Origin of the sequence: Paenibacillus alginolyticus DSM 5050 = NBRC 15375 (genome assembly GCF_000422905.1) — a bacterium.
GTDB classification, from domain to species: domain Bacteria; phylum Bacillota; class Bacilli; order Paenibacillales; family NBRC-103111; genus Paenibacillus_E; species Paenibacillus_E alginolyticus.
Genome location: NZ_AUGY01000023.1, coordinates 1 through 95,286 on the forward strand (window position 1 = coordinate 1; position 95,286 = coordinate 95,286).

Below are 95,286 nucleotides of genomic sequence, written 5' to 3' on the forward strand. Positions count from 1 at the left end.
TGAAGTCTACCCTCAAGGAAAGATTGTGATTGTGCTTGATAATGCCCGTATTCATCATGCCAAGTTGCTCCAACCTTTTTTGGAGGACCATAGCGAGCGTCTTGAACTCGTATTCTTACCTCCTTATAGTCCAGAGTTGAACTTGGTCGAAGGACTTTGGAAATGGTTGAAGTCTGATGTCATTAATAACGTGTTTTTTCATTCCGTCACCGAGATCCGCAAGAAAGTTGCTGGATTTATGGAAAACATAGCTCTCAATGCTCAAACGGTCATTGATCGTCTCTGTCTTCGCTTGGAAAGCGATCATTTCCCTGAACAATTTTAGTTCAACTTATATAGTTCCAAAGTCTAAATCTCCGCCCTTAAGTTCTCATTCACCTGCCGGATTGTGAACTCATAGAAAGCAAAGGCTTCCGCCCAGGTCTGAAATCCTGCCTGCGCGATGATATCACTGCCTCCGCCTTTTCCATTGTATTTTCCTACATATTCTTTGAAGAAGGCACCGCAAGTAAAGGGTGAACTACTGTTATTCGCAAGAATGACTTTGTTCTCCGCAACAGAAGCGAGCAGAATAGGCAAATTACTTTCCGAAGCTAACTTCACCGCCAGACTTTGCAAATCTTTAAGCGTCTTGTCTTCAAAAATTGTTGCTATCAATTTTCCATCGCTGCTGGATAACAGCTCCAGCGCTGTATAAGCATTGTTTTTCTCTTTGAGAGCTGCCAGTTCGGCCTGCAGTTGCTTCTGTTCATTTTCCCACTTTTCAATTCGGTCGATAATCTCGTCTTTACCGGTGTTGAATTTAGAGGACAATGCACCCAAAATCCGCTGGCTTTCATTAAATTCCTTCAGAGCACGGTATCCGCATAAGAAGAAAATCCGAGTATTTCCCTTTTGTTTTTCTGCTTTCAGCAGCTTAATCATACCAATTTCGCCCGTTGATGAGACATGTGTCCCGCCGCAAGCATTGTGTTCCACACCTTTTATCTCGACAATTCGAATATGATCTGTCACTTTGGGCTGTTTCACTAGCTGCAGTTGAGCGACTTCTTCTTGGGTTACAAAATAACTAACAATGCTGTTGTTCAGGTAAATTTGACGGTTCACTTCATTCTCAATGGCAGATAGCTGGTTCAGCGTCAGTTCCGGCAACTCCACGTCAATCGTCGCATAATCGGTACCCAAATGAAAGCTAACTGTCATGGCTTGATAGAGGTCACGGCACACCGCAGAGAGCAGATGCTGGCCGCTATGCTGCTGCATATGGTCGAATCTTCTATTCCAATCAATCTGGCAAGTCACCTTGCTCTCATCGGGTAGTCGTTCCAGCTTGTGCAGCACTTCATCTTCTTCGTTGATTACATCAAGCACAGGAATCCCGTTTATATAGCCAACATCGCAGGGCTGTCCGCCCCCATGTGGATAGAAAGCTGTTTCCTTCAGGATGACATAATACCCATCTTCTCTTTCAAGCGTTTGATGTATGTCTGTTTGCCATTCGGTTACATAAGCGGAATTGTAATAAAGTTTTATGGACATGATGATTTCCTTTCTCTTGCTAGACATTACAAAATCATTAGCTGCTTGCGCTTAACCAACGTGCGCTGTTGAGTATAAGTCGCCTATAAGCATCCGGTTTAAATGATGGAGTATGATGCCCAGGTTGTAAATAGATAACTTTCCCAAGACCGTAAGCTTGCTCCCAGGCAGCTGGATACCTATTTCCTTCAAATTCGTACTCTAGAAATACGGTTTTCTTGGTAAAAGGGTCAAAATCGAACATATAGGGCTCTTCCTCCATGCTGAAGTCCTCGACACCCTCGAGCAATGGATGATTGTCCGCAGATCGATAATAGTCCAGAGATTGGTAAGGGGGGTGGCCTGTAAACTTAGCTCCGATCATCTGAATCAGCTCGTAACTGCGTTGAACTGAAATGCCATTATGGATCACAAGCACGCCGCCTCCACCCGCCACATATTGGATCAAACCTGCTGTTTGTTGCGGAATAAGATCACGGTTCCAGCAATCCGTATACGAAATGCAAAGTGGAAATTGTTTCCGATCCAATGCCGTGAAATGGTTGTAGTCCTCCGTACCCGTAATCAGAAAATCTTCGCCAAGAATACCACTAAGCTCCTGCTTGGCAGGCTCCATTGGATGCCATGGAGCATCTGTCATGTCACCGACCAAAAGTACATTCGTTATATCACTCATGCGCTCTTCACCCTCACCTTTTGATTTACCAAGGCAATTCCTTCCCGGTGTCTGCTTCAAGATAAACCGGTTTTTCGCGCAGCGTATCTTTATATTCCTCTATTCGTTTTAAAATATTATCAGCCGCTTGTTCCGCTGTATACGTACCCGCCTCGTTCCATGTGCCGCTCATAAACGTTTTGACCCAACCAGGATGGAGGATGAGGACACGTCCGCCTTCTTTTCGAATCTGGTTGTGGATGATCATGGAACCCATATTGAGCGCGGCTTTGGCCATACAATACCCGAACCACGCTTCACGCCCGCTATTGCCAATGCTGCCAGCTTCCGAAGAAATATTGACAATTAGCTTGCCGCCATCCATGATAGGCTCAATTAAGGCGTTTGACATTCGGATAGCACCGAGGGCCGTTACGTTGTAAACACGCTGAATTTCATCGAAATCGAGCTCGTCTTTCACTGTTTTTTCCGTATCGCCAAGGATAGCCGCATTGTTGATTAAGATATCCAGCTTAGAAGTTTTGCTTTGAATGAAGCTAGCGGCGTTGTTTACACTTTCGTCTGATCCCACGTCCAACACAAATGCGTGCAGCTGATTTGGGAATTGCGCTGCCAATTGGTCTATTTCTGCGTTGGATTCCATGATGCCCCCCGCATAAACCGTATACCCTTCTCGCAATAATGACCTCGTAAGCGCTAGGCCTATCCCTCTATCCGTTCCCGTTACACAAGCCGTTTTATTGTTCGACAATTGAACGTCCTCCTCCGTATAGATTGATCGCGCTTTTACTAAACCTCTCCCCAATATACCTCCGTTTCATAGTCGAAGCGCACATTTCCATCCTGCTCATGCCGTTCGAAAATATGCTGCAATTCCGTCATCATCGGCGCATAATTGGGGTGCCCAGCTACGGGAATATAGGAAGAGGACATCAACCTCCCCTTCAAACCTTCCAAATCGAAAACCTGAGTAATCGTGAATCGTTCAACCTGCATACTTTCGTTCTTGAAGAAAGACGCCAGCGTTTCCTGCGATATATTTTTATGAGTAACTTTTGTATAATCGCTTCCAAATGTACGGAGCAATAAGTCGTACTCTTCTCTGAATGCATTGCCATGTTCAAGACGCGAGTTCCAGATCAAGAGCACCTTCCCGCCAGGCTTTAGAATCCGATGGAATTCGGCTTGTGCAGCCGTGCGATCAAACCAATGAAACGCTTGGGCACAAACAATAAAGTCAACAGACGCATCTGGTAAACCAGTCGCTTCAGCAGAACCCGACACGGTTCGAAAATTGGCATCTCCGTTTAACATTTGCTCAGCGGCTTCCCGCATCGCTTGATTCGGTTCAACAGCGATGACTTGGCTCCCTCTTTGCAAGAGCAGCTTTGAAAAAATACCAGTCCCTGCGCCGATGTCCGCAACTACTGCATTTGCGCGCAGACCAACGACGTCGTACAAATAATCAATAGCCTCTTTCGGATAACTCGGGCGGAATTTCACATAGGTATCAACACGATTCGAAAAACGGTCTTTAGGATTATTCATCTCATACCTCTCCCATCATCATAAATATCCTGCCTAAGAACAAAGCGGCTTACTGTTGTGAGTAAATTGTTGAGTTAATTATTGAGTTCAGAATTGAACAATATTGTTTCACTTAATGAAACAACGTTTCACAATTTACATCTCTATCATATTCAATTATTTGGCAAAAGTCCATAACAAATACATGGCTTTACAACACAAAAAACGACCGCTAAACGCGCGGCCATTCAAGCTTTTTTTCAACCTCAACCATTCTCGAATTCGGCGGGATAGCTAGCTCCAAAGGGCGCATCCGGTCTTGTAAATTGTCCCATTAAATAACGGCGTGTTGGTGTTGTGCGATCTAAGAATTCTTGATTATTCTCGAAACGATCTGAGCATCGGACCCACGGCGGACTATAAATATAGTGCATCGTATACCGGTCGTAATCACCATCATGAGCAAAAGTCCGATGCCAGACGGCATTATGAAAAAATAAGACCGATCCTGCCGGTGCGCAGATGACATGACCAATCGGCACATCATCCTTGGCTGTTCGAATCGTACTTGGAAGACGTACTTGGCTTCTATGGCTGCCTGGGATCATCTCCATATTCCCGGTTCTTGGGATGGATTGGTCCGTCAATAAGAAGGAAGCTCGCAGCTGAATCAGAGGAATTGGATATCCGAGTTTACTAAACTCGTAGGCCCCTGACCCGTCCTGATGCCATCCCCCCACCCCGCCGAAAGCCGGCTGTTTGGTACACCAGGCGGATTGTAAAATGAAGCGATCTCCGTAAAGTGCCCTAACTTTGGGCAATATAGCAGGATGATCCATCAATCGCTCCAAAGCGGATTCCGATTCATAGCCTTTTCCCACCTGTGCCCAACCTTTAGCACCCTCTGACTCGTGAAAGCGGATGGATGCTTCCAAGCATTCCTTCACCTCATCTTCTGAGAGTACGTTAGGAATAATCAGATAGCCCCATGATTCAAACATAAATTGATCAAGTTCCGTAAATTCTCCTGGGCTGGATATAGGATTCATCGAATATATCCTCCTTATTTTAAACAATTGATTTATTTCTTAACCGATCGTTCTTCCGTGGATTCCCCTATCATTAAGGCTGATTTTACGATCACTTTACTTGGCTCCGTCAAACTCTCCTGGTTATTCAACAGTTTAAGCAGGAGATCAGCCGATTTAGCACCAATTTCCAGCTCATGCTGGTCAATATGTGTGAAGGTAGGGATTCCGTCTAGCTCTGATGAGGGGTTATCGTACGTTATAATGGAGAGGTCGCGCGGTACCTTCATTCCCAGTTTTTTAACCATACTGGCTACATGCAAGCCCAACTTCAAATTCAAAGTAATGAACGCGGTTGCTGTGCGATATTTGAGATAATGATATAACGGGTGCTTTTCGATATGGATCGTATCCGTCACTTGAAAATCTGTCACAATTAAGGCCGGGTTAATCATCGAGCCTTTTTGTTTCAGTGCCTCCATATAACCCCGAATGCGCTCGTCGACGGTCACTGTATGGATCGAAATATCAGAGCAAATTGCAATGTCCCTATGGCCTTGCTCCCACAGATGGTTAACTGCCAATTGAGCGCTCATCCAATTATCCGAACAGACACAATGCGTATCAAAGCCTGGCAAATAGCGATCAATGAGCACGAACGGAAATTTCCGCAGTTTCAGTACCAAGATTTCTTCGTTGTACGTTTCTGCGTCAATTGGAAAAATAATAAGACCAACGGCCCCATTCTTAATCAGCTCTTGAATCGCTTCCTTTTCCTTCTCCTTACTATTGTGTGTTAGCATAATCGACACATAATAATCGGTGTTCGAGAGCACGGAGTTGATTCCCTTCAATAATCGGATAGCAAAGAAATCCTCCAGTAAGGGTAGAACGAAGCCGATCATTTTACGTGAGGGTGCACGCTCATCCAACTCCTTCATTTCCGTAGAATCAAGCTGCTTGATCTCCAACTCATTTGCTTTCGTGCAGGATTCAGGACTAACGAAGCTTCCTCTCCCCGGTATCCGGTAAATCCATCCGTCCTTTGCCAGCTGCGTAAACGCATTGGAAACCGTCATTCGACTGACGCCGAATTGCTCCATCAGCTGCTTTTCCGTTGGAAATTTATCATTTGCCTCCATATCGCCCAATTGGATCAACTGTTTAAAGTGCTCTTGAATCTGCAAGTATAGCGGTTGTCGTTCATCCGTCCTGGCTGATACCCGCATTCTGCTCATATATCTCCCCCTCTGAAGGGCTCTGTGTGATAGACCGCCATGCTTCCTCCATATCCCGAATTATATCGCCTGGATCCTCGGAGCCTATATAGAGTCGAACAAGCGAACCTATTTGCTGATCATTACTCGTTAAGACATTTACATTGATTAAACTTTCGAAACCACCCCAGCTAGCTCCTATTCGGAAAAAGTGCAGACGGTCCGCCCAAGACCTTAATTTGACAACCGACTCATCGGACTCAAATGAAAATAAACTGCTGTAGCCTGACATCTGCGTACAAGCCAGCTCATGCTGAGGGTGGTTGGTTAACCCCGGATGGTTAACCTTCCGGACATAATGCTGCCTGGTTAAATATTCGGCGACCTTCAGACCGCTCGCTTCATGCCTCTGCATCCGCATGGGCAATGTACGCAGCCCCCGCGTCACCAAACCTGCGGTCTGTGGCGTCATAATGCCGCCAAACAACATATATTCCTTCGACATGAGCGGGTCCATGACGCGATGGGAGCCAACCACAACACCCCCCAAGCAATCGCTATGTCCTGATATGTACTTCGTGATCGAATGGACGACGAGGCTAACCCCCATCGTTAGCGGATTCTGATGGCAAGGCGTCGCCCACGAATTGTCGAGAATCGTTTCTGCTCCTATACTTTGGGCCAGTTCAACACAACTTCGTATATCCTGCAGCTGGAACATCATGCTAGTCGGACTTTCCAAATACAGCAGTTTGGTATTAGGACGAACCGCACGCTTCCAGTTTTCCAATGAGCTGCCATCGACAAAGGTCGTTTCGACCCCAAACTTTTGCAGGTAGACGCCTAGAAATTCACGTGTCGGTCCGTACGCTTGATGCGTGCAGATGACATGGTCACCTTGTTTGACAATGGACATAATCGCAGACGAGATTGCCGCCATTCCAGATGCAAAGCACTTGGCTCTCTCCCCTTGCTCCAGTTGAGCGAGCTTGTCCTCCAGGTACCTCACCGTCGGATTATTGCCTCTGGAATACACGAAGTTTTCTTGCTCATCAAGTCTAGCCAAGTTGAATTCCTCGTACGTATCGAACGAAAATAAACTCGTCTGATAAATAGGAACACTGATGGCGCCGTGATGACGATCATCGTGCGCATCATGCGACACGATAGAGTACAGGTTCTCCTTTTCGCTCACTACCCCTTCACCGCCCCTTGGGTTAATCCTTCTACAATAAATCGCTGTGCAAGGGCAAATAACAGTATCGTCGGGAGTACAGACAGCACAGTTCCGGCGGACATGGAGCCCCAATCGACATTAAATTTGAGGATAAAAGAATTCATCGCTACCGGCAGTGTCTTTAACGATTCGTTATCGATAAACATGACAGCCAAGAATAGCTCGTTCCAGTTCTGGACGAAGGCAAATATGAACATCGAGGAAATGCCCGGCATCATGATCGGGATAATGACTCGCATGAGCGCAGACAGCTGGGAACAGCCGTCGATCATGGCCGCTTCCTCCAGATTGGACGGAATTCGCTGGAAGAAGCCTCGCAGCATAATTGTGGAGAACGGGATCAAGATGACCGTGTACATGAGGATCAATGAAATTCGCTGATTGAGCAGATGCAAGTTAGACATCATCATGTAAAGCGGAGCCAGCGCAATGAATCCAGGAAGCATCTGCGTGACGAAGAATGCGAGCATGATTTGCTTGTGGCCGCGAAACCGGAATCGAGCGAGTACATAAGCGCTGCAAATGGCGATCACGATAACGATAAGAGCTGAAGAAATCGAGACGAGAAGACTATTGGCAATATACACATTAAACTTAGACAATTTGAAAATGTTGATGTAATTTTGCAGCGTGAATTGCTCGGGCCAGTAATGAACGGGATAACTGAATATTTCCTTTTGCGGCTTTAACGAAGTGATGACAATCCAGTATAACGGGAACACCATCACGACTAAATACACGGATAGAAAGGCAACTTTGATGAGCCGATACCCGTAATTTCGTTTCATTTAGAAGTCACCTACCTTCTCCGACTTAGTAACCATCAAATAAAACAAAGTGTACAAAAACAACATAACGATCATAATGACACCGACTGCTGATGCAGCCCCATAATCGCCGTCATAAATAATTTTATTAAGCATCAAGGAAGATAAAATGTGGGTCGCCCCTCCCGGTCCGCCATTCGTCATGCCGTAAATGAGCGTAGGATCGTTAAAGATCCAAATGACCCGCAGCAGCGTTGTGGCGATGATGGTCGGCATGATGTACGGAATCGTCACATATAGCAGCTTTCGATAACCGTTCGCGCCATCGATACTCGCTGCTTCGTACAGCTCTGAAGGGATAGATTGCAGAGCAGCCAGCAGCATGATGGTAAAAAAGGCGATTCCGTACCATACATTAGCTACGATAACGGAGGACATCGCCCATTTCGGATCCGATAAGAACCCGATTCGATCTTCAATAATACCTAGACGCAGTAAAAGATCGTTGATAACACCGATTTGTGAATTAAACAACCATTTCCAAATAAGGCCGATGAGAAATCCCGATAAAGCCCATGGATAAAAAATAAAAGCTTGGTACACGCCTCTTCCCCAGAACTTCTTATTTAGAAACAATGCCAGAATGAATCCTAATAGAAATTGCAAAATAAGGGAGAAAAACACCCAGTAGGCGCTGTTTTTCAAGGCAGCAAGAAATTGATGGTCTTGAAAAGCATCAACGAAGTTTTGCATGCCGACAAAATGCACTTGCTTCAGATTAAACAGCTTGTAACTTTGAAAGGCCATCACCACACCCTTAATGAAGGGATAGTATGTAAAAATCAGCACAAGCAGCAGTGCGGGCAGCAAGCTGGAGAGAATAAATTTTTGCCGTGAACTCACACGAACACCCCCCGGTAAGAAAAAGCGGCAAGCGATGACCGCCCGCCGCTTCCAACTACTTTCGTTATTTTTTCATTCCCGCTTTCTGATCTAACCAAAATTTATCCCATTCCTTCAGAGTGTCGTCACTCGATTTCTTGTCGAGCAAATACGATTGCTGCCCTTTCATGCTCAGCTCTCCCCAGCTCCCATTGCCAGGATATTTGAACGGCGGGGTAAAGTTGACGAAAACATCTGCTTTTGCAGTCATATCTAACAGCGTCTTGTAAGGACCTGCTTGGAAGAACGTATCCGCTGTCGCCGATGTATGAATCGGAATGGTGCCAATTTGCTTGGAAAATTCTGTATTTTCTTTCGGGCTCGAGAGATATGCGATCAGTTTCCAAGCTTCATTCTTACTTTTGGAATTCGCTGTAACGCCCCATCCAGCAGCTCCTGTACTGACCAGTGATTTGCCGTTAGGTCCAAGCGGCATCGCTGCCGTTTCTAATGTTTTGGGATCCATTTTATCCTGAAGAACCTTGATGACGTCTGGGTCCTGGAGCAAAATGCCGGTTACCCCAGAAGTAAATGCTTGAACCTGATCTTGGAAGCCCCAGTTGATCGAGTCCGGCGGCGATGCCTCTTTATAAAGCTTTTTGTACAGCTCTAATGCCTGCTTAGCTTCAGGTGTGCTGTATACCGACTTGCCATCCTTCGTAAACGGCGCATCGTCGAGATTCATAACTTTATCGTTATAATCATAGATCATATGATCGAAGTTGCCGTTAGCTCCCGGACCTCCGCGGAACGAGAAACCGTACCGGTTTTGCTTCGGATCGGTCAGCTTCTTGGCTGAATCGACCAGTTCTTCCCACGTCTTCGGTGCAGTAAGCCCCTTGGCGTCGAACCAATCTTTCCGATAAAACATTTGTCTTTGATAAAGAGCATTCGCGATAAAGTAGAGTTTGCCGTTATTCGAGCCAACCACTTTGGACGTACCAGAGAGCGTCTTACTGTCCGCCCAACTTGATGCGTAGGTATCCAATGGTTCCAAATAACCATTATTCACATACTCAGCAATGTTCAGATCCCGTACCTCCAGAATGTCGAGCTCTTGTTTGGCGGCAAGCATGGTTCTAATTTTGTTGTCCGCTTGATCGAATGGCGGGGAAATGAGTTCCACTTTAATGTTTGGATTGTCTTTTTGAAATCTAGCTATGGCATCTTGAAGCAGTTTGGTGCGTTCCGGGCTCGTTAAACTTTCAATCATATGAAGCGTTACTTGCTTGGCAGGAGGCTCAGTGCTCTTCACGCTCTCACTTGGCGCTGGCGTATTTCCGCTTGGCGTTGCCGTATTCTCGGTGCTTCCACTCCCACTACACCCTGCTAAGGTACCCAACAACATAACGCCGGCAAACATAGTTGTCCATCCTTTGACCACAGCTGCCCCCATATCTGACGCCCTCCTCAATTTAGTCATATTCAACTATATTGTCTTAATTAAATAGATATGTCTTAATGCTGCCGCTTTGTTTAATAAATAAAAAAACGCTAATGACATTCCGATGTCATCAGCGTTTTATTTCTTCTTATACCCCTTCATGAACAACATGGTTTTGATTATGCTCAACGACAAGAGCAGCTCGCATGAGCTCTCTCATGACATCGGATTGCAGTTGTGGATTTAAATAGAGGGTTTTGATGTATAGCTGGCCTTTTTCACTTGACGTGTATTTAGGAGGTATGCGATTTAAAACTAGAGCCATTATATCCTCTTTGCAATGCTGACATCCGCATTTGATCTCATAACTCTTTTGAAACTCTTCATATAAATTGCTAACGATCGTTTCTACTGCATTAACTAATCCCATATTTGATCAGACTCCTCTCTACCGGCTTTTACCTTAGTAAACTATCGACTCTAGTATTCAATCATTAGCCTTTGATTAAAGTCTTATATTCTTATTCAAACATGAATATGTTTAGTAAGTGTTAGGCTGTTATAAATCCGCTTTAACGGACATTTCCTTTTCCGCGAACTCCTTAAACACGCTCTATCTTTAGAAATAAAAAACGAGTGAGCTCTTATAATGAGCTCCCTCATTTAGTTGATTTTACACGGTTTCCATGCTATTTAAGAATGCTTTCAACCGCTCTAATTGAAGAAGATGATGGCGATAATGCATCTCAATAAGTGCAAACCATTCTTTCGCGTTAAGCGCTCCTAATCTCGGATGCATCGAGGTAAATCTCGGAGATAAATCCTCAATTAAAGGCTCGATTTCTTTCATTCTTTGGAGTACCGCATGCATGCCATCGGTGATCTGCTGTTTACTAGCTGGCTGCTCGGGCGTATATTGCGGAGAAGCTGGAACCCTAATGCGTTCAGGAGGAAAACCGCCAAGCCTAAAGACGGCTTCTCCCGCTTCCGTTTTTTCTCCTGCAGATTCGACTGCATTTGAGCTCTGACTTAGGCATTTCTCAACGTTGGCAATCTGCATGTAAAGAGCTGTTTTGACGAGATGGAGGTACAACTGTCCAAGCGACCATTCATTCTCGTTTGGCTGGAGCTTTAGTTGCTCTAAGTCAAGTGAATTTAATTCGTCTAGGTAATGGTGCGTATGTTCCTCAATTCGTTCCAAAATTACGGCTGTATTCATCATATTATTAGCTCCTCTCGAATCTTTTAACTTAAGTATACAAAACACTACTGACAACTGTATGTCAGTAGTGTTTTTGCGTTTTATGACTATCTCCTTAAATTTCCCGCTTGTAAGTAATTACAAATTGAACAGACTCATAGGAATAAAATCAAAACAAGCAGGTCGCCATGGCTCCCTGCTCGTTAGTGTCTTTTCGAAATATGTTCTATAACAAAGGGGAAAATAGGCGCGCTGTTTGCTCGATTATGCGCTGTGGATAGGAACGCTGTATCAATTCTTCCATTTTCAAAGGTACGGAATCAAGGAGATCACGCTCGAATTGCTCTGTGAGTTCGCGTCCCACATCGGCACTGTATAAGAGTTCAATGACCTCGAAATTCAAACGAAAACTTCGCATATCGTAATTCGCCGAACCTACGCCAGCCATTTCTTCATCAATGATCATTACCTTTGCGTGAAGCACGTCTTTCTCATACATATAAATTTGAACTCCTGCTTCAATCAATTCTCCATAATATGTACGGCTCGCAGGTCCCACGATTTTGGGAGTAACATGACGTGGAACCAGCAATCTTACACGCACACCGCGTGCCACGGCTGTCTTCAACGCCATAGTGATATCTGATTCAGGCACAAAGTAAGGCGTGGTAATATCTATGGACTTAGTCGCTTGAGTCAGACAAATGAAGTAAGCCTGCCGGATAACTTCAGTCGGAATTCCAGGATTACTCTCTAATGTTTGCATGTATGCATAGTGCAGCGACTCTGTGCCAGAAACGGGATCAACGCCCGCATCCAATTCCGCACCCCATTCTTCCGACCATCCGGAAAGTGAAACTTTGGCAGTTGGAATGATTTGCTTTGACCTATTTCTTATACCCTGTTTAGCCTTTTGCGGAATCTTTTCCTTTGAAGCAATATCCCAATGGACATCGAATATTGTCCGCAGATCAATTGCAACTTCTCCGACTAATCGCATATGAGTATCACGCCAAAAGCCTACGTCCGGCTTTAATCCTGTATACTCATCCCCTACATTGATACCACCTGTGAAAGCTTCGATTCCATCAATGACGACAATCTTACAATGATCCCGATAAGTCAAAGTGGGTATCCAAGGAAAACTCAATGGAAATATCGTCCGGCATTCAATTCCGGCATCCATCATCCGATTGATCACATGTTTAGGAAATTTTTTACTCCCCCATCCGTCTCTAATGAAACGGATCTTCACGCCAGCTTCGGCTCGTTCAATCAGGATATCCGTCATTCGTTTGCCAATCTGGTCATCCCGATATATGTAATACTCTACTTCTACGGTGCTTTGTGCATTCTTAAGGGATGCGATAAGTTTCTCATAGGTTTCTATGCCGTTCGTAAGCAACTGAACTCGGCCACTCCTAAGTCCATGCACCGTCAACTGACTTACAGATTGAGCGATGATGGAGGAAGCTGGACTGAACGAATCAGGTAATGGATCTGACACATTGCTCGGAGAAGTGAGTCTCTCTTTACGAATATGAATTGGGTTTGCAATGATGAGATATATGACGTATCCAAGAACAGGAAATATCAGACCAATTGCTAGCCAATTCAAAGCTTTTTCCGGACGACGTACTTCACGGATCGCTACGATTAACATAAAGATTGTATTCAAAACGTAAAGTCCAATAAACCCCATGAAATAGCCCCCCAAAGTTATATTCAAAGCACAACATATAGTAATAAACATCCAAAAACTTTCACAACAAAGCTTTTTCTTATGATTCACATACGCAACGAATTGCATACTAACTATTGGAAAGCACTTTTACTGATGAATAAAAAAACCGCTTATTTCCTGTTAAAGGAATTAAGCGGTATCCGAATCAAAATCAACAACTCTATGTTTTGATCAAATGGTTTAAAGAATTGAATGGAACTACTCTATTATTTCAATCACAGCTATTGCATCAATTTGAACCATAAAACCCATATTTGCCGGTCCTATAGTTCGAGCTGGGTATGGTTTTGAGAAGTACTCTTTGTAAATCAAATTAAATTCATCGAAGTCTGCTCCTTCTCCAAGGAAGACAGTTACTTTTACAACATCTTTCAAAGCAGCGCCCGATTCTTCTAAAATTGCTTTAAGGTTTTCTAATGCCCTTCTCGCTTGTTCTTCTAATGTATTTCCTACTAACTCACCTGTTTCAGGATCAAAAGGACCTTGTCCAGCTACGTATACTGTATTACCTACTTTAATTGCCTGCGAATAGGGCATTCCTTCAGGTTTTTGTGCTTTCTCTGTAAAAATAACTTCTTTCATGGTATACCTCCCAATAGTTTGGATGCAACCTTTTGATTTAACTCAAAGAGTTGGTTTAGTAGCTTTCTCTATATATTCCTCCCGTTGATTAATTCAATAAATCCTAAGTTTTTGTAAATTTTGCTCAATGAACGCTCTACGGAAGCCTCATGTATGAAACCTGTTTGGTCCGAATCAAGGTAAATATTGATTTTCATAGTACTTGACTATTTCAATCACCATGGCCCCCATCCGTTCGATTTCAGGTACTATGACATGCGCCAGCCCTTCTTCTCTCAACGCTTCTTCCGTTACTTTGCCAACCGCTACTGCACGGACACGTGAGTTGAACGATTCTCTGACTGTATCTGCGAACCCTTGACGTTTCGCATAGTTAAACAAATATCGCACCTGCACCGCGGTAGTGAAACAAACAGCGTCTATCGAACTCGTTGAAAGCTCATGACACAGCATCTCCAAAGTAGATGATTCCGGTTCAACATGCCGATAAGGCAGCAGTTGAATCACGTTCGCGCCTCGATTCTCTAAGAATTGGATCAAATCGGGCTGAGGTTCGCCATGTAACTGGACAACGACTGTTTGTCCCGCGAAATCGCAAAGGTTCATACTTCGAATTAAACCTTGCGTTGTTCCATCCTCATCAACAATTTCAGGTTTTATGTCCAATTTTTTAAGTAAAGCATACGTCTTATAACCGCGTGCCGATACCTTCGCTTCTTTCAATTTTTGAATCAATGCGGCATGAATTCGTAAGCGTTCTGCAGCACCCAGCAGCGTATCCGTTCCGGTCCCTGTTGTAAGAACAAACCAATCAATCTTATTATTCACGCAAAATAATAATTCTCGTTCTATCGCCGACTCATCAAAATATAAAAGACCTTGCAAAGAACGAATAACAGGGGTCCCCCCCTGCTTCTCAATTAAAAGGCTCATTTCCTCTATTTTTCTAGAGCCCGCAATTACGATTTTTTTGTTGCTCAGCTTTCCCATGTACGATGAATCCCCCTTTTTAAAATGACCACGCTTCGCATTGGTTAACGAAGGCGTGGTCATTATTAACCGATCGAATACCGAATATAAGCTAGTAAGGCTAACAATCCTGCAGCAATTGAAATTACGTAGAAAGATGTAAGCCGAACCCATTTGACCTCTGTTTTTTGGAAATAGGTTTGATCGCCTTCCCGATTCTTACGAGAAAAACCAACCATAAAGGTAACGATTAAACCAAATAATAGTATGATTGAAAATATCCCAAAATAGATATACATATTCATAAAATAACCACCTTATCTTTGTAAATTGGTCCTTCGGTGAAAATTATAGCGGAATTTGATCCGAAAATCATCAACCACTTTCGTGCTATTTATACCATCCAATTTCTAAACTAGTGCAAATGGCACTGTTATTCTTTTACTATTTAGAGAAAATCGATGGGAAATCATATGGAACTAGCTCATATAAATTCTGATATGACCAAAAGGACCTCCCACTATTGGCGGAAGTCCTTATGAATACGTTCTTTAAGGTAGATCCCCCTCAAGGTTTATAACCCTTTTGGGACATCCCCTTAATTGCTTATTTATGCTCGTTTTATGACTTCAATCCGCTCACAAGCTCTTCAATCGCTTCACTCAGTGGTGTAACTGGACGGCCAAGAAGTGTCGGAAGATCATTGCTTTCTAGGTCTAAAGCGCCATCCCTTATCGCACTTTGGATAGCAACTAGAATGGGAACGACTTGCTCAGGAACTCCTGCACCAGCCATGATTTTACCGTAAGTCTCATCGTCAACATACTGAATAGGAACTTCACGATCAAGGACCTTAGATAGAATCGCCGCAAGGTCATCATGCGTGATTGGTGTTCCGGAGAGCTCATAAACCGTATTTTCATGTCCGTTACCTGTAAGAACATTTGCTGCTGCTTGTGCATAATCGCCGCGAGAAGCCCACCCTACTTTGCCAGCTCCTGCCGAAGTCACAAGCGGTGCGCCAGCTAATACGCCTTGTATCGTACCAATCTCATTCTCGATGTACCAGTTATTACGCAGGAATGCGTAGGGAATTCCCGTGTTACGAATCGCTTCTTCTGTCGCACGATGTACGGGTACTAGAAACAGTGAGCTTTCCTCTGCGTTTGTGGCACTTGTGTATGCAATGAAACCAACCCCAGCGCGCTCAGCCGCAGATACTGCTGCTAAATGTTGACGAATGCGAGTTTCGTTATCCCCTTGCGTCGAAACGATAAGCAAGCGGTCAACGCCAGCGAAAGCTTTATCTAGCGATGCTGGATCATCAAAATCACCATGGCGAACCTCAACTCCCCGCGAACGTAAATCGGATGCTTTCTCCGTATCTCTTACGCTAACAGCTACTCTTTCAGCTGGTACGGATGCAAGTAATGCCTCCACCACTTTCGATCCCAATTGTCCTGTAGCACCTGTTACTAAAATTTTCATTTGCAAAAACCTCCATCGGATTATTTAATAATGAGTTAGAATCACCTTAGTTATAACCAATATGGTTACAACTAAGTTATAAAAATTAGCTCATTTAAGAGCTATTTTTATTTAAAATTAGCTATCAGTTGTTGCAAGGAAACGTTAGACAATCTTTGTTCCATCGCGGTTTGAGCATCACGCATTTCTGCACGGAGGGCCGATTCAATATTTCTTCCTACCGTACAATTAGGGTTGGGATGATTGTGGAAATTGAACAATTCCCCATTCTCGATCACTTCCACTGCCCGGTATACATCAAGTAATGTAATCTTGTCCGTATCCTTGCACAGCGAAGTCCCGCCAATTCCAGCACGAACTTCAACGAGTCCTGCCTTCTTCAGCATCCCAATAATTTTGCGAATGATAACAGGATTCGTATTCACGCTGCCAGCAATGAAATCACCTGTACATTCTGTCGGTATGGTCGCTATTAACGATAGGATATGAACAGCTATCGAAAATCGACTACTAATCTGTTTCATTCTTCATCACCTACTCGTTGTAACCAGTATAGTTCCAACTAACATAGATGTCAAGTTTGACAGATAAGTTATATCGTTTTGTTCGTTATATGTTCCAAAATACGTTCTTTGATTTCCAATGGGTTCTCAATCTGAAAAACAACTTTTCCAAACTGATGATTATTTAATTCAAGGATGACGACATCCTCATGATTCTCGTAGGAAATGAAACACCATTTATCTCCGATCAGAAATCGTCCTTCTCTAATGTCAGCAATGGATGTACCTACTCTAAATTGAAACATGGATAACTTAAAGTCATCTATGGACACATTCATGATATCCGAATACGGAATTTCAACACGTTGTTTCAATGCAGCCGCACTTGTCAATCCCGATAGATGAAGAATAAGAGCATCATTCGTAAATTCAATTGTTCTAGCCATTTTAACTACCTCCGCTTAATAAATTTGGTTTGTTCTAGTGGAAACACCTATAGTACGACTGAGTATGAAAAAACGTTCAAATCATTTAAAATAATTAAAAAAAGAGCTGCTCCCTAAGGTCATTTGACCGTGAGAGACAGCCTTAAACTTAATCGTTTTGGCATTTTACTCCTTATTTTTTGAATCCTTGATAAGATCTTTCTTCCAAAATTCGATGACAACATGGTCCGCCAATTCCATGGAATTCCATGAATTTTTATATTTAAAGTCGTATTCTTCCATTTTTTTCACTGTCATATCTACTTCGGATTTTTTTACTCTTAGTTCCATCGAAATACAATTAGTAAGAATAGTTGTTAGTTCAATTAATTCTTTATTTGGATTTTCAATAGTCGTCAATTTATTCGCACCCTTCTATTATTGTGGCTCATGTTTAGGTTAGTTAAGAAGAAAAAGAACTCCTTTCGGAGTTCTTCATGACGGTGAATTGATTGATGGTACTTATGCCTTGAACCTTACTTGGCTTGGTCAATACCTCATCCATTATTGCAGTACATGTACTACACTAAATGTTTGCGGCACATCTCCTCGCTTCTATACGGATTCAAAAACAACTTCCCTGGTATTTATCTCGTTGAATGTACAACGGAACCACACCTCTCTTGTTTCACCGTCATAAGTAGTATGTCGGATCTGACTCTAATTATACACGCTCATTTTAATAAAAAGAGTCACGCCCATTGTTGATTCTTCCATACTGTATGTAATTCTCAAGGAACCCGTCCTATGATGAAGCAGTAAGATCCAATCTCCAGTCATTGCATCGCATAAAGCTCCCTGGCGGGTATTCGAAGCTGCACTCGGTGATGAACGTGAAGCCGAGTTTCCGGCAAATAGCATTCGATGCGGGGTTGTCAACAGACGGAAACGCATGAATGTGCCTGGCCTTCTGTTCCGCCCTGGCGCTTGCAACAGCCACCGCGGTTGCTTGGCTTGCGATACCTCTGCCTTGGAAAGTCGGCAAAACGCCCCAACCGATCTCATACACGGTCTCTTCCTGCCAGACACGTTCCCAATACCCAATGTTGCCGACAGCTACTAATTCTGGAAGCAAGACGATGCTGAACATCCGGCCATTTCCCTTGCCGCCAATCTCGACGTAACGTATGTGACGCGCTAGGATCTGTTCCTCCGTCTCCGGACCACCCAAGTGTTCCAGCATCTCTGGTGCATTCATTTGGTACAGTAGTGAAAGATCAGTCTCTGCCCATGGCTCGATCCGTACCTGCGAATCGTTCGTTCGATTAAGCATCATTCTCACTCCTAATGAGGAAATCATGTCATAATAAGTACTTTTTCATTGTACTTCTAAACCATGATCCTCCTCAAGTTTCAATCCTCCTTTTTACGATCATGGAAGGGTTGAGACTTAATACAACTACTCAATCACACCTGATCGAACCATAGTTGCCTTTAACAAGTGTTTCTATGTAATAAATGACGGCCGTTTGCTGTCCAAGCGTGACATATTTAGCAATTAAATTAGGATTTTCATTTAGAGCCTCTTCGAGCAATTGTTCCAACTCGATATTAGCCGCTTTTTAAGGTTGCATGGCCCATTTAAGTTAAAATGACTTATAATTCTTGGTATTTCAATAGAATATGATTTCCTGATGGGTCGACAACAGTATTTTCGTTAACAGAATAGCCTAACAATGCTAGATTCTTTATCGCACTATCTCTAGTCATTTCATCTGTAAAAACGATTGTGTAAAATTTTAGGCCTACGCTGTTTCGAGATGGCGCTTGCACACCTTTACCGTTCCAAATGTTTAACCCGATATGGTGATGGTAACCTCCAGTCGAAATAAAAAGCGCTTGATTACTTATTTGATATACAACCTTAAACCCAAGTCCTTGGATATAAAACTCCGCAGCTTTCGCTAGGTCTGAGACATGTAAATGGATATGCCCCATAATGGTGTCAGACGACAATCCCGTGAACCTCTCTCCATTCGCTTCCGACAAAAGGCTGCGCAAATTAACCTGTTCGGTTGACATGGTGACTTGCTCCCCAATCCATTCCCAGTCTTCAGAAGGACGATCCACATAAATTTCTATCCCATTCCCGTCTGGGTCTGCCAAGTACAGCGCTTCACTCACTAGATGATCAGATATTCCTTGTAACGGGTATTTGATGTCAATGAAGTGCTGTATGACTTTTGCCAACTCTTTCCGGTCCGGTACTAGTATCGCGTAATGATATAGTCCTGAACGTCGTGGTTCTTTCGGCAAGACACCTGCTGGCTGCTCTAGGGTCACCAGTGCATCTTTTCCATTTAGCGTTAGTGAAGCTGTGGAATCTGTGCGATCCAAGATTTGAAAACCTAATATCCCTTGGTAAAATGATAGAGACCTTTCAAGCTGTTCCACGATTAATTGTACATGACTTACAAATGTATTTGGCTGTTGATGAAACTTCATTTAAGTCCCTCCCGATAGGTTTGTATGTTAGTCATAACTTGGAGTTAACTACAAGTCAAGCTTTTATTTTACGACTAAGCACAGGAAACTGCTCAGAATGTAAGCATTAAAGAAAAAACAGGTCGCCGCGGCGCCTGCTCTGGCAAAACTTATGTGTATCCATGAACAAACCTTGAATATTTATTTGAAGTCTTTATTATCAAGCATAATTAACTGGGAGGTTGACGATTTCGCGGTTTGTTTCGTATGTTGAACAAGATTAAAAATGTCTTTATACGCTTGTTTAGCCCCTATAACCAATAAGGGCACACCTATAAAATCAATTTTTAACCATCGTGAAAGCATACCGCCGCATGTCATCGCAAAAGGCACAGTCGGTGACGTATTGGATAAAATGATTTTTTCGTTAAGAACCTCTTCTTCCATTAGCATATCAATGAGATTAAATACACCCGGTACTAGGATTTTAGACCTTCCTCTGCCCATTGTGTATACTTTATTGCCATCCTCATCCTTGCCATGAAAGTAAAACTTCCCTCTGTCTTTGTAAACTAACTTATTAAAGTTGTGTGTATTCATTATTTCATTGGTTGTAGGCTCGTGAGTACCGTCCAACTTATTGAGATGATAAGCTGCAGCCAAAGCTGTTGTATGTGTTCCTCCGAAATCATTATAAATATAGATCATAGATCATACCCACCACCCAGAGAACGATATTGTAGAAAACTTCTTTACTTATTATCTCCTAAAATGAATAAAACAACCTTTTTCTCTTAGAGATATAGTCCTCAAAATACCCAGGTAAGCGTTCATCCTGCATAAGTGCCCACTAATCCGAGCATATTACAGTTAGTTGAATCCTTATAACTAACAGCAAGGGAGCATTCTTAACAATGACAACAAACAGTGGACATCAAGGTGCGCATGGGATCGGCCAAGAGATAGAACAGTTAAACAATCAGGCCCAAGCGGCAGAGCTTATGCAAGGAAAAAATAAGGTAGATCAAGAAATCATTGCAGCGGCTAACGAGCACAGTTCAGAATTAGAAGAAATCATTGAACGGGAAACAACATAATTTAGAACTAACTAAAGAAAAATACAACGAAACCACGCACGGATGCGTGGTTTTTTTGTTGAATTCATCTAGCAATATCATTAGCTAGGATCAGCTGCATAATCGGGGTCCGTATTTTTTGTTTCTTTGCCAAAAAACAATAAAACCAGTGCTCCGATGACAATCGCAACGAAGAATACCATAAAAATGGAGGTGATTGCTTTATGATTCGCCACCAGTAAACCTACAAGGTACGGACCAATTATACCGCCTATACGTCCGAAAGATGCGGCAAGTCCTACACCCGTAGATCGTACTTCAGTCGGGTACAATTCAGGTGTGTAGGCATACATGGCTCCCCATGCGCCAAGATTAAAAAAAGATAAGCAAACTCCGGCTGCTATCAACATCCCTACCGTATCCGCATTACTGAACCATAATGCGCTTGCTGCGGTCAGCAACAAATAGGTGACGAGCACAAACTTACGTCCAAATTTCTCAATCAAATAAGCAGCGGTAAAATAACCTGGAAGCTGCGCTAACGTCATAATCAATACATATTGAAAGCTTTTCACGAGGCCAAACCCTTTAATAACCATGACAGTTGGAAGCCATAGAAACATACCGTAATAGGAAAATACCACTGTGAACCATAAAATCCAAAGTGTTAAGGTGGATCTTCGATATTTAGACGACCACACAGAAGCTACACGTTCGCGGAAAGACAATTTCCGGCTTCGAAGCCCCGTATATCGCGGTGAATCTTGAACCGATCGCCTGAGGTATAAAGCATAAAACCCCGGCAGTGCACCGATAACAAAGGCCACACGCCACCCGTAAGTAGGAATGATGAAGTAGGCAATAAGCGCCGCTACGATCCAACCGCACGCCCAGAAGCTTTCTAGCAGCACAACAGCTCGTCCCCTTTCACTCAGGGAAAACGACTCTGAAACAAGCGTTGACGCAACAGGGAGTTCCCCGCCAAGTCCTACTCCTGTAATGAAACGCAGGACACATAAGATAACAAAGCTAGTGGCAAGAGCAGAGAGTCCGCTTGCTGCGGAGAAAATAATAATCGTACCAAGCAAGACCATCCGACGTCCGTATCGATCAGCAAGGGAGCCTGCTAATAAAGCCCCTACGGCCATTCCTATCGAATTAATGGCTGCCAACAAACCAATCTGCTGTGCGCCTAATTTCCACTCGACTGCCAATGCAGCAACAATAAAAGAGATAATCCCTACATCCATAGCGTCGAACAACCAGCTAATGCCTGTGCTGAAAAGCAACTTTCGTTTCGCCGGTTCGCGCAACAAATTCGTTTTATTCACGTTCAAAACGCATTCTCCTAATCATCGCAATAGCTTACCTTATCCCTATTTTGTGTTACATAACCGAAAAACACTCCTTCTGAAATCCAATTCTCAGACTTCAGGTTGAAGAATCCAATCATCGCATTAAATGTGATCAATCTAAACATAATATGGGTATTAACTACAGGAGGAAATCATGAAACATTCAAAAAAATTACTTACAGTATTAAGCTGTATTCTTGTTTTAACTGGTTGTGGTAAAGGAAATGTCGCCCCTCAGAAAGTTGGAGTCTCCACGCAACAAGGCGGTATGGATAGCCGGCTATTGGATCCTACAATTACAAATCAAGACGTATTGCTTCAAAGAGGTGATGCTAACATTGAACTAGAAAAACGCGGCTATCGCGCACAAGATGTCGCTTCTTCCACGAATGGCTCAATCAAAATCCTCGGAGGATCACGTGAACTCGTTAAAGTTACACCTAATCCTTCCATCCAGCCAAAACAAGGTAACTATGCAGAGAATGTAATCTCACAAGCAGTTATGTACTATGGAACTCCATATGAATTCAGTTCGGATCGTTCGGACCCGTCTACTTTTGACTGCTCCGACTTCACACGCTGGGTTTATCTTTCTTCGCTTGGTATGGAAATCCCAAAAGATTCAAGAAGTCAAGCGACCTATGTTCAAACTTTCTCCAATCGGACGTACACATCTATCGATCAAGCCCAACGTGGAGATTTGCTCTTCTTCGTCAGTTATAAAGGGAATGATCCGAATAAATACGTCGGGGTGGATAAATCAATCGGAAGTATTACACACGTGGGTTTATCATTGGGGAATGGTAAAATCATCCACACGGCTTCAGCGGCCACAGGCGGCGTACGCATAGATGAAGTTGCCAATAATCATCTAACCTATCGCTTTGTCTTAGGTGGTTCAGTACTAGACACCAAATAATCCTTGCTAATCTCGTAATCAATGAGGACTTCCGTCAATAGGTGGAGGTCCGAACGAGAGGGCGTTATTCGATGAAATCCCTAATAGGTATTAATATTTCGACATTTTCTTCCTCTACATTTTCCTCAAAGTAATAGATTTCGATCGGACAGGATTGATCCAAAAACTTCTGTTCATATCCCTTTTCTTTCATCCACTCAAATATTCTGGAGTACGCTTCACCTATTGTTTTGGTTGTACAATTTATTTTGGCGTAAGTGACGTTAGGCAGCTTAAATCCAATCATCCCATGAGGTATTAATATTAAATCATCCACTTCAAGGCAAGCAAAATAAGTAGCAAATATCCCATTGCACATGTAGGGCGAAAATAAGACTTCCTGGTCCTTCGCATTTGTAATCTCATGTCTTCTCTCAGCAAATTGACTTTGTATTTGCAGGGCAGCATCTGGGAAACCATTTGGAAAATTGGCTGTAAGACTCTGACCTACTAATTGATACTCTCTTCTAATTGTCTCACAGTGAAATTGAATCATCGTTTTGTTTTCCAAAGTAATCGTCCCTCTCCTATTGATTATTTATTTTGAATTAAACCGATCCCATTCCCTACTGGATCCACTAAATAGGCCAGATAAAAATCATCAAATTCCATTTTGCCTCTAACCACTTGTGCTCCCGATTCAACGGATTTAGTAAGTGCCTCATCTATGTTGTCAACTTCGATTTGAATTCTTATTCCATGCGGAAAATCACTGGGTCCCTTAGAAATACCGCCATTTATGCCGGATTCATCATCATTTCCCGTTGTTACTGGATGATATCCCCAGTTAGGCTCTGCAATCTTCCAGCCAAAAACAGACGAATAAAAACTTGCTGCACGTTCCGGATCTTGACTATTCATTTCAAATAATACAACACGACCCAAATGACTCAACCTCCATAATTGGTATTTATACCCAACTCCATAATACCGAATATTTGTTCCCATGTAAATGAAATTATTTCTAAAATAAACAAAAAAACCGATCCTTGTTGACTAAGGAACGGCTTCTTTGGGGTATTAATTATAAGTAATCTTCAAACCTAACTCCAAGGCACGGGCAAGCGCCCCTTCCGAAAATTTAGGTTTCTTATATCTTTCTTCAAACTCTTCTTTCGATAGCGGAGTCCAGATGAAATCTTTATTCTGATAAATCCACGTTTTAGTTCCCCAATCAACGTGAACCGTCCGGCTCGCAACCTTTTTAACGACGCCAATCTCGATAATAACACCGGTTTTACCGAATATTTTGGCACAGTATTTGTTAAGCATTTCGCTCACAACAACACCCCATTTCTATACGCCTGATCTTAGTGAATGAATGATACTTGAAGCCATTTCAATAGACTGCTCGTCTGCTTGAAATTCATCACGAAAGGAATCACCCATTACCTTATTAATCGCCTTGCCCAATGATAGAACATCCAGATCATCTAGATGTTTAGTGATATAAATGGTTATCGTTCGCGTTTCACCATCATACTCATCATCCGGACTACCCATCGCTAGAAGCTTTACGGGGTCCCATCTATCGATGTGGTATTTCACGACCTTCATAATTGGCGTAGGATCATAAGGCAGGGATTCTAAATACCTATTCTCTTTCATGATTTCCTTTTTAATCCTCCAAAGCATTACATTCATTTTCGTCTGATCAGATACTGCTCTAAATTTCAATAGAAAAGCCTCCTTTACAGGACGCTTTCTCGATCTTCTGTCACAATCTTTTCAGACCGTTCAATTATCGCCCCATTGAAGTTTATCATTTTCCCAGTACCTTGAGCAATACATTCCATCGGGTGCTCTGCGAGATGAACGGGTACACCTATGTCTTGCTGAAGACGTTTATCCAATCCTTCCAGCAATGCGCCGCCCCCACATAACAGAATGCCCTGCTCCATCACATCTCCGGCAAGTTCCGGCGGGCATTTCTCCATCGCGAGTCGAATGCATTCCAGAATCGATTTCACAAAATCATCCATAATCTCGTAAATTTCCAGCGATGAAATCGATATGGTTCTAGGCAATCCCTGCATAAGGTCACGCCCTCTTATATCCATCTTCACTTCTTTCACAGGCTTGACAACGGCAGCGACGTTCTTCTTGATTTCCTCCGCAGTCCGTTCTCCAATGGCCATATTATAAGTTTTCTTCACATATTCAATGATATCCTGATCGATCGACATGCCTCCACGGCGAACCGACTCACTTACGACAATACCACCTAGAGAAATGATCGCTACTTGGCTTGTCCCTCCGCCGATATCAAGGACCATACTACCAATTGGTTCTGCAACAGGCAACCCAGCGCCCATAGCTGCAGCGAGCGGCTCCTCGATCGTGAGAGATCTCCTTGCTCCTTTATGTACAATCATTTCCTCGACAGCGCGCTTTTGCACATTCGTAATTCCACAAGGCACGGAAATCAATACTTGGAAGCTGCGAAACCATTGATAACCTCTTTTTATTTTGCCTATAAAATATTTCAGCATCGCTAAGGTCATATCGAAATTCGCTATAACCCCATCCTTTAAAGGATAAATAACCTCCACATTAGCTGGAGTTCTCCCTATCATATCATAGGCCTCCTTGCCAAAAGCTTTAATCTCCCCGGTATCCGTTTGAATGGCGACGACAGATGGCTCTGACAATACAATCCCTTTTTTTTGTTGATAAATAAGTGTGTTACAGGTGCCAAGGTCTACTCCAAACAGTTCTTCCAATCTCTTTAACATGACTCGCTCCTTCTCGCTGTTTAATAGACAATGCCCATAGTAGCGCGTATATTAGTTGATTTGACTTAACTGCATCTTCATACTTGTTCGCATAAAACAACTATTTTTAGAGGGTAATACAAAAAATGCTCCCCACCCTTAACGGTGAACAGCACTCTTAAGTATGATTTATTTAGTTCGCAACTGCAGGTTCTGCTACTGCTTTATAAGCTGAGGAAACATATGTTACGGCTTTCGCTTCCGTTATCACCTCAGCATACATCGTGTCCGGTTTTGGATCTTGCAGCGTATACGAAATCACCGCTTGACCGTTTTGATCAAATCGAACATTTTGAATGGCAATACTGTAACCTGAATTCGGTTTTTGACCTCTTGATAAGGTAACCTTGTTCACATCGTCCGTTACTTTCTCCACAGTTACAGTTACATCTTCAATAGGTGCCGGTTTATGGATATGTGTGTCTAAAACGCGAATCGCATTGTATACCCAACCTGCGGCTTGGCCACGAGTAAGTTCGGCTTTAGGATTAAACATGCCATCCTTGTCAAGCTCGGCAATTTTGTAAAGCAGCAATCGCTGTAAAGCCCCTTGAAATTCGGGAGTAATCTGTGGCTCATCTTTGATCGGTATAAACATTTTCACCAGCGGGAAATTGCCCTTCTTTTCCAAAGCTCGTACGAGCATTTCCCCAAATTGTTCACGAGTAATTGTTGCGTTCGGGTTTACATCCTTAGGAATGTTCATGCCGTTGTAGTGCGCTATAATGAATGCATCCGCATACCAAGCATCATTCGGGATGTTGGTATAAATATCAGAAGCTAATGGCTGTTTAAAAAAACGCAAAGTATCCATGTTTAAATTCATGCCTTTAACGATCATTTGCACGGTTTGTGCATAACTAATCTTTCCTTTTGGGACGAAATGATCCTTATCAATCCCGCTCACGATTCCGCGTTCTTGCAGAGCTGAGATTGCGGCAGCTTGTCCTTCCTCTACATCCGTAAAAGCGAAGGCACTGCTAAAAGTCAAACTGCTTACTAAAGCTGTTGTTAAAGTTAAAGCTGCTATCTTTTTCATAGTTAATTCTCTCCTTTTAGTTGATTATCTTATTACACACTCTTAACGAATCGTAGGTGAAAAATGTTTCAGTAAGTTTAAAAAAATAAAAACCGAGGGATTTCCCCCGGCTTAACCACGTATAAATAAAGTTCTTATATCTCTGCTGATCAGGATTTGTTCTCCATTATTTTCGAACGACATACGTCAAACAATCACTCTTGAGCAGAATTTCGCAACCATTTCTCTCTATGTTAAATTCCAACTGTTTTAAAGTAGTAAAGATTATTTCCCAATCTGGAAACGCCGATGATAATAATTGTTTCGCATCATTTGTTGTTAAGTTAAGTTCCATAAATGGATCTAATTCCATTCCTGATTCTATATCTATTTCTGCCCACTCCGCAACCTAGATCTAATACCGTAAGATTGTCTTTGGATTTAAAATGAGTCAGTGTATCCATCACTGTTTTTACAGGTTTGGACAGCCATGTTCCTTCTTCAAATAATTTATAGTTATCATAACAAGCTTCATGATATTTTCGCTCTTCATCTCTAATTATTTTGATCCTAGTATCCATTGTAGCTCTCCTCGTTCATTAAATGTAAATATTTCACATAAATAAACATTCATTTTACATCCACATAACTCATAAATAATAACTTTTTGTTAAAATAAAAAGACTTACGTTCCTATCCAAAAACTTTAGTTAGAAAGGAACTACACGATGACCCATAAACACACTTTCGAGGCTGCTATTAAACATGAGTCTTCTTTACGTTATTGGGAAATTTTGAAATCAACGGCACGTTATGTGCTTTCCCGCACGATTATAAGACAATGGCGCACAGACCGAATTGTGCTGCCTGGTTCATCTCGTATTCTTTATGTCGATCCAACCGAAAACCGCGGTAGAATTCTGTATATGACGGGTGGAATGACACAACCAAGGCTGAATTTGTTTTGGAAAACGGCGGTTGCCAATTTCCGACCCACCTTGATCATAGACGTAGGCGTAAATTATGGCGAATGCCTCTTTTCCGTGACCTATCCCAAAAACAGCAAAATCATTGGTATTGAAGCCAATCCTCATTTGCAGCCGTTTATTGAGCGTTCCAAGAAAATACATCCTAACCGCAAAAAAATTAACACCGTTTATGCTATGGCTTCTAACGAAGATAGCGATAAGCAATCTTTCTTCATTAATAAATACTGGTCTGGCCTTTCAACCGCAGCTCTTGGCAAGGAGGACGTATCGAAGGCATACCAACAACACGATGTTCCTAGCATTACACTTGACTCTTTGCTTAGCCAGTATCCACTAGATAAAGAAAAGCTATTATTCAAAATCGATGTGGAAGGTCATGAAGAGAAGGTCATCCAAGGGATGCTGAATTCCATTAAGAATTGTCCTAATATACTTGGATTTATTGAATTTGATAGTAAATATTTAGCCAAAAGTGATACGGATGCGCATGCATTTTTAACTTTTTTACAAGTGCATTTCAACCTTTATGTTTACTTAAATAATCAGGAACTGTACTACTTCGAACAAATATCTCTAGAAAAACTGCAACTGTTATTCAAAAAGAAACATATTCATACGGATATCATCTTGGCCTCACCGGGCGTGACGATCCCGGAGATCTATTCGCAGATTATACAATTGGATTAGTATAGTTTACATATCCAGCAAAGCATTCTTTAGAGCGAGCCTAGGGTATCCTTCCGCTAGCTTTAAAATAACAGAATCATTCAGCTTTACATTAAGACCAACAATATTCAGCTCATCAGTAGGAAGATATTTTTCAATCCAATGTTGTGTCATGAAAATTTGCTCATTTAAAGATCCCACGATGCTTCTATTGTGAGTTTTCGTGTAAATAAACTTGTCCATGTTCGATAAAAACAAATTAACCTCTTGATCTGTGAATTGATCTGCTCTTAAGACAATCTCTAGATTTTTCAAAAACAAATGTTGAAAGTCTTTAACATGTTCTTTCCTGAACCCATAAAGAACTACTTGGTATCTTGTTAAATCGTTCATTATCATTACACAGTTCTTTCTGCCCACCTTAAACAAATGAGCATGCCAACTATTCAGTGGTCTATAACCCACTTCCGGAATTGGCAAAACTTGAAAATTACTTAAATCAAATAATTTCTTTGTGCATGCAATAACTGCCATTAATGTTCACTACTTTCTTGTCTTAGATGCTTGGCATGAAGCCAAGGTATATATTGATTGCTACTGCATAGATGCTACCATAAAAAAGATACCAACTACGATTGCCCAAAGGATGGAAAAAGAATTTATTGTATAAGCTATCCATTTCTTTCTCGTAAATTGAATTGGAGTGAGTATCAACGTTTCCCATGTAACCATTTGTTCAAAATTTCTTTACCAGTTGCAAGCTCAATCGTCTTAATAAAAAACCATGTAAACCCAGAGTAGAAACCTATAAGTGGATAGCGAAAAGATGCTGGCTTATTCCCCTCAAAATAGAAATGTCCTATCCACGATAATAGGTAATGTAATAGGGCTAGTATCAACGTTACTTTTAGATCATAAAACAAAAATATCCACGCCAAAAAAGCCGACAAAAAAGCAAAATAGTGCAGGATTAGATTGGTCTTATTCAGATGCTCTTTAAGATAATAATCTAAGTCGCGTTGAACTCGAGCTATGAACTTCTTTCGTCTCATCTCAATTTTACCTCATTTGTCAGTGTCCAAATCTTTCTTTTTATCATTTCCTTTGTTCAAATAAGTCTCAAGCTCCTCTTCAATTTCTACATTAACCTTCTCAAGTTCCTTTTGTTCGGATTCACTAAGCACTTCGAGTTCAAGCTCCTGTTCAATTTCCTCATTCGTCATATGAAAATCGTTACGATCCACGATGCCTAATCGTTCTTTAATTCTCTGCATATCTTCATACATTTTTTTGTTTCTTTGATGTGTACTTAAAACAAGCCCAAATATAATAGCTAGTAAAACGATTCCCCCATATGGCCCTAGAAAAATAGCTATCAATATTGCAATAATAATGGCTAAAATAATTCCAAAAATCGTCATTCGTATTTTCCTTTCGGTTGTTGATTAATTTTTTCTATAAACTTCACTTGGTTTAATTCAATAAATCCCAGAATATCCCTGCATTAACCAGCAGCATTTTTCAAAAATATACTTATTCTCAAATCAAAATGGACAGTCCCCTATGAAGTGACTGTCCACTGGTATCCTTTTTATCAACCATGATACGAATAAAACCCCTGACCAGATTTGCGCCCCAAACGCCCTGCTTTCACATACTTCCGCAGAAGTGGACATGGACGATATTTCGAATCTTTAAAGCCATCATATAGGACTTCCATGATAGATAGGCAGGTATCCAAACCAATGAAATCCGCCAACTCCAGCGGTCCCATGGGATGCTTCATGCCGAGCTTCATCACTGTATCGACCGATTCAACTGAAGCAACGCCTTCATAAACGGTAAAAATAGCTTCGTTAATCATCGGCATCAAGATTCGATTCGACACAAACCCAGGAAAGTCTTTCACTTCTACAGGGGTCTTCCCCAATCTTTCGCTCAGTTTATAAACTGCTTCGAACACTTCCTGTGAAGTTTCCAACCCACGGATGACTTCAACTAAAGGCATAACCGGTACTGGGTTCATGAAATGCATGCCAATTACCTGGGCCGGACGCTGGGTGACCGCGGCAATTTCGGTAATAGGAAGCGATGACGTATTCGATGCCAAGATGGTTTTTGGCGTACAAATAGCATCTAACTTTTGAAATAGGGACGTTTTCAACCCCATATTCTCGGAAATGGCTTCTATCACAAGATCTACCTGTTCCGCATGTTCTAATTGCTCCGCAGGCCCAATTCGACTTCGAATTTCAGATTTCCTTACTTCTGTAAGACCTCCTTTTTCAACAGCTCTAGATAGTTGTTTGTCTATCGAAGTTAATCCTTTGTCAATAACCCCTATGGAAATATCATGCAAAAGCACCTTCAAGCCCGAAGCAGCAGCAACTTGGACAATACCGCTCCCCATTTGCCCAGCACCTACAACCATGATAGTCTGTATATTCATCTATTCACCCCCACCACACGCTTATGGATCTACATGTAAAAGAATCGCATCTCCTTGCGCGGCACCGCTGCATATCGCGGCTATGCCATAGCCTCCGCCAATTCTCCGCAGTTCATGGATCAAAGTAAGGATGATTCGCGCCCCGCTGGCGCCAATGGGGTGACCTAGAGCGATCGCTCCGCCATTTACGTTGACTCGCTCCGGATTCCAGCCAAGCAATCTGCCACTGGTTAGCATAACGGCCGCAAAGGCCTCATTCACTTCGAACCTGTCGATTTGCTCCAACGACAAACCCGTTTGACGCAACAGCTTCTGAATCGCCAGAGCCGGTGTGACCGCGATATATGGCGCTCTTTCACCTACAGCAGCGTGACCAACAATCCTAGCCATAGGCTTTATCCCCTGTGAAACAGCCTTTTCTTTGGACATGACCACCATAGCTGCAGCGCCGTCATTTACGCCTGGAGCGTTACCCGCTGTAATCGTGCCATCCTTTGTGAACAAAGAAGGCAATGCGGCAAGCTTTTCAAGACTTGTATCTGCTCTAGGGACTTCGTCTTGACTAATCGCAATCGTTCCACCCTTACTCTCGATAGCTACAGGGACGATTTCCTCCGCAAAATATCCCTTATTCATCGCATCAACAGCTCGAATATGACTGCGAAGTGCCCATTCATCCTGATCTTTACGGCTAATTCCAAACTCACCGGCTACCGTACTGCCATGAACGATCATATGCACATTGTGAAATGAACACCATAAACCGTCATGAATCATAAGATCCACGAGGCTTTGATCACCCATTCTTGCTCCCCACCGTGCGCTTGGAACTGCAAATGGCGCGTTGCTCATGCTTTCCATCCCGCCGGCTACGATAATATCCGCATCCCCTGAACGTATGATTTGCTCCGCCAATGTCACACTTCTCAGCCCGGATGCACACACTTTGTTAATTGTCTCCGTGGTCACTTTCCAGTCCAGACCAGCCCACCTGGCAGCCTGACGTGATGGAATTTGTCCCGCTCCTCCCTGAAGCACCATCCCCATAAGCACTTCGTCAATGGTTGCCGGATCAATCGAAGATCGGAGGATTGCTTCTTTGATTGCTGTTCCACCGAGAGTGACTGCCTGGACTTCTTTCAAGGCACCACCCAACTTGCCAAATGGCGTTCGGGCACCGCCTACAATGACACTTTCCCTCATGGATTCGTCCCCCATCGTTCTCAATAAATGATCGTTTCTTCCTTATATTGTTCCAAATAATACTTAACACGCTGCATGAAACGACTGCCAATCATCCCATCCACCATGCGGTGATCATAGGAAAGACACAGATTCGCGATAGATCGAATCGCAATCATTTCCTGAATAACTACGGGCTTACGTACGATAGACTCAAAAGTCAGCATAGCCGCCTGCGGATTATTAATGATTGGACAAGAAAGCAAGGATCCTGCCGAGCCTGTGTTACTAAATGTAAATGAACCCTCAACGAATTCGGAAGGCAGCAACGAACCATTTCGCGCCTTATTGGCCAAATCATGCAGTTCAATCGCGATTCCTGCGATGGATTTACGATCCGCATGATAGATCACAGGTGTTACAACGGTATCGTCGGTATTAGCAACCGCTATCGATAAGTTGATATCTTTTTTGACATGAATGCTGCCCGAGTGCCAGCTCGAGTTCAGCATGGGGAACTCCTTCAAGGCATTAACGATTGGTTTCAAGACGAATGGGCTAAGCGATAACGGGATGCCCTCTCTACGCATAAAGTCTTCTTTCAACTTTTGCCGCAAGTCAACTAGGTTACTGACATCCACTTCGATCATCATCCAAGCATGGGGATTTTCAGAGTTACTCTGCATACCCAGCCTCCTTCAGATTTCCGCTAATTGGCGCATGGCATCTTTGACGGTGTCGACATTCGGCAGGTAAAACTTCTCTAAGGTTGGCGCCATGCCAACAGGGGGAATATCGGGAGGGCAGCATCTCATGATGGGTGCATCCAATTCGTACAACAGGTGTTCAGCAATTAAAGCAGAAATTTCAGCACCAATGCCGCCTGTTTTATTATCTTCGTGAACGATCAATATTTTTCCGGTTTTGGCTGCCGCCTCGTAAATAGCAGGCTTATCGAGCGGATGAAGCGTCCGCAAATCCAATATCTCTGTACTAATTCCTTCTTGCTCCAGCTCAAAAGCCGCTTTAATGGCATAATGCACCGACAATCCATAGGCAATCACTGTGATATCCTTTCCCTCACGCCTTATGGCTGCCTTGCCGATCGGAACTGTGTAATCTTCTTCAGGGACTTCATCGGATATTGATAGATAACACTTCTTATGTTCGAAGAAAAGGACAGGATCCTCGTCCCGCACTGCCGCCTTCAGTAAACCTTTGGCATCATAGGCTGTAGACGGCGCAACAATCTTGAGTCCGGGAGTGCCAAAAAAGACCGATTCCGGACACTGGGAGTGATACAATCCGCCTCCACCTGTCGCGCCGTAAGGTGCGCGAATGACGATTGGACAATGCCAGTCATTATTCGAGCGATAACGAATTTTCGCTGCCTCGCTGATGATTTGATTAACTGCAGGGAAAATAAAATCGGCAAACTGGATTTCAGCAATCGGCCTCATCCCGACCATAGCCGCTCCAATCGCAACACCCACAATAGCAGATTCAGAGAGCGGCGTGTCGAGGACTCTCAATTCACCGAACCGATCGCGCATGCCTTTCGTCGCATTAAGTACGCCGCCCTTCCCAATATCCTCTCCGAGCACAAAAACATGCTCATCGCGTTCCATTTCTTCAATCATCCCACGACGAATGGCCTCCAAATACGTTAAGATTGGCATTTTAAGCATCACCCCCATCTTCCGCATAAACATGCCGTAATACATCTTCTGGAACCGGATAAGGGGCTTTTTCAGCATATTTCGTTGCTTCGTTCACTTCTTTCGTGACACTCTCATTCAGCATTTGTTCAATCTCTTCAGACATGACGCCGCATTCGATCAAATAACGCCGAAACCGCTGCAAGCCGTCCTGCTCCTTATGGTATTCTACCTCTTCTTTCGTCCGGTACAGCATATCATCATCCGCGGTGGAATGCGGCGGGATTCGATAAAGCATCGCCTCGATCAACGTCGGCCCATACCCGCGAACGGCACGCTCCCTCGCTTCTTTGACCGCGCGATACACCTCCAGCGTGTCATTGCCGTCAACTCGCTGACCTGGGAAGCCGTAGCCTGCGGCACGATCGACAACGCGCCCGGCCACCTGTCTATGCGCAGGGATGGAAATGGCATACTGGTTATTTTCGCATAAGAAAATAACGGGCAGCTTGAATACACCGGCAAAATTGAATGCTTCGTGGACATCCCCTTGATTGCTAGCCCCTTCGCCAAAGCTGACGAAAGCGACATGGTCTTCCTTTTTTATCATGGCCGTTAGTGCGATGCCGACAGCATGCAAGGCTTGCGTGGCAACCGGACTCGATCCCGAAACAATATGATGCTTTTTATAGCCAAAATGCCCTGGCATTTGCCTGCCTCCGTTAACGTCCTCCGCTTTGAATAAGGCTGCCAGCATGAGTTCACGCACGGTCATACCCACCGTTAAGACAAAGGCATAATCCCTGTAATAAGGCAGAAAATAGTCATGCTGCTTATTTAATGCGAATGCCGCTGCTGCCTGGGTCGCTTCTTGACCGATACTTGAGATATGAAAGGCCGTTTTGCCTGACCGTTGAAGTAGGGTTGCTCGCTCGTCAAACTTCCTCGCTTTGAGCATGAAGGTATACATCTGCAGCACCTGTTCATCGGTTAAACCGAGCTGTTGATGCTTGGTAACTTGCTGAGAAGACATTGGAACTCCTCCTCTCTCCTGCTGCTACATATTTCTGCGATACTGCCCGCCTACCTGATACAGCGCATGGGTAATTTGCCCCAAGCTTGCTACCTTGACCGTTTCCATCAATTCGGCGAAAATGTTGCCTCCATCCAGCGCAATTCGTTGCAGCTTTGCCAAAGCTTTGGGTGATTCGGTTTGATTCTTCGAAAGTAACTCCCTGAGATTCATAATTTGCTGCTCTTTTTCTTGCGTCGTTGCCCGAGCTAACGGGATATTCATGTCCGTATCCTTGGAAGGATTGGGATGAAAGAACGTATTCACGCCAATTATCGGGAGCTCGCCATGATGTTTTTTCATTTCATACAGCATTGATTCATTCTGGATTTTACCCCTTTGATACTGAGACTCCATGGCTCCGAGCACTCCGCCTCTTTCGCTAATTCGTTCTAACTCCTGAAGCACTGCCTCCTCAACCAAATCGGTTAACTCCTCAATAATGAAAGAACCCTGCAGCATGTTCTCATTTTTAACAAATCCAAGCTCCTTTGTAATGATCAATTGAATCGCCATAGCTCGGCGCACAGATTCCTCCGTTGGTGTCGTTATCGCCTCGTCATACGAATTCGTATGCAGCGAATTGCAATTATCAAGTAGCGCCATCAGTGCTTGAAGCGTGGTTCGGATATCATTAAAATCAATTTCCTGCGCATGCAGAGATCGCCCCGACGTTTGGATATGATATTTGAGCTTTTGACTTCGTTCATTCGCGTTGTATTTGTACTTCATTACAGTTGCCCAAATTCGGCGCGCCACTCGTCCAATCACCGTATATTCCGGATCTAGCCCATTGCTGAAAAAGAAAGACAGATTCGGTGCAAAGTCATCAATCGGCATGCCTCTAGCCAAATAATATTCAACATAGGTAAATCCGTTAGCCAGTGTAAAAGCGAGCTGTGAGATCGGGTTCGCCCCTGCTTCGGCAATGTGATAGCCCGAAATAGAAACCGAATAATAATTACGGACCTCATGATCGATAAAATATTGCTGAATATCGCCCATCATCCGCAGTGCGAACTCCGTAGAAAAAATGCACGTATTCTGCCCCTGATCCTCCTTCAAAATGTCAGCCTGTACGGTCCCCCTCACCGACTTCAGTGTCTGTTCGCGGATCTGGTTCGCCTCCACGTCCGTTGGTAGTCTACCATGCTCCCGGGAGAAGCGTTCGATCTGGAAATCGATCGCCGTGTTCATGTACATCGCAAGAAGTATCGGTGCAGGACCGTTAATCGTCATTGAAACCGAAGTCAAAGGATCGCACAGATCGAATCCGGCATACAGCTTTTTCATATCGTCTAATGAACAGACACTAACCCCGCTCTCACCGATTTTTCCATAAATGTCCTGCCGTTCATCAGGATCCTCCCCATACAGAGTGACGGAGTCGAAAGCGGTGCTGAGACGTTTGGCTTGATCGTTCTGCGATAAATAATGAAATCTTAGATTCGTGCGTTCCGGCGTCCCTTCGCCTGCAAACTGGCGTTTGGGGTCCTCCGCTGTTCGTTTGAAAGGAAATACACCTGCTGTAAAGGGAAATTCACCCGGAACATGTTCACGGTACATCCAACGAATGAGGTCACCGGCATCGCGATATTTGGGCAGACTTACCTTCGGAATGTCCAACCCTGACAAGCTTGACGTTGTTAGCTCAGTCACATATTCTTTATCCCTTACTCGGGTAGTGAATGTTTTGCCTGTGTATTTTCTTTGTAACTCCGGCCACTTCTCGAGTAAGTGACGAGTTTCTTTGTGCATGCGGTTCTCGACATTTATCTTAAGTGTTTGCAGGACAGAGACACTTTCGTCTGCTGCAAGCTCTTGCTGTAAGGCTGATATTGCCCCTTCAATTCGGTAGCAGGTAGTGGCTAGCTCGGCTTCCCTTTCTACAAACGAGTGATACGCCCGAACCGTATGCGCAATTTCTCCTAAATACCGTATCCGGTCAGCTGGTATGATGACATGCGTCTTAGCAGCAGCATGACCAGTTGTAAATCCATGAACAGACCACTTCAAAACACATTTACGATTCAAGGTCTCGATGAGTGCACAGAATAACGTATCCACGCCAGCATCGTTAAATTGACTAGCCATCGTACCATATACGGGCATGGTTTCAAAATTCAAATCAAATAAACCGTGATTTCTTTGAACTTGCTTCTTCACATCTCGAAGTGCATCCGCAGAGCCTCTGCGGTCGAATTTATTAATCGCGATCAGGTCCGCGTAATCCAGCATATCAATCTTCTCTAATTGCGAAGGCGCACCGAATTCGCTTGTCATCACATAGAGCGACACATCGGCTACTTCGGTGATTTGATGATCGCCTTGACCAATTCCGCTGGTCTCCACCAAAACAAGATCAAAGCCGGCTGCCTTCAAGACGGCAATGGCAGGAATAATAGCAAACGACAGCTCATTGCCCGATCCCCGAGTAGCCATACTTCGCATATAGACACGGTCGTTATGAACAGCATTCATGCGGATGCGATCCCCAAGCAAAGCGCCGCCGCTTCGCTGCTTGGTTGGATCGACTGATAGGATGGCAATCGTTTTATCTGGGTACTGGCGCAAGAAACGCTGAACAATTTCATCGGTTAGGGAGCTTTTCCCCGCTCCGCCTGTGCCTGTGATGCCTACAACTGGACATATAGCCCCACTCAAAGGCATGTTATTTAATGTCTCTATCTCCGTTATCGATTCCCTGCTTTCGCAAGCTAGTTCGGCAGCAGTAATGAAGCGGGCTATTGACCTATGATCATTGATTTGCCCTACCTCGCTTATTTCACCAAATTCTTTACCTTGAACAAAGCCGGAAACCTTACAAAAATCACACTCCTTCATCATGAAGTTAATCATCCCTTGCAAGCCAAGCTCTCTTCCATCATCAGGCGAAAATAGGCGAGTAACGCCGTAATCATGAAGCATTTTTATTTCCGAAGGAAGGATCACTCCTCCACCGCCACCGAAGACTTTGATCTCGGATGCCCCACTTTCCCGCAATAAATCAATCATATAAGTAAAGTACTCGACGTGCCCTCCTTGATAGGATGATACGGCAATTCCCTGAACGTCCTCTTGGATTGCTGCTTGCACAATCTCGCTAACGGATCGGTTATGCCCTAAATGAATGACCTCCGCTCCACTGGCTTGAAGAATTCGCCGCATAATCGTTATGGACACATCGTGGCCGTCAAATAAAGCCGAAGCCGTCACGAATCTCACCTTATGCTTCGCACGATAGTTGGTTTCCGAACCCACTGTTGACACGGCTGCACCTCCCTTCCTCAATCTGCCAGAAGGCTTCGAGAAATAACCACTCGCTGGATTTCGTTCGTCCCTCCATAGATTTGTGTGATCTTGGCGTCGCGCATATAACGTTCAACAGGGAAGGCTTTCGTATAGCCATAACCCCCGAAGATTTGAACAGCTTCTACCGTCACCTCCATGGCCGTGTCTCCAGCAAAAAGCTTGGCATAAGCAGATTCCTTGCCATAGGGTAACCCTTGACTTTCGCGCCAAGCGGCTTGATACGTCAGCCATCTTGCACCTTCGATTTTGGTTGCCATATTCGCAAGCTTAAAGCTAATCGCCTGCTGCTGAGCAATCGGCTTTCCAAACTGCTTGCGTTCTTTGGCATAAGCCAACGAAACATCCAGTGCTCCTTGCGCGATTCCCACAGCCTGAGCCGCTATTCCAATTCTAGCTCCGTCAAGCGCACGCATGGCGATTTTCAACCCTTCTCCTTCATTTCCGAGGAGGTTTTCTATGGGTATGCGGCAGTTGTCAAAGCATATCTCCGTCGTCGGCGATGAGCGAATGCCCAATTTTCTTTCCTTTTTTCCAAACGTAAATCCGGGCGTGTCTTTCTCTACGATAAATGCGCTGCAGCCTTTGTGCTTTTGCGAAGTGTCTGTCAAAGCGAACACGATATAAATTTCCGCAGCACCTGCATTGGTAATGAATTTTTTGGAGCCGTTTAATATATAGTGATCTCCATCTCGTATGGCTGTTGTTCCCATGGAACTGGCATCGGAGATTGAGGCGATCTCTGTCAGACCGTATGCCCCAAGCTTCTTCCCTTCTGCCATGGGACGTAGAAACCTTATCTTCTGATCCTCCGTTCCAAAGGTATAAATAGGCCAGCCCGCAAGCGAAATATGTGCAGACAGAGTAATACCCGTAGAAGCGCACACACGAGATAGTTCCTCTACAACAAGACAATAGGTCAGATAATCGGAGCCAAGCCCACCGTAGTTCTCAGCCCAAGGAATCCCTGTCAGACCAAGCTCACCCATTTTGTCAAACAAGGTCCGATCAAACCGTTCATCCTCATCTCGAAGGGCAGCACTAGGTTCCACCTCGTTTTCGGCAAAATCACGGACCATACTGCGAACCATTTCCAGTTCCTCCGACAAGCTAAAGTCCATGTCATAACGACCTCCTCTTGGTGACTTATGTGTACGCAAAGACCCCACCGACAACAGGAGATCAGTGAGGATGGTTCATAGGCCGCTACTCATTTTCATTCAAAATCGTTTTGGCAATCTTTCCATCTAATGCTTCATAATCGTAATATCGAATTGTATCATACAGCTCACTCCTGGTATGCATACGGCTGAGAGAGCCCTTTTGAGTTCCTGTTTGACTGATTTCCTCAAAAACTCTTTCATAGGCCTTGGCAGCTACGCGAAGCGAAGTGACCGGATAAATGACCATATGAAATCCCCAGCTTTCAAATTGCTCCGCCGTATAATAAGGAGTTCTCCCGAATTCCGTCATATTGGCTAAAAGTGGACCTTCCACTTCTTTGCTGAAGCGTTGAAAATCCTCTTGACTTTCCAGTGCTTCTGGAAAAATCGCATCAGCTCCCGCTGCAAGATATTGCTGTGCTCTATGAATCGCTTCTTCCATTCCCTCGACGCTCTTCGCGTCCGTACGCGCAACGATAAATAACGTCGGACTCACGGCTTTGATCGTTCGAATTTTCTGAATCATCTCCTCAGCCGAAATGAGCTTCTTTCCATTCAAATGTCCACATTTTTTCGGCATTTCCTGATCCTCTATTTGAACGGCTGCGACCTTCGCCTCCACCATCTCCTTAGCTGTTCGTGCTACGTTTAAAATACCGCCGAATCCGGTGTCTATATCGACAAGTAGAGGAAGACCGGATGCACGAACCAGCTCTCGGGCACGTTCCGCCACCTCATTCGAGTAAATGAGGCCTAAATCAGGCAGTCCCCTGCTAGCTGTGTAAGCAGCACCTGATAAATATATAGCTTCAAAATGTGCCTGTTTGGCTATTCTTGCTGCCATTCCGTCGTGGGTACCTGGAATTTTGACAATTGGACCTGAATTGACAAGCTGACGAAATTCAGCGGCCAATCGTTGTTGATCCGGTTCTTCTTCAATCAGCCATGACATAAAGACCTCCTGCATCTCGCCGATTTTATTAACCTGTGGTCATATAATAAAAAGCGCCATAAACTCATGAACAGGCGTTTGAATCAACCGCTCATAATCAAGGGAGAGCTTCAAAATCTCTGTCGTCTTCTTACGAGGAAAACGAGTTAATAAATTTGCTTCATATTTCTCAATAACCTTCGGCAAACCTTCCTCACGCCGTCTGCGATGCCCGATCGGATACTCGCAAACGACATTCTCCGTTTTCGTGCCGTCTTTGAAATGAATTTGGACTGCGTTGGCTATCGAACGTTTGTCAGGATCCAAGTAATCTTTGCTGTACTGCTCATCCTCGACAACGACCATTTTCTCCCTAAGTGCATCAATCCGAGCATCCTTAGCGACCATTTCTTCGTAATGCTCAGCGGTCAATGTTCCAAACAGCAGCCCAATCGCAACCATATATTGTAGACAATGATCCCGATCAGCAGGATTGTGCAACGGTCCCTTCTTATCAATAATCCGAATCGCAGATTGATGGGTAGTCAAAGTGATGTGAGCAATCTCGTCCAGTCGCTTGTGTACCTTAGGGTACAGCTCCAGTGCGCACTCGACGGCTGTTTGAGCATGAAATTCAGCTGGAAATGATATTTTAAATAAAATATTCTCCATCACATAAGAGTCTAATGATCGACCTAATGTGAGTTCTTTTCCTTGAAATAAAACATCTTGGAAGCCCCAGTTTTTCGCAGTAAGTGCTGACGAATAGCCCATTTCGCCACCTACAGCCATCAAAGCTAACCGTACCCCACGACTTGTGGCATCACCGGCTGCCCATGATTTACGGGAACCTGTATTTGGTGCGTGTCGATACGTTCTTAAGCTAGCCCCGTCAATCCATGCGTTGGAAAGCGCGCTGCACAGCTCTTCTCTGTTTGCCCCCAACATTGCCGCAGCAACGGCTGTCGATGCTATTTTCACAAAATGAACATGGTCCAGCCCTACACGGTTTAAACTGTTCTCAAGAGCAAGCACTCCCTGAATCTCATGCGCTTTAATGGACATGGTGAGGACATCCTTCATATAGAGCGGCTTTTTCCCCTCAGCAACTCTATTTCGACTCACATAATCAGCGACGGCAAGAATACTGCCTAGATTATCCGATGGATGCCCCCATTCAGCAGCCAACCATGTATCGTTATAATCCAGCCAACGAATCATACAGCCAATATTAAAAGCCGCATGGACGGGGTCTAGCTCGTATCTCGTCCCCGGCACACGGGCACCCCCCGGTAAGTTCGCACCTGGTACAATCGGACCCAAATGCTTCGTACAATCAGGGAATCGTAAAGCGAGTAATCCGGTGCCAAGTGAATCCAATAAGACATGCTGTGCGATGCTATACGCTTCCTCGCTTTCAATCCCTTTTGCCAATGTATAATCAGCAATCTCCTCGATTAAGGGGTCAAAGGTCATCTCCTTATTTTCCAGATATCCAGAACTACTCATTCGTATTCGTCCTTTCTGCTTAAGTGACCAAACTGCTGAGGAGGGTGTAGATCTCGAGGTCCCTTATAATGAACGCGTGGTCGAAAGAGTCGATTATTATCATGTTGTTCGATCACATGCGCGCTAATGCCGATCGTTCGGGCAGCAAGAAATACCGGTGTAAACAATTCAATTGGAATCCCAAGCAAATAGTAAACAGGAGCTGCATAATAATCCAAATTCGGATGTAAATTCTTTTCTCGCTTCATGACTTCTTCCCCTAGGACACACATGTTGTAGAGCTCTAGTTGATTTTTGTCTAATGCGAGTTCAGCAAGCGCCTCTTTCATAAGGAGTGCACGAGGATCCGCTTTTTTCATATAAACCCGGTGTCCAAAGCCCATAATTCGTTCTTTCTTTGATAGCTTATTTAGCATGAGTGCTTCAAGATTTGCTTCCGATCCCGCTTCCAAAAGCATAGCCATGACCGCTTCATTCGCACCGCCGTGCAAAGTCCCTTTGAGTGAAGCAACCGCGCCAGTTAAGGCACCGTAAAGATCGGATTGTGTGGATGCAATTACACGCGCAGCAAACGTTGAATTCGGCATTTCATGCTCACTATAGACGATCAGAGATTGATCAAAGATTGCTTCTTCCATCTTGGTTGGGACGCGTCCTGTGATCATATATAAGAAATTAGCTGTATAGGATAACTCTTTGTTCGGGTCAATGAAAGGCTGCTTCGTTTGCGCGCGATACCCGTTGGCAACAATTTCTGGTACTTTCGCAAGCAATCGAATGGCTTTACGGGTATTGGCTTCTCTGGAACGATCCTCGAGATCTACGTCGTAACTTGCTATAGCTGAAATGCCTGTTCGCAGAACATCCATGAAATCGGCTTGCTCGGGGAGTAGCTGTAGAATTGTGTTCACATTTTGAGGTAATCCATATTCCTCTCTCAACTTCTCTTCGATCGAATCCCGTTCATCTGGGTTAGGAAGCGCTCCGTCAAGAAGCAGACCCACAATGTCCAGATAGCTTACGTGTTGGGCAAGCTCAATAAGGTCATACCCGCGAACAACAATTTCCTCCTTCTCCACATCCAGATACGAGATATTCGTCTCGCTAGCAATGACATTTTCAAGTCCAGGCAAATAGTAGTCACTCATCTCATCGCTCTCCCTTCCTCCATTCGTTCACTTCCTTCAGTCGGCAAGAAGCATTCGGGATATCACAATACGCTGAATCTCGTTCGTCCCTTCGTATATTTGGGTCACCTTCGCATCGCGCAAAAAACGCTCCACAGGGAAATCCTTGGTATAACCGTCACCTCCAAAAATTTGCACAGCCTCAATGCACACCTTTACGGCGGTATCACTGGCAAAAAGCTTGGCAATTGCAGCTTGCTTACCATAGGTTAACCCCTTGCTTTCCCGCCAGGCGGCCTGATAAGTAAGCAGTCTAGCTGCTTCAATCTGCGTTGCCATATCAGCGATTTGAAAAGCCATCGTTTGCTGCCCGCCAATCGGCTTTTTTCGTTCTTTTGCATAAGCAATTGACGCATCTAGAGCACCTTGCGCAATGCCAAGTGCTTGTGCAGCAATGCCGATACGCCCACCATCCAAACTTTTCATGGCAATTCGGAACCCTTCGCCCTCAGGCCCTAGCAAGTTTTCCATAGGTACACGGCAATTCTCAAACCTGAGTTCCAAAGTCGGAGATGATCGGATGCCTAGTTTCTTCTCTTTACTACCAAAAATGAATCCAGAAGTCCCCTTTTCCACGATAAAGGCGCTGCACCCTTTTTGCCTTTGTAGCACATCTGTCATCGCAAAAACAATGTAAACCTCCGCCTCCCCTCCATTTGTGACAAATAGTTTGGAACCGTTAAGGACATAACTATCCCTGTCCTTTATCGCTGTTGTCCTCATCGCTCCAGCATCGGAGCCGGAACCACTTTCCGTTAAGCTATAGGCTCCTAGCTTCTTCCCCTCTGCTAAAGGCCGCAAAATCTTTTGTTTCTGTTCTTCTGTGCCATACTTGTAAATCGCCCAACTGACGAGAGAGGTATGAACGGAAAGCATAACTCCTGTGGAACCACATACCCTAGAAAGCTCTTCAATGACCATGGCATAGGTCAGAAAATCGGACGCAAGCCCACCGTATGCTGTAGGCCACGGAATTCCTGTCAAACCAAGCTTTCCCATCTTATCGAACAAATTTCGATCAAATCTCTCTTCTTCATCCCGCTGTGCAGCCGTCGGCTCTACTTCGTTAATCGCAAAGTCACGCACCATGGTACGAATCAAATTCTGTTCATCCGTATAGGACACATGCATTCGACTGCCTCCTTCGACATGATAGACATTCCTTCATGTTTCTGCCGAGGATATTTGGGGTCGATGTTTTGAAAATGGGACAAGCTGTAAACGCTTTCAGTTCTATGCTTTATATATACACCCTTTTACAAATGCTTATACCTTCGGGGCTGCATGATTTTAATTGACTCTTACTCCCGCTGAAAAAAATGAAAGAACCAGACCTTTGTACGGGTTGGCTCTTCCAAGTTCATTGTTATTCCAGTATTTATACCAGTTCTTTGACCAATTGTTGATTTTTCTTTCCAAAAGATGCGAAATAAAGCAATGTGCTTGCTATAACAACTAAACATAATATCAGAATGAGATTGCCGTACAGGTAGGCGTGTGAGTCTGAAATTAGAGGATGAAGCGGGAAAGCAAGCAGTTCTTTCTCCATCACTTTGGCAACGAGTGCCGTCACAACCGCTCCGGAAATCGTTGATGTCATATTGAAAAAGCCCATCCCGACGCCAATCTGATGCACCGGCAAAATTTGCGTAATACTTTCCGTTAATGCCGTTTGCATGAAAGAAAATCCGATGTACATCAAAATGAGCGCTGTTCCAATGTACCACACCCAAAGTCCGATCGCTGAAGACTGCAGAAGAAGACTTGCCGCGATTAAAATTAGTCCTAAATAGACGACATAATGGCTTCCTCGCTTAACCGTCATATTGCCGGCAATTTTTCCGAAGACAACCGCGCTGATAGCTCCTGGAAACATAATAAGTCCAATATGTTCTGTATCAAGGCCGTATATGTTACTTAGCATCAGCGGTATGACGAACATGACTGACATCACAGTACCAAAAATGAGAAAGCCGATGATGAGACCATTTCGATAAAGAGAATTTGTGAAAAGTGCAGGTTCGACGAACGGCTCCTTCGCTCTGCGAATATGAACGATAAATAGCGTAAGAGCTATCAATACAATTCCCAAGTAGATCCAATTTCCTTCCGTCGTAAACAAAATCAGCGTTGAAATGACTATTCCCAACAGTACAGTTCCTCCAACATCCAATTTTCCTGCTTTGCGCGGTTCCACTGGCAGAAACTTTTGAAAAAAAGGAATAGCGATGACGACGGGTACCGAAACAAGAAACAAAAAGGCCCAATGGAACGATCCAGCAATATAGCCGCCAAGAACTGGACCAATCCCAATTGCGAATGAAACGGTGATGTGATGATGCCAAACATTCTCCCCCGCTCTTTCACAGTGAAAAATCGGGCTACCATGACGAATATCAATGCTGGGATAGCTGACCCACCTGCCCCTTGTATGGCCCGAGATAAAATGACAGCGGGATACCACGATTGGCATACAAAACCCAATATTGACCCAAAAGCGTAAAGGGAGATCCCTATTGTAATCAATTTTTTGATGCTGTACATATCGGAAAGCTTCCCAAATATAACCATACCCATACCGAACACGATAAAAAAGATCGTGACTACCCAACTTACACCAGAAGCATCCAGACCGAACTGCTTGGCAATGCTAGGGGTGGATACGTTGAATACGGATTCATTCAAAACGGCAAAAAAGATGACAAAATAAATCCATAGGACACTTTTCTTTATTTCTGAGTTGTCTTCTACAGATTTGGTTTGACTCTCCACGACATTCATTTTGACAGGCTTCCTTCCTCTTTAAGAATTTTAAGTTCATTTCATTGATCTTACTATTCATTTACTCCTTGATTCACCCCATTTTTTACCAACTTAGTTTCTTCTCCTAGTTTACCAAACACACGTTCTCATGTATAGTAGTTACACAATTAAAATTGTTGTATAACATACAAAGAGTCGGCTAACAAAAAAACTGCCCTCTCTGTCGCCAGAGAGTAAGCAGTCAATAAAATGGCCCTAATTAGTTTACATCCACACTCACTGTAGCATGAGAAGCCTCGCTATAAATAGTAATCTTATGAGTGCTGTCGTTCAGTGGCATGGCAGTCAGTCTAACCTCAAAGCGGGCGTTCCCATTTTCATCAAATAAATCAGCCGTTCCAAGCGAAGTACCCGCCTTTACAATCTCAAGGTTTGGATTTTCAGGCGATACAATAGGCGTCAAGCTCTTTGAAGTGACCTCATTTTGATCAAACTGTCTTTTGATGATCGGATTCCCATACTGGTCAAACAATTTCAATGAAATGGAAGCTTTATCGCCCACATCAATCAATCTTGTTTTCATATTCGAATAAGTAATTTTGTTCGGTTCAATGAAACTGAGTACAGGTGCGTTGCCTACTTTGAAGCTTCGAGCTGCAGTAAGTTTGCTATTATTCACATAAACGGTTACTGGTAAATAATCATTCATTTGGGAAGTATTCGCATCTTTGACGTTAGCAATTATAACGAGGTTGCCCCACTCATCCTTTTTAAAATCAGCTGGAGCTGAACCGGCAACAATTGCCGTGAAACCCGACGTGCCAAGGGACGCGGTCTCTCCGTATTGATTCATCGCTTTCACTCTAATCGTTGCAGCTGAGCTGTTCGCAATGGTTTCTTCTGGATTGACGAAGTTGATTTCGGTCACCTGCTCCGCTTGTGCTCTGAAATAAACTTCATTTCTTGATACAGTTGATGCGTCTAACCCAGAAATAGCAGCTGTATACTCTCCTTCACTGATCGGTGAAGATGTGAGTAAAGTAGCCCATTTGCCATCATCAGACCAAGTCACTGTTACCGGAACATTCAATGTTCCTTTGCTTAATGTAAGGGTAGCTTTTGTCTTGTCTACCGTTTGATTGAACCAAACTTTCACTTTGCTTGCTCCAATAGTCTGTGCGCTAACTAACGCGATTTTACCTGGTATATATTGTTGTTTTGCTTCATAGGCGCCAGTGACCAGGAGTTCGCGGGTAGCTGGCATTTGACCTTCGAAAGCACCTATTGTTTCTGGGAGAAGCTTTAAGTTCAAGGCAAGAGCAACATACCCTTTGGCCCAATTGGAGACAGATCCATCCGTTAAGGTCTTATTGCCTGCCTCTGCATCCTTACCTAAAATTCGAATCAAGAAAGTAGCTAACTCCTCCTTCGTCACTTCTCCAGCCGGGTTGTAAGCACCATCGCTAACGCCATTCGTAATGCCAGCTGTTTTCAAAGCTTCAATATAAGGTAAGGCATAGCCATTAGCTTGATCATATGTACTTACATCTGTAAAAGAGGAAACTCTTAAACTCGCATTAATCGGAAGATTCAAGATCATTGCCGCAACTTTAGCGAACTGTGCACGGTTCATTTGACTCTTTAATCCGAAAGTCGATTCGGTCATCCCATCAAAAATACCCACGCTAATCATCGCATCGAATTTGGCTTTGGTAGCGGCGTCTAGATGGCTCAAGTCCGTGAAGTCAGAGGACGTTTTTCCGAATGCGACAGATGAGAACATGGATAAAGCCATTGCAGATGTAAGTACGATAGATAGGTTTTTTTTCATAATGTTTCTTCCTCCTAAGTGTGGGTTTTGAGTTGATAGGAATTTATACCCAGCTGCTTTGAGATCGAAACGAAATGTTTGAAATATTTTACAATTACCGTCTTGCTTGATACTTGGATAGATTCCAGGAAGGCCATGAATAGTCTCCGGAATCTGATTTAATGCGATCAATGGTTGCTTGTATCGACACCAACTCAGGGTGCTTGGCTTGCAGTTCCTTGAGTGGCGGGACCACGTCGGTTGAGAGTCTCCCCAGATATTCAAGGTCGATGATTCCCGTTCTTTCGTACCGCTCCATGTTGTTGATGACGATTCGTTGTTCAATATTCATATAATTCATCACCAGATATGCCAGGATTGCCGTTGTGATAACAGCTTTTGACAAGGACATCCGCTCCATCCAGATTCGGAAAAAAGCAATGATAAACAGAACACCCAAGAAAATCATGAAACCATGAACGAGTAATCTCGTTTGTGTGAAGCCATAAGCCTCTTCATACAACGAAAGCCTTCCATAAGCGGAAATGAGCATCACGATCGTGCATCCGACGAGCATCGTCAGCAGCCCTTTTCGAATAGTTTCACCAACGTGACTACTGCGGCGGATCCAGTGCAAACCTGGAAAAAGCAGCGAGATATTGATGATTGCGACCGCAACAAGCTCAGCAAACCCTCTTCGTGCGTACTCCGCATAGAGAACACCATTAGGTAAAAACCCATTCGCTGCTCCGAATAAATAGGAGAACTGAATGATAGCAAACAGCACGTAGACGACATTGACACACACCAGCAAAGTACCGGCTGTTATTGGATCAATCAGAAACTTTTTGCTCACAGCGGCTGATTCCTCACTTAACTCTTGAGGCGTTTGGCTGACTTCGATGACTTTAGGAAAAAGAATTCCCCATAAATAGCAGAATGTGTATAGGGTTATTGCAATCCCGAAACCGGTACGTACAATCCCCTCAACAATAGATATTCCGTTGAACCAATGCGGGATTCCGGCCATCCAAGATTGAAAAACTCGATCCGCAGAAGCTAACAACCCAATAACGATGAACAAAATGGGGGCTGCCAACAAAAGACCAGCACCAACTTTCCCCATTTTTCCCCAAGCAGACTCCTTTTCTGTCTTTCTTCTCGGCAGCCAAGCTTTGATCATCCCAAAAGGTACAGACAAGTAAGCTAGCGGCCTGCCAAAGCAATGTCTCAGCAGATCGTGCAGGAATGTAGCGTGATACCATGCATGCTTACTATTACGTGATAAGACAATAGTCTGCATCGCAATGCATATGGGTAAGGCAAGCATATTAAGCGTATGGAACAGATTGTTTGCAAACAATGTATAAGTCATAGCAATTAATACAACTGGAGCTAGAAGGAACCAACCTGCTTTATTTTGTCCTTCCCACGGCTCAAAGCCGCCCAATCTTCCTTTTATGGCGTAAAAGTAGAGGCTGTAAAAGCCAGCCACACTAATGAGAACAGAGATGCCGGCGGCATGGTCAATAAACATGTATTGAACCATGAAACCAAATAAACATGCGTACATAAGCATTAAACCGTATTTTCTTTGCCATGGAGCAGGATCTCTCATTGGACTTAATCTCCTTTGTTTTACAAATGGTAAGGCAGCAAAAGCATTTGTTATTTCCTGCCCTTTATTGTAACCTGTAAAACAAGAACAAAAAGTGTAAGTTTAATTTTCATAATTTCATATTTTATTCCGGAGGTTAAAGGGTGAAAATACGCAAGCATTATTTAACACTTCGACGCTCATTCCCCCAGGTCCATGAAGAACATCCACTCGAAATAACGCTAGAGGAGCTAGCGTTACATTTGGACTGTACGCACCGCAATATGGTGCTGCTTCTCAAGCGAATGCAGCAGGAGCAGTGGCTCACTTGGCTGCCAAAGAAAGGCCGCGGCAATCGCTCGACTCTTATTTTCCATGCGCGCAAAGAAGATATGCTTTTGGAAGAAGCTAAGGAATTGGTCGCGAAACAGGATTTGCATTCTGCACTTGAACTGCTTCAAGCAGCTGAGCATGCTTCTTCCCTACGGGAACAATTCCAAGTTTGGTTGTCAGGGCAATTCGGCTTTCGGTCTGAAGTGCAAGGCCAGCGGCGAACGGATATTTTGCGCTTCCCACTTACGCAAACGATTCACGCCTTAGACCCTGCAGCCATCCATTATGCCGGGGAATCCCATCTGGTGAACCAACTCTTCGATGGACTCGTTCGCATGGATGCCAAAGGGGATCAGATTCTTCCGCATCTGGCTCACGCATGGGATGTCGATGATTCTCGCACCTTATGGACCTTTTACCTTCGGAAAGGTGTGCAGTTTCATCATGGCCACGAGATGCTGGCGAGTGATGTGAAATATTCACTCGAACGGCTTAGGCGCTTAGCGCCGCGCGGTCTGTACAGCTGGGCTTATGCAGGCATCAATGACATTACAACACCGAATGAAACAACGGTATGTATTCAATTGTCTGAACGCAACGAATTATTTCTGGGATTCTTAACTACCAATCGCGCTTCAATCGTCCCAGCAGATGTGTGTGAAGCAGCCAGCGGACGGATGGATAAGTCGCCTGTTGGCACAGGACCTTTCCGATTAATTGGGCATGAACAAGGCATTTGGATCTTGGAAGCTTTTCCTGCTTATTTTCAAGGACGCGGGTTCTTGGATCGAGTCGAGGTATGGACATTGCCGGAGAATGAACAGACGGAATTATCAGCGCAAAAACAGCCCTTCCAAGTCATGCACAATGTGCGAATTTCAGACATGGAAGCACAGCGTTGGCAGCAAGTACGGCAATCTGGCATGACCACGAAATTCATGACCGTGAATGAATTGAAAGACGGACCGTTAAAAGATCCTTTCATCCGCGAGGCACTTAACTTAGGTTTAAATCAATCCTATTTGCTGGAACAGCTCTCGGGCGATGTGATTGAAGCGGCAAGCAGCTTCTTCTTACAGCCAAAACAAGACACAGATCGTTCCAATCATGTAATTAGCACGACGGCACAGTTAATTGAAGTTAAACAGCTGCTAGCATCCGCCGGTTACAAGGGTGATGTGCTGAAGCTGGCGACCATCCCACAGTATGAACAGGATGCGCTCCTTTTGCAGAAAATGTATGCCATGTCCGGTATACTACTAGAAATCCTGCTGATTCCCGCCGAGGATTTCAAAGGCGAACAGCGCATGACAGCGGATCTGCTGCTGTTTGCTGTCATGCTTGACGAGCATCGTGAGCTGCGGCTCTACGATATGTACAAGAGTATGCGGCAGCATGCTGCGCCTGAAGTGCAGACCATGCTCGATGACAGCTTACAATTGCTGCGTTCCGAGTCCGACCCGAAACGCAGAATGGCGCTGCTCGAGCAGTTGGAATCCCAGCTCAAGCAGCGCCACAGCCTGCTATTTCTATATCGTAAACATCTCAAAACCGCTTACCATCCGTCGATTCGCGGCATCTCCCTCGACTCTCTGGGATGGGTGCGGTTTCGTGACATTTGGTTCACCTAGAACCAACCTTGAAGTAAATTATTCGCTCTTCAGTGTTACACCAGCGGGTAATATGCGAACAATGTGATCCCGAAGCACCACGTTATCGTGCAGTTCATCATAGAAGATGGCAATAATTCCACTATCTTCGCGAGTACGAATCAAGCGCCCAATCCCCTGTCTTAGCCTTAACAGCATGTAAGGAATATCAACCTCTTCGTACGGCGAGGTTGAAGCTTGACGCTTCGCATTGAATACGGGATCTTGTGGAGGAAACGGCAGCGACCAGACTATGACATTGGACAACGAAGGACCCGGTATATCGAGTCCTTCCCATAGGGTGACAGCAGACAATACACTGTGCTCATCTCCCTGGAAAGAGCCAATCAAATGGCTGATTTCTTGATCACCTTCAAACAAGAACGTCAGATCCGAACAATCCGAACGACCTTTGATTTCTCGCTTAAACCGCTGCAGTTCCTCGTGAGTTGGGAACAGAATAAGCGCTCGTCCTTCTGTTCTTTTTAACAACTGAACCGCGGATTCCATCTTTTCTTGAAAAGTACCGCCAGACGCCCATTTGGGTGCGATAACTTCCATCCGCTCTGCATAATCAAAAGGAGAATCTACAGAGAAAGATAGATACTTATCAAGGCCCAAACTATTAGCGACATAATCGAATGAACCCTCAACCGACAGCGTAGCCGATGAGAAAACGATTGGCATTTTAGAAGAAAACACGTGCTCTTTCAGCACTTCTTTCACAGTTCTAGGCATAATTACTAGGCTTAGACCTGTTATGCTTTCAGTAGCCCAACAAATGAAGGTTTGATCGTTGCGGAACAAAGCCAGCGCTTTCTGCATCATTTCCAAATGTTCTTCCACGATTTTAAGCTGGTAGTCGTTTAATGTGAACATTTCACCTTCGAAGACTAGCTCCTCTTCAATCTCCGATAAAATATCACTTAACCGGTGGATCTCTCGCAGCAATCGGTCATTGATGATAATCTGCTTACGATCCGATCCAACAATCGGTTGACAGCAACTTTCAAGCACTTCGAACATGCGCTCGCTTTGCTCAATGGCCTGATCAATACAGACGGCTAATGTCTCGCGTACTTCCCCTTTTAACAAACGAATCACTAATTCCTCGAACACCATATGCTTCAGCTTGTACGTTAATGCTTTCTGAGCAGCCGATTCCATCAGATGTCCTTCATCGAAAACAACCGTACAATGATCCGGCAGCAAAGGTAGCTGGCCTTCACGCTTTCTTCCGTCGTACGTCCACACATGTTCCATGTAGAAATCATGCGAGCAGATAATCAGATCCGCCGAACGTCGATACGCTTCACGCGATAACGTTTGGCCGCAGCGATGGCGCTTATCACAGACGAAACAATCCTGATAGGCATCCCAGCTCACCTTGTGCCACTGTTCATCATTCAAGTGTGGGTAGTTTTTACGGTCCCCATAAGCATGGAAGGTTTGCAGCGCTTCACGAGTATGAACAAAGTCAGGAAGACCTTCATGCAGCTCTCTATATAAGCCGATATCCTCATGTCCGAATCGCGCCTCATCAAGCTTGACGAGACATACGTATTGGTCAGGCGATTTGGCAAGCCGCGCATCAATCACGAGATCCAAGTGACGCGATATTTTATCAATATCTCCACCTGGCTTGACCAATTGCTCAATCAAAGATTCATCCGCACAAGCGATGATAGCCGGTTTCTTCATGAAACGCGAGTAACATATCGCATACAATAAATAGACAAGCGTTTTCCCCGTACCTACCCCTGCTTCCGCAAAAATGGTCGATTTCTCAGCAAAAGCTCGTTCTAACTGGAACGCCATATAAATCTGTTCGTCACGCACCTCAAAGCCCGCTTCAGGCAAAACTTCATAAAATATATCCGCAATCCAGTCAGAAACCTGCTGCATGAATGGCTGTGCGTGATCATATGCAAATGGATAACGTCCCACGTAATGTGCCCCCAACAAATAGAATTGAATCAAACTTATATTATCCCACGAATGCTGATTAAAAGCAAAGAATCGCTAGAAATAGAAACGCAAGAAAAAAGCTCATTCCCCAGCACACACGCCGCTAGAATGAGCTCTCCTATTTTACATACTAAAACGTTCACGATATCCGCACTTGCGGCATAATTCCTCGACAACTTCACGTCTGGAAAAGCCCTCGAACAATCGGTTTGCCCGTTCACCCTCTACGATTTCGGAGAAAGGCGTTTGGTTGATATTGCCCAGATTAATAACCCCTTCTCCATCTAGACAACAAGGAATCACAGTGCCATCCACAAGAATACCTGCTTGATTCCGCAGTGCGTGACAGAAGCCCGGCCCTTCAATTTCTTCCGCCTTCAAATCCGGCCACTGGAACTCATGATCCTGATTCAGATAGACGCGATCGGCCAGTTTAACACCAGTGCCTCGAACGAATTTCTCATCGATTTTGTAATCAAGTTCGAACTCTTTCTCGAGCAATTCCAGCACTTCACGGTTTCGCTGCCGTTCTTGATTCGTCTGATTGTCCGTATCTAGATTCCATAAACGGAACGAGATAATCACATTGGACTTGGCAACGATTTCCTTAGCAAATCGCAGGATACTCGTGACATATCCTTCTTTATCCTCAGATCCTTCGTGGCCATCAAAGCTGTGCAAGGAGAAATTCATTTGCCGCAGCGCCGGTTTATCCAGCAGCTTGTGTCTATTTTTGTTAATCAGCGTACCGTTGGTTGTGATATTGACCTTGAAGCCTTTTTCATGGCTCAAATCCAGCAGTTCGTCAATCTTCGGATGCAGCAAAGGTTCCCCTTTGACATGCAAATAAATGTGATCCGTATGCGGCTTAATTTGATCTAATATATTGGTAAATGTATCGATTTTGATAAAATTAGCTTGGCGCTTCGTTTGTGGGCAGAAGGTACAGGCCAAGTTACAAACACTTGTAATTTCGATATAAAATTTCTTGAATTTCTTCATTCTGTGGCTCCGTTTCTAGCTGCGCTCCTATGATATTTGCTATTATACCAAGCAAGCCCCATGAAGGAAAGGAAATCGAACAATTAGAAAAACCATTTGACCATCCATCCAATAAAATGAGCAGACGGGATAAGGAAAACTTGCGCAAGCAGCGTTCCCAGAAATCGAGACGTCATTAGCAGCGCATAAATTTTGCCAAGCTGTCTTCGTTGCGATTCGTCATGCAGTGCCTTGTCCGTGATAAGACCTAGCTGCGGATCTATGAATATGGTAAGCAAAATAGTAGCAATACCGTTAATAAGTCCAGATGCTTGCGACGCTGTCGTTGCAAATTCAGGTAATAAATGCGCGGCATATAAGGAAGAAAGTACACCAACCGAATAGAATGCTGTCACCATAATATTAATCAATAGGAATCGCTTTGGAATCCCCAAATAACGGAATTGGCTCAGCAGCTTGACGTTCGGCTTCTTCAAATATTTTTTCGTGTTCTTCAACTGCGTCACCGTTACACTCGTTATGAGTTTCGGAATCGATCCTGCAATTTCCAACCGGGAAATGACTCGAACACTGAGATTGATAAAAGACGGGAATAATGCAATCGCAATTAGTGTCCCAATCGACGAGGCGAATAAGCTGATTCGCAGGTATCGTTCCAAATCGAAGGTCGGCTCGCTCTTCGCGAAATCAACGAAATGCGCAGTCATTGGCGCCTGAATCAAATTCGCTGTGCGCGATACTAAGACGACGATGCCAACTAAAGAGAGTGCCACCGCCAACTTGTTCACTCGCACACCAGCATACCGAATCGAGTATGACAACGTTTCTGCTGTGTGGATAATCATCGTCAGAATGAAGACCAGTATGAGCGTGTTCGTCATCGTATGGACTTATCCTCAGCAAGGGCTAGTAACCCGCTGATGACCTCTTCCCAATGTTCTTTCATGGCTTCTCTCTGCTCCGCGCTGTCCAGCTTCTCTTGATGAAAGCTAATCGTTGTTTTCCCTGGACTGGAGGCAGGCAGCAGACGAATTTGTAGGGTTGACGCATTCGGGAAGCCAGCAGGCTGCCATGATAATCGAAGTTGCTCCAGCGGCTTCACGACACGAAATTCCCCTGTTGTTCCTTCTTGCGTCACGAACTTGTGACCCTTCATGATCTGGGCTGTCGCCGCATCACCTAACCAAAGCCTTCGCCCTCGTGTTGAAGTCAGCAACTCCCAAGCTTCCTCTTGGAAAAAGGGAAGTGTCCGTCTAACACCAATTTGAAAGCCAACCGAAGCGGTCAGACCAACTGGCTTGTTGGTATTCATCTCTTCTTGCCTCCTATCGGGATAAAATTCACTGATTTTAAACCTGAAGCCGTTTTCTCATCCAACGAATCTGTCCCCGATGATTAATCTCGTCCTCAAATACGTGGTACCACATGAAATAATGATTGGCTGGTTGATTCCGCTAGAAAGGGTATTCCTCATATAACCAATCATCGGTTTTTGTCTTGAAAACCTCATACGTTTTGCTGCGCACTTCGTTCAAAATGTTAAGGTAATAGTCGAGATTATTTCCCTTAATTTCAGCTCTTCCTTGATCACCAAGCTTGAGAGCTGCTCCCCAAATTTTCATTTCTTCCTCGTTCAAGTCACGGTGCTCGAAAGTCTCCAACTGATAAGCAACCTCAACAGCTGCGAAGTGCAGCAGCAACGAGCCGATCGAGTTGCTTGTCTCATCGATAGTGTAGTCTAATTGTTCGGTAGTAAGTCCTTCCACACTTCTCAGTGTTGTACTTCTTGCGTAATTCATCATCGACATCAGCCTGCTAATTTGAGGCGCATACCCAGGTATGTCTGTGATTAAAAGTAGATTGGGTGTATCGTACATCTGAACATTCGCTCCTTGTTTAATCGTTACGATTATCTTAATTAGATTCGTGCTTTTGGTATATTTCCCCTGCTTCGTATTAAACGACTCTATCAAACTTCTGATCGGTTATTTCCACAAATTTAAATTCTAAAGAAACTGCTTCTATCAAAAATAACAAGAACAACAAGAACAAGAACAATAACAGCAATAACAGCTACAATAACCTCTGACAGATCCTAGTTCTAAGTGCTAAGATTAAATTCCAATGTCCAATGCCAAGAGCATATTCCACGATCCAAGTGCCAAGAACAAGTTCCAAGTGCTAAGAGCAAGTTCCAAGTGCTAAGAAAAGTTCTAAGTCCGAAGACCTGTTCTCCAGCCCCCGTTGGAGCAATCGAACAACATTTGCTGTAAAACATGCAGTTAATTTTGCTTCAATTACTCATCCTGAAGAATTAGATGCACTTCATACATCAAATTCACCCGAAAAGCTCCGATTTGAGCCTTTGAAGGAGAAATCAGCTGCACATTTTGCAGGTAATCCACTCCAAATGGGGTACAACGCCTAATTTTGATGCACAAAATGCATGTTGTGTGAATTCTGGCTTCACTCATAGTTGGTCGATAATTTTTACTTTTCCATCGTTGTATCCAATGATTAATGAACTTACCATGCGAGTAAATAATCCATTATCAAGAACACCTGGAATTAAGTTAATTTGTTTATTTAGCTCTCTTGGTTCTACTATTTTTTCAAAGTTACAATCTACGATTATGTTTCCGTTATCCGTTATATACTCCTTATCGTTACTCATTCGTATCCTTGTGTTACACCCTAGTTCCTTTAATTTATTTATAGTAAAATTCGCAGCAAAGGGGACGATTTCGACCGGTAATGGAAATTGGCCTAAATGTTCAACTCGTTTTGATTCATCTACTATGACGAAAAACCTCTTACTATTACTCGCTAGTATCTTCTCTCTGACTAATGCGCCGCCTCCGCCCTTGATTAAGTTTAAATGAGGATCAACTTCATCTGCACCATCAATCGTTAGGTCAATCACCTCGATTTCAGAAAAAGGCACCATTGGAATTCCTAATTTATTGGCCAATTCTTCCGAGTCTCTAGAACTCGCTACGGCCCGGATACGAAGTCCTTCTTGTATTCTCTGAGCAATCTTATGGATTGCCCAATAGGCGGTTGAACCAGTACCTAATCCTACGACCATGCCATCTTCAATGAATTCAACAGCTTTCTCAGCTGCTAATTGTTTAGGGTTCATCATATTCAATTTTCACTCCTAAATTAAATTATTCCTTATCTTATTTTGCCCTCATCATAGCGGAATTACAATCTTTGTCAATTGGAAAAGGAGTTCATATATGTTCGTGAAACCCTCACAAATTTCCTTTATACAAAAAAAAAAGAAGCCCGACTCTCAGGCTTCTCTACTAAATCATGATGATGGCCGCTCATCGCCATACCACAGCTCCCGGAACGTCGCACTCTGCCGCAGCAGTTCCTCCGAGTTTCCTTCGGCCTCAATGCGGCCCTCCTTCATCACAATGATGTGGTCCGCCCGCGTGAGTGCCGTTTTGCGGTGGGATACGACCAGGCAGGTCGCGTCGCTTCGACGCTCGAACATCCGCTCCCACAGCTTCTGTTCCGTCTCGACGTCGAGCGCGCTCGACAAGTCGTCGAAGACGTACAGCTCTGCGTCGCGTACGAGCATGCGCGCTGCAGCCGTCCGCTGCGCTTGCCCGCCGGAGAGCTTCACCCCGCGCGGGCCGATGACGGTGTCCAGCCCGCCAGGCAGCTGCGCGACGTCGACCTCCATCACCGCCGCGTGTAAGGCCAGCTGCAAGCTATCGCCTTGCTCCGCTTGCCCGAGCAAAATATTGTTGCGCAGCGTATCGCTGTATAGCCGCGGCACCTGCGCGGTATAAGCGCTCCGCGGCGGTGTAAAGAATGTGCCCGGGTCTTCGACGGGCACACCGTTCCACGCAATCGTTCCCTCTCCCTTGGGCAGCAGCCCAAGGAGGGAGCGAACAAGCGTGGTCTTGCCCGAACCGATCGTTCCCGTAATCACGGTGAACGATCCTCTTTTCAAGCTGAAGTGAATGTCCGAGATCCCTCTGCCTGTATCCGAGTAGGCGTAGCTCAGTCCATTCACATCAAGCCGCTGCAGTGAGGCTGCTATCTGGTCTTCATGATTGAATTGCCCCTCTACCTTTTCACCAACCGCAAATTCACGCTCAAATCCTTCTTCTTGCTGTGACATATCCGCGTTAAAGCGCTCGAATCCTTGCTCTATCTTTACTCTTCCCTCACGCTCATCCCCACTCTGACGCTGCATCTCTATCCCTTCCTGAGCCAAAGGGACAGTGGACACAGCAGCCTCCGCCACTTTACTCTCCGCCTTCAAATGCAAAGAATTAACCATCGTAAGAACCTTCGCCGATGCCCCCTGCAAAAGAAACGTCAATCTCTCCAACGACACACTCATCTGCTTAAAATACGTAATAAATTTACCCACATTTGTAATAAACTGCGTAACAAAAGTTAAATAGTACACGAATAAAGCGAAATCTCCGACGGTAAACGTCCCAGCTCTCATTTTTGTTCCAGCTAGCAATAAGATAAGTCCCGTCCCCAAGTTAACCGAGTTTGAAAATACCGAATCCAGCAGTTCACCCATGAGCCGATCCTTCAACATCGCTTTCCTGCGGTCGTCACCGAAGCTCCTGAACCGAGCGATCACTCGTTTCTCCGCTCCAGCCACTTGAATCGCCTGCACATTGCCAAACATTTCGCTAATCTCTCCCGTTACCTTGGACGTCGCTTCGCGGCTGGCTGCACGATATTTCTGCAAACGCACCGTAGCCAATTGCGCAGCTGTAATGACGAGAACGATTGGCATAAACACGAGCAGAGTCATTTGAGCATCAATCCGAATCAGGATATAGCCCGACACGAGGGCAAAACAAGTCATCCCGAACACATCGACCGACCAGCTAGCTGCCTCTTCCGATTGATCGACATCATCTCGGAAATGACTGATCGCTTCCCCCGGAGATACAGGAATTGCCTGTGCCCCCGGCTGCTTTAATACATGCTCAAGCAGATTGCGCCTCAGCAGCATTCCCATACGAAAACGAAAATTAACATCCGTAATAAAACCAATCACTATCAGCATGATGCGACCTATAGCGGCAGCCATCAACAATGCGATAAGTCCCCAAACACCGTAACCAAGCGCCGACTTACCTGTTAGAGAATCGAAAAACTCTTTCGTAATAAGTCCAGGTGCAATCGGCGCCAAATAAATAACCGTCCAAGCAATGGCATTGACCAGATACCGTATTGGACGGTACATGATAAGCCGCCACAAATATTGATACGTATTCATGCCAATACCTCCTCTAAGCCTGTGGCTAGTAATTGGCTGAAGCGAGAATTCGGATCTGCGGCCAGATGCTCTCTTTTTCCCGATTCCAACACGCGCCCATTATCCAGAATAAGAATATGATCCGCTCGTTGAACGGTTGTTAGTCGATGGGCAATCATGATACAGGACCGCTCTGTCAACAACTTAGAAACCGCTTTTTCCATACGCTGCTCTGTCAGCGGGTCAAGTCTTGAAGAAGCTTCGTCCATGATCACAAGTCCCGGATTCGTTAAGAAAACCCGTGCGAAGGCTAGCAGCTGAGCTTCTCCTGCTGACAGGCTTCCTCCTCCGGAGGCTAAACCTGTATTTAGCCCTTCAGGCATGGCTTCATACCACGCTCCAAGACCAAGCTCCTTGAGTACTTCAATAATTTGTTCGTCCGTGATCGAATCGTCGTAGAACGTTAAGTTATCTCGAATGGTCCCTTGCATGATTTCAATATTTTGTGTCACAAGGGCTACACGTTTACGTAGATCAACTAACTTGCAGCTTCGGATATCCGTACCACCAAGCGCGATACTTCCACTTTGAGGATCATAAAAACGTAGAAGCAATCTTGCCATCGTTGACTTTCCGCTACCCGTGCGGCCAAGGAGTCCAAGGATTTCTCCAGGTTTCAACGTCAGATTTAACCCCTCAATTGTAGGCTGATCCCCATCATAACTAAACGTGACATCACGGAATTCAACACTGAGCGGTCCTTCCGGTAACGGAGCTCCAGTCCCATCCTTAATCTCAGACTGAATAGCGAAAAGCTCGCGAATACGAGAAATACTAGCGTCTGCCTTTTGCAAATCTTCCATTTGTGTACGGATCTTTTCAATCGGCTTGGCTAACAATTCCGTATAAAAGAAAATCAGATACACAGTACCTAGAGAGATATGCTGGGTGTGCCATAGATAAGCGCTAATGCCAAACGCCATGGCGTTGCCAAGCGCAAAAACGAAAATAGACATGTTCCACATCGCACAGAAACCGAGAAAGGCTTTGACCCGAAGCGGCAGCATTTTTCTAAGCATGGTATAGAAACGATTCATCACGAACCCAACAGCACCATTGGCACGAATATCTTCTGTTCCTTCCAAATGCTCGCCAATAAAACCATAGAACTCCGCGTTCGCCTGCCGCCATCCCGCCCAAACTGGAACAGCAAATTTACGAATCCACTGAATCATAAAGACCGCAAAAATGACGAAAAAGGCCATCCCCGCCCCAATCAACCAATTTTCCCGAAGCAACAAAATAATAATGCCGGCCATCAAAAGCAAATTTCCTAATAAATGAATGATCATGCTCGAGAAGAAATTGGCTAGTGCATTCACATCCCCATCAACACGCTCGATGAGCGAGCCTGATGTATGTGATTTATGAAAAGACATATCCAGTGATAAGCAATGAGCGGCCAGATCCACTCGCAGCTTATTCGTCGTTTTCCACCCTACATTTTCACTAAAATAGGTAGCAATGACTGAGACCAATTGTTGAACAAGCGCAAAGCCAATAAACATAATCGCGGCTGTGATCAGTGGCTGCATCGCTCCTTGCTTTTGAGCAGTATCGATGAAATAGCGAATAATTTGCGGGTTGATGAGCTGAAGACCAATAGATGCGAATAAGAGCATCGTCAATGCAATGAGCGTACCCTTTTGCGGGAACAAATATCGGCTAAGCAGCTCCGCATATTGCCCCATCGTGTTATGCTTTTTTTGTTTAGCCTTCATAAAGGAAGCGTCCTCCACTAATAATTAATGACATTAATATTTAACTGTACTAATCAATCAAACCATTTCTTTTTTCGGAACAGCCAATACATACCGAAGCCAATGCCGAACATGATAAATAGCACAACAAAATATCCCCAACGCCAAGTAAGTTCCGGCATATTTTGAAAATTCATCCCATATATCCCTGCTATAAATGTCAGAGGCATGAAAATCGTCGTAATCACCGTTAAAGTCTTCATGATCGTATTCATACGATAGGAATTTATGGAAACATAACTATCTCGTATATCCGCAGTTAAATCTCGGTTGGAGTCAATAATTTCGGAGAGCTTTAGCAAATGATCGTAGATGTCTGTAAAATAAATGACATGTTCTTTAAGACCTTCAATTTTTTCGGTATTAATAACACGATAGAGCAGATCCCTCATAGGAACAATTGTCTTTCTAATCTTTAATAGCTTAGCTCTGATTTCAAATATCTCATTCATTAAGATATGTACCGGAACAGTTTTACCTTTTACTTCAATTTCATCTAACTGATCTTCGATTTGATATAGACTAGGGAAATATTCATCTACCAGCTTATCTATAATTAAATAGGCCGTGTATATAATACCTTTCTCACTAAACTTTTGTTGTTCTGCCATGCGATGCCATGCCTCATCAATTTCCTTAGACGGTGAATAATGAAAAGTAACAATGAAGTTAGTGCCCCAGAACAAATCAACCTCTTCCGCAGCTAACGTTTCAGGATGCAAAGCATGAAGGACAAAAAAATGAGTATCCTCATAATGATCTAGTTTAGGTCGCTGCAGATAATGATAGCAATCTTCTACAGCAAGTGGATGAAATTGAAAATGTTTTTGTAAAAGTAAAGCCTCCTCCTTGGAAGGCGCATTGAAATCTACCCAGTACCGATCTATATTTGAATGTTTAAGATCGTCTAATGAGGATATATGGATAATCTCCTGTTCTTCATTAACAGCCAATATTCTAATCACTTGTGTCTCCCCCTTAATTCCCTATTCATTAACCTACATCAACGATTAAAGCTTGTCCATACACAACGGCAAAAAAGCCGCAATCGCTCGCGGCCCTCATTCTCCTATTTTTTAAAAGCTAATTTCAAAAATAACGTGATGTTATCATCTTTTTCTTCGTATAAAACTCTACTCCATCTTTGCCATTGGCATGCAAATCCCCATAGAAGGAGTCTTTCCAGCCGGAGAATGGGAAAAAGGCCATCGGAGCCGGTACGCCAACGTTTACGCCGAGCATTCCCGCTTCCACTTCTTCTCGAAATTTGCGTACAGCTTTGGCATTTTCCGTATAGATGACGGCCGAATTGCCGAAACGCGATTGATTCACAAGGAGCAGCGCTTCGTCCAGATTCTCAGCACGAAACAGGGATAAGACCGGCCCAAATATTTCCTCTTTCGCAATCGTCATAGTCGGTTTCACATGATCAAAGACCGTAGCCCCAAGGAAAAACCCTTCTGCTGAACAAGCCTCCGCATGTCTTCCATCTAATAAAAGCTCCGCCCCCTCCTCTATCCCTGTGTCAATAAAGGCTTCAATCCTGCTCCGTTGCTCGCTTCGAATAATCGGCGTGAGGGTTACTTCATCACTCATCCCATTGCCAAGCACCATATTCCGGGCTGCTTGAAGAAGCAAGTTCACGAAATTCTCACCATCCCCAACAACCACTACAGCCGAGCAAGCCATACATCTCTCCCCCGCGCTGCCAAAAGAAGACATGATAATGTTCTCAACCGATTTTTCAACATGGGCATCGGGCATCACGATATGATAATTTTTGGCCCCTGCTAGCGCTTGCACACGTTTACCTGCGGAAGAAGCCTTCTCATAGACATATTTTGCAACCGGCTGCGAGCCTACGAAGGAGATAGCTTTCACGGCGGGCGTCGTTGTCAGTGCATTGACGACATCATGTGCACCATGGACGACGTTCAGTACTCCATCCGGTAGCCCCGCTTCTTGAAACAATTCTGCTAATTTTATTGCAGTCAACGGTGTTCGTTCCGATGGCTTTAACACGAACGTATTCCCACAAGCAATGGCTAAGGGAAACATCCAACATGGCACCATCATTGGAAAGTTAAAGGGTGTTATCCCTCCAACCACGCCGAGCGGCACACGAAATAGCTCCGAGTCCATATCGGCAGATATATTAGCCAATGTTGAACCCATCATGTGCGAAGGCGTTCCTGCTGCAAATTCTACGCATTCGATCCCACGGAGCACCTCACCTAATGCTTCTTTATAGCTTTTACCATTTTCAGACGTAATGAGCTCGGCAATTTCTTGCTCATGTTCATGCAATAACTGCCAATAGTGAAACAATACTCTTGCTCGTTTGGGTACAGGCGTTCTACTCCATGATTCGAAAGCCGTTTGTGCCGCTTGAACCGCAGCTTCCACGTCTTTAGAGGAAGAAAGCGACACACGGGCGATGATTTCTCCCGTTGCCGGATTCATCACATCACTCACTGAACCGCTGTCGGAATCGATCCAAACACCATTTATGAAGTTTTGTAATAGTTTCATATTCATTCATCTCCTGGTAAAAAGAATTTTTCCCAAAAGTCTTTGGACACATTGTATAATAGGTGAAATTACTCTTCCGCTCTGTCACGTTAACATCCCTTACATGAAGGTGGTGAACTCGCTTGGTACAAACACTCTTACAATTAACAGTGAAAGATATTATGCAGAGACCACTTTTCCACAATGCAGAAGCCATCGCAAGCGAGGAAGCTTTGAACCGAAAGGTACGTTGGGTTCATATCATGGAAGTGACCCAAGTCGGCCATCTTCTCAATGGGAATGAGCTTATTCTAAGCACAGGCATCGGTTGGCATGACAACGAGGAGCTTAGTCTCTCCTTTTTGCAGCAGTTGATCGACAGCGGTGCCTCCGGATTATGTATCGAGCTCGGCACGTATACGAAACAGCCGCTTGAACGGATGAAGCAGCTTGCCATCCAAGAGAATTTTCCTCTTATCTTTTTCCACGAAGAAGTACGATACATTGACATCACACAGGACCTACACACCTATTTCATCCATCAGCATCACAAAATGGTGTCAGACCTGGAATCCCTCTCCACCCAACTGAATCAGCTGCTCCTCTCCGGGAAAGGACTGCAGTCCCTCTTAAAGCTGCTGAATCAAACAACACACTCACAAGTCGCCTTCTTTCCCTTCGGCGCGGAGGCGCAGTTCGTCCCTACCCTTCCGAAAGCGAAGGCCGATGCCTTTTATGAGAAATGGATTTATGGTGAGATCTTTCAACTACCTAATGCTAAAAGCAAACTGGCCCATCGCCCTATTTTAGCCTTAGAACATCTGTTCGCAGACCTACTTTTATATGCCGAGCAGGAACTCAGTGAATTTCAAATCCTTGCCTTAGACAGGTTCGCAACAGCCATTGCACAAGAAATGATGCGTACGAAATATATGGAGGAGAAAACGCGGTATAAACAGAATCTCTGGATCACAGATTGGTTGAACGGCAAGCATAATGCGCAAGAAATTCGCGATTATATGTTCTCCATCAAGCCTTCCATGAAGCTCAGCCAAACCATCGTTTGTATCTTTCACATCGTCTCATCAGCCGTATCCTCCAAGGACTATGAAGATCTGCTCTTACAGAAGCAAATGATTGCGCGCGCGCTATTCGAAGGTGAAGGTTTCTATCTCATGCCAACCGTCATAGGTGATCAAATCGTGTTCATTCTACTTGACCAATTGTCAGTAATGCCCTGCCAAGAACGGATCCCCAGAGCCATTCAAAGACTTCAAAAATCAGAGGCTAATCAAGAAACAATCTTGTTCTCCCCTTTGTTTGGCATTGGGAAAACGTTAAGTGACCCCACGCGCGTGAAGGAAAGCTATCAGACCGCCCAAGAAACGATTGAGATTCAGAAAGATACAGGAATGTGCGCAAGTCCTTTCTATCATGAGCAGCATGTCAATAAAGTGATCCTAAAAATGAAGCAAACCGGTATATTAGAGTCATTCATCGATGAATACATTGGGAAATTAATTCATGATGATCGGGAGAAAAACGGACAGCTTCTGAAGACTATGAAAGTTTATTTAGCGCTTTGTGGATCAAAACAGGAAACGGCCAAGGAGCTGTATATCGTCCGGCAAACGCTGTACCATCGATTGGATAAAATTTCAGCGCTGCTTGGCGATGATTACATGCATCCTGACAAGAGGATAGCGATTGAGCTCGCCCTACACGGCTTTGAATACATGCATGGCGCGATCGTTTAAGCCTGCGTTTGATCTTGTTTATGGAGCAAGGACACATAATACTTCCTAGCATTGGCCGTCTTTAGTTGGAGATTCGCCGTTTCACCGCCGGGATGTTCGAGATCGAGCCACGCTCCCTCCAGATCTTCCTTCACCCCGACGATTCTGAACTTCTGAGCCACAAAGTCATCCAATTTCTGCTTCTCTAGCTTAAATTGCACATACTCAGACATGTGTGGCTCCCCCTTTGACAGCTTCTTCTTTCCCCGGCTTTACTTCGCGAGAAGCTGCATGATAAGTATCTCTCTTCACGAATTGCCCGGCACCCACCGTGCCTACGAATTGTTTATTCCGGATGACATATTCACCTCGAGACAGTACAGTGACAGGCTCCCCAGAGATCACGATGCCTTCAAATGGATTGTAATCCACATTCATATGGTGAGTTTCTGCTGAGATCGTCCTAGTTACGTTCGGATTAAAAATGACAATATCCGCGTCGCATCCGACAGCGATGGTCCCTTTTTTCGGAAATAAGCCAAAAAGTTTCGCAATTCGTGTAGACACGATATCTACGAATTGATTGAGCGTGATGCGGCCCTTCACTACGCCTTCTGAATATAGGATGGAGAAGCGATCCTCAATGCAGGGTCCTCCATTCGGGATTTTGCTGAAATCACCAAGCCCCAAATCTTTTTGCCCGTTAAAGTTAAAAGAGCAGTGATCAGATCCGAGCGTCTGGAGCTGTCCATTTTTCAAAGCGGTCCACAGCGTCTCTTGATGATACTGGGGTCGCAGCGGAGGCGACCATACGTACTTAGCCCCTTCGAAATTCGGTTTTTCTAAATAAGTCTGATCCAGCATCAAGTACTGCGGGCACGTTTCCCCCCAGATATCTACACCTTGATTCCGCGCTTCCGCAATCTGCTGAACGGCTTCCTCACACGTCACATGAACAACATAGAGCTGAGAACCTGCCAAAGCAGTAAGCTTAGCCGCACGCCCTGTTGCTTCTCCTTCAATTAAAGATGGACGCGTTAGTGCATGATAAATCGGATCCGTATTTCCCGCTTCCAGCGCTTCTTTAATCAAATATTCAATTACATCACCGTTCTCAGCGTGTACCATGACAAGTGCTCCGTGCCGCTTTGCCTCGAGCAATGTCCGATACAGCGTGCCATCGTCGGCTTGGAACACATTTTTATAAGCCATAAACACTTTGAGCGAGGTGATCCCCTCTTCGTGAATCATTTTCGGCAGCTCTGCCAGCACTTCATCGTTGATTTCTGCAATCATTAAGTGAAATCCATAGTCGATGACGGCTTTGCCGGCGGCTTTTTGATGCCAAGTTTGAACAGACTGACTCAGCGGTCGTCCTTTGTTCGTTAAACAAAAATCAATGATAGTCGTCGTACCTCCGAAAGCAGCCGCTGTTGTACCGGTCTCGAAATCATCGGCTGTAACCGTGCCGCCAAAAGGCATCTCAAGATGGGTATGCGGATCAATGCCGCCTGGAAACACATAATGACCTGAGGCATCAACAATTTCTGCCCCTTCCTTCGAAAGGTTCAGACCTATTTGCGTAATGATCCCGTTCTCGATAAGGACGTCCGCCTGATACTGGTCAACAGCCGTCACGACCGTTCCGTTCTTAATGAGCTTAGACATGGTTACACAGCCTCCTTCTTGGTAGAATCTTTGCCTTCTGACAGCTTGCCAATAGCCTCCTGTCTTTCGTTCCACGTCATTGGCGCATCCGTTCCTGATACCTCAATCATAGAAATAGCACCATCTACGGGACAAACAATCGCACATAAGTTACATCCTACACAATCTTCTTCTCGTACTTGCAAATAGGACTGACCTTGATCGTCGGTCAACATATCGATGCATTGATGCGAAGTATCCTCGCAGGCAATATGGCATTTGTTGCAGTTAATACAAGTATCCGTGTCAATTCGCGCCACAACAGCATAGTTCAAATCCAAGTTCCCCCAATCGGAGTAGCGCGGAATGGATTTCCCGATCAAATCAGTGACGCTGACGAGACCTTTTTCATCCAAATAATTGTTCAAGCCATCGATCATATCCTCCACAATGCGGAAACCATGGTGCATCGCCGCCGTGCATATTTGAACGCCAGTCGCGCCCATCAGCATGAACTCAACAGCATCTCGCCAATTAGAGATACCGCCAATGCCAGAAATAGGCACGCCAACCTCTGGATTTCGCGCACAATCTGCAACCATATGGAGGGCAATGGGTTTAACTGCCGGTCCGCAATACCCGCCATGCGAGCCCTTGCCCCCAACATGAGGAATCGTGTTCCACGTATCTATGTCAACCCCTGCTAGTGAGTTGATCGTATTGATCAACGAAATCGCATCCGCTCCGCCTCGAACCGCCGCCTTTGCGGTGCTTGTAATATCGGTGATGTTCGGTGTCAGCTTCACGATAACCGGCGTCGTCGCCGCTTCCTTCACCCACATCGTCTGCGCCTCCACGAGATCCGGCTGCTGCCCAGAAGCAGCGCCCATGCCGCGTTCAGCCATCCCGTGCGGGCAGCCAAAGTTCAGCTCCAAGCCGTCTACACCGACAGCTTCGACCTTTTTCACAATCTCATGCCACTTCTCCCGGTTCGGTTCTACCATCAGGGATACAACAATCGCGTGATTCGGAAAACGTTTCTTCGTCTCATAAATCTCTTTGAGATTGATCTCGAGCGGTCGATCCGTGATAAGTTCAATATTATTGAAGCCTGCAACTCGTTGCCCGTTGAAATGAATGGCCGCAAAGCGCGAAGACGTATTAATAATGGGATCACCAAGTGTTTTCCAAACCGCTCCACCCCACCCCGTTTCGAAAGCGCGCTGAACTTGATAACCCGTATTGGTCGGTGGCGCCGAAGCCAACCAGAACGGATTAGGTGAAGCAATACCTGCCAGATTTATGCGCAAATCAGCCATGTTGAATCCCTCCTGATCCATTTAGATACTCATTAAGCCGATGCATTTCCCCTATTCACCAGTTGGTTATATATAGCATAAGCCGTTTGTTTGCCTTGCTGAGCTGCAGATACAACCATCGCTTCACCCTGACCTTCTCCGAAAATGACGTCACCCGCAGCATACACCTTGGGATTGGACGTTTGACCTGTTGAAGGATCAACCGTAACGGTTCCTCGCGTATGGGCAAGTTCGAATTGATCAATGAGGGAAACATGTTTCGTCTGCCCAATCGCCTTAATAACAGCATCCACCTCAATGATGAATTCTGAGCCTTCAATGGGAACCGGACGTTTGCGCCCCACTTCCACATCCACAAGCTCCATCTGCAGGCATTCTAAAGCCACAACATTTCCATTCGCATCCCCGATGACCCGTTTTGGAGCTGTAAGCCACTGAAATGCAACGCCATCCTGCTTCGCAAAATCATATTCAAAATCATACGCTGTCATCTCTTCCTGTGTACGCCGATACACAATTTGCACCTTTTCAGCTCCTAGCCTCACTGAGCACGTGGCCGCATCAATGGCGGTATTCCCCGCTCCAATAACCGCTACCCGCTTCCCAATGAGGAATGTATCCAACTCCTGTTCGGTCTTCGTGGATTCCACAAAATCAATAGCATCGTACACGCCCGTCAAGGCTTCACCTTCAATACTCAGCATAGGAACCTTCGACATTCCTACAGCCAGAACTACGGCATCATAATCGTTGACCAGCTCTGTCGCACTTACATCTATGCCGACTCGCGTGTTCATACGGAATTCTACACCTAACTGCCTAACTTGCTCGACTTCCCATAGCGAAATCTCCTGGGGCAATCGAAACGATACAATCCCAAAGGTATCTAACCCTCCGGCCTGCTCCTTCGCCTCAAACACCGTAACCTTGAACCCGAAGCGGGCAAGCTCCCGAGCTGCCGATAAACCAGCAGGTCCGCCGCCAATCACAGCAACCGATTTCCCATTACTTGTCCCGGCCTTGAACAATAGTTGTTCATTCTTGATAGCCCAATCCGTCGCATAACGCTGTAAGTTGCCAATTAGGATGGGCTTGGACGAATGATTGAGTACACAAGCTCCTTCGCAAAGCTCTTCTGTAGGACATACCCTTGAGCAGGAGGCCCCTACCGGATTCGCATCCATGATCGTGCGCGCGGAGCCTTTGAGATTGCCGGAAGCAATCTTTTTGATAAAAGAAGGAATATCAATACCCGTTGGACAGGCACGGATGCAAGGAGCATCGTAACAAAATAAGCAGCGGTTCGATTCCTCGATCGCCTCTTTCGGCTTCATGCCGGATTTGACCTCGGCAAAATTGCGTTTCAAATCGGTTAAGGAAATAAATGTTGAACTCATCTTCGCTCCCCCTCCCACGCTTATAAGCTAACAATTTGATCATAGGTTTCAGGTCTGCGATCCCGATAAAATTGCCAAACATTGCGGACTTCACGGATTAACTCTTTATCCATTTCACCGATGACCACTTCATCTTGGTCCGACTTCCTATGGAAACGATCGCGCCACGCGGATCCACCAAGTAGGATTGACCATAGAATTCACCCATGTTCCATGGGGCTTCAAGACCAATACGATTAATGGCACCGACATAATACCCGTTGGCCACGGCGTGAGCGGGCTGTTCGAGCTTCCAGAGATACTCCGAAGTCCCCGCTACAGTAGCGGAAGGATTGAACACAATTTCCGCTCCGCCAAGTCCGAGAGCCCTTGCCCCTTCTGGAAAATGGCGATCGTAACAGATGTAAACCCCAACCTTAGCAAAAGCTGTATCAAACACGGGATAGCCCAGATTACCTGGTTTAAAATAATACTTCTCCCAGAACCCGCAAGATCCGCCGCCTGCCGCCACATGCGGAATGTGATGTTTGCGGTATTTGCCCAAATAGGCACCATCCGCATCGATCACAGCAGCCGTATTGTAGTACGAAGCGATGCCTTCTCTCTCATAAATGGGCAGGATGATGACAACACCGAGCTCCTTCGCCAATTCCTGAAAGAGCATAGTCGTTGGCCCCTTCGGTATTTCCTCTGCGGCATCGTACCACCTTGTTGTTTGCTCTGCGCAGAAATAAGGACCATAGAAAATTTCTTGCAAAGAAATGATTTGCGCGCCCTGCTGAGCCGCTTTACGAACTAATGCGATATGCTTTTGTATCGCTGCTTCTTTGTGCTTGGCCACAGCCTCGTCACCATGCACATCATGCGAGGCTTGAATGAGGCCAATTTTCACCTTGCTCATGGCTGAAATCCCCCCTTTTCCGTGGCGATCCGGCGTGCGGTGCGGTATAAAAGCTCCGTGCCCAGCGCAATGTCCTCTGGACTAGCATATTCTTTGGGATTGTGACTGATGCCTTCCAGACATCGAACGAAAATCATCCCATAGTCACACACATAAGACATCGTGAGCGAATCATGGAAAGGTCCGCTCATCAGCTCTGGCGGGGTCAACCCCATCAGAGATGCTTCCTGATGCAGGCTTTGCTTGATCCAGTTCGCGCAGTAGCGGGGTTCACTTTTCGTATCTTCGCGAATCGTATAGGTGAGACCATGCTCGCGCGACACGTTCTCGATCACGCTGAGCAGCTCCGCTTCAAGCGCATTGCGCCGCCGCAAATCAATGTCCCGCAAGTCAATGGTGAAGGATACCTTCTCCGGGATGATATTGCGGGAGTCTGGGAACACCGTAAGGGAGCCCACCGTTCCGACGGTCGGCGCACCTGGTTCCTGCCGCACTAACTCGTTGAGCGCCACGATAATTTTGGCGCAGCCTAGAAGCGCGTCTTGGCGCATCGACATCGGCACCGAACCAGCGTGTCCAGCGAAGCCGTTCATCTCCACCGTGAGCCATAATGGACCAGAGATGCCGCTGACGATACCAATCGGAGCATCAAGTGACTCCAGAACTGGACCTTGCTCAATGTGCAGCTCCAGAAAAGCGCCTATCCGACCCTCTTGAAATACGTAGCTCTCGAAGTCAGCCGGGTCGCACCCGAACTGAATCAAAGCCTCTCTTCGTGTAATGCCATTTTTGTCCGAACGCTCCAGCTCATGTTCTTCAAGCTTCCCGGTCATGCCACGAACGCCGAAAAGCCCTTTGTTGAATCGACAGCCCTCTTCATCGCAGAAAGCCACAACTTCAATGTTACATTCTGGCGTTATCCCTTCCTCCACCAGCGTTTGGACCACTTCAATCGCACCAAGTACGCCTATCGCACCATCAAATCTACCGCCATAAGGCTGCGAATCCACATGAGAGCCTAGCATAAGTACAGGCGCATTCGGATTGCTCCCCTTAAGCACGCCAATTAAGTTGGCGAATGGATCGATTGAAGCTTCCATCCCAGCTTCCTGCATCCAACTTTTCACTAACTCCACGCCTTCTCGATCTTCTTTGGACAAGGCTAATCTGCATACGCCCGTCTCTCCAATTTTCCCGATTTCGGCGAGCTCCTGAATTCGCTGCTGCAGTCGAGAAGTGTTAATTTGTATCTGAGGTGCACTAGGCAAGATTTATCATCCTTTCTCCTGATTAGCATCAAACACAGCAAGCAAGGTCTCGATGATAAAAGCAACATCCTCGTCTGTCGAAGATAACGGCGGACTAAGCGTGAGAATGTTAGCGAATCCAGGCACCGTATCTCCGTTCTTCCCAATAAGCAGACCCTTTTGCTTGCAGCCTGCAATGATCTTCATCACCCGTTCAGCTGTCGCCGGAACCTTCGACACTTGATCTTCTACGAGCTCGATGCCCATCGCTGATCCGAAAATGCGTATCTCGCCAACGTGAGGGTGTTCAAGCAAAGGTTCTAATTGAGCTCTAAATGTGTTTCCGATATGAGCAGAGCGCGCAACCAAGTTTTCTTTTTTCAAAATCTCCATATTTTTCATCGCAACCACGCAAGAGACTGGATTACCTCCGAATGTATTGATATGTCTTAAATGGCTGGTCGCTTCTTTTTCTTTGAACGATTCATACAATTCCGCCGAAACAGCGGTTGCAGAAAGAGGCGAGTACGCACTGGTCAAGCCTTTGGCCATCGTCACGATGTCAGGTCTCACGCCATAATTCAGATGACCGAATTTCTCCCCTGATCGACCGAATCCGCAAATCACTTCATCGACAATGAGCAGCACATTATGCTTATCACAAATACTGCGCACCATGGGCAGGTACTCGTCCGGAGGAACAATCATTCCGCCTCCCGTAATCACCGGCTCCACGATTACGCCTGCAACAGAATCCGCCCCTTCCCAAACGATGGCATCCTCAATGGCTTTGGCGCACTGAAAGCTGCATGACCCTTTCATCTGGCCGAATGGACAGCGATAACAATACGGCGGCGGCACATGCTGGAAGCCCACACCGAGCGGTTCATATTTCAACTTACGCTGAGCTTGCCCTGTTGCACCCAATGCTCCCATGGAATTGCCATGATAAGCGCGATGCCGCGAGATGAACTTATGTTTGGAAGGCTTCCCGTTCTGATGATGGTATTGGCGGGCAATCTTAAAGGCCACTTCATTGGCATCCGACCCCGAATTCGAGTAAAAGATCCGGTATTCGCCATCCAGCCACTCATTCAATTTCGCGGCTAATTCAATGGCAGGCACATGGGATTGAACGAGCGTAGCATAAGCGATTTTCATCATTTGTTCAGCGGCCGCTTCTGCAATTTCTTTTCTACCGTGACCCACATTAACGCACCATAATCCGGACATACCATCCAAATATCGATTCCCATCCACATCCGTCACCCAGCTTCCCTCACCAGAAGCAAGTATCATCGGATTCTCATTATGTGCTGACATGTGATGCCACACATATTTGCGATCCTTCTCAAGCAGGTCCTCCTTCGTTAGCAGATCACTTACCTCGTTAGCGCTCATATGCTCAGTTCCCCTCTCCTGATGATGTAAAGAAGGATCGCAGACTTCAGTCAGCCACGACCCTCTTTCTTTGCAAAACTCACTTGCCTTGTATAATCGTTTTATCGACAGCCGCAGTCAAATCGGCCGGTTACTTCAAAGCCAATTTGCCAGTAAGGATTCTCTTTTTCAATCGAACCAATCCTCTCCTATTTATTTCTATGTATGTAATGATGGTGTCATCCCTTGATGCTCATGTTAATTATTCATTTTCATTTAGTGATTGGAAATTGACCACGGAATAAAGCATTTTTCTACAAGTTGAATGATCGTATATAAAACATTTCCTAGGATAGCTGCGATGACAATACAAGCCCAAGCTAACGGCATATTGGGCGTTATGTAAATGTAATGTATAATAACTATATATGTAATATTATATAACTTGTCTGACGGATTACATTATACAAAGTGTTCCAAATTTAGGATCTGCATTTGACATAGTGTAAAACAGCTAATAAATCAACTCCATAGTATTGATAAAAAGCTAGTTCCCCCTACTCGAATTTTTTTCTCTTAAATTGGAAGGCAAGATGTTCATTCTAAGGTTTTTAAATATTATGAACATAACATATATTATGTAAACAAATATGGGGCAAACACCCTCACCTCACTTTTATCCATATTTTGCTCATATTCTCTATTTATTCATTCTGATAGAATGTTTAAGTAACTACATATAACATCTAGGAGGAAATTCATGAGAAAGTTTATTCTTACAACCGCAATGGCGACAAGTCTTTTATTCAGCGGAATCGCAAATGCGGCACCTTCGAATCAATACGTCGCTACGGATGCTGACACTTTCTGGTCCATTTCACAGAAGTTCAATGTTCCATTAGCTGATCTCATCGCAAATAATCCAAATGTTAATCAACAAAATATTTACGCAGGTGTTGTAATTAATCTTCCAGTTAAAGCTTCTACTAAACAGAGCTGGGAAGTAAAAGCAGATGCCATCATTGCGACAGGAATGACGCAGCTCGGAACGCCATATGTATTTGGCGGCAATACGCCGTATGTTGCTTTTGATTGCTCAGGCTTTGTACAATATGCGTTTAATCAACACGGGTTTAACCTTCTTCATTCGTCAGCATTGTTGAGTCAATTAGGAACGCCAGTAGCTAAAAGTGATCTGCGTAAAGGTGATCTTGTATTTCTAGAAGGAACTTATACAAGCGGAGTCTCCCATGTAGGCATCTATCTTGGAAATAATAAAATTCTTCAAGCAGGAACGATGGGAACGAGAGAAGTAAAGATTAGCACATTCTTTGGTACTCCCTACTATGATGCACATTATTGGGGTGCTCGTCGTTTAATTAACTAGTATGCGAAAAAGCCGGTTTTCACCGGCTTTTTTTTTATTATAGACAAGTTGTTTAATGTGCTCTAAGGTGATACCGTGGGTTCAAGCACAGTAAGCCTGTTATTGTAAGTATCGAGATTTACGTTCGCTCCAATGGGGATTGCCGCTTTATAAAGGCCATGAGCTGTGCTTACATTGGTCATAAGAGGTTTTCCTTGTGGAACAATCAACCCAGCTATTAAGTCATTATAAGTCGTAGAATAAGATATGGTGCAATTCGTGCATTGTCCCATTACTACACCAATGCAATCCTGAAATTTCCTTGCCATAATCAGACGAGTCAAATAACGGTAAATCACATTCGTTGCTTCGTGTGTCTCTTCTATGACCAATATTTTACCGGTCGTATCAATTTCATATGGAGTTCCAAGGGTATCCACAAATGAAGTGAGATTCCCCCCAACGATCGGACCTCTAACATTCCCCTCAATCAGACTGGTCTGCTGCATTCCGGGTGGATTCTGTATCACTCTTGGACTACTGAAAGTTGATGTAGCCGAATAAAATTGGTTGAAGTTATATGTTGGTGTGCTCGTGCTAAAGTCAATTAACAATAGACTTTGAAAAGTAATTAAATCGGAAAATTGGTACAGGACATTTAATAAAATCGTGATATCACTGTATCCAGTTACGATTTTAGGATTGTTTTTGATAATCGTATAATTGAGGTATGGCAAAATATCTTTGACCCCTGTCCCTCCTCTTGTAGGTAAAATCATCTTCACACTGGGATTTTGAAACATACTCATAAGGTCTTCAGCACGCTGTTGCGCTGATGAGGCTACAATGCCTCCATAGGCATACGCATATTTTCCAATTACAACTTTGAATCCCATATTTTCAAGTGTTTTAATTCTTTCATCAATGATAGTTGCGTCAAGCGGACTTCCTAAAGTAACAATTCCGATGGTATCACCCCTTTGTAAAATGGGGGGTCTTATAGCCATAAATATGCCTCCTACCAAAGAGAACTTATTCAAAATTTGGATCCTTCTTTGTAATCTCTTTGTTGCCTTATATGCACCACCGGAACTAATTATTACATCTCCCGTTCTATATCCCCATCCCTGCTGGAATAAACGCCGAAACCCGGTTCATTGCATCCTGCTTTTGTTTATCTCCGACATGCGTATAAATCTGCGTGGTCTGGATGCTCGCATGTCCAAGTAATTCCTGCAAAGTTCGGATATCCGTTCCCGCCAGAACCTGCATCGTGGCAAACGTATGCCGAAGCTTGTGGCTTGAGATCGACTTCCCTTGTAGTTCAGCATACTGCCTCTTCAGTACCTCGAAATACTTCTCTGCAATTGTTTGAATCATACGAACACTAATTCGCCGACCAAATTGAGAAACAAAAAATGGCTGCTCCGCCGAGTTCCTTGTATCCATTCGTTCCATTAATGCTTTATTCAGAACTTTAACCAGTTCGGCAGGAAGAGGGATGACACGCCATTTCCGCCCTTTGCCAAATACCTGCAGCGTATTTGTGGAACGATTGAAATCAGCGATGTTTAGTCGATGCAGTTCACTTACACGCAAACCTGCATAACTCATCAATAGAAACATGGCCACATTCCGGATCTGATACTTCCCCTCGATCGATTGTAAAAACACTGCAAGCAGCTGCTCGCTGAGAAACGTAGGAATTTGGTTTTTCTCGACTTTCGATTTCTTCACGTTAAGTGAAGGGTTGCTTTGCACAATTTGAAGTTCGATCAACGCCGCGAAAAATGTCCGAATCGAAGATAAATAGCGATTACGCGCGGCATCCCCTGCCCCGCCCTGTCTCATTTTCGTCAAGAAGCGCATGATATCAATTGCCTCAATGGTGGGTAAAGATTTCTCTATATTGGAAAGGAATAACCGAACATCCCCTAAATAAGCTTGTTGAGTTCGTTTTGTAAAGCCCTGATCTTTCATCCATGAATCGAATAATTCCAAATACTCATCATCATACTCGTACACTTGCTCCAATCCTATTCACTCCGTCCGTTACAATCTAAGTTGCGTTAAATATAGATTTAGTGCAATTTTTTTGACAGAAAAAAACGGTCAATTGGCGCTTATCCCGTGCAAAGAACTGCAGAATAAGCATATTAACCGTTTATCCGGTTTTAGTCCCGCGGGTATTCGACTTTCATTATGTCCATGAACGGTACTTTATCAATTTCACCATTTGTTTCCATATGTACTCTTCCAGTCCGAGAATCCATCGTTGTAATGAGCCCGCGAACAGGTTCTTCACGCCCCCAAACGGTCAGCACAATCTCGGAGTTCTCCTGCTTCGCTTCGGACAATTGATTGCCGATCTCTTCCAATACAAATTCATCCCGCGTTGGTCTTTTTGCTACTTTTGCTTTCGCCATCTCACGTTCCCCCTGGATTATAAATCACCTTGCCGGCGATAAAATTTCTTTGACACGTCCAACCTGTCCATCTGCAAGTCTTACTTTAATTCCATGCGGATGGGTAGGCGAGTTCGTTAATAAATCTTTGACAATTCCACGCGTTAACTTCCCGCTGCGTTGGTCTTGCTTCAAAACAATATTCACTTCAATACCTGGAATCACATCTTTACGATTTTGGCCATTCATGCTGTGTAAGTCGCCTGCTTTCATTCAATTGTGTGCTTTATTATAACATAGTTTCCCCACCATTCCCCATCAAGTTGCGTAAATTTGCAAAACCCTTTACAACGGCTCACTAAATCAATACGATTAATCTAATCTACATAATAAATTTCAAAGTCGCGAGTACAGAAGGAGTATCACTTATGAGTCGATCATGGCCGTTAACTAACAAGCCCTGGATCATGCACCAAATCTGGAATGATTTACTCTTTGCTCATTGGCCCATTTCCATCGAAACATTAAGACCACTCCTACCCGCCCTATCCCTATTGATACCTTTGACGGAACAGCATGGATCGGTGTTGTCCCCTTCCACATGTCAGGCATAGCACCTAGAGGTTTACCTCCGTTACCTTACTTTTCAGCCTTTCCAGAAATCAATGTAAGGACCTACGTAACCATACAAGGTAAACCCGGCGTTTACTTTTTCAGTCTAGATGCTCATAACCGATTCGCTGTTGAAGCAGCACGCTTCGCTTTCCATCTTCCGTACTTTTATGCACATATTCAAGTTCAACATCAGGCAGAGAACACCATATTCTACCAAAGTTTACGAAAAGATAACCGTGCACGACATGGTGAATTTGCTGGTGAATATCGCCCATCATCCGACATACAATTAGCAAATCCTGAAACTCTCGAATATTGGTTAACCGAACGTTATTGTCTCTATTGCACAGATCGCCGCGGCAATGTGTATCGAGGAGAAATCGATCATGATCCATGGCCCTTACAATCGGCTGAAGCTACCCTCCCGTATTCATTTGGGATTCAGCTTCCAGATACATCACCGCTTTTACATTTTGCTAAAAAATTAAAGGTTAAAATCTGGGCACTCGAAAAGCTTTGCCTTACATAAAAACACGATATTCCTACTTCAAGGTGATGAAAATATGATTAATGATGTTAATATTTTATGTAGCTAATTCATAATTAACAGGGTGTTTCTATCATTTCGTGCTTTTTCCTGTTGAAAAAAGCTTATTTCAGTTAGAATAATGATAGAGATGGCATTCGTTTCGGTTGGGTATGTGTCTTCGTATTTGGACTCCGTGCAATTGGGGATTTCAAGTATGTGGGTTTATTTAAGAGGGTCAAAGAGACTCGTTTCGCAACATATGATACATTTTTGTTCACACCGCTTTGTTTATGGCTTGGATTCACATTTTATTGCACGCTCATTTACAGCCATTAAAGTCTGTAATTCCGAGTACAATCGCCAACATCATAATCCGTGAAAGTACTAACAGCAGTTCCCACCAAACCAAAACTCGAGCCTGATGAACAGGTGTCAGCTCATTCAATATAACAAAATACCATGTAGTTGAAAATAATACTTGAGCTTACATTTATCATTAATAAACGTTAGAGCGATGTTGTCATGTTCTCTCTCTGCTCTCTTTTCTTTCACTTTTTACACTTTATCAACGAAACCATGGAGTATATACGGAGGGAATACACGATATGCCAAGATTCATGGACTATATGATCAGTCCTTATCCGCTTCGGATCATTTCATTACCCATTGATTCCAGTAAATTAAAGCTGCAATCCTTGATTATCCGTGCTGTTGGGCATCTTCCAGGCCGTATTTCCTTTCGATCAAACGCGTCATTTGAGAAATGGGCATTTGTCTATATAGCAGGTGGAAAAGGCTCCTATCAAGTCGATGATGGCGCCGTTCAACATATTGAAAGCGGAAGCCTGTTCTTCCTTCGACCTGGAGCTGTTTATAACTATGGGCCTGATGTAGACGGTTATTGGGACGAGTACTACTTCACATTCGAGGGAAGCCGAATTGCGGAATGGCTGAGCAGTTGGCTTACACAAGTCGATATGGCGAAACAGGTTGGGCATGAAGATGCTGCTCAGCACAATCGGATCGAACGCATTTTTATTCTCATGGAAAGCGGAATACCCGATAATATTGATCGTGCTGCCTTGCTGCTTGAATCCTTGCTTTTTGAATTTATTCTGGAAGATCAAGTACCGGCGGAAACGACAAAAACACAGCAATTGATCGATCTCATGGCCGATCTCGGAGATTCGTTGTTCCAGCCATTTGACGCGACGCTTATTGCAAAACGCCACCATATCTCGCTTTCCACTCTTCGGAGGATCGTAAACGAATATACCGGCTACCCACTTGGAGCCTATATTCACCGTTTAAAAATGGCAGCAGCGAAAAACATTCTGCTGAATACAGACGATACTGTTAAGGAGATCGCAGATTCACTTGGTTATAAAGACGTCTTTTATTTTTCTCGTTTATTCAAAAAATACGTTGGCGACTCTCCGCTTATTTATCGGAATAAGATGCAATTGTAAATATAATTTAACATAACTAAAGTTATGTTAACAAAATAATGTTCATACGTCCCCATAAACGACAGGAGGACAGGCATGCTCTGTCATATTCACGCATACAAACTCGATTGATGCGCTTGCCTGGGAAATGAAAAGCATACACATTTCCCAAGCCTCTAATTTTAAGCATTTTAAAATTTCATTAACGGATAAGAAGCCGTAAAGCACCGTTGGTTGCGTAAAATCCTGTTAAAAATAGGCCTTCGAGAATTCGATATATGGCAATAATTAGATTGTACTCCCGTAAAGAGAGTGAATATAAATCACTTCAGGCTTAAAATAGGCTTCAAACTCGAAGTCCTCTGTATCCGTTAATTTGGATTTCGATGTCACCCATGTTAGGTAAGGATCCTGTTGGGAAATCATTTGATGGTTCAATTAGCTTATAGGGCTAAAAAGATCTTGGCATTCTCTACTTTACCTTGAACTAGATCTTGAAATGCTTGATTTCCGTCTTTTAGAGGACGTATTTCCGACCACTCGGCGTGATCGATCTTGCCGCTCTTCAAAAGTTCAACAGCATAATCAAAATCCTGATCTTGGTATGAGAAGGAGCCCAGTAGGTTTATTTCATTGCGAATGCATACGTTGATTGGAACTTCCGTCTTATCTATACCAAGTCCTATATTCATGACGGTCCCTCCAGGATTAATTAGCTCGATGGCAGCTGATCGAGTAGGCTGAAAACCAGCTGCATCTATTACAACATCAATACCCAAGGGTCCCATCACTTTTTTAATCCTCTGAATATAGCCGTGCTCTCTAGGGGAAATGGTTCCTGTTGCTCCAAGTCTCTGTGGCGTTTTTAAACGTGATTCGTTTGTGTCCACCACGATCACCCTTGATGCTCCCAAAATTTGAGCGGTAAGAAAGCTTAATAAGCCAATCGTTCCAGCCCCAAAGACCACAACATTGGCGAACGGATGCTTCTCCATTGCCCGTCGTGTCGCTCGAAGAGAACAGGCTAGGGGTTCAACTAGTGCTGCCCGAAATGAATTCATCGTCTCGGGTATTACATGAACAGCAGATGAAGGAACGTTAACATACTCAGCAAAAGCACCCGGGCGATGAATTCCGATAATGGTCCGGTTTACACAAAGATGCACGGATCCTTTGCGGCATGAAATACATTTTCGGCAGGAAAGCAGCGGATTCACCACCACCTTTTGTCCTCTCGTCAGTCCATTTACCTTGGCACCTAGGTCATGTATGGTTCCGCTAAATTCATGACCCATGATTAAAGGTGGTACACGCAAACTGTTATGACCAAGATATCCCTCGATTTCTGACCCACAGATGCCTACTGCGTCTACCTTGACTAACACTTCTTCCTCGTTTATCACGGGTATTGCCACCTCTTGGATTTCCATCCACTCCGCTTTTGTCCAAACTAAGCTTTGCATAATGATCCTCTCCTTTTTTTAATTGACCTGTACTCACAGTCCCTTTCACTGACTTTTCTCCATTGCGATAAATACGTGATGTCGTGCATTATAGCCTATAACTCTATTTTATTTTTTTGGCAGTTCCAGCTTGTTTGGGGAGCATTATTTCAACTCTTTTATCTTCATCCATTTCCATGAAGTATACCATTTGGTCAAATCCTCGAGTGATATTCGGTTTAAAGCGAATGTCCAATTTCAGTTTTACTGAGGTGTATGGTTGGTGTTCTGTCCAAATTTCCATTGTTCCACCATCGATATTTTCCAATCGAACCCCATGGATTTCATCCTCAAACGGTTTAAGATGAACGATAAAGTGTTCATGATGATCGTTCATATATCTCTCAATCTTATTTGCATCTTTCAGACGTCTTAACCATAAAGCAAAAGGATCCTTCAACCCTTCGAGCTGGCCGGCAACAGGATGAGTATAATCAGCTTTGTTCCAAAGTTCTGAAGCTAAATCATGGATATAAATCACATCAGGCTGAAAATAAACCTCAAACCTAAAGTCTTCGAAATCGGTTAATTTGGCTTTTGATGTCACCCTTGTTAAGTAAGGATCTTCTTGTGAAATTGATTGTAGGGACAATTGTTCATTACCATCCAATAAAACCGTTTGTTTAGTAGCGTACGATTTTAAGTCCTTGGCACTAGATAGTATTTGTTGCAAATGAAGAACATCTTCTTCAGATCGACTGCTCATTATCAAGTAGGTAAGGGAAAATAGGCACCCCCAGACAAAGGCAATCGTAACATACTTAAACAATATACCCATTTATATCGTAACCTTCTTTTTCTTCCCAATATCCTAACCCTCGTTCAATTGTGAATTCAATATGATCCAGCCATTTGATCGATTTATAGCCATGCATGGCTGGATGAAATAAACGAAGTGGAGCCCCCTGGTTACCAATCAATTCTTTTCCATCTATTTTGTAAGCTAGAATAACGTTCTGTTCCATAAGTTGTGAAAGCAGATAAGTCTCTGTATAAATTTTATCAGCAGAATGCATCTTTACATATATTCCCTCCTGCCTCGGTTCTAAGCTATTTACGAGCTCCTGAAATGAAATGCCCTCCCACTCTACTCCGAGGACACTCCAACCTGTTACGCAGTGAAAGTCATGGGTAAACGTATGTTTAGGAAGTTTCATCAGGTCATCCCATGTCCATTCCAATGGGTTTTCAATTAATCCAGTAACCAATAATCGCCAAGTTGTCTTATCAAAGGCAGGAGGATCATTTCTGACCGAATAGATGCGAAAATAACCTCTTCTTTTGATATCACTAAGTCCCGCTAAGAAATGTGTGGATATCGGTTGATACCAGCGAAATAACCCACCCAAAAGTATAGATGCCATGCCACCGCAAAAAAGGATTACCACGTCTCGGCGAGAATAAAGTATGCCGCGGTCACGATCATCACCACTGCGCTTTCTTCTGACTATTCGTTTTCCCTCTCCTTTTTTCCGGAAATACCAAAGCATTATATGCCCGAATGTCCAAGGGATAATAAACAGAGCTAATAGATCATGAACGTCTAGAGATACTTGACGTATTCTTAAGTAGGCGGTATTGTTGATCCATAGATAAATCCCACTTGCAGCCCATCCTAATCCAAGGGAATACTGTAAGCAAATATGAAATGTTTTTTTCCAGAATCGGTTTCTTCGAAGATAGTGAACCAAATGAGGAATAATCGATAGGATAAAAATGAAATAGAGGATACCAAGGATAGAGTGAACTTCTCTTATTGTCCAGCGGTACTCTACAAAGTAGATGCGGAGCGTTGGAACGTATAAAACGGTTCCGCTTACTAACAAAATGAGAATCATTAATCCATGTACAAAATGAAGATAATAATAAAAACTGCGTTTTTTTACCATTATCCAACCTCCAATTCCACTTGATGAATCCTCTTCCGTAAACAATCTTCGTCACTAAATAGATTGATTTCCTAAACAGCGGACTTTACTTCCTCGGATACGGCTTGATCTAGGTATACTTTTTTCTTAGACACAATTTTACCGACAAACATAACGAGAATAGCCAATCCAATAGGAATCATATCATGACCTGCCTGGAATATTGATTCGATAAATTTTTCTACTGTTTTATCGTTTAATACCATTTCTCCTGCAGTGTAACCTAGTAGCCCAGCTCCTAATAAAACGATTATGGGGAAGCGATTCATGAGACGCATTAATAACTGGCTTCCCCAAACTATCAATGGGATACTAATAGTCAGTCCTAATCCGATCAGCAAGAAGTTTCCTCTTGCTGCGCCAGCCATAGCAAGGACATTATCTAGACTCATGATTAAATCGGCAATGATAATCGTTTTAATAGCTTGACCCATTTTACTGCTAGATTGTATCTGCTCCTCTTTTCCATCATTTTTCAATAATTTAATAGCAATATATATAAGTAATAATCCTCCTGCGATTTGAACAAAGGGAATTTCTAACAACCAAACGGCAATGAACGTTAACACGATTCTTAAACCTATTGCCCCAATGCTCCCCCAGAATATAGCCTTTTTTTGTTGATTTGAAGGGAGATTACGACAAGCTAGAGCAATAACAATAGCGTTATCTCCACTTAAAACAATATTAATTAAAATAAGTTTAAACAAGCCAACGAATAAATAGCCATCCATTTTCATCTACTCCTTTCTAGAATATCTCCTTCGGCTTGGGGTGGTTATTAATAACTCCGCGACTGGATTAGCTCTACATTTCCACATCACTGGCAAGGATACCCTTCTTTTTCATAACTCCTGCGATAAAGCTAAGCACAAATATGAGGATCGATAAGCTTAACATTATACCCGCTATAGGACGTTGAAATATAGCGAAAAAGCTTCCGTGGAACATGCTTAATGATTGAAGCAGTGAACTTTCCATCATTTTTCCTAATACGAAGGTTAAGACGATGGGCGCCATTGGAATATCTACCTTTTTCATTAAATAACCCAAAATTCCAAAAACGATCATCACACCCACATCCCAAAGACTATTGTTTACGGTATAAGCTCCTACCACAGATATGATTAGGATAATAGGAAATAGCAGCTTAAAGGGTACCATTGCGACCTTAGCCCATATGCCTGCCATGGGTAAATTCATGAATAGCAAAATCGCATTCCCGATAAACATACTGGCTATAATCGCCCACACAAATTCAGGGTTATTCTGGAATAGCGTTGGCCCAGGTGTCAAGCCATGCATAATGAAAGCCCCTAACAAGATGGCGATCGTTGGTGAACTTGGAATCCCTAATGTAAACAGTGGAATAAGCGCCCCACCGCAGTAGGAATTATTAGCCGTCTCAGGTCCGGCCACTCCTTCAATTGCTCCCTTCCCGAAACGGGATGGATCTTTAGCAAGCTTTTTCTCCAATGAATAAGATAGAATCGCCGGGATAACCGAATTAGCCCCAGGAATTAAGCCGATAAAGAAGCCTAACACGGTTCCTCTGCCGATTGCCTTAAATGTCGGCTTCAATTCTTCACGCCTTGGAAGAACCCCTTTCACCGCCGCAATCTTTTCGGATTTGTAACTTTGCTCAGCAGTGATGAGAATTTCCGATAAACCGAATAATCCCATGGCTACCGTTACGAAATCTATGCCGCTCATCAAATGCGGCTCTCCAAAGGTGAAACGGAGAGCCCCCGAAATCGGATCCATCCCGATTAATGCTAAATTCAACCCAATGCAGGCAGAAATCATTCCACGAATTAAGGATTTACCCATCAGTCCAATAACCATCGTCAAGCCCAAAACCATAAGGGCAAAAAATTCCGGCGGGCCAAATCTTAAAGCAAAGTTGGCTAACGGCGGACCAACAAAAGCTAAACCAAATAAGGAGACAGTCCCCCCAATAAAAGATCCGATGCCCGCCACTCCAAGGGCGGTTCCAGCTCGTCCTTGCTTAGCTAAAGGATGTCCATCCAAACAAGTAATGACCGACGCCGCCTCGCCAGGCGTATTGATTAATACAGATGTGATCGTTCCTCCGTACATGGCTCCGTAATAAATTCCCGATAGCATAATGATAGCGGATACAGGTTCCATTCCAAAAGTAATCGGAAGTAACACTGCTGTTCCGGTGGTAGGGCCAAGCCCAGGTAAGACGCCAACAAGCATTCCAATCGTTACTCCGATTAAACAGTATAATAAATTCCACCATGTAAGGGCAGTTGCAAATCCTGATAACCATTGCTCCATCTTTCTTCCCCCTAAAAACCAAATTCATTAACAGGTAGCGGTACGTCCAAAAAGGTTTGAAAAACCACGAACGTAGTAATGGCAATGACAAAAGAAATCCCCAGTGCCCGGTACCATTTGTACTCCCGCACCAAAAGCATAAACATAAGGAGGGTACCGGCAATCACAAACCCAGCGAAAGAAACAACAATTATAAAGATAATACTGGAAAAAAGAATGGATATCACATTCCCTAATCCCTTTCCCTTTGGGAGAATGTCCGAAATCAAAATCACCTCTTTTTTTATCGATTCTACGATATATAGAATAGACAGGATAATTAAAATTCCACTTAACCATAATGGGAATAGTCCTGGTCCTGGTCCAATGGAACTTTTATAATCCAAAGACAAAGCCTGCCAAAAAAGCATACAACCTAAAAGAAATATGAAGATACCAAAACAAACACCTACATTTTTCAAATCATCACGTCCTTTTAACTGGTTATCCGGCATGTTCACAATTTTCTATTATTTTTATTTTCGCTACCATTTTTTTATTTACCATAGCGATCCCCGAGACGACCATTGCCATTCCAAAAAGTGTTTTTACATCCAATGGTTCCCCGAGAAATAACCACACGGAAAGTACACCAATGACCGGAATGAATAATAAAGTGATAGAGGCTTTACTAGCTTCTACTTTGGAAAGAATATAGAACCATAGAACATAAGCAAGAGCAGAAGCAATTACCCCAGCAAAAAATAAATAGGAAAAAGATACCCAGTTCCATGTTATGGTTTGCCCCTGTTCATAGAAGAGGGAAATGCATAGAAGGGCCAGAGCACCAATTCCCATTTGATAGGCCGTAAATTGAAATTTATCGTTATTTTGCAGCTTTACCTTAATGATCAGATTTGCAACGGCCCATGCAATGGCTCCGGAAATAATAAGCAGCTCTATGAACAGCTCCGTGCCGCTCCATTGCATATGAAAGGGATTGATATTCATGACAAAAAAAAGACCGCCAATTCCTAAAACCAATCCGATTGTCTTATTCCAGGTGAGACGTTCTCCGGGTATCAGAAAATGTGCCATAATCGAAAGCCAAAACGGCATGGTAAATCCGAGGATACAGACAATACCAGCATTCACATATTGAAGCGCAGGCTGATTTACAGCATAAATCCAAGTAGTTTGCAGCAATCCGCAGACCGTATACCACTTCCAATCTTCTTTCTTGGGCAATGGGATACGCTTTAAATAAATAACGATAAATAAAACAAAAGTACCCATTAGAAATCGGATTGCGGAAAACATCATCGGTGGAAAATAGTCTCCTGCCGCTTTCATCACAACCCAGTTTGATCCCCAGATAAAACAAAGGAAAAAGATCAGCCTGTTCATATTCCTCCTCCTATTAACCATTTTCTTCTAATTAAATAAGATCGTTCCCTTAATTAAAGGGAACGATTTCAAGCTAAGTATTTATTTTTTCGCAAGTCCCAACGCTGGGATTAATTCACCGAAGGACTTATCGCTATCCTCCATTAATTTCCCGAATCCTTGGTTATCTTTAATAACCATGCCGAGGCCGCTTTTCTTCATATAGTCTTTAAACTCCGGATCATTGGCACCTTTCATGAAGGCATCCTCTAAGACTTTCATAACATCGTCAGGTGTATTCTTTGGTGCAACAAGTCCGCGCCACGGTCCTAGATAATTAGGTTTAATACCGATTTCCTCTTCAAGCGTTTTCACTCCTGGGATCGCTTCGGATGGCTTCGCATCTACAATAGCCAATGTTCTCAGCTTTCCGCCCTCTACTTGTGTCTTTACTTCTGCAGGGCTAACGGGTACAGCATCAATATGCCCTCCCATAAGGGCTACTACAGCGGGTCCTGCACCGTCAAACGGTACGTGGTTAAATGTAACACCTGCTGATTTCTCAATGGATACTGCGGATAGATGCCAGATAGATCCTGGACCCGAGTTACCCATTTTCACTTCGCCTGGATGCGCTTTTGCATATTCCATAAATTCTTTCACTGTTTTCCAACGTGCATCCACTTTTACTGTAATAGCGGATGGGTCGAAATTGATTTGTGCGATCGGTTTGAATTCCTTGTATGTAATAGGGGTCAAGCCAAGATGATGTAAGGTAGCAAGTTCAACCGTAACCATTGTCACGGTATATCCATCGGGTTTGGCAATTGAACCCTCGGTAAATCCAATAGCTCCGCCGCCACCTGTCTTATTTACAATTGCAATCGATTGGCCTAACTGTTTCTCGGTAGCTTTAGCTAGTGCTCGAGCAGTAGCATCGGTACCCCCACCTGCGGCATAAGGAACAATTAGCGTGATGGCTCTCTTCGGAAAATCTGACTTGACTTGTGTTGTTGGCGCTGCCGTTACTGCCTTTTTGCTGTCTGCTTTTTCTCCCCTGCTAGTTGCTGTGCTGCTTCCAGCTCCGCATGCAGTCAGAACCAGCATTCCAAGTAGCGCAACAGAACTAGCCATTTTCTTCCACGTTTCATTTTTCATTGGTATTCCCCCTCTGCCGTGTTAAACACATAATTTCAAAGACACCAGAAATTAGCCTAGAATCACAGTTAAAGCGCTTTCAAAGAAAATATTATAACCCTTTTTTAAGAGGGTTACAGCTTTTAGCAGACCCGAATCCAATAACCTTGACGGGAATTTTACTCTTCTACAAGATTTGGTGGAATTTCTCCCGACACAGCTTTAACTAAATTTTGTGCCGCAAGCATAGCCATATCAAATCGTGTCTTTACCGTAGCCGATCCGATATGTGGGAGGGCCACAACGTTAGGCATCTTTAAAAGAGGATTACTTGGATCTACTGGTTCTTGTTCGAAAACATCAAGACCTGCTCCACGAATGTCTCCCTTTTCCAATGCAACAATGAGTGCCTCCTCATCCACAGTTTGGCCACGGGAAGTATTGATAAAGATGGCTGTTTTTTTCATCAGTGCCAATTCCTCTCGGCCAATTAAGTGAGTGGTTTCCGCTGTCAACGGGATCATCAATACGACAAAATCAGACTCTTGGAGCAGCTCTTGCAAGGTGCAGTACTTCACTCCTAAATTTTTTTCTGCCGCTAATTTTCTTTTTCGGTTATAGTAAAGAACATCCATATTAAAACCATATTTGGCCCGTCTTACTATCTTCTCCCCAATTCTACCCATTCCTATGATGCCGAGTTTAGCATGGTGCACATCCACTCCAAATAGGTGATCGTCAATTCCGCTCTGCCACTTTCCATCCTTCACGTAGCGATCAAGCTCCGATATCCTTCTTGCAGTAGCTAAGATGAGCCCAAAGACGAGATCCGCTACCGTTTCATCCAAAACATTTGGAGTATTGGTTCCCATGACCTTTCTAGCCTTCATTGCGGCTAAATCGAAGTTATTGTAGCCTACGGACACATTGCTGACGACTTTTAATTTAGGCGCAAAGTCTAAGAGTTCCTGATCGATTTTTCCACCGGAGATTAAAAGTCCATCCACATCCGAAATTTCCTTTAACAACTGACTACGGGAAATCGTTTCTTCAGAATCCCATTTTCGATAATCGCAATGTTCAGCTATGAAATCTTCCACTTCCCTTGGAATTGGGTAGGCTAGAAACACTTTAGGTTTCATTCTGAATTCTCCTTTTAGCTCATTAAATGTTCACCATTATGCTTTTATAAATACAGTTTTGATGGAGGTAAAGAATTCAATTGCCGCTTGCCCTTGCTCGCGAGAATGAGAACTGGACTGTTTCATCCCGCCAAATGGGGCTTGTAATTCGACTCCCGCCGATTCGGAATTAACACGTACAAGTCCTGCATCCATATTGTTAATAAAGGAAAGCATATTCCCAATATTTCGCGTGAAAATGGAAGCGCTCAATCCGAATTGAACATCGTTTGCTACATGCAAAGCCTCCTCAAAAGTATCTACTTGGATCAAAGCAAGAACAGGGCCAAAAATTTCTTCTTGAGCAATGGTCATGTTGGTATTCACATTATCAAAGAGGGTAGGTTCAATATAAAATCCGTGTTCCAAACCTCCGCTTTCAAGTCTATTTCCACCATAGAGAAGGGTTGCCCCTTCATCAAGGCCTTTTTGGATATAAGAAAGAACTGTATTTAATTGACTTTCGCTCGCACAGGGTCCCATCCATGTTTCCCCATGCATTCCATTACCAACTTTTAAACCCTTCACTTTAGCCAGTAGTTTTTCTTTAAAGGCATCATATACCGCACTCTGTACAATAACACGGCTTGTTGCCGTACATTTCTGACCGGTAGAGCGAAGGCCTCCGCTGATTGTTGCATCAACCGCTAAATCCAGATCAGCATCTGCTGCCACAATGACAGGATTTTTCCCTCCCATCTCAAGTTGGTACTTAGCCCCACGTGCAAGAGCCCCCTGGCCAACTAACTTACCTACCGTATCGGAGCCTGTGAACGTAATTCCGTTGATATCCGGATGATCAATAATTCCTTGACCGATCACCGATCCATTCCCTGTTACCAGGTTGACAACCCCTGCTGGAAGCCCAGCTTCATGCATACATTCCACCACTTTAGCTGCAGTGACAGCCGTTTCTTGAGCAGGCTTCAATACGACGGTATTCCCATAGATCAGTGCTGGTGCCAGTTTCCAAATGGGAATGGCAACCGGGAAATTCCATGGAGTAATTACGCCAACCACCCCTAGCGGTGTACGGGAAGTAAACATAAGCGCTTCACTGTCGGAAGAAGGAATAACATCTCCTATTTTACGCATTCCTTCTCCTGCATAATAACGGAGAATGGCCACCCCACGGGCGGTTTCGCCCTTCGCTTCGGGAAAGGTTTTCCCCATTTCTTTGGTCATGGTTTCTGCAATTTCATCGATATGCTTTTCCAACACATTAGCGATTTTATAAAGATACTCACCTCTAGCTGCACCAGAAAGTTGTTTCCATTGAACCTGGGCCTTTTTTGCGGCTGCAACCGCATGATCCAGATCTTCCTTACCTGATTTCTGTACGTATCCGACAATTTCATGTTTATTCCCGGGATTGATACTGGCGTCTACCCGTTCCGTAGATGCTTGTAGCCATTCTCCATTAATATAGTTCAGATATGTTTTTGCTTCCGTTATTACTGTCATCTTTTTCATCCACCCATTCTCTTATTTTTATGATCATTTTCTTAAAATGTAGGGCCAATCCGCCAAATCCCAAAGTCGTGCTGCTTTAAGATTTCAGCCTTTGTTAGTTTCCCAGATGAAACCAATGCTACCTCATCCATAATACGGTGGCCTACAGCGTCGATGGACTCTGCTCCCTGAATAATCGTTCCAGCATTTATATCCATATTTTCTCTCATTTTCTCGAACATAGCCGTATTCGTCGCAATTTTAATTACCGGTGCAATTGGCGAGCCAGTTGGAGTGCCCCTGCCGCTCGTAAATAGAACAACCTGGGCCCCTCCTGCTACCATTCCGGTTAATTGCTCGATATCATGACCGGGTGTATCCATCCAAACTAACCCTTTCTTGGTTGGCATCTGCGCGTAATCTATTAACTCCTGCAAAGGCCTGCTCCCGGCTTTGTTCACAGCGCCAAGCGATTTTTCCTCCAATGAACTAATTCCGCCTTTAAGATTACCCGGACTAGGATTACCTGTACGAATATCTACTCCCATGGCAAAGGAGCGGTTTTCCATCGCTTGGATAACTTCATAAACCCGTTTGGCAACTTTCTCATCCACAGCACGATTGGCAAGTAAATGTTCCGCCCCAATCAGCTCTGTTGTTTCGGCTAAGATGGCCGTACCCCCAAAGTCCACTATCATGTCACTTACAACACCTACAGCAGGATTAGCAGAAAGACCTGAACAAGCATCCGACCCCCCGCATTCCGTGCCAACAATTAGTTCGCTAAAGTCGCAAAGCTCTCTCATCTCCGCTGAAGCATCCTGCACCATTTGGGCAGCAATTTTGGCTCCCTGAGCGATCGCCATGAGGGTTCCCCCGTGGTCTTGAATGGAAACAAGTTCTACAGGCTTTCCGCACTTCGCGATTTCTGCAGCAACGCTTCTTCCTTGATGGGTTTCACAGCCAAGTCCTAGAACAACAACTCCATAAACATTCGGGTTTGTCCCCATTCCCACATAAGTGCGGAACGTTTGATCATAATCGACTCCAACCTGGGCACAACCATGCTGATGAATAAAAGAAACCGTACCATACACCAATTCTGTAATTTGTTTGGCTGCTTGGGTTGCACAAGTAATCGTAGGTAAGATCAAAATGTGATTTCTTACTCCAACACGCCCGTCAGATCGTCTATATCCCCAAAACTTTCCGTTAGTCAGCTTTGACACCGAGATCACCTCTTCCCCTTTTTCCTTCTAGATTATGTACATGAACATGCTCACCGGGAGCGATGTTTCTCATTGCGACACCAATAACCTCCCCATACTTGAGGATATCCTCTCCCCCTTGTATGGGTCTGACAGCGAACTTGTGGCCAAACTCAATCGGTTCTTTCAATACAATTATAAACGTTTGCTGCTGACAGCTCACTGACACTTGAACACCCGCGGGAATATCTATTAACGCAATGGCTACTTTATCCTGAGGCTTCATCATGACTGTTTTATAGTCTGTATCCAATATGCCACACCCTCATTCTTATCTGTTTTTTAATAAAGGGAAACAACGTGTTTAAGAAACCGCTATTTTATTGGCTTGTAGTTTAACCGGATTATTCAACACTCCAATATCCGAAATTTCAATTTCAATTCGATCGCCGTCAAGCAGCGTAAACTCATTGTACGGAACAATACAAGTTCCTGTTAATAGAACGGTACCATCGAAGATTTCATTATCCAGCGTAAGATAAGAAACGAGCTCATCCAACTTCCTTTTTAATTGTCCTGTACTTGCTGTGCCTTCCACTATCTTTTCTTCATTGCGATAGATACGGCAAGTAATTTGGAATTTGTAAGGGTCATCTACTGTTTCCGCTAAACGAATAGCAGGACCTATGGAACAAGAATGTTTCCACATTTTGGCTTGAGGGAGATATAGTGGATTCTCTCCTTCAATATCGCGACAGCTCATATCGTTCCCAACGGTGTAACCAACAATTTTTCCGCTTTTACTAATGACAAGGCCAAGCTCCGGCTCCGGAATCTGCCAGTTGGAATCCGTACGCAAATATACATCCTGATCTGGACCAATCGTCCTTGCCGCTGTCGATTTAAAGAAAATCTCTGGACGCTCTGCATCGTAAACCTTATCATAGAAGGTTGAGGCATCTAACTTACCACTCGTTGCTTCATAGTTTCTTGCATCCCTGCTTTTTTCATAAGTTACACCAGCTGCCCAAACTTCAGGTGCGACAATCGGCACAAGTAAGGACAGGTCTCCTATTGTTCTATCGAGAGGAGTCGATGTGGCGATCATGCCTTCTACTAAAGCCAAGGTAGTAGTTCTTTGCTCCTCAGCCAGATGAACCAACTCCATAAAATCCTTCTGTGGTAAAACATAGATCTTGGAATCATCTGTTAAAGCCGCAAGTGTAGGAACCGAACCTTCGGTTAAAAATCGAATAATGCGCATTATAAAACCTCCATTTTTTATTTGTGTTTTACATTATAAAACACAGTTCTAATAATATAGCGAAATTTAAAGAAGAATCTATAAATGAGACTCTTCTAATCCATTTTCCAATGACATTATCTTTGCAGAAAAGGAATCCCATAGCCCATCTTCTGAGACATTTCATTCGCTTCCTGTTTTAACATCTCTATAAATCTTGCCAGTTCTTCATCATTAATTTGAGTAACAAGGGTTGACATACTTACAGCTGCAACGACTTGCCCCGTATGATCATATATGGGTACAGCTATACAGCGAACGCCCGCTTCATTCTCTTGATTATCTATGGCATACCCACGAGTACTAACTTGTTCAAGCTCAACTAAGAAATCCCGCTCATTTGTAATAGTTTTCGGGGTATGTGCTTTGTAAATATGACCCTGCAGCAACTTTTCAAGTTCTTCTTTATTCTTAAAGGCTACAAGAACTTTGCCCACTGCACTGCAGTGAACGGGAATTCTTCTACCAATCCGGGAGTACAGTATAGTCGCTTGCGAACCTTCCACTTTATCAATATATACGCCCTCTCTGCCATCTAGTATGACAAGATTGGTTGTTTGGCCGGTTTTCATGGATAAGTCAACCAGATGGATTTTTGCAACCTTCCGAATGTCTAAACCATGGATAACAAAATTGCCTCTTTCAAAAAGTTTCATACCTAGCTTATATTTCCCATTCTCGGGATTCTGATCGATATACCCATGCATCTGGAGTGTTTTTAAGAGAGAATGCACTGTGCTCTTATGCAATCCCATTCGTTCACTGATGTCGGTTATTTTTATCTCATTCTCTTGCTCATCAAACAAATCCAGAATACGAAGTGCACGGTCAACTGCTTGGATTATTGGCATACCAATCCACCCTTTGTTATATACTTATCTCTATTCCTAATAGTAAGATAAAATTCTATCAAAGTCTATTTAAACCCGTAGATCTTCTCACAAAATAGGAACGCCTAGTCCTGATGCTCCTTTTTCCGATGTCTTGAGATCTGGAGCATAGCGCCGGATCATATCCAAGCCCATTCGTGCACGACGAACGCGTTCTTTGCATAAAGCGACGGAAGTGGCCTCAAGGTGGGTTCCCGACGGATATATATTAGGCGAATTCCGCAATCCAAATTTAATGTAAACAGGCGCAGCGACCCGGATGATTTCTGGAATTTCATAATATCGAATAAATCCGCCTATATCATCAGGAACCTCCACATAAATATCAATGGGAATATCAACCGCCTGCCGTATTGCCGCTAAACGAGCCAGAGACAGATCTGTTGGTACATTATAGGTACTGGCTCCAATTTGCTCCATTAAACGAATGGATACGGGATTCGACTGAGCCATCTGTACCGAAATTTTCACTACTAAATCATTTGGTAATTCACCTGTTTTCTTAAACTCATTGACAAGCCATAATAGACCTTCATCCGCTACCAAAATGCTGCGAATCCCCATTGTGCAGGCTCGCTTAATATCCTCGATGGAATAGACCAATTGATCCATTCCTTGCACCCTAAGACCCGCGACCTTACCTGCGCTTGCCCAAGGCATGGCAGTAATATCCCATGTCCCTCGAGGGCCGACAAATAAACTGACCTCCAAATTTTCCCTTTGGCCTATGGAAGCCATCTGCTGCAACTCTTCATCGGTTAGCAGCATAATGCCGCTGCCCTGGGAAATCCGGTGAATGTATACATCTTGTTGCTTACAAGCCTCTACCACCGCTTCAAAAGAAGCCGGTCCCTCCACGCTAGGAATTTCTACACGGTATTGTGCTCCATCAGGAAAGGTCTTTGTTGATGAAGGCAGGTCATGACAATCCCCCCGTGGAAAACCCAACTTTTCTATCGTATCACGTGTTTTTTTCATTTCTATTCCCCCTAACTTATTTTACCCTGAAATATTCATAGCTCTTATCTAATATGATTTAATATCAATAGTAACAAGGGATTACGGCCATTTTTCATCTCTCTTAAAAAGTGAAAGAAAAAATGGAAAAAGAGCCCTTACTTTGGTAGTGTTGATGGTGACCAAACACAACAAAACTACTAAGGAGGCTCTTCTTTGACAAGTTTACAAGAGTATGGCATGAACTTCAACCCCCGAATGAGAATCAATTTTGAAGGCGGTGATCTGACCTCAGACGCCGGCCTGCTACTATATAAAGAATTCGATCACAAACTTGGTCTTTCTCAGACCATCAAGCA

Annotated in this window: 89 protein-coding genes and 5 pseudogenes; 10 read left to right on the forward strand and 84 right to left on the reverse strand. The window is 44.1% G+C overall.

Annotation, left to right across the window (positions count from 1 at the left end):
• Positions 1-325, forward strand: a 325-nt coding sequence (locus G519_RS51610; RefSeq protein WP_029194453.1) for an IS630 family transposase, incomplete at its 5' end; no start/stop codon positions are given.
• Between the two features lie 23 nt (positions 326-348).
• On the opposite strand, the gene G519_RS0112210 is transcribed toward G519_RS51610, so the two are convergent.
• The 23 genes from G519_RS0112210 to G519_RS0112320 form a co-directional block, all read right to left on the reverse strand.
• Entirely contained in the window at positions 349-1,539 is a 1,191-nt protein-coding gene (locus G519_RS0112210) for an alanyl-tRNA editing protein (protein WP_029194935.1), read from the reverse strand.
• Positions 1,540-1,576: 37 nt separating this feature from the next.
• A complete protein-coding gene (locus tag G519_RS0112215; RefSeq protein WP_029194936.1) occupies positions 1,577-2,215 on the reverse strand; it encodes a ThuA domain-containing protein in 639 nt (212 codons plus the stop codon).
• Positions 2,216-2,240: 25 nt separating this feature from the next.
• Positions 2,241-2,966 (reverse strand): SDR family NAD(P)-dependent oxidoreductase, encoded by a 726-nt coding sequence (locus G519_RS0112220; protein ID WP_029194937.1) that lies wholly within the window; start codon positions 2,964-2,966, stop codon positions 2,241-2,243.
• A gap of 38 nt (positions 2,967-3,004) precedes the next feature.
• Entirely contained in the window at positions 3,005-3,763 is a 759-nt protein-coding gene (locus G519_RS0112225; RefSeq protein ID WP_029194938.1) for a class I SAM-dependent methyltransferase, read from the reverse strand.
• A 245-nt stretch (positions 3,764-4,008) separates the two neighbouring features.
• Entirely contained in the window at positions 4,009-4,791 is a 783-nt protein-coding gene (locus G519_RS0112230; protein WP_036632770.1) for a phytanoyl-CoA dioxygenase family protein, read from the reverse strand.
• A gap of 32 nt (positions 4,792-4,823) precedes the next feature.
• Positions 4,824-6,008, reverse strand: coding sequence for a GntR family transcriptional regulator (locus tag G519_RS0112235; RefSeq protein ID WP_244280099.1), 1,185 nt, complete (start codon positions 6,006-6,008; stop codon positions 4,824-4,826).
• Positions 5,974-7,182 (reverse strand): trans-sulfuration enzyme family protein, encoded by a 1,209-nt coding sequence (locus G519_RS42765; protein ID WP_051253345.1) that lies wholly within the window; start codon positions 7,180-7,182, stop codon positions 5,974-5,976. The genes G519_RS0112235 and G519_RS42765 overlap by 35 nt, the downstream gene beginning before the upstream one ends.
• Positions 7,182-8,012: a carbohydrate ABC transporter permease gene (locus G519_RS0112245; RefSeq protein ID WP_029194941.1), complete on the reverse strand. Its 831-nt coding sequence runs from the start codon at positions 8,010-8,012 to the stop codon at positions 7,182-7,184. Before G519_RS0112245 ends, G519_RS42765 begins: the two co-directional genes overlap by 1 nt.
• A complete protein-coding gene (locus tag G519_RS0112250) occupies positions 8,013-8,894 on the reverse strand; it encodes a carbohydrate ABC transporter permease (RefSeq protein ID WP_029194942.1) in 882 nt (293 codons plus the stop codon).
• A 64-nt stretch (positions 8,895-8,958) separates the two neighbouring features.
• A complete protein-coding gene (locus G519_RS0112255) occupies positions 8,959-10,329 on the reverse strand; it encodes an ABC transporter substrate-binding protein (RefSeq protein WP_029194943.1) in 1,371 nt (456 codons plus the stop codon).
• Between the two features lie 136 nt (positions 10,330-10,465).
• Positions 10,466-10,747: a late competence development ComFB family protein gene (locus tag G519_RS0112260; protein WP_029194944.1), complete on the reverse strand. Its 282-nt coding sequence runs from the start codon at positions 10,745-10,747 to the stop codon at positions 10,466-10,468.
• Between the two features lie 243 nt (positions 10,748-10,990).
• Entirely contained in the window at positions 10,991-11,536 is a 546-nt protein-coding gene (locus G519_RS0112265) for a DinB family protein (RefSeq protein WP_029194945.1), read from the reverse strand.
• A gap of 208 nt (positions 11,537-11,744) precedes the next feature.
• A complete protein-coding gene (locus tag G519_RS0112270; protein ID WP_029194946.1) occupies positions 11,745-13,220 on the reverse strand; it encodes a phospholipase D-like domain-containing protein in 1,476 nt (491 codons plus the stop codon).
• 240 nt (positions 13,221-13,460) lie between these two features.
• The gene (locus G519_RS0112275; protein WP_029194947.1) at positions 13,461-13,844 is read right to left on the reverse strand and encodes a Rid family detoxifying hydrolase; all 384 of its coding nucleotides are present in this window, start codon (positions 13,842-13,844) and stop codon (positions 13,461-13,463) included.
• Between the two features lie 174 nt (positions 13,845-14,018).
• Positions 14,019-14,834: a uroporphyrinogen-III synthase gene (locus G519_RS0112280; RefSeq protein ID WP_029194948.1), complete on the reverse strand. Its 816-nt coding sequence runs from the start codon at positions 14,832-14,834 to the stop codon at positions 14,019-14,021.
• 65 nt (positions 14,835-14,899) lie between these two features.
• Positions 14,900-15,118, reverse strand: a complete 219-nt coding sequence (locus tag G519_RS0112285; RefSeq protein WP_029194949.1) for a hypothetical protein — start codon at positions 15,116-15,118, stop codon at positions 14,900-14,902.
• Positions 15,119-15,434: 316 nt separating this feature from the next.
• Positions 15,435-16,301 (reverse strand): SDR family oxidoreductase, encoded by an 867-nt coding sequence (locus G519_RS0112290; RefSeq protein WP_029194950.1) that lies wholly within the window; start codon positions 16,299-16,301, stop codon positions 15,435-15,437.
• Positions 16,302-16,408: 107 nt separating this feature from the next.
• Entirely contained in the window at positions 16,409-16,825 is a 417-nt protein-coding gene (locus G519_RS0112295) for an Rrf2 family transcriptional regulator (RefSeq protein WP_029194951.1), read from the reverse strand.
• A gap of 68 nt (positions 16,826-16,893) precedes the next feature.
• Complete coding sequence (locus tag G519_RS0112300; protein ID WP_029194952.1) at positions 16,894-17,250, reverse strand: hypothetical protein; 357 nt, start codon at positions 17,248-17,250, stop codon at positions 16,894-16,896.
• Between the two features lie 165 nt (positions 17,251-17,415).
• Complete coding sequence (locus G519_RS0112305; protein WP_029194953.1) at positions 17,416-17,649, reverse strand: hypothetical protein; 234 nt, start codon at positions 17,647-17,649, stop codon at positions 17,416-17,418.
• 385 nt (positions 17,650-18,034) lie between these two features.
• On the reverse strand, positions 18,035-18,562 hold the full coding sequence (locus G519_RS0112310) for a GNAT family N-acetyltransferase (protein ID WP_029194954.1): 528 nt from the start codon (positions 18,560-18,562) through the stop codon (positions 18,035-18,037).
• 323 nt (positions 18,563-18,885) lie between these two features.
• Positions 18,886-19,734, reverse strand: coding sequence for a VOC family protein (locus tag G519_RS0112315; RefSeq protein WP_029194955.1), 849 nt, complete (start codon positions 19,732-19,734; stop codon positions 18,886-18,888).
• A gap of 180 nt (positions 19,735-19,914) precedes the next feature.
• Positions 19,915-20,421, reverse strand: a complete 507-nt coding sequence (locus tag G519_RS0112320; RefSeq protein WP_029194956.1) for a DUF3189 family protein — start codon at positions 20,419-20,421, stop codon at positions 19,915-19,917.
• A 206-nt stretch (positions 20,422-20,627) separates the two neighbouring features.
• Between G519_RS0112320 and G519_RS0112325 the strand changes: the two genes are divergently transcribed.
• Positions 20,628-20,810, forward strand: a complete 183-nt coding sequence (locus tag G519_RS0112325) for a hypothetical protein (RefSeq protein WP_029194957.1) — start codon at positions 20,628-20,630, stop codon at positions 20,808-20,810.
• A gap of 80 nt (positions 20,811-20,890) precedes the next feature.
• On the opposite strand, the gene G519_RS0112330 is transcribed toward G519_RS0112325, so the two are convergent.
• Positions 20,891-22,120, reverse strand: coding sequence for an MFS transporter (locus G519_RS0112330; RefSeq protein ID WP_029194958.1), 1,230 nt, complete (start codon positions 22,118-22,120; stop codon positions 20,891-20,893).
• Positions 22,121-22,298: 178 nt separating this feature from the next.
• Between G519_RS0112330 and G519_RS0112335 the strand changes: the two genes are divergently transcribed.
• A complete protein-coding gene (locus G519_RS0112335) occupies positions 22,299-23,063 on the forward strand; it encodes a C40 family peptidase (RefSeq protein WP_029194959.1) in 765 nt (254 codons plus the stop codon).
• A gap of 64 nt (positions 23,064-23,127) precedes the next feature.
• On the opposite strand, the gene G519_RS0112340 is transcribed toward G519_RS0112335, so the two are convergent.
• The 7 genes and pseudogenes from G519_RS0112340 to G519_RS52120 form a co-directional block, all read right to left on the reverse strand.
• Positions 23,128-23,613, reverse strand: coding sequence for a GyrI-like domain-containing protein (locus G519_RS0112340; protein ID WP_029194960.1), 486 nt, complete (start codon positions 23,611-23,613; stop codon positions 23,128-23,130).
• Between the two features lie 23 nt (positions 23,614-23,636).
• Entirely contained in the window at positions 23,637-23,987 is a 351-nt protein-coding gene (locus G519_RS0112345; RefSeq protein WP_029194961.1) for a VOC family protein, read from the reverse strand.
• A gap of 135 nt (positions 23,988-24,122) precedes the next feature.
• Complete coding sequence (locus G519_RS0112350; protein WP_029194962.1) at positions 24,123-24,383, reverse strand: hypothetical protein; 261 nt, start codon at positions 24,381-24,383, stop codon at positions 24,123-24,125.
• Positions 24,384-24,398: 15 nt separating this feature from the next.
• On the reverse strand, positions 24,399-24,779 hold the full coding sequence (locus tag G519_RS0112355; protein WP_029194963.1) for a hypothetical protein: 381 nt from the start codon (positions 24,777-24,779) through the stop codon (positions 24,399-24,401).
• Between the two features lie 14 nt (positions 24,780-24,793).
• The gene (mreB, locus tag G519_RS42770) at positions 24,794-25,837 is read right to left on the reverse strand and encodes a rod shape-determining protein (RefSeq protein WP_036632776.1); all 1,044 of its coding nucleotides are present in this window, start codon (positions 25,835-25,837) and stop codon (positions 24,794-24,796) included.
• Positions 25,838-26,009: 172 nt separating this feature from the next.
• Complete coding sequence (locus G519_RS0112365; RefSeq protein ID WP_029194964.1) at positions 26,010-26,915, reverse strand: S-layer homology domain-containing protein; 906 nt, start codon at positions 26,913-26,915, stop codon at positions 26,010-26,012.
• A 326-nt stretch (positions 26,916-27,241) separates the two neighbouring features.
• Positions 27,242-27,475 (reverse strand): annotated as a pseudogene (locus G519_RS52120) (class I SAM-dependent methyltransferase); the annotation flags it as partial.
• 147 nt (positions 27,476-27,622) lie between these two features.
• Here G519_RS52120 and G519_RS0112375 point away from each other — a divergent pair.
• Positions 27,623-28,570 carry an FkbM family methyltransferase gene (locus tag G519_RS0112375; RefSeq protein ID WP_029194966.1) on the forward strand — a complete coding sequence of 316 codons (948 nt, stop codon included), beginning with the start codon at positions 27,623-27,625 and terminating at the stop codon, positions 28,568-28,570.
• A gap of 6 nt (positions 28,571-28,576) precedes the next feature.
• Here the strand turns inward: G519_RS0112375 and G519_RS0112380 are convergent, their stop codons facing one another.
• The 17 genes and pseudogenes from G519_RS0112380 to G519_RS0112460 form a co-directional block, all read right to left on the reverse strand.
• Positions 28,577-29,083, reverse strand: a complete 507-nt coding sequence (locus G519_RS0112380; RefSeq protein ID WP_029194967.1) for a DUF6933 domain-containing protein — start codon at positions 29,081-29,083, stop codon at positions 28,577-28,579.
• Positions 29,084-29,259: 176 nt separating this feature from the next.
• On the reverse strand, positions 29,260-29,601 hold the full coding sequence (locus tag G519_RS0112385; protein ID WP_036632778.1) for an Mpo1-like protein: 342 nt from the start codon (positions 29,599-29,601) through the stop codon (positions 29,260-29,262).
• A 12-nt stretch (positions 29,602-29,613) separates the two neighbouring features.
• Complete coding sequence (locus tag G519_RS0112390; RefSeq protein WP_029194969.1) at positions 29,614-29,970, reverse strand: hypothetical protein; 357 nt, start codon at positions 29,968-29,970, stop codon at positions 29,614-29,616.
• Positions 29,971-30,143: 173 nt separating this feature from the next.
• On the reverse strand, positions 30,144-30,998 hold the full coding sequence (locus G519_RS0112395) for a 3-hydroxybutyryl-CoA dehydrogenase (protein WP_029194970.1): 855 nt from the start codon (positions 30,996-30,998) through the stop codon (positions 30,144-30,146).
• Between the two features lie 21 nt (positions 30,999-31,019).
• Positions 31,020-32,201, reverse strand: a complete 1,182-nt coding sequence (locus tag G519_RS0112400; protein WP_029194971.1) for an acetyl-CoA C-acetyltransferase — start codon at positions 32,199-32,201, stop codon at positions 31,020-31,022.
• Positions 32,202-32,221: 20 nt separating this feature from the next.
• Positions 32,222-32,866, reverse strand: coding sequence for a 2-oxo acid dehydrogenase subunit E2 (locus tag G519_RS42775; RefSeq protein ID WP_051253347.1), 645 nt, complete (start codon positions 32,864-32,866; stop codon positions 32,222-32,224).
• A 12-nt stretch (positions 32,867-32,878) separates the two neighbouring features.
• Positions 32,879-33,859, reverse strand: coding sequence for an alpha-ketoacid dehydrogenase subunit beta (locus G519_RS0112410; RefSeq protein ID WP_029194972.1), 981 nt, complete (start codon positions 33,857-33,859; stop codon positions 32,879-32,881).
• Between the two features lies 1 nt (position 33,860).
• Complete coding sequence (locus tag G519_RS0112415; RefSeq protein ID WP_029194973.1) at positions 33,861-34,871, reverse strand: thiamine pyrophosphate-dependent dehydrogenase E1 component subunit alpha; 1,011 nt, start codon at positions 34,869-34,871, stop codon at positions 33,861-33,863.
• Between the two features lie 24 nt (positions 34,872-34,895).
• The gene (gene icmF, locus G519_RS0112420; RefSeq protein ID WP_029194974.1) at positions 34,896-38,171 is read right to left on the reverse strand and encodes a fused isobutyryl-CoA mutase/GTPase IcmF; all 3,276 of its coding nucleotides are present in this window, start codon (positions 38,169-38,171) and stop codon (positions 34,896-34,898) included.
• 26 nt (positions 38,172-38,197) lie between these two features.
• On the reverse strand, positions 38,198-39,340 hold the full coding sequence (locus G519_RS0112425) for an acyl-CoA dehydrogenase (RefSeq protein WP_029194975.1): 1,143 nt from the start codon (positions 39,338-39,340) through the stop codon (positions 38,198-38,200).
• An 85-nt stretch (positions 39,341-39,425) separates the two neighbouring features.
• The gene (gene prpB / locus G519_RS0112430; protein WP_029194976.1) at positions 39,426-40,334 is read right to left on the reverse strand and encodes a methylisocitrate lyase; all 909 of its coding nucleotides are present in this window, start codon (positions 40,332-40,334) and stop codon (positions 39,426-39,428) included.
• A 39-nt stretch (positions 40,335-40,373) separates the two neighbouring features.
• Positions 40,374-41,822 carry a bifunctional 2-methylcitrate dehydratase/aconitate hydratase gene (locus G519_RS0112435; protein ID WP_029194977.1) on the reverse strand — a complete coding sequence of 483 codons (1,449 nt, stop codon included), beginning with the start codon at positions 41,820-41,822 and terminating at the stop codon, positions 40,374-40,376.
• Positions 41,819-42,970, reverse strand: a complete 1,152-nt coding sequence (gene mmgD, locus G519_RS42780) for a citrate synthase (protein WP_051253348.1) — start codon at positions 42,968-42,970, stop codon at positions 41,819-41,821. Before mmgD ends, G519_RS0112435 begins: the two co-directional genes overlap by 4 nt.
• A gap of 36 nt (positions 42,971-43,006) precedes the next feature.
• Entirely contained in the window at positions 43,007-44,140 is a 1,134-nt protein-coding gene (locus G519_RS0112445; RefSeq protein WP_029194978.1) for an acyl-CoA dehydrogenase, read from the reverse strand.
• A 247-nt stretch (positions 44,141-44,387) separates the two neighbouring features.
• Positions 44,388-45,790, reverse strand: a pseudogene (locus tag G519_RS42785) (MFS transporter).
• 241 nt (positions 45,791-46,031) lie between these two features.
• Complete coding sequence (locus G519_RS47400) at positions 46,032-47,603, reverse strand: S-layer homology domain-containing protein (protein ID WP_051253349.1); 1,572 nt, start codon at positions 47,601-47,603, stop codon at positions 46,032-46,034.
• Positions 47,604-47,697: 94 nt separating this feature from the next.
• A complete protein-coding gene (locus G519_RS0112460; RefSeq protein ID WP_029194979.1) occupies positions 47,698-49,200 on the reverse strand; it encodes a DUF4153 domain-containing protein in 1,503 nt (500 codons plus the stop codon).
• 143 nt (positions 49,201-49,343) lie between these two features.
• Here G519_RS0112460 and G519_RS0112465 point away from each other — a divergent pair, with 143 nt between their 5' ends.
• Complete coding sequence (locus G519_RS0112465) at positions 49,344-51,143, forward strand: ABC transporter substrate-binding protein (protein ID WP_029194980.1); 1,800 nt, start codon at positions 49,344-49,346, stop codon at positions 51,141-51,143.
• An 18-nt stretch (positions 51,144-51,161) separates the two neighbouring features.
• Here G519_RS0112465 and G519_RS0112470 read toward each other — a convergent pair whose 3' ends face one another.
• The 10 genes and pseudogenes from G519_RS0112470 to G519_RS0112515 form a co-directional block, all read right to left on the reverse strand.
• Entirely contained in the window at positions 51,162-53,108 is a 1,947-nt protein-coding gene (locus G519_RS0112470) for an ATP-dependent DNA helicase (RefSeq protein ID WP_029194981.1), read from the reverse strand.
• A gap of 144 nt (positions 53,109-53,252) precedes the next feature.
• The gene (locus G519_RS0112475) at positions 53,253-54,131 is read right to left on the reverse strand and encodes a radical SAM/SPASM domain-containing protein (RefSeq protein WP_029194982.1); all 879 of its coding nucleotides are present in this window, start codon (positions 54,129-54,131) and stop codon (positions 53,253-53,255) included.
• 83 nt (positions 54,132-54,214) lie between these two features.
• Positions 54,215-55,012: a lipid II flippase Amj family protein gene (locus tag G519_RS0112480; RefSeq protein ID WP_029194983.1), complete on the reverse strand. Its 798-nt coding sequence runs from the start codon at positions 55,010-55,012 to the stop codon at positions 54,215-54,217.
• On the reverse strand, positions 55,009-55,443 hold the full coding sequence (locus G519_RS0112485) for an SRPBCC domain-containing protein (protein ID WP_029194984.1): 435 nt from the start codon (positions 55,441-55,443) through the stop codon (positions 55,009-55,011). The genes G519_RS0112480 and G519_RS0112485 overlap by 4 nt, the downstream gene beginning before the upstream one ends.
• A 37-nt stretch (positions 55,444-55,480) precedes the next feature.
• Positions 55,481-56,008: pseudogene (locus tag G519_RS42795) on the reverse strand (DinB family protein).
• A gap of 593 nt (positions 56,009-56,601) precedes the next feature.
• Entirely contained in the window at positions 56,602-57,273 is a 672-nt protein-coding gene (rpiA, locus tag G519_RS0112495) for a ribose-5-phosphate isomerase RpiA (RefSeq protein WP_029194985.1), read from the reverse strand.
• 174 nt (positions 57,274-57,447) lie between these two features.
• A complete protein-coding gene (locus G519_RS0112500; protein ID WP_029194986.1) occupies positions 57,448-59,400 on the reverse strand; it encodes an ABC transporter ATP-binding protein in 1,953 nt (650 codons plus the stop codon).
• The gene (locus G519_RS0112505) at positions 59,397-61,160 is read right to left on the reverse strand and encodes an ABC transporter ATP-binding protein (protein ID WP_051253350.1); all 1,764 of its coding nucleotides are present in this window, start codon (positions 61,158-61,160) and stop codon (positions 59,397-59,399) included. Before G519_RS0112505 ends, G519_RS0112500 begins: the two co-directional genes overlap by 4 nt.
• Positions 61,161-61,213: 53 nt before the next feature.
• A complete protein-coding gene (gene corA / locus G519_RS0112510; RefSeq protein ID WP_029194988.1) occupies positions 61,214-62,164 on the reverse strand; it encodes a magnesium/cobalt transporter CorA in 951 nt (316 codons plus the stop codon).
• A gap of 124 nt (positions 62,165-62,288) precedes the next feature.
• Positions 62,289-63,731 carry a CoA-acylating methylmalonate-semialdehyde dehydrogenase gene (locus tag G519_RS0112515; protein WP_409372010.1) on the reverse strand — a complete coding sequence of 481 codons (1,443 nt, stop codon included), beginning with the start codon at positions 63,729-63,731 and terminating at the stop codon, positions 62,289-62,291.
• Between the two features lie 122 nt (positions 63,732-63,853).
• On the opposite strand from G519_RS0112515, the gene G519_RS0112520 reads away from it, so the two are divergent.
• Positions 63,854-65,467, forward strand: a complete 1,614-nt coding sequence (locus G519_RS0112520; protein WP_029194990.1) for a PucR family transcriptional regulator — start codon at positions 63,854-63,856, stop codon at positions 65,465-65,467.
• Here the strand turns inward: G519_RS0112520 and G519_RS0112525 are convergent.
• The 7 genes and pseudogenes from G519_RS0112525 to G519_RS0112555 form a co-directional block, all read right to left on the reverse strand.
• A complete protein-coding gene (locus G519_RS0112525) occupies positions 65,464-65,679 on the reverse strand; it encodes a hypothetical protein (RefSeq protein ID WP_029194991.1) in 216 nt (71 codons plus the stop codon). The two genes, G519_RS0112520 and G519_RS0112525, sit on opposite strands and share 4 nt — an antisense overlap.
• Positions 65,672-67,114 carry a dihydropyrimidinase gene (hydA, locus tag G519_RS0112530; protein WP_029194992.1) on the reverse strand — a complete coding sequence of 481 codons (1,443 nt, stop codon included), beginning with the start codon at positions 67,112-67,114 and terminating at the stop codon, positions 65,672-65,674. Before hydA ends, G519_RS0112525 begins: the two co-directional genes overlap by 8 nt.
• Positions 67,115-67,116: 2 nt before the next feature.
• The gene (gene preA, locus G519_RS0112535; RefSeq protein ID WP_029194993.1) at positions 67,117-68,412 is read right to left on the reverse strand and encodes an NAD-dependent dihydropyrimidine dehydrogenase subunit PreA; all 1,296 of its coding nucleotides are present in this window, start codon (positions 68,410-68,412) and stop codon (positions 67,117-67,119) included.
• Positions 68,413-68,444: 32 nt separating this feature from the next.
• Positions 68,445-69,809 carry an NAD(P)-dependent oxidoreductase gene (locus G519_RS0112540; RefSeq protein ID WP_029194994.1) on the reverse strand — a complete coding sequence of 455 codons (1,365 nt, stop codon included), beginning with the start codon at positions 69,807-69,809 and terminating at the stop codon, positions 68,445-68,447.
• A 20-nt stretch (positions 69,810-69,829) separates the two neighbouring features.
• A pseudogene (locus tag G519_RS42800) lies at positions 69,830-70,710 on the reverse strand (nitrilase-related carbon-nitrogen hydrolase).
• The gene (locus G519_RS0112550) at positions 70,707-71,981 is read right to left on the reverse strand and encodes a M20 family metallo-hydrolase (protein ID WP_036632781.1); all 1,275 of its coding nucleotides are present in this window, start codon (positions 71,979-71,981) and stop codon (positions 70,707-70,709) included. Before G519_RS0112550 ends, G519_RS42800 begins: the two are co-directional and overlap by 4 nt.
• A gap of 3 nt (positions 71,982-71,984) precedes the next feature.
• Positions 71,985-73,358 (reverse strand): aspartate aminotransferase family protein, encoded by a 1,374-nt coding sequence (locus G519_RS0112555; protein ID WP_029194996.1) that lies wholly within the window; start codon positions 73,356-73,358, stop codon positions 71,985-71,987.
• A gap of 739 nt (positions 73,359-74,097) precedes the next feature.
• Between G519_RS0112555 and G519_RS47405 the strand changes: the two genes are divergently transcribed.
• Positions 74,098-74,724, forward strand: coding sequence for a C40 family peptidase (locus tag G519_RS47405; protein WP_029194997.1), 627 nt, complete (start codon positions 74,098-74,100; stop codon positions 74,722-74,724).
• 62 nt (positions 74,725-74,786) lie between these two features.
• On the opposite strand, the gene G519_RS0112565 is transcribed toward G519_RS47405, so the two are convergent.
• From G519_RS0112565 to G519_RS0112580, 4 genes are all read right to left on the reverse strand, one after another.
• The gene (locus G519_RS0112565; protein ID WP_029194998.1) at positions 74,787-75,710 is read right to left on the reverse strand and encodes a S66 peptidase family protein; all 924 of its coding nucleotides are present in this window, start codon (positions 75,708-75,710) and stop codon (positions 74,787-74,789) included.
• Between the two features lie 106 nt (positions 75,711-75,816).
• Positions 75,817-76,728: a tyrosine-type recombinase/integrase gene (locus G519_RS0112570; protein ID WP_244280102.1), complete on the reverse strand. Its 912-nt coding sequence runs from the start codon at positions 76,726-76,728 to the stop codon at positions 75,817-75,819.
• Positions 76,729-76,877: 149 nt separating this feature from the next.
• Positions 76,878-77,129: a YolD-like family protein gene (locus G519_RS0112575; protein ID WP_029195000.1), complete on the reverse strand. Its 252-nt coding sequence runs from the start codon at positions 77,127-77,129 to the stop codon at positions 76,878-76,880.
• 24 nt (positions 77,130-77,153) lie between these two features.
• Entirely contained in the window at positions 77,154-77,357 is a 204-nt protein-coding gene (locus tag G519_RS0112580; RefSeq protein ID WP_029195001.1) for a YwbE family protein, read from the reverse strand.
• Positions 77,358-77,536: 179 nt separating this feature from the next.
• Here G519_RS0112580 and G519_RS48925 point away from each other — a divergent pair.
• From G519_RS48925 to G519_RS0112590, 3 genes and pseudogenes are all read left to right on the forward strand, one after another.
• A pseudogene (locus tag G519_RS48925) lies at positions 77,537-78,252 on the forward strand (YqjF family protein).
• A gap of 153 nt (positions 78,253-78,405) precedes the next feature.
• Positions 78,406-78,588 (forward strand): DUF3995 domain-containing protein, encoded by a 183-nt coding sequence (locus tag G519_RS48930; protein WP_084160136.1) that lies wholly within the window; start codon positions 78,406-78,408, stop codon positions 78,586-78,588.
• A 269-nt stretch (positions 78,589-78,857) separates the two neighbouring features.
• Positions 78,858-79,721 (forward strand): helix-turn-helix domain-containing protein, encoded by an 864-nt coding sequence (locus G519_RS0112590; protein WP_029195003.1) that lies wholly within the window; start codon positions 78,858-78,860, stop codon positions 79,719-79,721.
• Between the two features lie 422 nt (positions 79,722-80,143).
• On the opposite strand, the gene G519_RS0112595 is transcribed toward G519_RS0112590, so the two are convergent.
• The 15 genes from G519_RS0112595 to G519_RS0112665 form a co-directional block, all read right to left on the reverse strand.
• Positions 80,144-81,163, reverse strand: a complete 1,020-nt coding sequence (locus G519_RS0112595; protein WP_029195004.1) for an alcohol dehydrogenase catalytic domain-containing protein — start codon at positions 81,161-81,163, stop codon at positions 80,144-80,146.
• Positions 81,164-81,266: 103 nt separating this feature from the next.
• Positions 81,267-81,980 (reverse strand): hypothetical protein, encoded by a 714-nt coding sequence (locus tag G519_RS0112600; protein WP_029195005.1) that lies wholly within the window; start codon positions 81,978-81,980, stop codon positions 81,267-81,269.
• Positions 81,964-83,091 carry a molybdopterin-dependent oxidoreductase gene (locus G519_RS47410; RefSeq protein WP_051253351.1) on the reverse strand — a complete coding sequence of 376 codons (1,128 nt, stop codon included), beginning with the start codon at positions 83,089-83,091 and terminating at the stop codon, positions 81,964-81,966. Before G519_RS47410 ends, G519_RS0112600 begins: the two co-directional genes overlap by 17 nt.
• A 71-nt stretch (positions 83,092-83,162) precedes the next feature.
• Positions 83,163-83,864, reverse strand: coding sequence for a TerC family protein (locus tag G519_RS0112610; RefSeq protein WP_029195006.1), 702 nt, complete (start codon positions 83,862-83,864; stop codon positions 83,163-83,165).
• A 73-nt stretch (positions 83,865-83,937) separates the two neighbouring features.
• The gene (locus G519_RS0112615; RefSeq protein ID WP_029195007.1) at positions 83,938-85,434 is read right to left on the reverse strand and encodes a tripartite tricarboxylate transporter permease; all 1,497 of its coding nucleotides are present in this window, start codon (positions 85,432-85,434) and stop codon (positions 83,938-83,940) included.
• 11 nt (positions 85,435-85,445) lie between these two features.
• A complete protein-coding gene (locus G519_RS42815; protein WP_051253352.1) occupies positions 85,446-85,928 on the reverse strand; it encodes a tripartite tricarboxylate transporter TctB family protein in 483 nt (160 codons plus the stop codon).
• Positions 85,918-86,820, reverse strand: coding sequence for a DMT family transporter (locus G519_RS0112625; protein ID WP_029195008.1), 903 nt, complete (start codon positions 86,818-86,820; stop codon positions 85,918-85,920). Before G519_RS0112625 ends, G519_RS42815 begins: the two co-directional genes overlap by 11 nt.
• Positions 86,821-86,901: 81 nt before the next feature.
• Positions 86,902-87,957, reverse strand: a complete 1,056-nt coding sequence (locus G519_RS0112630; protein WP_029195009.1) for a tripartite tricarboxylate transporter substrate binding protein — start codon at positions 87,955-87,957, stop codon at positions 86,902-86,904.
• A 158-nt stretch (positions 87,958-88,115) separates the two neighbouring features.
• Positions 88,116-89,078: a 2-hydroxyacid dehydrogenase gene (locus tag G519_RS0112635; protein WP_029195010.1), complete on the reverse strand. Its 963-nt coding sequence runs from the start codon at positions 89,076-89,078 to the stop codon at positions 88,116-88,118.
• Between the two features lie 36 nt (positions 89,079-89,114).
• Positions 89,115-90,581: an alpha-ketoglutaric semialdehyde dehydrogenase GucD gene (gene gucD, locus G519_RS0112640; protein WP_029195011.1), complete on the reverse strand. Its 1,467-nt coding sequence runs from the start codon at positions 90,579-90,581 to the stop codon at positions 89,115-89,117.
• Positions 90,582-90,622: 41 nt separating this feature from the next.
• A complete protein-coding gene (locus G519_RS0112645; RefSeq protein WP_029195012.1) occupies positions 90,623-91,789 on the reverse strand; it encodes a UxaA family hydrolase in 1,167 nt (388 codons plus the stop codon).
• Positions 91,782-92,066, reverse strand: a complete 285-nt coding sequence (locus tag G519_RS0112650; protein ID WP_036632806.1) for a UxaA family hydrolase — start codon at positions 92,064-92,066, stop codon at positions 91,782-91,784. Before G519_RS0112650 ends, G519_RS0112645 begins: the two co-directional genes overlap by 8 nt.
• 75 nt (positions 92,067-92,141) lie before the next feature.
• On the reverse strand, positions 92,142-93,041 hold the full coding sequence (locus G519_RS0112655) for a fumarylacetoacetate hydrolase family protein (RefSeq protein ID WP_029195014.1): 900 nt from the start codon (positions 93,039-93,041) through the stop codon (positions 92,142-92,144).
• Between the two features lie 116 nt (positions 93,042-93,157).
• A complete protein-coding gene (locus tag G519_RS0112660; RefSeq protein ID WP_029195015.1) occupies positions 93,158-93,931 on the reverse strand; it encodes an IclR family transcriptional regulator in 774 nt (257 codons plus the stop codon).
• 87 nt (positions 93,932-94,018) lie between these two features.
• Positions 94,019-94,948 carry a U32 family peptidase gene (locus tag G519_RS0112665; protein ID WP_029195016.1) on the reverse strand — a complete coding sequence of 310 codons (930 nt, stop codon included), beginning with the start codon at positions 94,946-94,948 and terminating at the stop codon, positions 94,019-94,021.
• Between the last annotated feature and the right edge of the window lie 338 nt (positions 94,949-95,286).

Excerpts from the sequence above, each read along its gene's own strand:
- gucD (WP_029195011.1), bottom strand. The coding sequence starts at position 90,581 with ATGACAGTAATAACGGAAGCAAAAACATATCTGAACTATATTAATGGA.
- G519_RS0112265 (WP_029194945.1), bottom strand. The coding sequence starts at position 11,536 with ATGAATACAGCCGTAATTTTGGAACGAATTGAGGAACATACGCACCAT.
- G519_RS0112325 (WP_029194957.1), top strand. The coding sequence starts at position 20,628 with ATGACAACAAACAGTGGACATCAAGGTGCGCATGGGATCGGCCAAGAG.
- G519_RS0112255 (WP_029194943.1), bottom strand. The coding sequence starts at position 10,329 with ATGGGGGCAGCTGTGGTCAAAGGATGGACAACTATGTTTGCCGGCGTT.
- preA (WP_029194993.1), bottom strand. The coding sequence starts at position 68,412 with ATGGCTGATTTGCGCATAAATCTGGCAGGTATTGCTTCACCTAATCCG.
- G519_RS0112580 (WP_029195001.1), bottom strand. The coding sequence starts at position 77,357 with ATGAATGGCCAAAATCGTAAAGATGTGATTCCAGGTATTGAAGTGAAT.
- G519_RS0112590 (WP_029195003.1), top strand. The coding sequence starts at position 78,858 with ATGCCAAGATTCATGGACTATATGATCAGTCCTTATCCGCTTCGGATC.
- G519_RS0112290 (WP_029194950.1), bottom strand. The coding sequence starts at position 16,301 with ATGAAAATTTTAGTAACAGGTGCTACAGGACAATTGGGATCGAAAGTG.
- G519_RS0112310 (WP_029194954.1), bottom strand. The coding sequence starts at position 18,562 with ATGCTTAATCGAACGAACGATTCGCAGGTACGGATCGAGCCATGGGCA.
- G519_RS0112625 (WP_029195008.1), bottom strand. The coding sequence starts at position 86,820 with ATGAACAGGCTGATCTTTTTCCTTTGTTTTATCTGGGGATCAAACTGG.
- G519_RS0112380 (WP_029194967.1), bottom strand. The coding sequence starts at position 29,083 with ATGGCAGTTATTGCATGCACAAAGAAATTATTTGATTTAAGTAATTTT.
- G519_RS0112610 (WP_029195006.1), bottom strand. The coding sequence starts at position 83,864 with ATGGATGGCTATTTATTCGTTGGCTTGTTTAAACTTATTTTAATTAAT.
- rpiA (WP_029194985.1), bottom strand. The coding sequence starts at position 57,273 with ATGAACCCTAAACAATTAGCAGCTGAGAAAGCTGTTGAATTCATTGAA.
- G519_RS0112315 (WP_029194955.1), bottom strand. The coding sequence starts at position 19,734 with ATGAAGTTTCATCAACAGCCAAATACATTTGTAAGTCATGTACAATTA.
- G519_RS0112595 (WP_029195004.1), bottom strand. The coding sequence starts at position 81,163 with ATGCAAAGCTTAGTTTGGACAAAAGCGGAGTGGATGGAAATCCAAGAG.
- G519_RS0112320 (WP_029194956.1), bottom strand. The coding sequence starts at position 20,421 with ATGATCTATATTTATAATGATTTCGGAGGAACACATACAACAGCTTTG.
- G519_RS0112615 (WP_029195007.1), bottom strand. The coding sequence starts at position 85,434 with ATGGAGCAATGGTTATCAGGATTTGCAACTGCCCTTACATGGTGGAAT.
- G519_RS0112655 (WP_029195014.1), bottom strand. The coding sequence starts at position 93,041 with ATGCGCATTATTCGATTTTTAACCGAAGGTTCGGTTCCTACACTTGCG.
- G519_RS0112280 (WP_029194948.1), bottom strand. The coding sequence starts at position 14,834 with ATGGGAAAGCTGAGCAACAAAAAAATCGTAATTGCGGGCTCTAGAAAA.
- G519_RS0112565 (WP_029194998.1), bottom strand. The coding sequence starts at position 75,710 with ATGGCTATAAGACCCCCCATTTTACAAAGGGGTGATACCATCGGAATT.
- G519_RS0112225 (WP_029194938.1), bottom strand. The coding sequence starts at position 3,763 with ATGAATAATCCTAAAGACCGTTTTTCGAATCGTGTTGATACCTATGTG.
- G519_RS0112260 (WP_029194944.1), bottom strand. The coding sequence starts at position 10,747 with ATGGGATTAGTTAATGCAGTAGAAACGATCGTTAGCAATTTATATGAA.
- G519_RS0112600 (WP_029195005.1), bottom strand. The coding sequence starts at position 81,980 with ATGGGTATATTGTTTAAGTATGTTACGATTGCCTTTGTCTGGGGGTGC.
- G519_RS0112285 (WP_029194949.1), bottom strand. The coding sequence starts at position 15,118 with ATGAATATGTATATCTATTTTGGGATATTTTCAATCATACTATTATTT.
- G519_RS0112410 (WP_029194972.1), bottom strand. The coding sequence starts at position 33,859 with ATGCCAATCTTAACGTATTTGGAGGCCATTCGTCGTGGGATGATTGAA.
- G519_RS0112500 (WP_029194986.1), bottom strand. The coding sequence starts at position 59,400 with ATGAATACGTATCAATATTTGTGGCGGCTTATCATGTACCGTCCAATA.
- G519_RS0112275 (WP_029194947.1), bottom strand. The coding sequence starts at position 13,844 with ATGAAAGAAGTTATTTTTACAGAGAAAGCACAAAAACCTGAAGGAATG.
- G519_RS0112365 (WP_029194964.1), bottom strand. The coding sequence starts at position 26,915 with ATGAAAAAGATAGCAGCTTTAACTTTAACAACAGCTTTAGTAAGCAGT.
- G519_RS42815 (WP_051253352.1), bottom strand. The coding sequence starts at position 85,928 with ATGCCGGATAACCAGTTAAAAGGACGTGATGATTTGAAAAATGTAGGT.
- mreB (WP_036632776.1), bottom strand. The coding sequence starts at position 25,837 with ATGTTAAAGAGATTGGAAGAACTGTTTGGAGTAGACCTTGGCACCTGT.
- G519_RS0112375 (WP_029194966.1), top strand. The coding sequence starts at position 27,623 with ATGACCCATAAACACACTTTCGAGGCTGCTATTAAACATGAGTCTTCT.
- G519_RS0112525 (WP_029194991.1), bottom strand. The coding sequence starts at position 65,679 with ATGTCTGAGTATGTGCAATTTAAGCTAGAGAAGCAGAAATTGGATGAC.
- G519_RS47410 (WP_051253351.1), bottom strand. The coding sequence starts at position 83,091 with ATGGTAAAAAAACGCAGTTTTTATTATTATCTTCATTTTGTACATGGA.
- G519_RS0112400 (WP_029194971.1), bottom strand. The coding sequence starts at position 32,201 with ATGAGGGAAAGTGTCATTGTAGGCGGTGCCCGAACGCCATTTGGCAAG.
- prpB (WP_029194976.1), bottom strand. The coding sequence starts at position 40,334 with ATGTCATGGCTGATTGAAGAAGAACCGGATCAACAACGATTGGCCGCT.
- G519_RS0112460 (WP_029194979.1), bottom strand. The coding sequence starts at position 49,200 with ATGAGAGATCCTGCTCCATGGCAAAGAAAATACGGTTTAATGCTTATG.
- G519_RS0112650 (WP_036632806.1), bottom strand. The coding sequence starts at position 92,066 with ATGATGAAGCCTCAGGATAAAGTAGCCATTGCGTTAATAGATATTCCC.
- G519_RS0112210 (WP_029194935.1), bottom strand. The coding sequence starts at position 1,539 with ATGTCCATAAAACTTTATTACAATTCCGCTTATGTAACCGAATGGCAA.
- G519_RS42775 (WP_051253347.1), bottom strand. The coding sequence starts at position 32,866 with ATGCAGAGTAACTCTGAAAATCCCCATGCTTGGATGATGATCGAAGTG.
- G519_RS0112215 (WP_029194936.1), bottom strand. The coding sequence starts at position 2,215 with ATGAGTGATATAACGAATGTACTTTTGGTCGGTGACATGACAGATGCT.
- G519_RS0112475 (WP_029194982.1), bottom strand. The coding sequence starts at position 54,131 with ATGAAGAAATTCAAGAAATTTTATATCGAAATTACAAGTGTTTGTAAC.
- G519_RS0112480 (WP_029194983.1), bottom strand. The coding sequence starts at position 55,012 with ATGACGAACACGCTCATACTGGTCTTCATTCTGACGATGATTATCCAC.
- G519_RS0112540 (WP_029194994.1), bottom strand. The coding sequence starts at position 69,809 with ATGAGTTCAACATTTATTTCCTTAACCGATTTGAAACGCAATTTTGCC.
- G519_RS0112295 (WP_029194951.1), bottom strand. The coding sequence starts at position 16,825 with ATGAAACAGATTAGTAGTCGATTTTCGATAGCTGTTCATATCCTATCG.
- G519_RS0112575 (WP_029195000.1), bottom strand. The coding sequence starts at position 77,129 with ATGGCGAAAGCAAAAGTAGCAAAAAGACCAACGCGGGATGAATTTGTA.
- G519_RS0112660 (WP_029195015.1), bottom strand. The coding sequence starts at position 93,931 with ATGCCAATAATCCAAGCAGTTGACCGTGCACTTCGTATTCTGGATTTG.
- G519_RS0112230 (WP_036632770.1), bottom strand. The coding sequence starts at position 4,791 with ATGAATCCTATATCCAGCCCAGGAGAATTTACGGAACTTGATCAATTT.
- G519_RS0112395 (WP_029194970.1), bottom strand. The coding sequence starts at position 30,998 with ATGAATATACAGACTATCATGGTTGTAGGTGCTGGGCAAATGGGGAGC.
- G519_RS0112555 (WP_029194996.1), bottom strand. The coding sequence starts at position 73,358 with ATGAGCGCTAACGAGGTAAGTGATCTGCTAACGAAGGAGGACCTGCTT.
- G519_RS0112300 (WP_029194952.1), bottom strand. The coding sequence starts at position 17,250 with ATGGCTAGAACAATTGAATTTACGAATGATGCTCTTATTCTTCATCTA.
- G519_RS0112635 (WP_029195010.1), bottom strand. The coding sequence starts at position 89,078 with ATGAAACCTAAAGTGTTTCTAGCCTACCCAATTCCAAGGGAAGTGGAA.
- G519_RS0112390 (WP_029194969.1), bottom strand. The coding sequence starts at position 29,970 with ATGACGATTTTTGGAATTATTTTAGCCATTATTATTGCAATATTGATA.
- G519_RS47405 (WP_029194997.1), top strand. The coding sequence starts at position 74,098 with ATGAGAAAGTTTATTCTTACAACCGCAATGGCGACAAGTCTTTTATTC.
- G519_RS0112665 (WP_029195016.1), bottom strand. The coding sequence starts at position 94,948 with ATGAAAAAAACACGTGATACGATAGAAAAGTTGGGTTTTCCACGGGGG.
- G519_RS0112425 (WP_029194975.1), bottom strand. The coding sequence starts at position 39,340 with ATGGACTTTAGCTTGTCGGAGGAACTGGAAATGGTTCGCAGTATGGTC.
- G519_RS0112415 (WP_029194973.1), bottom strand. The coding sequence starts at position 34,871 with ATGTCTTCTCAGCAAGTTACCAAGCATCAACAGCTCGGTTTAACCGAT.
- hydA (WP_029194992.1), bottom strand. The coding sequence starts at position 67,114 with ATGTCTAAGCTCATTAAGAACGGAACGGTCGTGACGGCTGTTGACCAG.
- G519_RS0112235 (WP_244280099.1), bottom strand. The coding sequence starts at position 6,008 with ATGAGCAGAATGCGGGTATCAGCCAGGACGGATGAACGACAACCGCTA.
- G519_RS0112270 (WP_029194946.1), bottom strand. The coding sequence starts at position 13,220 with ATGGGGTTTATTGGACTTTACGTTTTGAATACAATCTTTATGTTAATC.
- G519_RS0112435 (WP_029194977.1), bottom strand. The coding sequence starts at position 41,822 with ATGAGTAGTTCTGGATATCTGGAAAATAAGGAGATGACCTTTGACCCC.
- G519_RS0112385 (WP_036632778.1), bottom strand. The coding sequence starts at position 29,601 with ATGAGACGAAAGAAGTTCATAGCTCGAGTTCAACGCGACTTAGATTAT.
- G519_RS0112630 (WP_029195009.1), bottom strand. The coding sequence starts at position 87,957 with ATGAAAAATGAAACGTGGAAGAAAATGGCTAGTTCTGTTGCGCTACTT.
- G519_RS0112445 (WP_029194978.1), bottom strand. The coding sequence starts at position 44,140 with ATGCATGTGTCCTATACGGATGAACAGAATTTGATTCGTACCATGGTG.
- G519_RS0112335 (WP_029194959.1), top strand. The coding sequence starts at position 22,299 with ATGAAACATTCAAAAAAATTACTTACAGTATTAAGCTGTATTCTTGTT.
- G519_RS0112505 (WP_051253350.1), bottom strand. The coding sequence starts at position 61,160 with ATGAAGGCTAAACAAAAAAAGCATAACACGATGGGGCAATATGCGGAG.
- G519_RS0112245 (WP_029194941.1), bottom strand. The coding sequence starts at position 8,012 with ATGAAACGAAATTACGGGTATCGGCTCATCAAAGTTGCCTTTCTATCC.
- G519_RS47400 (WP_051253349.1), bottom strand. The coding sequence starts at position 47,603 with ATGAAAAAAAACCTATCTATCGTACTTACATCTGCAATGGCTTTATCC.
- G519_RS0112485 (WP_029194984.1), bottom strand. The coding sequence starts at position 55,443 with ATGAATACCAACAAGCCAGTTGGTCTGACCGCTTCGGTTGGCTTTCAA.
- mmgD (WP_051253348.1), bottom strand. The coding sequence starts at position 42,970 with ATGAGTGACTACTATTTGCCTGGACTTGAAAATGTCATTGCTAGCGAG.
- G519_RS0112515 (WP_409372010.1), bottom strand. The coding sequence starts at position 63,731 with ATGAAACTATTACAAAACTTCATAAATGGTGTTTGGATCGATTCCGAC.